The organism is Micromonospora sp. WMMD1120 (genome assembly GCF_029626235.1).
Classification (GTDB): Bacteria; Actinomycetota; Actinomycetes; order Mycobacteriales; family Micromonosporaceae; genus Micromonospora.
Window position 1 is genome coordinate 2,368,224 of record NZ_JARUBO010000005.1, and the last position, 114,858, is coordinate 2,483,081.

General features: G+C 71.6%; 103 protein-coding genes, 1 tRNA gene and 1 pseudogene (1 of these 105 cut by a window edge). 64 read left to right on the forward strand and 41 right to left on the reverse strand.

Annotation, left to right across the window (positions count from 1 at the left end):
* The 12 genes from O7634_RS11230 to O7634_RS11285 all read left to right on the forward strand — a co-directional run.
* Positions 1-419, forward strand: partial view of an NADH-quinone oxidoreductase subunit D gene (locus O7634_RS11230; protein WP_278150073.1) — the end only. It extends 907 nt beyond the left edge of the window; 419 of the gene's 1,326 nt are visible here — the last part of the coding sequence; the start codon falls outside the window, past its left edge; it ends in the stop codon at positions 417-419.
* A gap of 106 nt (positions 420-525) precedes the next feature.
* Entirely contained in the window at positions 526-1,701 is a 1,176-nt protein-coding gene (gene nuoE, locus O7634_RS11235) for an NADH-quinone oxidoreductase subunit NuoE (RefSeq protein WP_278153938.1), read from the forward strand.
* Positions 1,698-3,014: an NADH-quinone oxidoreductase subunit NuoF gene (gene nuoF, locus O7634_RS11240; RefSeq protein ID WP_278150074.1), complete on the forward strand. Its 1,317-nt coding sequence runs from the start codon at positions 1,698-1,700 to the stop codon at positions 3,012-3,014. Before nuoE ends, nuoF begins: the two co-directional genes overlap by 4 nt.
* The gene (locus O7634_RS11245; protein ID WP_278150075.1) at positions 3,014-5,527 is read left to right on the forward strand and encodes an NADH-quinone oxidoreductase subunit G; all 2,514 of its coding nucleotides are present in this window, start codon (positions 3,014-3,016) and stop codon (positions 5,525-5,527) included. Before nuoF ends, O7634_RS11245 begins: the two co-directional genes overlap by 1 nt.
* Positions 5,524-6,876, forward strand: coding sequence for an NADH-quinone oxidoreductase subunit NuoH (gene nuoH, locus O7634_RS11250; RefSeq protein WP_278150076.1), 1,353 nt, complete (start codon positions 5,524-5,526; stop codon positions 6,874-6,876). Before O7634_RS11245 ends, nuoH begins: the two co-directional genes overlap by 4 nt.
* A 1-nt stretch (position 6,877) precedes the next feature.
* Positions 6,878-7,519 carry an NADH-quinone oxidoreductase subunit NuoI gene (nuoI, locus tag O7634_RS11255; RefSeq protein ID WP_278150077.1) on the forward strand — a complete coding sequence of 214 codons (642 nt, stop codon included), beginning with the start codon at positions 6,878-6,880 and terminating at the stop codon, positions 7,517-7,519.
* Positions 7,516-8,286: an NADH-quinone oxidoreductase subunit J gene (locus tag O7634_RS11260; protein WP_278150078.1), complete on the forward strand. Its 771-nt coding sequence runs from the start codon at positions 7,516-7,518 to the stop codon at positions 8,284-8,286. The genes nuoI and O7634_RS11260 overlap by 4 nt, the downstream gene beginning before the upstream one ends.
* A gap of 118 nt (positions 8,287-8,404) precedes the next feature.
* Positions 8,405-8,704, forward strand: a complete 300-nt coding sequence (gene nuoK, locus O7634_RS11265; protein WP_030486270.1) for an NADH-quinone oxidoreductase subunit NuoK — start codon at positions 8,405-8,407, stop codon at positions 8,702-8,704.
* An 11-nt stretch (positions 8,705-8,715) separates the two neighbouring features.
* Complete coding sequence (gene nuoL / locus O7634_RS11270) at positions 8,716-10,641, forward strand: NADH-quinone oxidoreductase subunit L (protein WP_278150079.1); 1,926 nt, start codon at positions 8,716-8,718, stop codon at positions 10,639-10,641.
* Positions 10,642-10,705: 64 nt separating this feature from the next.
* Entirely contained in the window at positions 10,706-12,241 is a 1,536-nt protein-coding gene (locus tag O7634_RS11275; RefSeq protein ID WP_278150080.1) for an NADH-quinone oxidoreductase subunit M, read from the forward strand.
* Positions 12,238-13,791 carry an NADH-quinone oxidoreductase subunit NuoN gene (nuoN, locus tag O7634_RS11280; RefSeq protein ID WP_278150081.1) on the forward strand — a complete coding sequence of 518 codons (1,554 nt, stop codon included), beginning with the start codon at positions 12,238-12,240 and terminating at the stop codon, positions 13,789-13,791. Before O7634_RS11275 ends, nuoN begins: the two co-directional genes overlap by 4 nt.
* A 90-nt stretch (positions 13,792-13,881) precedes the next feature.
* Positions 13,882-14,967: a polyprenyl synthetase family protein gene (locus O7634_RS11285; RefSeq protein WP_278150082.1), complete on the forward strand. Its 1,086-nt coding sequence runs from the start codon at positions 13,882-13,884 to the stop codon at positions 14,965-14,967.
* Here the strand turns inward: O7634_RS11285 and O7634_RS11290 are convergent.
* Positions 14,943-16,169 carry an MFS transporter gene (locus O7634_RS11290; RefSeq protein ID WP_278150083.1) on the reverse strand — a complete coding sequence of 409 codons (1,227 nt, stop codon included), beginning with the start codon at positions 16,167-16,169 and terminating at the stop codon, positions 14,943-14,945. The two genes, O7634_RS11285 and O7634_RS11290, sit on opposite strands and share 25 nt — an antisense overlap.
* A 154-nt stretch (positions 16,170-16,323) precedes the next feature.
* Here O7634_RS11290 and O7634_RS11295 point away from each other — a divergent pair, with 154 nt between their 5' ends.
* Positions 16,324-17,106 carry an IclR family transcriptional regulator C-terminal domain-containing protein gene (locus O7634_RS11295; protein WP_278150084.1) on the forward strand — a complete coding sequence of 261 codons (783 nt, stop codon included), beginning with the start codon at positions 16,324-16,326 and terminating at the stop codon, positions 17,104-17,106.
* 81 nt (positions 17,107-17,187) lie between these two features.
* Here the strand turns inward: O7634_RS11295 and O7634_RS11300 are convergent, their stop codons facing one another.
* A complete protein-coding gene (locus O7634_RS11300) occupies positions 17,188-19,314 on the reverse strand; it encodes a PhoX family phosphatase (RefSeq protein ID WP_278150085.1) in 2,127 nt (708 codons plus the stop codon).
* Between the two features lie 227 nt (positions 19,315-19,541).
* Here O7634_RS11300 and O7634_RS11305 point away from each other — a divergent pair, with 227 nt between their 5' ends.
* Together O7634_RS11305 and O7634_RS11310 are read left to right on the forward strand one after the other, a co-directional pair.
* Complete coding sequence (locus tag O7634_RS11305) at positions 19,542-20,057, forward strand: sigma-70 family RNA polymerase sigma factor (RefSeq protein ID WP_278153939.1); 516 nt, start codon at positions 19,542-19,544, stop codon at positions 20,055-20,057.
* The gene (locus O7634_RS11310; protein WP_278150086.1) at positions 20,054-20,773 is read left to right on the forward strand and encodes a zf-HC2 domain-containing protein; all 720 of its coding nucleotides are present in this window, start codon (positions 20,054-20,056) and stop codon (positions 20,771-20,773) included. Before O7634_RS11305 ends, O7634_RS11310 begins: the two co-directional genes overlap by 4 nt.
* A gap of 256 nt (positions 20,774-21,029) precedes the next feature.
* On the opposite strand, the gene rarD is transcribed toward O7634_RS11310, so the two are convergent.
* The 4 genes from rarD to eccE all read right to left on the reverse strand — a co-directional run bounded on the left by rarD (position 21,030) and on the right by eccE (position 24,928).
* The gene (rarD, locus tag O7634_RS11315; RefSeq protein WP_278150087.1) at positions 21,030-21,956 is read right to left on the reverse strand and encodes an EamA family transporter RarD; all 927 of its coding nucleotides are present in this window, start codon (positions 21,954-21,956) and stop codon (positions 21,030-21,032) included.
* Positions 21,953-22,450, reverse strand: a complete 498-nt coding sequence (locus tag O7634_RS11320; protein ID WP_278150088.1) for a GNAT family N-acetyltransferase — start codon at positions 22,448-22,450, stop codon at positions 21,953-21,955. Before O7634_RS11320 ends, rarD begins: the two co-directional genes overlap by 4 nt.
* Before the next feature lie 129 nt (positions 22,451-22,579).
* Positions 22,580-22,966 carry a phage holin family protein gene (locus O7634_RS11325; RefSeq protein WP_278150089.1) on the reverse strand — a complete coding sequence of 129 codons (387 nt, stop codon included), beginning with the start codon at positions 22,964-22,966 and terminating at the stop codon, positions 22,580-22,582.
* Between the two features lie 60 nt (positions 22,967-23,026).
* On the reverse strand, positions 23,027-24,928 hold the full coding sequence (gene eccE, locus O7634_RS11330) for a type VII secretion protein EccE (protein WP_278150090.1): 1,902 nt from the start codon (positions 24,926-24,928) through the stop codon (positions 23,027-23,029).
* A gap of 297 nt (positions 24,929-25,225) precedes the next feature.
* On the opposite strand from eccE, the gene O7634_RS11335 reads away from it, so the two are divergent.
* A complete protein-coding gene (locus O7634_RS11335) occupies positions 25,226-25,546 on the forward strand; it encodes a WXG100 family type VII secretion target (protein WP_278150091.1) in 321 nt (106 codons plus the stop codon).
* Positions 25,547-25,568: 22 nt separating this feature from the next.
* Positions 25,569-25,862: a WXG100 family type VII secretion target gene (locus tag O7634_RS11340; RefSeq protein WP_278150092.1), complete on the forward strand. Its 294-nt coding sequence runs from the start codon at positions 25,569-25,571 to the stop codon at positions 25,860-25,862.
* An 85-nt stretch (positions 25,863-25,947) separates the two neighbouring features.
* Here the strand turns inward: O7634_RS11340 and mycP are convergent, their stop codons facing one another.
* Positions 25,948-27,168 carry a type VII secretion-associated serine protease mycosin gene (gene mycP / locus O7634_RS11345; protein ID WP_278150093.1) on the reverse strand — a complete coding sequence of 407 codons (1,221 nt, stop codon included), beginning with the start codon at positions 27,166-27,168 and terminating at the stop codon, positions 25,948-25,950.
* A 152-nt stretch (positions 27,169-27,320) separates the two neighbouring features.
* Here mycP and O7634_RS11350 point away from each other — a divergent pair, with 152 nt between their 5' ends.
* Positions 27,321-30,299 carry an SseB family protein gene (locus tag O7634_RS11350; protein WP_278150094.1) on the forward strand — a complete coding sequence of 993 codons (2,979 nt, stop codon included), beginning with the start codon at positions 27,321-27,323 and terminating at the stop codon, positions 30,297-30,299.
* Positions 30,296-30,661 (forward strand): hypothetical protein, encoded by a 366-nt coding sequence (locus tag O7634_RS11355; protein WP_278150095.1) that lies wholly within the window; start codon positions 30,296-30,298, stop codon positions 30,659-30,661. Before O7634_RS11350 ends, O7634_RS11355 begins: the two co-directional genes overlap by 4 nt.
* A gap of 4 nt (positions 30,662-30,665) precedes the next feature.
* Here O7634_RS11355 and O7634_RS11360 read toward each other — a convergent pair whose 3' ends face one another.
* The 4 genes from O7634_RS11360 to acs all read right to left on the reverse strand — a co-directional run bounded on the left by O7634_RS11360 (position 30,666) and on the right by acs (position 39,529).
* Entirely contained in the window at positions 30,666-31,598 is a 933-nt protein-coding gene (locus tag O7634_RS11360; protein WP_278150096.1) for an alpha/beta hydrolase, read from the reverse strand.
* Between the two features lie 156 nt (positions 31,599-31,754).
* Entirely contained in the window at positions 31,755-34,190 is a 2,436-nt protein-coding gene (locus O7634_RS11365) for an immune inhibitor A domain-containing protein (protein WP_278153940.1), read from the reverse strand.
* A gap of 344 nt (positions 34,191-34,534) precedes the next feature.
* Entirely contained in the window at positions 34,535-37,330 is a 2,796-nt protein-coding gene (locus O7634_RS11370) for an immune inhibitor A domain-containing protein (protein WP_278150097.1), read from the reverse strand.
* A 234-nt stretch (positions 37,331-37,564) separates the two neighbouring features.
* Positions 37,565-39,529: an acetate--CoA ligase gene (gene acs, locus O7634_RS11375; RefSeq protein ID WP_278150098.1), complete on the reverse strand. Its 1,965-nt coding sequence runs from the start codon at positions 39,527-39,529 to the stop codon at positions 37,565-37,567.
* 366 nt (positions 39,530-39,895) lie between these two features.
* Between acs and O7634_RS11380 the strand changes: the two genes are divergently transcribed.
* Positions 39,896-40,642 carry an oxidoreductase gene (locus tag O7634_RS11380; protein ID WP_278150099.1) on the forward strand — a complete coding sequence of 249 codons (747 nt, stop codon included), beginning with the start codon at positions 39,896-39,898 and terminating at the stop codon, positions 40,640-40,642.
* 17 nt (positions 40,643-40,659) lie between these two features.
* Here O7634_RS11380 and O7634_RS11385 read toward each other — a convergent pair whose 3' ends face one another.
* The 5 genes from O7634_RS11385 to O7634_RS11405 all read right to left on the reverse strand — a co-directional run bounded on the left by O7634_RS11385 (position 40,660) and on the right by O7634_RS11405 (position 45,072).
* Positions 40,660-41,463, reverse strand: a complete 804-nt coding sequence (locus O7634_RS11385; protein ID WP_278150100.1) for an HAD-IB family hydrolase — start codon at positions 41,461-41,463, stop codon at positions 40,660-40,662.
* Between the two features lie 351 nt (positions 41,464-41,814).
* Positions 41,815-42,315, reverse strand: a complete 501-nt coding sequence (locus O7634_RS11390) for a tyrosine-type recombinase/integrase (protein ID WP_278150101.1) — start codon at positions 42,313-42,315, stop codon at positions 41,815-41,817.
* Positions 42,316-42,778: 463 nt separating this feature from the next.
* Positions 42,779-43,435: a DUF4145 domain-containing protein gene (locus O7634_RS11395; RefSeq protein ID WP_278150102.1), complete on the reverse strand. Its 657-nt coding sequence runs from the start codon at positions 43,433-43,435 to the stop codon at positions 42,779-42,781.
* 1,153 nt (positions 43,436-44,588) lie between these two features.
* Complete coding sequence (locus tag O7634_RS11400) at positions 44,589-44,819, reverse strand: hypothetical protein (protein WP_278150103.1); 231 nt, start codon at positions 44,817-44,819, stop codon at positions 44,589-44,591.
* On the reverse strand, positions 44,812-45,072 hold the full coding sequence (locus O7634_RS11405; protein WP_347404247.1) for a hypothetical protein: 261 nt from the start codon (positions 45,070-45,072) through the stop codon (positions 44,812-44,814). The genes O7634_RS11400 and O7634_RS11405 overlap by 8 nt, the downstream gene beginning before the upstream one ends.
* 369 nt (positions 45,073-45,441) lie before the next feature.
* Between O7634_RS11405 and O7634_RS11410 the strand changes: the two genes are divergently transcribed.
* Both O7634_RS11410 and O7634_RS11415 read left to right on the forward strand, forming a co-directional pair.
* Positions 45,442-46,665 carry a helix-turn-helix domain-containing protein gene (locus tag O7634_RS11410; RefSeq protein WP_278150105.1) on the forward strand — a complete coding sequence of 408 codons (1,224 nt, stop codon included), beginning with the start codon at positions 45,442-45,444 and terminating at the stop codon, positions 46,663-46,665.
* A 24-nt stretch (positions 46,666-46,689) separates the two neighbouring features.
* Positions 46,690-47,163, forward strand: a complete 474-nt coding sequence (locus O7634_RS11415) for an NUDIX hydrolase (RefSeq protein WP_278150106.1) — start codon at positions 46,690-46,692, stop codon at positions 47,161-47,163.
* Positions 47,164-47,229: 66 nt separating this feature from the next.
* Here the strand turns inward: O7634_RS11415 and O7634_RS11420 are convergent, their stop codons facing one another.
* On the reverse strand, positions 47,230-47,763 hold the full coding sequence (locus tag O7634_RS11420; protein WP_278150107.1) for an SUKH-4 family immunity protein: 534 nt from the start codon (positions 47,761-47,763) through the stop codon (positions 47,230-47,232).
* A 129-nt stretch (positions 47,764-47,892) separates the two neighbouring features.
* On the opposite strand from O7634_RS11420, the gene O7634_RS11425 reads away from it, so the two are divergent.
* The 8 genes and pseudogenes from O7634_RS11425 to O7634_RS11460 form a co-directional block, all read left to right on the forward strand.
* Positions 47,893-48,504, forward strand: coding sequence for a hypothetical protein (locus O7634_RS11425; protein WP_278150108.1), 612 nt, complete (start codon positions 47,893-47,895; stop codon positions 48,502-48,504).
* Positions 48,505-49,101: 597 nt separating this feature from the next.
* The gene (gene ssd / locus O7634_RS11430; protein ID WP_278150109.1) at positions 49,102-50,205 is read left to right on the forward strand and encodes a septum site-determining protein Ssd; all 1,104 of its coding nucleotides are present in this window, start codon (positions 49,102-49,104) and stop codon (positions 50,203-50,205) included.
* Complete coding sequence (locus O7634_RS11435) at positions 50,202-51,413, forward strand: TadA family conjugal transfer-associated ATPase (RefSeq protein WP_278150110.1); 1,212 nt, start codon at positions 50,202-50,204, stop codon at positions 51,411-51,413. The genes ssd and O7634_RS11435 overlap by 4 nt, the downstream gene beginning before the upstream one ends.
* Complete coding sequence (locus O7634_RS11440) at positions 51,410-52,549, forward strand: hypothetical protein (RefSeq protein ID WP_278150111.1); 1,140 nt, start codon at positions 51,410-51,412, stop codon at positions 52,547-52,549. Before O7634_RS11435 ends, O7634_RS11440 begins: the two co-directional genes overlap by 4 nt.
* Positions 52,550-52,749: 200 nt before the next feature.
* Complete coding sequence (locus tag O7634_RS11445; protein ID WP_278153941.1) at positions 52,750-53,340, forward strand: type II secretion system F family protein; 591 nt, start codon at positions 52,750-52,752, stop codon at positions 53,338-53,340.
* A gap of 23 nt (positions 53,341-53,363) precedes the next feature.
* Positions 53,364-53,531 carry a DUF4244 domain-containing protein gene (locus tag O7634_RS11450; protein ID WP_278150112.1) on the forward strand — a complete coding sequence of 56 codons (168 nt, stop codon included), beginning with the start codon at positions 53,364-53,366 and terminating at the stop codon, positions 53,529-53,531.
* A gap of 101 nt (positions 53,532-53,632) precedes the next feature.
* Positions 53,633-54,007, forward strand: a complete 375-nt coding sequence (locus O7634_RS11455; RefSeq protein ID WP_278153942.1) for a TadE family type IV pilus minor pilin — start codon at positions 53,633-53,635, stop codon at positions 54,005-54,007.
* Positions 54,008-54,087: 80 nt separating this feature from the next.
* Positions 54,088-54,426 (forward strand): annotated as a pseudogene (locus tag O7634_RS11460) (Rv3654c family TadE-like protein); the annotation flags it as partial.
* A 226-nt stretch (positions 54,427-54,652) separates the two neighbouring features.
* Here O7634_RS11460 and O7634_RS11465 read toward each other — a convergent pair.
* The 3 genes from O7634_RS11465 to O7634_RS11475 all read right to left on the reverse strand — a co-directional run bounded on the left by O7634_RS11465 (position 54,653) and on the right by O7634_RS11475 (position 58,142).
* Complete coding sequence (locus O7634_RS11465; protein ID WP_278150113.1) at positions 54,653-55,231, reverse strand: hypothetical protein; 579 nt, start codon at positions 55,229-55,231, stop codon at positions 54,653-54,655.
* Between the two features lie 182 nt (positions 55,232-55,413).
* A complete protein-coding gene (locus O7634_RS11470) occupies positions 55,414-55,623 on the reverse strand; it encodes a hypothetical protein (protein ID WP_278150114.1) in 210 nt (69 codons plus the stop codon).
* A gap of 98 nt (positions 55,624-55,721) precedes the next feature.
* Positions 55,722-58,142 carry a DEAD/DEAH box helicase gene (locus tag O7634_RS11475; protein WP_278150115.1) on the reverse strand — a complete coding sequence of 807 codons (2,421 nt, stop codon included), beginning with the start codon at positions 58,140-58,142 and terminating at the stop codon, positions 55,722-55,724.
* Between the two features lie 140 nt (positions 58,143-58,282).
* Between O7634_RS11475 and O7634_RS11480 the strand changes: the two genes are divergently transcribed.
* The 9 genes from O7634_RS11480 (at position 58,283) to O7634_RS11520 (ending at position 68,577) form a co-directional block, all read left to right on the forward strand.
* Entirely contained in the window at positions 58,283-58,639 is a 357-nt protein-coding gene (locus tag O7634_RS11480) for an STAS domain-containing protein (RefSeq protein WP_278150116.1), read from the forward strand.
* Positions 58,636-59,073, forward strand: a complete 438-nt coding sequence (locus O7634_RS11485) for an ATP-binding protein (protein WP_278150117.1) — start codon at positions 58,636-58,638, stop codon at positions 59,071-59,073. The genes O7634_RS11480 and O7634_RS11485 overlap by 4 nt, the downstream gene beginning before the upstream one ends.
* A 318-nt stretch (positions 59,074-59,391) precedes the next feature.
* Positions 59,392-61,752, forward strand: coding sequence for a sodium-translocating pyrophosphatase (locus O7634_RS11490; protein ID WP_278150118.1), 2,361 nt, complete (start codon positions 59,392-59,394; stop codon positions 61,750-61,752).
* Positions 61,753-61,854: 102 nt separating this feature from the next.
* The gene (locus tag O7634_RS11495) at positions 61,855-62,394 is read left to right on the forward strand and encodes a hypothetical protein (RefSeq protein WP_278150119.1); all 540 of its coding nucleotides are present in this window, start codon (positions 61,855-61,857) and stop codon (positions 62,392-62,394) included.
* On the forward strand, positions 62,385-63,104 hold the full coding sequence (locus tag O7634_RS11500) for a hypothetical protein (RefSeq protein WP_278150120.1): 720 nt from the start codon (positions 62,385-62,387) through the stop codon (positions 63,102-63,104). Before O7634_RS11495 ends, O7634_RS11500 begins: the two co-directional genes overlap by 10 nt.
* A gap of 350 nt (positions 63,105-63,454) precedes the next feature.
* Positions 63,455-66,310, forward strand: a complete 2,856-nt coding sequence (gene topA, locus O7634_RS11505) for a type I DNA topoisomerase (protein ID WP_278150121.1) — start codon at positions 63,455-63,457, stop codon at positions 66,308-66,310.
* Positions 66,311-66,743: 433 nt separating this feature from the next.
* Positions 66,744-67,301, forward strand: coding sequence for a TetR family transcriptional regulator C-terminal domain-containing protein (locus O7634_RS11510; RefSeq protein WP_278150122.1), 558 nt, complete (start codon positions 66,744-66,746; stop codon positions 67,299-67,301).
* Complete coding sequence (locus tag O7634_RS11515) at positions 67,298-67,597, forward strand: antibiotic biosynthesis monooxygenase (protein ID WP_278150123.1); 300 nt, start codon at positions 67,298-67,300, stop codon at positions 67,595-67,597. Before O7634_RS11510 ends, O7634_RS11515 begins: the two co-directional genes overlap by 4 nt.
* Complete coding sequence (locus tag O7634_RS11520) at positions 67,597-68,577, forward strand: NADPH:quinone reductase (protein WP_278150124.1); 981 nt, start codon at positions 67,597-67,599, stop codon at positions 68,575-68,577. Before O7634_RS11515 ends, O7634_RS11520 begins: the two co-directional genes overlap by 1 nt.
* Before the next feature lie 25 nt (positions 68,578-68,602).
* On the opposite strand, the gene O7634_RS11525 is transcribed toward O7634_RS11520, so the two are convergent.
* On the reverse strand, positions 68,603-69,919 hold the full coding sequence (locus tag O7634_RS11525; RefSeq protein ID WP_278150125.1) for a D-arabinono-1,4-lactone oxidase: 1,317 nt from the start codon (positions 69,917-69,919) through the stop codon (positions 68,603-68,605).
* A gap of 226 nt (positions 69,920-70,145) precedes the next feature.
* Here O7634_RS11525 and O7634_RS11530 point away from each other — a divergent pair, with 226 nt between their 5' ends.
* Positions 70,146-70,751 (forward strand): TetR family transcriptional regulator, encoded by a 606-nt coding sequence (locus tag O7634_RS11530; RefSeq protein ID WP_278150126.1) that lies wholly within the window; start codon positions 70,146-70,148, stop codon positions 70,749-70,751.
* A gap of 19 nt (positions 70,752-70,770) precedes the next feature.
* Here the strand turns inward: O7634_RS11530 and O7634_RS11535 are convergent, their stop codons facing one another.
* A complete protein-coding gene (locus tag O7634_RS11535; protein ID WP_278150127.1) occupies positions 70,771-71,976 on the reverse strand; it encodes an amino acid deaminase/aldolase in 1,206 nt (401 codons plus the stop codon).
* A gap of 307 nt (positions 71,977-72,283) precedes the next feature.
* On the opposite strand from O7634_RS11535, the gene tmk reads away from it, so the two are divergent.
* From tmk to ricT, 6 genes are all read left to right on the forward strand, one after another.
* Entirely contained in the window at positions 72,284-74,383 is a 2,100-nt protein-coding gene (gene tmk / locus O7634_RS11540; RefSeq protein WP_278153943.1) for a dTMP kinase, read from the forward strand.
* Positions 74,383-75,642, forward strand: coding sequence for a DNA polymerase III subunit delta' (locus tag O7634_RS11545; protein ID WP_278150128.1), 1,260 nt, complete (start codon positions 74,383-74,385; stop codon positions 75,640-75,642). Before tmk ends, O7634_RS11545 begins: the two co-directional genes overlap by 1 nt.
* Positions 75,643-75,768: 126 nt before the next feature.
* Complete coding sequence (locus O7634_RS11550) at positions 75,769-76,098, forward strand: YbaB/EbfC family nucleoid-associated protein (RefSeq protein WP_007454690.1); 330 nt, start codon at positions 75,769-75,771, stop codon at positions 76,096-76,098.
* Between the two features lies 1 nt (position 76,099).
* On the forward strand, positions 76,100-76,405 hold the full coding sequence (locus O7634_RS11555; protein ID WP_278150129.1) for a hypothetical protein: 306 nt from the start codon (positions 76,100-76,102) through the stop codon (positions 76,403-76,405).
* Positions 76,405-77,085 carry a hypothetical protein gene (locus tag O7634_RS11560; RefSeq protein ID WP_278150130.1) on the forward strand — a complete coding sequence of 227 codons (681 nt, stop codon included), beginning with the start codon at positions 76,405-76,407 and terminating at the stop codon, positions 77,083-77,085. Before O7634_RS11555 ends, O7634_RS11560 begins: the two co-directional genes overlap by 1 nt.
* A 303-nt stretch (positions 77,086-77,388) precedes the next feature.
* The gene (gene ricT / locus O7634_RS11565) at positions 77,389-78,216 is read left to right on the forward strand and encodes a regulatory iron-sulfur-containing complex subunit RicT (RefSeq protein ID WP_278150131.1); all 828 of its coding nucleotides are present in this window, start codon (positions 77,389-77,391) and stop codon (positions 78,214-78,216) included.
* Between the two features lie 88 nt (positions 78,217-78,304).
* Here the strand turns inward: ricT and O7634_RS11570 are convergent, their stop codons facing one another.
* Together O7634_RS11570 and O7634_RS11575 are read right to left on the reverse strand one after the other, a co-directional pair.
* On the reverse strand, positions 78,305-79,120 hold the full coding sequence (locus tag O7634_RS11570) for a CPBP family intramembrane glutamic endopeptidase (RefSeq protein ID WP_278150132.1): 816 nt from the start codon (positions 79,118-79,120) through the stop codon (positions 78,305-78,307).
* A 170-nt stretch (positions 79,121-79,290) separates the two neighbouring features.
* Positions 79,291-81,087, reverse strand: coding sequence for a metallophosphoesterase (locus O7634_RS11575; RefSeq protein WP_278150133.1), 1,797 nt, complete (start codon positions 81,085-81,087; stop codon positions 79,291-79,293).
* Between the two features lie 139 nt (positions 81,088-81,226).
* Here O7634_RS11575 and O7634_RS11580 point away from each other — a divergent pair.
* A tRNA-Thr gene (locus tag O7634_RS11580) sits at positions 81,227-81,300 on the forward strand.
* Between the two features lie 139 nt (positions 81,301-81,439).
* Here O7634_RS11580 and O7634_RS11585 read toward each other — a convergent pair.
* Positions 81,440-82,156 (reverse strand): LPXTG cell wall anchor domain-containing protein, encoded by a 717-nt coding sequence (locus O7634_RS11585; protein ID WP_278150134.1) that lies wholly within the window; start codon positions 82,154-82,156, stop codon positions 81,440-81,442.
* A 238-nt stretch (positions 82,157-82,394) separates the two neighbouring features.
* On the opposite strand from O7634_RS11585, the gene O7634_RS11590 reads away from it, so the two are divergent.
* Positions 82,395-83,237, forward strand: coding sequence for an SGNH/GDSL hydrolase family protein (locus O7634_RS11590; RefSeq protein WP_278150135.1), 843 nt, complete (start codon positions 82,395-82,397; stop codon positions 83,235-83,237).
* Positions 83,238-83,295: 58 nt separating this feature from the next.
* On the opposite strand, the gene O7634_RS11595 is transcribed toward O7634_RS11590, so the two are convergent.
* Positions 83,296-83,913: a pyridoxamine 5'-phosphate oxidase family protein gene (locus tag O7634_RS11595; RefSeq protein WP_278150136.1), complete on the reverse strand. Its 618-nt coding sequence runs from the start codon at positions 83,911-83,913 to the stop codon at positions 83,296-83,298.
* A 165-nt stretch (positions 83,914-84,078) separates the two neighbouring features.
* On the opposite strand from O7634_RS11595, the gene O7634_RS11600 reads away from it, so the two are divergent.
* Genes O7634_RS11600 through O7634_RS11610 form a run of 3 tightly spaced genes read left to right on the forward strand, consistent with a single transcriptional unit; the run spans position 84,079 to position 86,248 of the window.
* The gene (locus O7634_RS11600) at positions 84,079-84,585 is read left to right on the forward strand and encodes a DUF2231 domain-containing protein (RefSeq protein ID WP_278150137.1); all 507 of its coding nucleotides are present in this window, start codon (positions 84,079-84,081) and stop codon (positions 84,583-84,585) included.
* Entirely contained in the window at positions 84,582-85,133 is a 552-nt protein-coding gene (locus tag O7634_RS11605; protein ID WP_278150138.1) for an Hsp20/alpha crystallin family protein, read from the forward strand. The genes O7634_RS11600 and O7634_RS11605 overlap by 4 nt, the downstream gene beginning before the upstream one ends.
* Positions 85,134-85,141: 8 nt before the next feature.
* On the forward strand, positions 85,142-86,248 hold the full coding sequence (locus O7634_RS11610; protein ID WP_278150139.1) for a glycosyltransferase family 9 protein: 1,107 nt from the start codon (positions 85,142-85,144) through the stop codon (positions 86,246-86,248).
* Between the two features lies 1 nt (position 86,249).
* On the opposite strand, the gene O7634_RS11615 is transcribed toward O7634_RS11610, so the two are convergent.
* Positions 86,250-87,128 carry a glycosyltransferase gene (locus tag O7634_RS11615; protein ID WP_278150140.1) on the reverse strand — a complete coding sequence of 293 codons (879 nt, stop codon included), beginning with the start codon at positions 87,126-87,128 and terminating at the stop codon, positions 86,250-86,252.
* Positions 87,125-88,948 carry a D-glycero-beta-D-manno-heptose 1-phosphate adenylyltransferase gene (gene rfaE2, locus O7634_RS11620; protein ID WP_278150141.1) on the reverse strand — a complete coding sequence of 608 codons (1,824 nt, stop codon included), beginning with the start codon at positions 88,946-88,948 and terminating at the stop codon, positions 87,125-87,127. Before rfaE2 ends, O7634_RS11615 begins: the two co-directional genes overlap by 4 nt.
* Positions 88,949-89,106: 158 nt before the next feature.
* Here rfaE2 and O7634_RS11625 point away from each other — a divergent pair, with 158 nt between their 5' ends.
* Complete coding sequence (locus tag O7634_RS11625) at positions 89,107-89,643, forward strand: type 1 glutamine amidotransferase domain-containing protein (protein ID WP_278150142.1); 537 nt, start codon at positions 89,107-89,109, stop codon at positions 89,641-89,643.
* A gap of 199 nt (positions 89,644-89,842) precedes the next feature.
* Positions 89,843-91,516 (forward strand): MDR family MFS transporter, encoded by a 1,674-nt coding sequence (locus O7634_RS11630; protein WP_278150144.1) that lies wholly within the window; start codon positions 89,843-89,845, stop codon positions 91,514-91,516.
* Positions 91,517-91,680: 164 nt separating this feature from the next.
* On the opposite strand, the gene O7634_RS11635 is transcribed toward O7634_RS11630, so the two are convergent.
* The gene (locus O7634_RS11635) at positions 91,681-92,172 is read right to left on the reverse strand and encodes an NUDIX domain-containing protein (RefSeq protein ID WP_278150145.1); all 492 of its coding nucleotides are present in this window, start codon (positions 92,170-92,172) and stop codon (positions 91,681-91,683) included.
* Between the two features lie 72 nt (positions 92,173-92,244).
* Here O7634_RS11635 and O7634_RS11640 point away from each other — a divergent pair, with 72 nt between their 5' ends.
* On the forward strand, positions 92,245-93,879 hold the full coding sequence (locus O7634_RS11640) for a fatty acid--CoA ligase (protein ID WP_278153944.1): 1,635 nt from the start codon (positions 92,245-92,247) through the stop codon (positions 93,877-93,879).
* Positions 93,880-94,066: 187 nt separating this feature from the next.
* On the opposite strand, the gene O7634_RS11645 is transcribed toward O7634_RS11640, so the two are convergent.
* From O7634_RS11645 to O7634_RS11670, 6 genes are all read right to left on the reverse strand, one after another.
* Positions 94,067-95,077 (reverse strand): NADPH:quinone reductase, encoded by a 1,011-nt coding sequence (locus O7634_RS11645; RefSeq protein WP_278150146.1) that lies wholly within the window; start codon positions 95,075-95,077, stop codon positions 94,067-94,069.
* Positions 95,078-95,105: 28 nt separating this feature from the next.
* Entirely contained in the window at positions 95,106-95,759 is a 654-nt protein-coding gene (locus O7634_RS11650; protein WP_278150147.1) for an HAD family phosphatase, read from the reverse strand.
* A 32-nt stretch (positions 95,760-95,791) separates the two neighbouring features.
* The gene (locus O7634_RS11655; protein ID WP_278153945.1) at positions 95,792-96,619 is read right to left on the reverse strand and encodes a hypothetical protein; all 828 of its coding nucleotides are present in this window, start codon (positions 96,617-96,619) and stop codon (positions 95,792-95,794) included.
* A 188-nt stretch (positions 96,620-96,807) separates the two neighbouring features.
* Positions 96,808-97,566, reverse strand: a complete 759-nt coding sequence (locus tag O7634_RS11660; RefSeq protein ID WP_278150148.1) for an FKBP-type peptidyl-prolyl cis-trans isomerase — start codon at positions 97,564-97,566, stop codon at positions 96,808-96,810.
* A 71-nt stretch (positions 97,567-97,637) separates the two neighbouring features.
* A complete protein-coding gene (locus O7634_RS11665; protein ID WP_278150149.1) occupies positions 97,638-98,276 on the reverse strand; it encodes a DUF4241 domain-containing protein in 639 nt (212 codons plus the stop codon).
* Positions 98,277-98,350: 74 nt separating this feature from the next.
* Positions 98,351-99,376, reverse strand: a complete 1,026-nt coding sequence (locus tag O7634_RS11670) for a Ku protein (protein WP_278150150.1) — start codon at positions 99,374-99,376, stop codon at positions 98,351-98,353.
* 85 nt (positions 99,377-99,461) lie between these two features.
* Between O7634_RS11670 and ligD (O7634_RS11675) the strand changes: the two genes are divergently transcribed.
* Both ligD (O7634_RS11675) and ligD (O7634_RS11680) read left to right on the forward strand, forming a co-directional pair.
* A complete protein-coding gene (gene ligD, locus O7634_RS11675) occupies positions 99,462-100,403 on the forward strand; it encodes a non-homologous end-joining DNA ligase (RefSeq protein WP_278150151.1) in 942 nt (313 codons plus the stop codon).
* Complete coding sequence (gene ligD, locus O7634_RS11680) at positions 100,393-101,307, forward strand: non-homologous end-joining DNA ligase (RefSeq protein WP_278150152.1); 915 nt, start codon at positions 100,393-100,395, stop codon at positions 101,305-101,307. Before ligD (O7634_RS11675) ends, ligD (O7634_RS11680) begins: the two co-directional genes overlap by 11 nt.
* 421 nt (positions 101,308-101,728) lie before the next feature.
* Here ligD (O7634_RS11680) and O7634_RS11685 read toward each other — a convergent pair whose 3' ends face one another.
* On the reverse strand, positions 101,729-102,832 hold the full coding sequence (locus O7634_RS11685; RefSeq protein ID WP_278150153.1) for a hypothetical protein: 1,104 nt from the start codon (positions 102,830-102,832) through the stop codon (positions 101,729-101,731).
* A gap of 145 nt (positions 102,833-102,977) precedes the next feature.
* Here O7634_RS11685 and O7634_RS11690 point away from each other — a divergent pair, with 145 nt between their 5' ends.
* Positions 102,978-103,730, forward strand: a complete 753-nt coding sequence (locus tag O7634_RS11690; RefSeq protein ID WP_278150154.1) for a TIGR03089 family protein — start codon at positions 102,978-102,980, stop codon at positions 103,728-103,730.
* Here the strand turns inward: O7634_RS11690 and O7634_RS11695 are convergent.
* Positions 103,714-104,394, reverse strand: a complete 681-nt coding sequence (locus O7634_RS11695) for a tetratricopeptide repeat protein (protein ID WP_278150155.1) — start codon at positions 104,392-104,394, stop codon at positions 103,714-103,716. The genes O7634_RS11690 and O7634_RS11695 overlap by 17 nt on opposite strands.
* A gap of 218 nt (positions 104,395-104,612) precedes the next feature.
* Here O7634_RS11695 and O7634_RS11700 point away from each other — a divergent pair, with 218 nt between their 5' ends.
* Both O7634_RS11700 and O7634_RS11705 read left to right on the forward strand, forming a co-directional pair.
* Positions 104,613-105,569, forward strand: a complete 957-nt coding sequence (locus O7634_RS11700) for a zinc metalloprotease (RefSeq protein WP_278150156.1) — start codon at positions 104,613-104,615, stop codon at positions 105,567-105,569.
* Between the two features lie 262 nt (positions 105,570-105,831).
* Positions 105,832-106,155 (forward strand): hypothetical protein, encoded by a 324-nt coding sequence (locus O7634_RS11705; protein WP_278150157.1) that lies wholly within the window; start codon positions 105,832-105,834, stop codon positions 106,153-106,155.
* A gap of 31 nt (positions 106,156-106,186) precedes the next feature.
* Here the strand turns inward: O7634_RS11705 and O7634_RS11710 are convergent, their stop codons facing one another.
* Positions 106,187-106,555, reverse strand: coding sequence for a DUF4267 domain-containing protein (locus tag O7634_RS11710; RefSeq protein WP_278150158.1), 369 nt, complete (start codon positions 106,553-106,555; stop codon positions 106,187-106,189).
* A gap of 88 nt (positions 106,556-106,643) precedes the next feature.
* Between O7634_RS11710 and O7634_RS11715 the strand changes: the two genes are divergently transcribed.
* Positions 106,644-107,216: a TetR/AcrR family transcriptional regulator gene (locus O7634_RS11715; protein ID WP_278150159.1), complete on the forward strand. Its 573-nt coding sequence runs from the start codon at positions 106,644-106,646 to the stop codon at positions 107,214-107,216.
* Positions 107,217-107,336: 120 nt separating this feature from the next.
* Here the strand turns inward: O7634_RS11715 and O7634_RS11720 are convergent, their stop codons facing one another.
* Positions 107,337-109,016 (reverse strand): DNA repair helicase XPB, encoded by a 1,680-nt coding sequence (locus O7634_RS11720; protein WP_278150160.1) that lies wholly within the window; start codon positions 109,014-109,016, stop codon positions 107,337-107,339.
* A 172-nt stretch (positions 109,017-109,188) separates the two neighbouring features.
* On the opposite strand from O7634_RS11720, the gene O7634_RS11725 reads away from it, so the two are divergent.
* Both O7634_RS11725 and O7634_RS11730 read left to right on the forward strand, forming a co-directional pair.
* Complete coding sequence (locus O7634_RS11725; protein WP_278150161.1) at positions 109,189-110,067, forward strand: L,D-transpeptidase family protein; 879 nt, start codon at positions 109,189-109,191, stop codon at positions 110,065-110,067.
* 96 nt (positions 110,068-110,163) lie between these two features.
* Entirely contained in the window at positions 110,164-110,400 is a 237-nt protein-coding gene (locus O7634_RS11730) for a hypothetical protein (protein ID WP_278150162.1), read from the forward strand.
* A gap of 28 nt (positions 110,401-110,428) precedes the next feature.
* Here O7634_RS11730 and O7634_RS11735 read toward each other — a convergent pair whose 3' ends face one another.
* Entirely contained in the window at positions 110,429-112,915 is a 2,487-nt protein-coding gene (locus tag O7634_RS11735; RefSeq protein WP_278150163.1) for a helicase-associated domain-containing protein, read from the reverse strand.
* 84 nt (positions 112,916-112,999) lie between these two features.
* Here O7634_RS11735 and O7634_RS11740 point away from each other — a divergent pair, with 84 nt between their 5' ends.
* Positions 113,000-113,623 carry an HAD family hydrolase gene (locus O7634_RS11740; protein ID WP_278150164.1) on the forward strand — a complete coding sequence of 208 codons (624 nt, stop codon included), beginning with the start codon at positions 113,000-113,002 and terminating at the stop codon, positions 113,621-113,623.
* A gap of 28 nt (positions 113,624-113,651) precedes the next feature.
* The gene (locus tag O7634_RS11745; RefSeq protein WP_088986676.1) at positions 113,652-114,038 is read left to right on the forward strand and encodes a cold shock domain-containing protein; all 387 of its coding nucleotides are present in this window, start codon (positions 113,652-113,654) and stop codon (positions 114,036-114,038) included.
* On the opposite strand, the gene O7634_RS11750 is transcribed toward O7634_RS11745, so the two are convergent.
* Positions 113,999-114,847, reverse strand: a complete 849-nt coding sequence (locus O7634_RS11750) for a 1,4-dihydroxy-6-naphthoate synthase (RefSeq protein ID WP_278150165.1) — start codon at positions 114,845-114,847, stop codon at positions 113,999-114,001. The two genes, O7634_RS11745 and O7634_RS11750, sit on opposite strands and share 40 nt — an antisense overlap.
* Positions 114,848-114,858: the final 11 nt, after the last annotated feature.

Genomic DNA, 114,858 nt, shown 5'->3' on the forward strand with positions numbered 1-114,858 from the left:
TGAAGCTCGTCGAGCAGGCGGTGGACCGGCTCAAGCCGGGCCCGGTCATGGTCGCCGACCGCAAGATCGCCTGGCCGGCCCAGCTCGCCATCGGTGTCGACGGCATGGGCAACTCGCTGGAGCACGTCGCGAAGATCATGGGTCAGTCGATGGAGTCGCTGATCCACCACTTCAAGCTGGTGACCGAGGGTTTCCGGGTTCCGCCCGGCCAGGTGTACGTCGCCATCGAGGCGCCCCGCGGCGAGTTGGGCGTCCACGCGGTCTCCGACGGCGGCACCCGCCCGTACCGGGTGCACTACCGGGAGCCGAGCTTCGTCAACCTCCAGGCCCTCCCGGCGATGGCCGAGGGCGGCCTGATCGCCGACGTGATTGCCGGCGGCGCCTCGTTGGACCCGGTCATGGGGGGTTGTGACAGGTGAGTGCGAGGAGTGAGCTTGCGAGCCCCAGCCGCGTGCGCGAGGAGAGAGCGGAGCGAGCCCCGCAGTCGCGCGCAGACGCCGGCCCAGTCGCGAACGGAAGGCGGCTCTGATGACGACGATTTTCACTGACACGACTCGCGAGCGGGCGCGCGAGATCATCGCCCGCTACCCGGCGGACCGGTCCCGCTCGGCGCTGCTGCCGCTGCTGCACCTCGTGCAGGCCGAGGAGGGGTACGTGTCCCCGGCCGGTGTGGCGTTCTGCGCCGAGGTGCTGGGGCTGAACAAGGCCCAGGTCGGGGCGGTCGCCACCTTCTACACGATGTACAAGCGCAAGCCGACCGGCGACTTCCTGGTCAGCGTCTGCACCAACACCATGTGCAACGTGCTCGGTGGGCAGGAGGTGTACGACACCCTCTCCGAGCACCTGGGCGTCGGGCACGACGAGACGACCGCCGACGGCACGATCACCCTGGAGCACGCCGAGTGCCTGGCGGCGTGCGACTACGGCCCGGTGATGACCGTCAACTACGACTTCTTCGACGGGGTGGACCCCACCACCGCGGTCGGGGTGGTGGACGAGCTGCGGGCGGGCGGTCGGCCGATGCCGACCCGGGGCGCCCGACTCTGCACCCTCAAGGAGATGGCGGTGCAGCTCGCCGGCTTCGCCGACGAACGCGACGGCGCTGTCGCCGACGGCGGGCCGGGCGAGCCCACCCTGCGCGGGCTGCGGCTGGCCCAGCAGCACGGCGTCTCGGTGCCGGGCTTCGACCCGAACACCCCGATCCGCAGCAAGGCCGAGGCCGACAAGGCCGCCGCCGAGGCCAAGGCGAAGGCGGAGGCCGCCAAGCCGGCGCCCGTCGAGGCCAGCACCGCGCCGGTCAAGGGTGGCGACGGCGCGTCCGTCCCGACCGGAGCGGTCACCGAGCCGGCGACGCCGGCCGGGACCACCGAGCCGGCGACGCCGGCCGAGGCCAGTGGCAGCACCACGCGGGACGTGAAGGCTCCGGACGACAAGTCGCCGCAGGTGCGTACCGCCGAGACCCGGCAGCCGGACGCGAGCACCGCCGTCCCGGACGCCCCCGGCACCAAGACCCCGACGGAGCCGGCAGCCGGCGACGCGCGGGCGGCGGAGGCCGCCGGCGTGGCGGACAACGCGCCGGCCGGCGACGGCAAGCCCGCCGGCGACTCCACCGGTGCGCAGGAGCGCAACCTCAACGAAGCGTCGGCGAACGCCGGTGGCGCGAACTCCGCCGACGCGAGTGAAACGGGGGCCCAGAAGTGACCACTCCCCGCCCGGAGACGCTGGCCAAGCTGACGCCGGTGCTGACCAAGCGCTGGTTGTCGCCGGACGCCTGGCGCATCGGCACCTACGAGCAGCTGGACGGCTACGCCGCCCTGCGCAAGGCGCTCAAGGCCCACCCGGACGACCTGATCCAGCTGATCAAGGACTCCGGGCTGCGGGGCCGTGGCGGCGCCGGCTTCCCCACCGGCCTGAAGTGGGGCTTCATTCCGCAGGGCGACGGCAAGCCGCACTACCTGGTGGTCAACGCCGACGAGGGCGAGCCGGGCACCTGCAAGGACCTGCCGCTGATGACCCACGACCCGCACGCGCTGGTCGAGGGCGTGATCATCGCGTCGTACGCGATCCGGGCCAGCCGTGCCTACATCTACATCCGGGGCGAGGCGGTGCACGCCGCGCGCCGGCTGCGCAACGCCGTCCAGGAGGCGTACGACAAGGGCTACCTCGGCCGGAACATCCTGCGCAGCGGCTTCGACCTGGAGCTTGTGGTGCACTCCGGCGCCGGGGCGTACATCTGCGGCGAGGAGACGGCGCTGCTGGACTCGCTGGAGGGGTTCCGGGGCCAGCCCCGGCTGCGCCCGCCGTTCCCGGCGACCCACGGCCTGTACGCGAGCCCGACGGTGGTCAACAACGTCGGCACCATCGCCAGCGTGCCGCCGATCGTGCTCGGTGGGGCCGACTGGTGGAAGACGATGGGCACCGAGAAGTCCTCCGGGCCGATGATCTACTCATTGTCCGGTCGGATCGTCAACCCGGGCCAGTACGAGTGCACGATGGGTGTCACGCTGCGCGAGCTGCTGGAGCTGGCCGGCGGCATGCAGCCCGGGCACAACCTGCGCTTCTGGACCCCGGGCGGCTCGTCCACCCCGCTGCTCGCCGCCGAGCACATGGACGTGCCACTGGACTTCGAGGGGGTGGCGGCGGCCGGCTCGATCCTGGGCACCACCGCCATGCAGATCTTCTCCGACCAGGACTGCCCGGTCTACGCGACGTACCGGTGGCTGGAGTTCTACCACCACGAGTCGTGTGGCAAGTGCACCCCGTGCCGGGAGGGCAACTACTGGATGGTTCGTGTCTACCGGCGGATTCTCTCCGGTCAGGGCACCCACGAGGACCTGGACACCCTGCTGGACACCTGCGACAACATCCTCGGCCGTTCGTTCTGCGGCCTGGGTGACGGCGCGACCAGCTCGGTGACCTCGTCGTTGCAGTACTTCAAGCAGGACTACCTCGACTACATCGAGGGACGGACCGCACCGAAGCTGTCAGAGAAGACCCTGGTAGGGGCACACTGATGACTGATGTAGCCAAGCAGACCGAGACCGTCACCCTCACCATCGACGGCGTCGAGGTCACCGCCCCAAAGGGGACGTTGCTGATCCGGGTCGCCGAGCAGATGGGCACCGAGATCCCCCGGTTCTGCGACCACCCGCTGCTGGCCCCGGCCGGCGCGTGCCGGCAGTGCCTGGTCGAGGTGGAGGGGCAGCGCAAGCCGGTCGCCTCCTGCACCCAGACCGTCGCCGACGGCATGGTCGTCCGTACCCAGCTCACCTCTCCGGTGGCCAAGAAGGCGCAGGAGGGGGTGATGGAGCTGCTGCTGCTCAACCACCCGCTGGACTGCCCGATGTGTGACAAGGGCGGTGAGTGCCCGCTCCAGAACCAGGCGATGTCCACCGGCCGCACCGACTCGCGCTTCCACGAGCACAAGCGGGAGTACGAGAAGCCGATGGCGATCAGCAGCCAGGTGCTGCTGGACCGCGAGCGCTGCGTGCTCTGCCAGCGGTGCACCCGCTTCTCCGAGGAGATCGCCGGCGACAAGTTCATCGACCTGATGGGCCGGTCGTCCGCCGAGGAGATCAACATCTACCGGGACGACGCGTACGGCGCGGAGTCCGGGGAGGACGGCGGGGACGTCCCGTTCAACTCCTACTTCTCCGGCAACACCGTGCAGATCTGCCCGGTGGGCGCGCTGACCGGCGCGCAGTACCGCTTCCGGGCCCGCCCGTTCGACCTGGTCTCCAGCCCGAGCGTCTGCGAGCACTGCTCGGCCGGCTGCGGGCAGCGCACCGACTGGCGGCGCGGCAAGGTGCTGCGCCGGCTGGCCGGTGACGAGCCGGCGGTGAACGAGGAGTGGAACTGCGACAAGGGCCGGTGGGGCTTCCAGTACACCCGCGCCACTGATCGGCTGACCACTCCGCTGGTGCGTGACGAGCGCACCGGTGAGCTGCGCGAGGCGTCCTGGAGCGAGGCGCTCACGGTGGCCGCCGAAGGGCTGCACGCCGCCCGGGAGAGCGGTCGGGGCACGGCGGTGCTCACCGGCGGACGGCTGACCGTCGAGGACGCCTACGCGTACGCGAAGTTCGCCCGGGTCGCGTTGAACACCAACGACATCGACTTCCGGGCCCGGCCGGTCTCCCGCGAGGAGGCCGACTTCCTGGCCAGTTCGGTCGCCGGGGTCACCGACGTCACCTACACCGACGTGGAAAATGCGCCGGCCGTGGTGCTGGTGGGCCTGGAGCCGGAGGAGGAGTGCCCGATCCTCTTCCTGCGGCTGCGCAAGGCGTACCTGAAGAAGACCCTGACGGTGTACGCGCTGGCGCCGTTCGCCACCCGCGGCCTGGAGAAGCTCGGCGCCAAGCTGGCCCGGGTCGTGCCGGGCGAGGAGGCCAGCGTGCTCGCCGAGCACGCCACGGTCAGCGAGGCGCTGAGCGCTCCGGGGGCGATCCTGATCGTCGGCGAGCGGTTGGCCACCGTGCCGGGTGGGCTCTCCGCCGCGGCGGACGTGGCCCGGCGTACCGGCGCGAAGCTGGCCTGGGTGCCGCGGCGCGCGGGGGACCGAGGCGCCGTCGACGCGGGTTGTCTGCCCAACCTGCTCCCCGGTGGCCGGCTGGTCACCGAGCCGGCCGCGCGGGCCGAGCTGGGTGAGGCGTGGGACATCCCGGCCGGGGTGATTCCGAGTCAGGCCGGTCGGGACACCGACGGCATCCTGGCCGCCGCCGCCAACGGGCAGCTCGGCGCGCTCGTCGTCGGCGGTGTCGACCCGGCCGACCTGGCCGACCCGCGCCTGGCCGAGTCCGCCCTGGACGCGGTGCCGTTCCTGGTCAGCCTGGAGTTGCGGGCCAGCGCGGTGACCCGGCGGGCGAACGTCGTGCTGCCGGTCGCCCCGGTGGTCGAGAAGGCCGGCAGCTTCCTGGACTGGGAGGGCCGGCTGCGCCCGTTCGAGGCGGTGTTGAACTCCGCCGCGATGACCGACGGCCGGGTGCTCGACGCGTTGGCCGCGCTGCTCGACGTGCAGCTCGGCACCGCCGACGTGCCGAGCGTGCGCCGGGAGCTGGGCTCGTTGCCGGCCACCCGTACCACCCGGCCGGCGGCGCCCTCGGTGGCGCCGGGCCGGGTGCCGCACCCGGGCGCCGGCGAGGCCGTGCTGGCCACCTGGCACCAACTCGTCGCCCTCGGCACCCTGACCGAGGGCGACGAGAACCTCGCCGGGACGGCCCGCCCGCCGGTGGTCCGGCTGGGCAAGGGCACCGCCGAGGCGCTCGGTGTCGCCGACGGCGACGCGGTCACGGTCGGCACCGACCGGGGAGCGCTGACCCTGCCGGCCGAGCTGACCGAGATGCCGGACGGCGTGGTCTGGCTGCCGACCAACTCACCCGGTTCGACGGTGCGACGCAGCCTCGGTGTTGCGTCCGGCGCGGTCGTCCGGATCTCCGTTCCCGCGACGGGCACGGCCATCCCGGCCGGACGCGTGGCGGCCGACGAGACCGGTCTCCCGGGTCCGCTCCTCAACTCCGGGGGTAACCAGTGAGTCCGTCAGTCCTCGCCCAGGATCCGACGCTTGCCGACTTCGGCCAGGACCCGTGGTGGCTGGTCCTCATCAAGGTCGTCTTCGCGTTCGTGTTCGCCGTGCTGGCCACCCTGCTGGGTGTCTGGTTCGAACGACGCGTTGTCGGTTTCATGCAGGTGCGGCCCGGCCCCAACCAGGTCGGTCCGCTCGGCCTGCTGCAGACCCTCGCCGACGGCCTGAAGATGGCCTTCAAGGAGGACATCCTGCCGAAGGCGGCCGACAAGGTCGTCTACTTCTTCGCGCCGACCATCTCGGTGATCTGCGCGGTCACCGCCCTGTCGGTGGTGCCGTTCGGCCCGATGGTGAGCATCTTCGGCCACCAGACGCCGTTGCAGGTCACCGACGTGCCGGTGGCGGTGCTGCTGCTGCTCGCCTGCTCCTCGCTGGGCGTCTACGGCAGCGTGCTGGGCGGTTGGGCCTCCGGCTCGACGTACCCCCTGCTGGGTGGTCTGCGGTCGAGCGCCCAGATGATCTCCTACGAGGTCACCATGGGGCTGAGCATCGTGACGGTGTTCATGACCGCCGGCACGATGAGCACCAGCGGCATCGTCGCCGCGCAGGGCGACGCCACCCGGCTGACCGTGTTCGGCACCGAGATCCCCGCGCCGGGCTGGTACGCGATCCTGCTGCTGCCGAGCTTCATCATCTTCTTCATCGCCACCGTTGGTGAGACCAACCGGGCGCCGTTCGACCTGCCCGAGGCCGAGTCCGAGCTGGTCGCGGGCTTCATGACTGAATACAGCTCGCTCAAGTTCGCGCTCTTCATGCTCAGCGAGTACGTCGCCATGGTGACCATGTCCGCGGTCACCACCACGCTGTTCCTCGGCGGTTGGCGGGCGCCCTGGCCGATCACCCTGTGGGAGGGCGCCAACTCCGGTTGGTGGCCGATGCTCTGGTTCTTCGGCAAGGTCATCACGCTGGTCTTCGTCTTCGTGTGGTTGCGCGGCACGCTGCCCCGGCTGCGTTACGACCAGTTCATGCGCCTCGGTTGGAAGGTGCTGCTGCCGATCAACCTGGTCTGGATCCTGGTCCTGTCGGGTCTGCGTTCCATCGAGGACTGGGACACCAGGGGCAAGGTGATCGCGGTCGGCGTTCCGGCCGGCATCCTGCTGCTCGCCACGCTGTTCTGGCCGAGCCGCCGCCCGCAGCCGAAGCCGACGCCGCAGGAGCAGGTCGACAACCGGCCGCACGGGAGCTTCCCGCTGCCACCGATGGATCTTCAGGTACCACCGAGCCCGCGCATCACGCGCGTGGTCGCCGAGCGGGAGCCGGCCAACATCGTCGCCGGCTCGGACTCCAGGGAGGTGTGACGTGGGCGCGATCACCGGAACGTTCAAGGGATTCGGTGTCACCTTCTCGCACATGTTCAGGAAGGTCGTCACGACCGACTACCCGTTCAAGCCGCCGGTGTCGGCGCCGCGCTACCACGGGCGGCACATCCTCAACCGGCACCCGGACGGCCTGGAGAAGTGCATCGGCTGTGAGCTGTGCGCCTGGGCCTGCCCGGCGGACGCGATCTACGTCGAGGGTGGCGACAACACCGACGAGCAGCGCTTCTCGCCGGGCGAGCGGTACGCCAGCATCTACCAGATCAACTACGCCCGGTGCATCTTCTGCGGGCTGTGCATCGAGGCCTGCCCGACCCGTTCGCTCACCATGAGCAACGAGTACGAGCTGGCCCGGGACAACCGGCAGGACCTGATCTTCACCAAGGAGCAGTTGCTCGCGCCGCTGCTCGAGGGCATGGATCAGCCGCCGCACCCGATGCTGCTGGGCAACAGCGAGAAGGACTACTACGTCGGCGCGCTGGACAACCCGGGCACCTCCGCCGGTGCGGAGAAGTCCCCGATGGGCCCCGGCCGCTACCAGGTCGAGGAGCACCCCGGCGTGACGTTCCCGGGCGCCGAGCAGGCCGCCCAGCGCGTCGCGGCCGGCAAGGGAGAGGAAGCATGACCACGTCTACGGTGCTGGCCGCGGCGGGTGAGGTGTCCAGCGGCGAGCAGGTCACCTTCTGGATTCTCGGGCCGCTCGCGCTCATCGGCGCCATTGGCATGATCGCCGCCCGCAACGCGGTGCACTCCGCGCTCTGGCTGGTGCTCACCATGCTCTGCCTGGGCGTCTTCTACGTGCTCCAGGCCGGGCCGTTCATCGGCATGGTGCAGATCATCGTCTACACCGGCGCGATCATGATGCTCTTCCTGTTCGTCCTGATGCTCGTCGGGAAGGACTCCACCGACTCGCTGATCGAGACCCTGCGCGGTCAGCGGGTCGCCGCGATCGTGCTGGGTCTGGGCTTCGCCGGCCTGGTCGGCGGGGCTCTCTACCGGGCCGTCGAGGGGACCACGGCGGTCGGCCTGGAGCAGGCCAACGCGGAGGGCAACGTCCAGGGCATCGCCCGACTGCTCTTCACCAAGTACGTCTTCGCGTTCGAGCTGACCTCCGCCCTGCTGATCACCGCGGCGGTCGGCGCCATGGTGCTCGCGCACATCGAGCGGCGTAAGCGCGACAAGGTCGACCAGCCGTCGACCATGCGGGCGCGCTTCGCGCCGGGCAACTACCCCGGCCCCAAGCCGGGTCCCGGTGTCTGGGCGACCTCGTCCTCGGTGGCCACCCCGGCGCGACTGCCGGACGGTCGGCTCACCGACCAGAGCACGCCGGCCATCCTGCCGGTGCGGGAGTTGACCGCGCAGGAGACCACCCTGAAGGGGACGGACCGGTGAGCGCGAGGAGTGCAGCGAAGCGGAGCCCCGCAGTCGCGAACGAAAGGACAGCTTCGGTGAGCGCGAGGAGTGCAGCGAAGCGGAGCCCCGCAGTCGCGAACGAAAGGCTGGCCCAGCGATGACACCCGACTACTACCTTGTGCTCGCCGCGGTGCTGTTCACCATCGGCGCCGCCGGGGTCCTCGTCCGGCGCAACGCGATCGTGCTGTTCATGTGCGTGGAGCTGATGCTCAACGCGGCCAACCTGACGCTCGTCACCTTCAGCCGGATCAACGGTGACCTGAACGGTCAGATCATGGCGTTCTTCGTGATGGTGGTGGCGGCGGCCGAGGTCGTGGTCGGGCTCGCGATCATCATGTCCATCTTCCGGACGCGGCGCTCGGCGAGCGTCGACGACGCCAACCTGCTCAAGTACTAAGGGGCACGCAAGTGGAAGAGACTGTGCAGTACGCCGGTGCCACGGGCTTGCTCGGCAGCGTCTGGCTGCTCGTGGCGATCCCGTTGGTCAGCGCGGCCATCCTGCTGCTGCTCGGCCGGCGGGCCGACCGCTGGGGGCACTGGTTGGGCGTCGCCGCCATCGGCGCCGCGTTCGTGCTCGGCCTGGCCTTCTTCTTCCAGCTGCGTGGCCTGGAGAACAAGTCGGTCGAGCTGAGCCTCTGGGACTTCATCGCGGTCGGCGACCTGCGCGTCGACTTCGGCCTGCTGTTCGACCCGCTGGCCGCGGTCTTCGTGCTGCTGATCACCGGGGTGGGCTTCCTGATCCACCTGTACGCGGTGGAGTACATGGCGCACGACGCCGGCCGCCGACGCTTCTTCGCGTACTTCAACCTGTTCGTCGCGGCGATGCTGCTGCTGGTGCTCGGCAACAACTACGTGATGCTCTACTTCGGCTGGGAGGGCGTCGGTCTGGCGTCGTACCTGCTGATCTCCTTCTGGTACGGCCGGCCGAGCGCGGCCACCGCCGGGAAGAAGGCGTTCCTGATGAACCGGGTCGGTGACGCCGGCCTGGCCATCGGCATCTTCATCATGTTCGCCACCCTGGGCACCACCCAGTACGACGAGGTGTTCAACGGCGTCGGCTCGCTGACCGGCGCGACGGTGCTGGTCCTCGGTCTGTTGCTGCTGCTCGGCGCGGCCGGCAAGTCCGGTCAGTTCCCGTTGCAGGCGTGGCTGCCGGACGCGATGGAGGGCCCGACCCCGGTGTCCGCGCTCATCCACGCGGCCACCATGGTCACCGCCGGCGTGTACCTGATCGCCCGGTCCAACCCGGTCTTCTCGGCGAACCACACGCTCCAGCTCGTGGTGGTCAGCGTCGGCGCGCTCACGCTGCTGATGGGCTGCGTCATCGGCGCGGCCAAGGACGACATCAAGCGGGTGCTCGCCTGGTCGACGGTCAGCCAGATCGGCTACATGTTCCTCGGCGTCGGTCTCGGCGGCGGGGCGTACGCGCTGGCCATCGTGCACCTGCTGGCCCACGGCTTCTTCAAGGCCAACATGTTCCTCGGGGCCGGCTCGGTCATGCACGGGATGAAGGACCAGGTCGACATCCGCCGGTTCGGCGGGCTGTCGAAGCACATGAAGATCACCTGGTTGACCTTCATGATGGGCTGGCTGGCCATCATCGGCATGTTCCCGTTCTCCGGCTTCTTCTCCAAGGAGCCGATCATCGTGGCGGCGTTCGAGCGGGAGGACTGGACCGCCTGGCTCTTCGGCGGGGCGGCGCTGCTCGGCGCCGGGCTGACCGCGTTCTACATGACGCGGCTGTTCGTGCTCACCTTCCACGGCCCGCAGCGGTGGACCGAGGACATCGAGCACCCGCACGAGTCGCCGAAGCTGATGACCATCCCGCTGATCCTCCTGGCGCTCGGCTCGATCGGTGCCGGTTTCCTGCTCTCCACGTCCGTCCCGGACTGGCTGACCGCCACCGCCGGGTTGGGCGGCGAGGCCGCCGAGCACGAGGCGGTCCTCTCGCACGCCGTGATCACCACGCTGTCGCTGCTGGTCACCGTGCTCGGCGCCGGGCTCGCCTGGTTCCTCTTCCGGGCCGGCACGGCGACCGTGGAGCAGCCGGCCGGGGTGCTGGTCACCGCCGCCCGGCGCAACCTCTACGCCGACGCGGTGAACGAGGCGGTCTTCGAGAAGCCCGGCATCTTCCTCACCCGGGCGCTGGTCTACCTCGACAACCGGGGCGTCGACGGGCTGGTGAACGGGCTCGCCGCCGGTGTCGGCGGTGGCTCCGGTCGCCTCCGGCGGATGCAGACCGGCTTCGTCCGCTCGTACGCCACCTCGATCCTGGCCGGTGCGCTGCTGGTGATGGCGGCTTTCCTGGCGGTGCAGGCGGGGTGGTTGGCGTGATCGACCTCAACACGCCCGCCCCCGCCGGCGGACCACGCAGTGACGACGGAGGTAAGGCCGCATAATGTCCAACTTCCCGTTCCTCTCGGTGCTCACCGTGGCGCCGCTGGTGGGCGCCCTGGTGGTGGCCCTCCTGCCGCGCCGCCGGCCGGAGCTGGCGAAGCAGGTGGCGTTCGCCTGGTCGCTGCTCGTGCTGGTGCTCTCGGTGGTGATGTGGGTCAGCTTCAAGACCGGCGGTGACCGGTTCCAGTTCCGCGAGTCGTACTCGTGGATCCCGAACTGGGGTGTCAACTTCACCTTCGCCGCGGACGGCATCGCGCTGGTGATGCTGATGCTGATCGCGGTGCTGGTCCCGCTGGTGATCCTGGCGTCCTGGCACGACGCGGAGTCGTCGAAGCGCTCGGTGCCCGTCTACTTCGCGCTGCTGCTGGTCCTCGAGTGCACGATGATCGGCGTCTTCGCCGCCGCCGACGTCTTCCTGTTCTACGTGTTCTTCGAGGTCATGCTGGTGCCGATGTACTTCCTCATCGGCAGCTACGGTGGCCACCAGCGGCAGTACGCGGCGGTGAAGTTCTTCCTCTACTCGCTCGTCGGCGGTCTGTTCATGCTGGCCGCGGTGATCGGCCTCTGGGTGGTCGGTGGCAAGACCTTCGACTGGCAGGCGCTGTCGCAGGTCGACATCAGCACCGGAACCGAGCGGTGGCTGTTCCTCGGCTTCTTCCTCGCGTTCGCCATCAAGGCGCCGTTCTTCCCGTTCCACACCTGGCTGCCCGACGCCGGTGGCGCGGCGCCGGCGGGCGCCGCGGCGCTGCTCGTCGGTGTGCTGGACAAGGTCGGCACCTTCGGCATCCTGCGCTACTGCCTGCCGCTCTTCCCGGAGGCGTCGAAGTGGTTCGCGCCGTGGGCGCTGGCGCTGGGCGTGATCGGCATCATCTACGCCGCGCTGCTGGCGGTCGGCCAGAACGACCTCAAGCGGCTGGTGTCGTACACCTCGATCGCGCACTTCGGCTTCATCGGGGTGGGCATCTTCGCGTTCACCACCCAGGCCGGCACCGGCGCGGTGCTCTACATGCTCAACCACGGGCTGGCCACCGGTCTGCTCTTCCTGGTGGTGGGCATGCTGATCGCCCGGCGCGGCTCGGCACTGATCAGCGACTTCGGTGGTGCCGGCAAGCTGGTCCCGGTGCTCGCCGGGGTGCTGTTCTTCGCCGGTCTCGCCTCGCTCGCGCTACCCGGCACGGCGCCGTTCATCTCCGAGTTCCTGGTCCTGATCGGCACCTTCACAGTGAACAAGCCGGTCGCGGTCATCGCGACGCTCGGCATCATCCTGGCCGCCGCGTACGTGCTCTGGATGGTGCAGCGCACCACCCAGGGCACGCTCAACCCGGCGTTGACCGAGGTCGAGGGCATGCGTCGGGACCTCAACCTGCGCGAGAAGGTGGTGGTCGCCCCGCTGATCGCGCTGATCGTGCTGCTCGGGTTCTACCCCAAGCCGGTCACTGACGTGATCAACCCGGCCGTCCAGGCGACCATGGAGGACATCGGCAAGACCGACCCGGCCCCGTCCGTGGGGGGCACCGTCCAGGAGGCGGCAAAGTGATGGAGTTCAAACTGCCGTCGATCGACTACGCGGCGATCGCTCCGATCCTGATCATGCTGGGCGCCGCGTTGCTCGGCGTGCTGGTCGAGGCCCTGGTGCCCCGACGCGCACGGCACCTGGTCCAGTTGACCCTGGCGCTGCTCGCCGTGCTCGCGGCGCTGACCATGGTGGTCCTCAGCGCCGACGAGCGGATCATCACCGCTGGTCAGGCCCTCGCCGTGGACGGGCCGACGCTCTTCCTCCAGGGCGCGATCCTGGTGCTGGCCGCGATGGCGCTGCTGCTGATCGGTGACCGTACCGTCGAGCGGGGCGGGGCATTCGTCGCGCAGGCCGCGGTGACGGCCGAGTCGTCCGACGACCGGCGGCAGGCCGAGGGACGCAACGGGCTCACCGAGGTCTACCCGCTCACCACGTTCGCGATCGGCGGCATGCTGATCTTCGTGGCGGCGAACGACCTGCTGACCATGTTCATCGCGCTGGAGGTGTTCTCCCTCCCGCTCTACCTGCTCTGCGCGCTGGCGCGTCGCCGCCGGCTGCTCAGCCAGGAGGCGGCGATGAAGTACTTCCTGCTCGGCGCGTACGCCTCGGCGTTCTTCCTGTTCGGCGTGGCCCTGATCTACGGCTTCACCGCCGGTGTCCCGGGTCGCTCGGCGGGCGTCGACTTCGCCACCATCCACGCCGCGGTGAGCGAGTCTCCGGCCAGCCCGGTGCTGCTCTTCGCGGGCATGGCGCTGCTCGCCATCGGCCTGCTCTTCAAGGCCGCGGCGGCGCCGTTCCACGTCTGGACGCCGGACGTCTACCAGGGCGCTCCGACGCCGGTCACCGGCTTCATGGCAGCCTGCACCAAGGTCGCCGCGTTCGGTGCCCTGCTGCGGGTCTTCCACGTCGCGTTCGCCGACGCCAACTGGGACTTCACCCCGGTCCTCGGCGCGGTGGCGGTGCTGACCATGCTGGTCGGCGCGGTCCTCGCGGTCACCCAGACGGACATCAAGCGGCTGCTCGCGTACTCCTCGATCGCCAACGCCGGTTACCTGCTGGTCGGTGTGTTGGCGCCGAGCCGGGACGGCCTCTCCGGCACGATGTTCTACCTGGTCGCGTACGGCTTCTCGGTGCTGGCCGCGTTCGCCGTGGTGACCCTGGTGCGCGACGCCGACGGGGAGGCCACCCACCTGTCCCGCTGGGCCGGGCTGGGCCGGCGCTCGCCGTTCTTCGCCGGGCTCTTCACGTTCATCCTGCTCGCCTTCGCCGGTATCCCGCTGACCAGCGGTTTCACCAGCAAGTTCGCCATCTTCGGGCCGGCCCTGGAGGGCGGCCAGGCGTGGCTGGTGATCGCCGGCGTGCTGACCAGCATGGTGCTCGCGTTCCCGTACCTGCGGGTCGTGGTGATGATGTGGCTCTCCGAGCCGGGTGAGTCCACCCCGACGGTCACCGTGCCCGGCGGGCTCACCTCCGCCGCGCTGATGATCGGCGTGCTGGCGACCCTGGTGCTCGGTGTGGCCCCGGACCCGCTGCTCGACCTCGCTACCGGAGCCGCCGAATTCGTTCGATGAACGAGGATTCGATCACCGGGGGTCGGCGTGTGTTCACGCGCCGGCCCCCGGTGTGTATCCCCGCCCCGGAGCAGGTCGAACGGGTGTGGCATGGTTGATAGCGTGGTGAATCCGGCAGGCGAGCGTTCAGGTGTCGCCGGCTCCGGCGGTCAGCGGGGTCGGGCGAGCACGAGTCAGTTCGGCGCGCTCGGCCTCAACTTCGACGAACCCCGGGTCGAGGCGTCCGTCCTGGGCCTGCTGGACGCTGTCGAGGTCGAGTTGCGGGCCAGCGTCTCCAGTGCCGACCCGTTCGTCAACGAGGCGGCCCGGCATCTCGTCGAGGCCGGTGGGAAGCGTCTGCGTCCGCTGCTGGTGGCGCTCGGCGCCCAGTTCGGCGACCCGACCGCCCCGAAGGTCGTCCCGGCCGCCGTGGTGATGGAACTCACCCACCTGGCCACCCTCTACCACGACGACGTGATGGACGAGGCCGCTGTCCGCCGGGGCGCGCAGAGCGCGAACTCGCGCTGGACCAACTCGGTAGCCATCCTGGTGGGCGACTACCTCTTCGCCCGTGCCGCGGACATCGCCGCCGACCTGGGCCCGGAGGCGGTCCGGCTGCAGGCGCGCACCTTCGCCCGGCTGGTGCACGGCCAGATCGCCGAGACGGTCGGACCGCGTGCCGAGGACGACCCGGTCGCTCACTACCTGCACGTGATCGGCGAGAAGACCGGCTCGCTGATCGCCACGTCGGTCCGGTTCGGCGGCCTGTTCGCCGGCGCCGCCCCGGAGCACGTGGAGGCCCTCGCCGGGTACGGCGAGACGATCGGCGTCGCGTTCCAGCTCTCCGACGACCTGCTGGACATCGCCTCCGAGTCGGTGCAGTCGGGCAAGACCCCCGGCACCGACCTGCGTGAGGGCGTCCCGACGCTGCCGGTGCTCTACGCCCTCGAGGCGGACGACTCCGACGCGTCCTCGGTGCGGCTGCGGGAGATCCTGGCGACCGGTCCGCTGACCGACGACGCGCTGCACAGCGAGGCGCTGGGGCTGCTCCGGGAGAGCCCGGCGCTCAAGCGGGCCCGGGAGACGGTGCGCGGTTACGCCGAGGAGGCCCGCGCGCAGCTCGCGCCGCTGCCGGTCGGGCCGGAGCGCAGCGCGCTCGAGTCGCTCTGCGACTACATGGCCGACCGCAACGGCTGATCCAGAGGCCGGGTCGCCGTCGAGGCCCGGGCGAGCAGTCCGCTGCCGACGAGCATGAGGGCGGCGGCGAGCAGCATCGCACCGGCGGCGACGCCCCACATGGTCGGGTAACCGAGGTGCGCGGCGAGCGGGCCGAGGCTCAGCGGGCCGAGGCCGCCGCCCGCGTACACCCCGGTCTGGGTGATCGAGGTGGCGGCGGCCGGCGACTGCGGGTGCAGCCGGACCACCGCGAAGGTCATCAGGCCGGGCCACGCCCAGCCCAGGCCGAAGCCGAGCAGCACGCCGACCACCAGCGGCACCGGGCCGGTCAGCGCGAGCAGACCCAGCCCGGCCGCCCCGACGGCGAGCATCGCCGCGATGAGGGCGACGTGACCGCTGTCGCGGTGGTCGGCCAGCCAGCCGGCGCCGACCCGACCCGCCACGCAGGTCGCGCTGCCCAGGGTGAGGGTGAGGCCGGCGAGACCGGGGGACAGGCCCCGGACCGCCGCGGAGTCGACCAGGAAGGTGCCCAGGGCGTTGGCCGCGGCCGCGGCGAACATCGCCGCCGCGCCGATCGCCACGAGCGCCGCGGTCGCCCGCCCGGCGCGGCTGACGCCGGCTCGCCGGGCGGGGCCCGGCAACGGCCGGGGTACGGCGGGCAGCGTGGTCACCGCGACCACGGCGGCGGCCACGAACGCCCAGCGCCAGCCGAGGGTGAGCGCGATGGTGGGCACCGCCGCCCCGGCGAAGAGCGTGGAGACCGGGATGGCGGCCTGCTTGACGCCGAACGAGAGCCCCTGCCGTCGGAGTGGCACGTGCTGGGCCAGCGCCGTGTTGCTGGCCAGTTGGCCGAGCGCGTTGGCCGCGGCGCTGAGCGCCAGCAGGCCGACCAGCACCGGGTACGACCGGGCGACAGCGGCGATGGCGAGCATCGACCCGGCGGCCAGCAGGATGCCGCAGCGCGCCACCACCGCCGGCCCGTACCGCTCGACCAGCCGGCCGGAGGGCACCGAGGCCAGCGCGCTGACCCCGAAGTAGACGGACACGGCCAGACCCAGACCGGCCGGCGAGAAGTCGAGGTCCCGGCCCATCTGCACGGCGAGGCCGCCGAGCAGGAAGACGGGGAGCACGCAGGCGACGGTGGTGGCGACGGCGCCGGCGCTGGCCCGGATCGGGCGGGTTTCGGCGGCGGTCGGAGCGGGGGCGGTGGAGGAGTTGGTCATCGTCCGGCAAACCTACGCGAGCCTCGTTCACCGCACGCCTGGTGACCGTCGGGCAACATGCTGTGGATGGTGATCTGGCATCCTCGACCCGAACAGGCATTTCGCACCGAGCCTGTTTTTCATATGGTGTAAGTCCACGGCGGCGGAGGTGGTTGTGCGCGACCCCTTGGCAGAACCTTCGGACCTGATTCGCAGCGTGTCCCGAGCGCTGCGGGTGCTGGAGTCGGTCGGTCGCGCCCCGAAGGGGCTGACCGTCAAGCAGATCGCCCGGCGGTGCGAGCTGACCGTGGCCACCACCTACCACCTGGTTCGCACCCTCGCCTACGAGGGCTACGTGATCCGGCGGGAGGACGGCACGTACATCGTGGGGTTGGAGGTGGCCGACCGGTACCGGGAGCTGGTGACCGCGTTCCGCGGCCCTCCCGCTGTCGGTGAGACGCTACGGCGGGCCGCTCTGGACACCGGCTACAGCCACTACCTGGGCCGCTTCGTCGGCGGTCAGGTGGCCCTCACGGCGGTCGCCGAGGGGCACCGCTCGCCGTACCTGGAGGACCTGGTCCCCGGCTTCGACGAGGGGGCGCACGCGACGGCCCTCGGCAAGTCGCTGCTCGCCACCCTCACCACCGACCAGCGCTACCGCTACCTGCGGGAGTACGGCATGCGCCCGTTCACCACCGCCACGTTGACCACCGCCGAGGCGTTCGAGGCCGACCTGGCGGCCGGTGACCGGCGGGGCATGCAACTGGAGCTGGGGCAGTTCCGTCAGGGCGTCGCCTGCGCGGCGGTGCTCGTCGCCCCGGACAAGGACATGGAGCGCCGGGTGGTGTTGGCCTGCGCGTTGCCGGCCAGCGAGATGATGACGTCCGCCCGGGTGGTGCGCGCGAAACTGCTCACTGTGGCCCGTAGCGTCGCCGACAGCCTCGCCGCGGAGAGCTGACCGCCGGGAACGCCGAAGGGCCCTCTCCCGGGCTGGGAGAGGGCCCCTCGCGGGCGGCGGCGAACCGCCCGGGGTGGAACGTCAGCTGCCCACCGGGCCACCGTCGAGACGCCAGGTGACGACCACGCCCGGCTTGGCGTAGTCACCGTCCGGCCAGTTCGAGGCCGGGTTCTCCACCGACGCCCCGGTGATCTCGCCCGGGTGCTGCACGGCGACGAAGACCGAACGGTTGTCGCCGGTGATGAAGGGGCCGCAGGTCTCCGCGCCGAGCGGCACCGTCAGGAACTGCTTGAGGTGACCCCGCTCCGGGCCCTCCACGGCGGTGGCGAAGAGACCGTCGTTGCTGCCCAGCGCGTTGCCGTCGGTGGAGATCCACAGGTTGCCGGTGGCGTCGAAGGCGACGTTGTCCGGGCAGGAGATCGGGGAGACCTTTGCCTTGTCGTACCCGGCGAAGAAGGTCGACGGGTCGGTCGGGTCGCCGCAGACGATCGGCAGCGACCAGGCGAAGGTCTCCGAGGTGTTGTCGTTGCGGTCCTCGACCAGCTCCAGGATCTGCCCGTGCTTGTTGGCGGTGCGCGGGTTGGCCTCGTCCGCCTTCGGGTTGCTGCCGACGCCCCGGTTGGTGTTGTTCGTCAGCGCCACGTACACCTTGCCGGTGAGCTGGCTCGGCTCGACGTCCTCCGGGCGGTCCATCTTGGTCGCGCCGACCTTGTCACCGGCGAGCCGGGTAAAGGTGAGCACGTCCGCGGCGGTCATCCCGTCGACGAACGACCTGTTGCCGCTGACCAGCTTGATCCAGCGACCCCGACCGTTGAACGCGCCGTCGGTGGGCAGCTTGCCCGAGCCGTCGATCTCGGCGGCGCTGGTCTGGTCGAGCTTCGCCACGTAGAGCGTGCCGGACTCCAGCAGCGTCAGGTTGTGCTTGCGGGCGGCCCAGGAGTTGCCCTTCATGAACTTCTGGTCCGAGACGAACTTGTACAGGTAGTCGAAGCGCTCGTCGTCGCCCATGTACGCGACCACGTGACCGTCCCTGGCCACGATCACGTTGGCGCCCTCGTGCTTGAACCGGCCCAGCGCGGTGTGCTTGCGCGGGCGGCTCTCCGGGTCGAACGGGTCGATCTCGACGACCCAGCCGAACCGGTGCGCCTCGTTGGGGTGCTTGGCCAGGTCGAAGCGCTCGTCGGCGCGGTCCCACTTACGGCTGCCGCTGGGGTAGCGGCTGGCGGTGCCGATCCCGTACCGGTCCAGCTTCGGCTTCAGCTCGGCCGGTGCGCTGTCGGCGCCGACGAAGTACTGGTTGAAGTTCTCCTCGCCGGAGAGCACGGTGCCCCACGGGGTCACGCCGCCGGCACAGTTGTTGAGCGTGCCGACGACGGTACGACCCTTCGGGTCGGCGGCGGTCCTCAGCCAGGCCGAGCCGGCGGCCGGGCCGGTCAGGTCGAACTTGGTGCCGAGGGCGGTGACCCGCCGGTTGTAGGGCCGGGGTCCCTTGTCGACGGGCTTCCACTGCCCGGTGCCGCCGACCCGCTCCAGCTCCACCACCGACATGCCGTGCGCGGCCATAGCGGTGCGCAGCTGCTCGACGGAGAGCCCGTCCAGGCCGGGGAAGCCCGGGAACATCAGGTCCTCGTTGGTGTACTCGTGGTTGACCACGAGCAGCGCCCGCCGGCCCTGCTTGTCCAGCGGCAGCACACCGACGAAGTCGTTGTTGTAGCCGAACTGCCTGGACTGCGCGGCGGCGGTCTGGTGGTGCAGGTTGAACGCCGGCGCGCCGGGCAGCACCGGGTCACCCCACTTGATCACCACGGCGTGGTCGTAGCCGTTCGGCACGACCAGCGCGTCCAGCTTGTTCGGTGGGATCGGCTTGAAGGTGAGCGCGCCGGTGCCGACGCCGGTGCCGGGCCGGCCGAACCCGAAGGTCTCCGGAACGTCCGGGGTGGTGGGGGCGGCCACGGCCGGCGCCGCGCCGGCGAGCGCGCCGGCCGCCGCGCCGCCGAAGCCGAGAACGAGCGCGCCGACCGCGCCCGCCCGGACCACGCCACGCCGCGAGACCTCGGCGTTCACGACATCACCGAAGTACGCGTTGTCGGACGTGTTCGGTACCGGGTGGTCACAGGCGTTGCCGCAGCGGTACAGGCAGGTCATGGCGTCACGGGTGCCGTGGCGAATGCCGTTCAACAGGGGGAGCAGCCGGGGACGGTCGCTCATGGGAGAAGCCTCCAGGGAAGTCGGTGTCACGACTGGCCGCGTACCAGCGGGACGCTAGGAGGACGCGGTGAGCGCTCGTCAGCCGTCGTGTGAACCGGGCATGAACAACCTTCCGGGTCGGCGACCGCACGCAACCGGTCTGACCTCGGGCTGAACCGTTCGGCGTCACCGCACGTATTCCCGATCGAACGCACCGCCGGACGCGCGCCGGAAGCGAGGAGACCGCCATCAGCGACCACGATGCCCAACTGCTGCGCGCGCTGCACGACGAGCACGCGGAGGCGCTGTACGCCCACGCCCTGCGGCTGGTGAACGGGGACCGGCAGCGCGCCGAGGACCTGGTGCAGGAGACGCTGCTGCGGGCCTGGCGACACCCCGAGTCGCTCGACCCGACGCGCGGCTCGGTGCGCTCCTGGCTGTTCACCACCGCCCGCAACCTGGCCATCGACGCCTGGCGGCGACGGTCCACCCGGGTCGGCGAGGTGTTCACCGACGAGTTTCCCGAACCGCCGGAGGTGATCGACGAGGCCGAGCGCGCGGTGGAGGCGTGGACCGTCGCCGAGGCGCTGAACCGGCTCAGCCCGACCCACCGCGAGGTGCTGGTGGAGTGCTTCTACCAGGGGCGCTCGGTGGCCGAGGCGGCGTCCCGCCTGGGCGTGCCGCCAGGGACCGTGAAGTCCCGCACCCACTACGCGTTGCGGTCTCTACGGTTGGTCCTGGCCGAGATGGGGGTGACGGGATGACCCGGTGCGAGTTCGCGTACGACGACGGCGCGTACGTGCTGGGCGCCCTGGCCCCTGCCGAGCGGGCGGCCTACGAGCGGCATCTCGGCACCTGCGCCTCGTGTCGGGAGGCGGTCGCCGAGATCGCCGTGCTGCCCGGGTTGCTCGGGCGCCTCGACCCGACGGGGTTGGAGCAGATCCTGCCGCCGCCGGCGCCACCCCGGGTGCCCGTGCTGCTCGACGAGGCGCGGCGTCGCCGCCGTCGGCAACGCGGCATGGACCGGCGTCGCTACGCCCTCATCACCCTGGCCGCCGCCGGGTTGGCCCTGGTCGTTGGCGTCGGCACCGCCGCGGTGCTGCCCCGACAGGTGGCGCCGCCCCCGTCGCCGGGAGCGCAGAGCGCCCGCCCCGGCCCGCAGGTCTCGATGGTCGCCATGCGGCCGGTGGCCCTCGCCGGGCCGGTGCACGCCGAGATCGGGCTGACCGGCAGCAAGTGGGGCACCCAGGTGACCATGCACTGCGGGTACGACGCCCGCACCAGCTACGGCAAGGCGTACCCGTTCCGGCTGGTGGCGAAGGGACCGAACGGCAGCAGCGAGCAGATCGGCTCCTGGCTCGCCGCGCCGGGCGACGACCTCCGGTTCACCGGTGTCACCCGCTTCACCGACGCCGAACTGGTCGGTGTCGAACTCCAACGAGCCGACGGCACCCCCCTCCTCACCTACGCCGTCCCGTAACCCCCGCCCGCCCCACCCCGCTGCACCCGCCCCGCCCCCGCCCCCGCGCCCCCGTTCTCGGCGATCTTGCAGTTCCTGTCGGTGCGAAAGGGGCGTAGGGGGTGATTTCGACAGCCGAAACTGCAAGATCGTCGCAGCTTTTGGGGTTCGGGCCTTGGGGTTTGGGGTTCGGGCCTTGGGGTTCGGGGTTCGGGCTTGCGGGGTTGGGCCTTGGGGCTCGGGGGTTCCAGGTCCGGGCTTCCCGGGGGAGCGGGGTTCAGGGTGTGGGAGCGGGGACGGCCAGCTCGCGGGCGCGCGACTCGGCGCGGGTGTGGCGCGAGGTGCGGACGGCGTCGAACGTGAAGACCACCAGAGCCAGCCAGACCAGCGCGAAGCCGGCGAGGCGGGCCGGTGGCATCGGCTCGTGAAAGATCAGCACGCCGCAGGCGAGCTGGAGGATCGGCGCCAGGTACTGGATCATGCCGAGGCCGCTCAGCGGCAGCCGGTTGGCCGCGCCGGCGAACATGAGCAGCGGGATCGCCGTTGCCACGCCGGCCAGCACCAGCAGCGCGGTGTGCGCGGCCGAGACGTGTCCGAAGGTCAGGTCGCCCAGGGCGGTCAGCCAGCCGAGGTAACCGAGCGCCGGCAGCGCCAGCACCGCCGACTCGACGAAGAGTCCCTCCGCGGCGGGTAGGCCGAGCCGCTTCTTGACCAGCCCGTAGCCGGCGAAGCTGAACGCCAGGGTCAACGCCAGCCAGGGTGGCCGGCCGTAGTCGACGGCGAGCACCGCCACCGCTGCCGCGCCGATCCCCAGCGCCACCCACTGGGCGGGGCGCAACCGTTCCCGGAGCACCGTCACCCCGAGCAGCACCACGACCAGCGGATTGATGAAGTAGCCGAGCGCTGTCTCCACCACCCGCTCAGAGCTGACGCCGTAGATGTAGGTGCCCCAGTTGACAGCGATCAGCGCGGCGGCGGTGACGATCCCGGCGAGCGCCCAGGGTCGGCGCAGCAGCGCCCGCAGGAAGCCGACGTTACGCAGCGCGCCCAACAGCAGTGCCACGAACACCACCGACCAGACGACCCGGTGAGCCAGGATCTCCAGCGGCCCGGACGGCCGCAGCAGCTTGAAGTAGAGCGGAAAGAAACCCCAGAGCAGGTACGCGCCGAGGCCGTAGAGATATCCCAGGCGGAGTGGTGTCACGCCTCCACCGTAAGGGGCATTTCGTTATCTTGTTCCTTTCCGGTGATCGGGGTCACCGGAGGCCGCTTGTCGAACTGCATCCACTTCTGCGGCGCGTCCAGCGGCGTGAAGCCGACCCGCTCGTACACCTGGTGCGCGTCGTTGGTGATCAGCAGGATCCGGCGTACGCCCAGCTCGGCCAGGTGGTCGCGGGCCGCCGCGGCCAACCAGCCACCCAGGCCGTTGCCGCGGGCGGGGCGGTCGACGTACACGTCGCAGAGCCAGGCGAAGGTGGCGCCGTCGGTGACCACCCGGGCCACCGCGACCTGGCGGCCGTCCTCCGGCCGGTAGACGCCGAACGGCAGCGAGCCCGCGAATGCCCGGGCGGTGGTCTCCCGGGCCCGACCGAGCGCCCAGTAGGCGTCGGTGGACAGCCACCGGTGGACCAGGTCGAGGTCGATCCGCTCCGGGTCGGTGCTCAGCAGGTGCCCGTCAGCGCGGGTGAGGGAGAACATACGGCGACGCTAACCGCCGGGGTGGTCACAGCGGGCAGCCAATTCCCGAACTCTGGTCCCCGGCCGGCCCGGGCCCGCCCGTCGTCGTGACGGCCTGGGCGGCCCGGGGCGGCACCGGCCGGCGGTCGGTCAGTCCCGGTCGAGGATGGCGCCGAGGAGCCAGGTCACGATGCTCACGAAGAGGGCGCCGAGCACCGCGGCGGGCCAGAATCCGTCCACCGAGAACGGCAGGCCGGCCTGATCCGCGATCCAACTGGTGAGCAGGAACAGCAACCCGTTCACCACCAGCGCGATGAGGCCGAGGGTCAGCAGGTAGAAGCCGCAGCCGACGGTCTTGATGACCGGCTGCAGCACCGCGTTGACCACACCGAAGATGACCGCCACCAGGAGCAGCGTGGTCACCGTCTCGGTGGCCGAGTTCGAATCCAGCGAGATGCCCGGGATGAGGAGCGTGGCCAGCCAGAACGCCAGAGCTGTGCTGGCCAGCCTGATCAGCAGACCCTTCAGAAAACCCATGGCGGGGATCGTGCCACGCGGCGGCCACCGGCGTAACCCGCGGCCGCCCGCCAGTGTGGATCAGCCGCGCGCCGGGCGTCCGACCAGTTGCGACTCGATCGGCGTGGGAGAGAGCAGGACCCACCGGAGCGCACGCCGGTTGACCACTGCCACCATGTCGTCCCGGATCCGGGTCAACCACTCGGCCGAGCCGCCCAACCCCAGGGCCGTACCGGCCAGGCTGGCCTCGGCGGCGGTCAGCGGCTGGAGCACCGCCAGATCGGCGCGGCTCAACGCGTCCACGTCCGCCGAGGTCAGCTCGTCACGGAGCACCATCGTGGCCCGCCACGGCGGTCCCGGCTCGGCGTCGGCCGGCACCGGCCCGGCGTCGACGACGAGCAGCAGCGGCCGAAGGGCGGTGCCCACACTCTCGGCGACGGACCGGCCGGGTGGGAGCAACGGGATCGTCAGACCCGGCGCGCCGACCCCGCGTACGAAGGGCTCCCAGACCCGCGGCCGCGCTGTCTGCACCACCACCAGCGCGCCGACAGCCAGGGCGCGCAGGGCGACCAGCTGCGCCGCGCGTACGCCACCGACGAGCAGCACCCGGGTGCTCTCCGGTCGGAACAGGCGTACGGTGACGGCCGCGCCGTGCCGGTTGGTGCCGACCATCAGCCCCGCCGTGCCCAGCGACAGCTCCCAGTCGTCCATCGGGTGGGGCTGCGCCCCGGGCGTGATCGACGCCAGCGGCAGCGTGCCAGCCAACCCACCCAGGTGTGCGCCGTCGAGCCGACGCAGCCGGCCGCCGAGGTCGGTCACCAGGCGGAGCAGCGCCTCGGTGGCAGTGGCCAGCTCGGTCGTCGTCCCGGCGGCCAGGCGTACGGTCATCTCGGTCGGCGCGGCCGACGCGCCGGTGGCCGACGACGGGCCCGCTGTGATCGACACGGTGGTCGCGGTGGCCGGCAGCACCAGGAGCCGGGCCGCCAGTCGGTGACCGGCGGTGGCGCCCGCGTCCGGCCACTGGACCAGCCGGAAGGTGGCCTGGAGCAGCTCGCCGGATCGCAGCGTCGACCAAAACTCCCGGATCGGCTCGCCCTCGTGGTGGGCCAGCTCGGCCAGGACCCGTAGCGCCGCTGGCTCGCCGAGCGGTCGCGCGGCCAGCGAGCTGAGCCGGCGGACGATCCGGCGTACCGTGCCGGCGAGCACGCGGCGCAGGTCCTCCTCGGACCAGCCGTCCACCCGCAGCACCCGGACCGCGACCACCGCCCGTTCCCGCCCGGCGAGCCGGCCGTCGGCCAGTTGGCGGTACGACGTGCCGACCGTCCCGGCCGCCCCGGGCACCGGGGCAGGTCCCCCGGCGAGTAGCAGTTGGACGAGCAGTGGCGGCTGGTCCGGCCCGGCCGCCGGCAGCAGGGCGGTCGGGGCGGGTATCGCCCGGGCCGCGTCGCCGAGCAGGTCGCCGGGATCGCCCACCTCGAGCAGCGCCACCAGGCCGGCGGTGTCCTCCAGCACGGCCGCCGGCCCGCCCGGCAACTCCGTCGAGCGGACGACGGTGCCCGGGGCGACCAGGTCGAGCAACTCGGCCGCTCCGGCTGGCCCGGTCAGCGCCCGCCGGCGGGTGAGGTGCCCGATGGCGGTGCCGGTCCATTCGTAGAGCCATCGACCCCGGACCGGTACCCAGCAGACCGCCAGCAGCAGCGCACCCACCAGCGCGGCCGCCGTGACGACCGGCGCGGGCCGGCCGAGGGTGGCCAGGACGAGCGCCGCCGCGACCTGCGTGGTGACAAGTTGGCCGGCGCGGACCCGGACGCCAGCTTCGCGGCCCAGCCAGGCGCGGAGGTCGGTGAGCGACCGGCGCCGGGCGGGACGTGGGCCGGCGGAGCCGAGGCCGTGGCCGGCCGGCCGGGCCGGCCCGGTCACCGGTGCGGTTGCGTCCACCCGGGGCCCGAGCGCGGTCGCCGGAGGTGGCTCTCCGGTGGTCATCGCCGGCACCGCGCCTCCTCGACCGGTGGGGACGTGCCGGGCGTGCCGCCGTGTTCGTCGGCGGCCCGTCACGCGTCGCGACATGGCTGCGGCACATCGTAAGCGACCGATGGCTGCCCCGTTGTCCACAGGGGAGCCGGTTGGGGTAGCAGAAACGCAATGAGGTAGCTACCGTCAGCCACGAAGTCCTTCGCTGACCCGCGTCTCAGTGCTCGTCGACCGGGCCAAGCGACGACGCGGCCCCAGAGCGGCCGCGTTGACGGCCAGGTGCGATCAGAGAGACGGGGTGACGTCCGGGTGTCCCAAACCAAGGCAGAAGCCGCGGTGATGCAGCAGACTGCCGCGAAGTTCGAGCAGGTGGACCAGTCGTTGCAGTCCATGCTGACCGGCCTGCTGGCCGAGCTGGAGGTGTTGCAGCAGGCGTGGCGTGGTGCCGGTGGCCGATCGTTCGAGCAGGTCAAGCAGCAGTGGTCACAGGACCAGGCGGCGCTGCACCGGGCGCTGCGGGAGACCGCCGGCGCGATCCGCACGGCCGGTCGGCAGTACGACGTGTCCGACGACGAGGCGGCCAGCCGGGTGGCCGGCGCCAACCGTGGCGGCATCCAACTGCCGCTCTGATCCCACCGGGGAGGGGAATCCGATGGACAATGGTGTGCTGGTTGTCAACTTCGCCGCGTTGCAGCAGGCGGGCGCGGACATCAACAAGGCGCTCAACACCCTCGACTCGCAGCTCGGCCAGCTCGAACGCGACGCGGCCCCGCTCGTCGCGAGTTGGACCGGCGAGGCGCAGCAGGCCTACGAGCAGCGGCAGGCACGGTGGCGCGCCGCCGCCCAGGACCTCCAGGCGATGCTGCGCGACATCAGGCTGGCGGTGAACGACTCCGCCAGCGACTATCTCGACACCGAGAAGAAGAACACCGGGCTGTTCCAGTGACCGTCGTGGGTCGGGAGCGCTGACCGTGTCCGGCCCAGCGCCCCGACCGCGACCGCCGCATGCTCGCGGTGGTGGGCGGTCGGGGTCAGACCTGGCCGGCGGGGCGCCAGCGGCGGCGGGTGCCACGGGGCACCACCAGGGCGAGCAGCGCCACGGCCAGCACCGCCGTGCCGATCACCGTGGCGACCAGCAGAGCCCGGTCCCGCGCGGCGGCTCGGCGGGCCTGACGAGCCAGCAGCACCGGGTCGGCGCGGTCGTCGGCGAGCGCGGCGACCGGTCGCCGGCCGACCACCTGGCCGCCTGTGGTCTCGGTGACCGCCCGGTACGGATTCAGCACTCCCGCGCCGTAGCCGCCGCCGCGACCCGCTCCCGGGGCCGGATCGGCGGTGGTGATGATCCGCTGCGCCACCTCGGTGGCGGTCAACTCCGGTCGATACTCGCGCAGCAGCGCGGCGGTGGCGGCCACGAACGGCGCCGCATAACTGGTGCCCTCGACCCGGAGGTGACCCGCGCCGGGCGCGGCGGTCAACACCTCGCTGCCCGGCGCGACCAGGTCGACGTAGGGGCCGGTCTGGGAGAAGGCGGCCCGGTCACCGCCCGCGGCGATGGCTCCCACACCGAGCACCCCGTCGTAGCTGGCGGGGAACGGCCGGGGGTTGCCGCTGTCGTTCAGATTGCCGGCGGCGGCCACCAGCACCACGTTCCGGTCGACGGCGTACCGCACCGCCGAACGGACGTCGGCGTCGTCGGCGTACAGCACCACGGACAGGTTCACCACGTCGGCGCCGTGGTCGACCGCCCACCGGATGGCCCTGGCGAACTCGGCGGCGCTGACCGTACGCCCCGACTCGCGCCCCTGCACCACCTGCTGCTCGCTGACCCGCACCGGCAGGATCCGGGCACCGGGCGCCAGACCGCGGAAGGCGACGTCGGGGCGTGGTGCCGCCGCGATGATGCTCGCCACACCGGTGCCGTGACCGGCGCAGTCCCAACCGCCGTCCCCGCCCGCGTCGAGCAGGTCAGCGCCGGGGAGCACCCGGCCGGCCAGTTGCGGGTGTCTCCGGTCCACCCCGGAGTCGACCACCGCGACGGTCACCCCGGCGCCGGTGGCCAGTGGCGCGAGCCGCGCGGGGTCGTACCGTCGCTGTGGCCACGGGGTGGCCGCGACCGGCCGGCTCGGGGCGAGCGGCGTGGCGCAGGTCGGTGCCGCCCGGAGCCCGGCGGCGGCGACGGTCGGCAGGGCCGGCACGGTCAGCAGGCTGGCAGCCAGACCTGCGAGAACCGGTCGCGTGATCGATCGAGACATCGACGGCCTCCGTATCGTGTCGGCTCCGGAACGGGATGTTATCGCCTCCCCCGCGCCTCGGCGGGCCACCGACGGCCAGCCATTGTGATCTTGGTACCACCTTGTAGGTTGTACGCGATACCTGTGGCCTGTTCTCGGAAGGGGAGGTGGCCGTGACCGCATGGGAGCCGGCCACGGAGGCCGAGGTGGCGATGCGCGACGCGTTGCGCGCCAACGACCAGGAGCTCTACTTCCGGCTCCTGTCCCGCACCGACGTGTTGTTGCCGGTCTCCGCCCCGGCGCAGCCCGGCCAGCCACCCACTGGTTGGGGCACCTGGACGACCGCCGGTCGCACCCATGTCCTGGCCTTCACCTCCACCTCCGCGCTGCGGGCCTGCCTCGGCGACAACGCCGGCAGCACCCGGCGCGTGCCCTTCACCGACCTCGCCTCCGGTTGGCCGAACCAGGAGTGGTGGCTCGCCGTCAACCCGGGTCTCCCGGTCGAGGGCTACCTGCCGGCCTGGTTCGTGTCCCAGCTCTCCCGGGGCGACGTGCGACTGCCCGGCCGCGCCATGGGCGCTCGCGCCCGGCTGGAACGTGCCGAGACGCTGGCCCGCAGCCGGCCCGGCGCGGCACACCGGGAGACCACGGTCGCCGCCGGATCGCCCCCGCCGACGGCCCCGGCGTCGTTCGCGCCCGACCCGGTGGGCCCGCCGGCTGCGGTGCCGCCGGCTGCGGTGCCGCCGGCTGCGGTGCCGCCGGCTGCGGTGCCGCCGGCTGCGGTGCCGCCCCGAGGACCGGCGCCAGGCCCGGTGTCCCGGGCGGGCACGCCCTCGACGCCGTGGACGCCGAGCGCCGCCGAGCCGTCACGGCGATCCGGCGTGGAGGACCAGCCCGGCGCCGCCCAGCGGCATCCGACCGGCCCGACCCGGCCCGGCAGCGGAGCTGTGCCGCGCACCGGCCGACCGTCACGGTTCACCCCCCTGGCATCCAACGGTCCCGCTGCCGACCAGCCGGGGGCGGGGTGGCCGGCGGCGCAGCGGCCGGGCGAGGGCGACGCCACCGCCAACGGCGGTCCGCAACAGACCGGCCGGCGCTCCTTCTTCGAGCCCAACCCGGTCCGCGACCGGGTCGCCGAGCCGGCCCCGGGCGGTCGCTTGGCCGACCGCGCGACACCACCGAGCCGGTTCGCTCGCGGCAGCCAGCCCTTCCCACGGCGCCGTCCGGCCGACGCGCCCGCCGACGACTCCGCGACACGGGCCTTCCCGATGACGGACCCGGACGCGACCCGGCCGATCCGGCCGCCAGCCGGCGACCTCGGCGCGTCCCACGGGCTGCGCGCCCCGGCCGCCGAGGACGAGGTCACCCAGCCGCTGCCGCCGCGTCGGCACAACCCGCTGGCGGAGGAGGCCACCCGCGCGTTCCGGGTGCCCGGTGAGCCCGCACCGGTCCAGCCCTCCGGCCAACCCACTTCGCCGGCGGAGGAGACCCAGGCGACTCCCCAGGACCGGTCGCGCCGGTTCGAGCCGGTGGACGACCTGCCCGCCTCTGTCGCGGAACCGGTCTCCGGGCCGCCCGCGCCGCGCCGGGGCTTCACGCCCATCGTCATCGAGGGCACCATCATCGAGTCCCGCGACCTCGCCGACCTGACCGGGAGCAACGGGTCGGCCGCCACGCCCCGGGAGCCCAGCCCCGCCGACGCCGCCCCGCCCCCGTTCGGCGCGACGACGTCCGCGCCGCCGCCCTTCGGTGCTGCGCCTTCCGCTCCGCCGTCGTTGGATGCGACGTCGACCGCGCCGCCGTCGTTCGGTGCTGCGCCTTCCGCGCCGCCGTCCTTCGGCGAAGCACCTTCCGCCCCGCCGTCGTTCGGTGAGGTGTCCGCCGCGCCGCCGTCGTTCGGCGCGGGCTCGACCCCGCCGCCGTCGTTCGGTGAGGTGTCCGCCGCCCCGCCGTCGTTCGGCACGTCGCCCTCCGGTCCGGACCTGTTCACGCCCTCGTCGGACGTCCCGGGTCGGCCCGCGCCGAGCCCGTACGTTCCGTACACTCCGCCGCACGCCGGTCGCTCCGATGGCGTACGCCCTGACGATCCCCTCGACACGCTGGTCGGTGCGGCTGGCGCGGACAGCGTGACCGACACGGGGAAGCCCGCCGAGCCGCCGCCCGCCGAGCCGGCGCCCGCCGAGTTCGAGCCGGCCAACACGGTCGAGGAGGACCTGCTCGCCGCCGCTGGCTCCGGCAGCACCGACACGTTCCTGTCCACCCTGCTCCTGGCCCGGGTGCTGCTGCCGGCGGCACCGGACTCGGCGCGGGGGAGCCGCCCCGGCGACTCCGGCTTCGTCTGGCAGACGGCGCAACTCGACGGCGAGACGTACGTGGTGGTCTACACGTCGCCGGAGCGCCTGGCCGACCACATCGACGGTGACGTCGACACGGTACGGGTCAAGTTCGCCCAACTGATCCGGCGCTGGCCCGACGAGGACTGGTCGTTCGCCGTCAACCCGGGCACACCTGTCGGCGCCAAGCTGCCCGGCGAACAGATCGTCGCCCTGGCCAACTGGGCCGCCGAGGTGGGGCTCGGAGACGACCTGGAGGTGGACCAGGAGGCCCCGCCGCCCGCCGCGGAACCCGCGGTCCGCCCCCGGTACGCGCCAGCGGCGGTCGACCCGACCCGACCGACGGTCATGCAGAAGGCGATCGCGCCGAGTCAGCTCGCGTACTACCTGGACCGGGGTTACGACAGGGTCTCCGGCTTCGTGCACCGGGCCGGCGAGCTGGCCCATCTGACCACGCCGGCCCAGCTGCACGACGCGCTCGGGCTCAACTACCCCGGCTCCCCGTTCGCCCCGGACGCCGAGGAGATCTACGTCCTGCGCTGGCCCGCGCACCGGCCGAGCCTCTACCGGATCCCCTACGGCGGTCAGAACGAGCCGGCGATGCGGGCCATGGAGGGCTGGGTCATCGAGCGCCCGCCCTTCCGGGGCAACGGCTTCGCCCCGGGCGAGAGCAGCGACGTGGTGGCCGAGTTCAAGGTGGACAGCGCGCGGCTGCCGCACGGGGCACGGCTCTGGCGCATCGGTGCGGACGGCACCGAACGGGTGGTCGCGGAACTGGACACCGACACGGTGGTCTGGCGACGGGTCGGTGAGGCGTGATGCGCGACGGTTACGTGGCTCGCTGGCAGGGCCGGGAATACCAGGCCAGCCCGGACGGTGACGACATCCGGCTCTACCAGCCCGAACCGGGCGAGGGCTTCGAGCAGGTCCGCCCGGGTCGCTACGTCCGGGTGCTGCCCGCGACCGAGATCGAGGATCTCGCGTACGTGCGGACGACCTGCACCTGGAAGGGGCAACCGTTCATCGTGCTCGGCGAGCACGACGCCTGGCTGCGGGTGGAGTACACGGGTGGCCGTTGGCCGGTCGCCGAGGCGATGCGGCTGGAGGTCTTCGACTTCGGTGTCTACCAGGGCTGGGCACCGGCCACCGAGGTCACCGACCTGCGGGAGCAGCGGGTCTGACCGGTCACGACTTCGTCCACCGCAGCACCTCGCCGAGCACCAACTCCGGTGCCTCCAGGTGCGGGAAGTGCCCGACCCCGTCGAGCAGTCGCCACTCGTACGGGGCGACGACGTACCGGCCGGAACCCAGTGCGGTCCGGGGCAGGGAGGCCGAGTCCTGCGCGCCGTGCAGTTGCAGGGTCGGGGTGGCCAGCGGTTTCTGCATCAGGCGGACGAACCGGTAACCGTGCAGCCGCAGCACCGAGCGGAACGCCCAGCGGTATCCCTCGAGCGCGCAGAAGGCGGCCTGCGGGATGCGCATCGCCTCCCGGCACCGCTCGGCGTACGCCGCGAAGTCCGGCCGCGTCACCCAGCGTGGGCCGCTCCAGCGGCGCATGATGTCCTCGACGGCCGCCGCCCCGTCCCGGGTCAGCACGTGCTCGTACCTTGGTAGCTGGAACTTCAGCGCCGGGGTGGAGGCGGCGAACTGCCCGCGGGGGTCGGCGAAGATGGCGGCCCGCAGGCGCAGCGGGTGCGGTGCGCCCAGCACCACCAGTCGCCGCACCAGGGACGGGTGGAACGAGGCCACCGTCCAGGCCACCATCCCGCCGAGGCCGGTGCCGACGACTGTGGCGGACCGCTCACCGAGCGCGCGGATCAGGCCGGCGATGTCGGCGGCGAGGGTGTAGCCGTCGTACCCCCGGGGTGGTTTGTCGCTGGCCCCGTAGCCGCGCAGATCGACGGCGACCGCCCGGAACCCGGCGTCGGCGACCGCCGGCAGCATCTGGTGCCAGGCCCACCAGTGCTCGGGGAAACCGTGCAGGAAGAGCACCATCGGCCCGGTGCCGGCCTCGACGACGTGGAACCGGCTGCCGTTCGCGCCGACGAAGCGGTGCGTCCACGGCCCCTCCGTGAGGACACAGGACTCGTCGACGGCTCCGTCGCGCTGGTCGGTCATGCTGACAGCCTAGGACCCGATCGCCGGCCCACCGCATCGCCTTCGTCGCAGTCGGCGCGGGGGCGGGACGTGGCCGGTTCCCGATACGGGCGATGCCCGGGCAGGTGACCTGCCCGGGCATCGCCGTGTGGTGCGGGTGTTGCTCCGACCGAAGGATCAGTTGAAGCGGACGTTGGTGTAGATGCCGTCCTGCGACACGACCTTGATCTTTCGGCCGGTGGCGGGGAGCTTGACGCCGTGGTTCGGCAGCTCCTCGTACCAGTACTTCTGGGTGTCGTCGAACAGCGGCTGCGCGGCCTGGCCACGAACGTAGTTGGCCTGGCCGTTGATGTGCAGCGTGAACGAGTCGGCCTTCTTGAGGCTGAACGGCGCGTCGTAGACCTGGACGCGGGCCCGCCAGGGGGCGCCGGTCAGGTTGTAGAGCGGCCGCGGGTGCGCGTCGATGATCAGGTTCCGACCCTCACCCGGGTGCTCGAACGTGTCGTTGTCGTCCCACCGCAGGTTCCAGTAGGAGATGAGCAGACCCTCCTGGTAGGAGTAGTGGTCGACCCAGTCCGGGCGGGTGTTCTGGTAGCCGAAGAAGTACGGGCCGGTCTTGAGGTACTTGTCGTACGAGGTGTACGAACGGGTGCCGGCGATGTAGTAGTTGGCGAACGGCTTGGTGTAGGTCTCCGCGACGATCTCGAACTTGTCCGTGAAGGTCCAGCCGTTGGCACCCGCCTCGGCGCCGTCGGTGAACACGGTCTGACCGTCGGCGGTCACGGTGATCGCGTCACCGTAGAAGCCGCCCCGGGACAGGCCGCCGTCGGTCTGGTAGCGCAGCCGGAACTGCACGACCTTGCCCGCCACGGAGTTCATCGGGATGTTGATGTCGACCCACTTGCCGCCGCTGGAGCCGTCCAGGGCGAAGCGCCCGGGGGAGATCTCCTTCAGCGGGTTTCCGTTGGCGGTGCCGGGCAGGGTCGCCCAGGTCTTGCCGCCGTCGGCCGAGGCCTCGAAGAACAGGTAGTCGAAGTTGGCCTCGATGCTGTAGCGGCCCTTCATGGTCAGGGCGGCCGACGACTTCCCGGTCAGGTCGAGCGTCCGGGTCATCGTGCTGTTCAGGTCGTCCTCGTTACCGCTGAAGAACTGCTTGGTGCCCGCGAACGGCGCGCCGTTGGAGAAGGTGTAGTCCCGGGGCGGGAGCACGACGACGGCGGCCTGCGCCTCCGGCGAGTTGTACTCCTGCGGGCCGAGCTTCACGGTGCGCTTCTCGTCCAGCCCGATGGTGTCGTAGTCGAGCCAGCCGAGCTGGAGCTTGTTCCACGCGCCGAGGTCACCGCCGCGCTCACCGATGCCACCGTCGTTCTTGGCACCGAGCCGGCTCTGGGCCATCAGGGTCCAGTGCTCGTTGTTGTTGTCGCCACCGTTGAGCACGTTGTAGTCGTCCGGCAGACCGAGATCGTGACCGTACTCGTGGTAGAAGACGCTCCGGCCGCCGTTCTCCGGCTGGATGGTGTAGTCGCCGATCCACACGCCGGTGTCGCCGATCTGGGTGCCGCCGGCCGGGAAGTTCTCCGGGCCGGTGTTGCCCTGGTCCGAGGCGAACGCGTACCAGCGGTGGCTCCAGATGGCGTCCTCACCCTGGATCGGGTCACCGTCGGCCTGGTCACCGCCGGAGTGGACGATCTGGAAGTGGTCGATGTAGCCGTCCGACTCGTTGAAGTCGCCGTCACCGTCGAAGTCGTACCGGTCGTACTGGTCCATCGACCGGACGTCGGCGGCGATCTCCTCGTCGGTGCGGCCGGCGGCCTTCTGGTCGGCGACCCACTGGTTGGCCGCGTCGCGGACCAGGTCCCAGGTGTTGTCGCAGACGTTGCTGTCGCAGACCGCCAGGTCGTTGGCCGGGTTCTTCGGCTCGTCGTCCGGGATCGGGTCGTCGGACCGGCCGTAGCGGGCCTCGTTGTACCTGACCTTGACCCAGTCGGTGACCTCGCCCTCGACGCTGTAGCGACCCGAGGACTGGGCCTCGTAGTACTGCTTCAGCGACTCGTCACCCGGGTTGGTGCCGAAGTAGAGCTGCCGGTAGTGGTCGGCGTTGTAGTCCGGCTGCCAGACGGTGGAGTTGTCCACCGCCCGGTTGGGCGCCGGGATCTCGTTGTGCAGCGGGCCGTCAAACTTGGTCGGCCCGGCCGTGTCGGGGTCGATGTTCTTGTCCGGGAAGTCCGGGTGCCGCTCGTTACCGAACTCGGCGAGGATCACGAAGATCTTGTCCGTGCGCTCGCGGGAGAGTTCGACGTACTGGTCCTCGGTCTGGACCACGCCCGTTCCGGTGGTGCGGGCGGCGGCTCCGTCGGCCTGGGTCCGGCCGACCTTGGCGACGGTGCTGCCGTTGATCCGTTCTGCCTTGACCTTGCCAGAGAGGACCTCGCTCAGGCCCTGCTGGCGCAGCGCGCGCCGCTTCTCTTCCAGCGGGTTCGGCAGGTCGTGGTCCGCATGAGCGGGCTCGGCGACCGACGGAGCGGCCGTCGGCAGTTTGGGCTGCGGGGCCGCCGAGGCGGACGGGCCGAAAGCCAGGCCTGTCGCCGTCAGTGAGAGCCCGAGCAGACCCACTGCGACTTTGCGCACGTGGTACCTCCGGTGTGAGGGAACCGGCCCAACGGGGGTACGGGCCGGTGAAGATCGATCCCACTAGTGGGACCAATGGTGAACTTAGACACTGGCGGGACGGGTGGGAAGACGCCCGCGTCGATTTGTTGCAAGATTTTGTTGGGAATGCTTTTCACCGTCACACCCCGCCGGTTCATCAGCCATGCTGACCAGCAGCGACCTGGACGGCAACGTATACAACGACATTTTTCGATCAATGTGATCGTACATACGACAGTGGGGCCGGCGGCGTCTCCGCCGTCGGCCCCACCGGTACCGCTGTTGTCAGTTGTCGCTACGTGAAACCGTTACTTCGTCGCCGGGGTGACGAAGATCGTGGCCGACGAGTTGTCCTTCGCCGCCTTCTTGATGGTGAGCGAGACGCCGTAGTTCACGTCCTGGTCGCCGGGGTTGCCGGTGCCCAGCACGATCGCGCCGCCGCCCAGGGTCAGGCCGTAGAACTCCGGCGCGGGGCTGCCGTCCGGGTGGGTGACCCGGGTGGTGTACGGCACGTTGTTCCGCGACGGCACCACCACCGACGCGTCGTTGTCGCGGGCGTAGGCGGCGCCGTCGCGCATCTCGATACCCGGGTACCAGCCCTTGGCGTCGGTGAACGACTTCACCGGCGCCTGCGCCTTGAACTTCGTGCAGTACTCGCTGTACGGCTCGTCGGCCGCCTCGAGGCACTCGGTGAAGGGGTACGTCCGCTGCAGCGAGAACGCCGCGTTCGACGACTGCGGACGGCTGGGCAGGTTGTCGGTCACCGACGGGTCCTTGACGGCCGCCTCGCCGGTCCGGCGGTACGGGTCGAAGTGCGAGTCGACGATGAGCAGCCCGCCCTTCGCTCCGTAGCTGGGCAGCGCGGTCATCTGACCGGTGACGTGGTTGACGTCGCCGAGCGCGGTGTCCCGGTACCACACCAGCATGCCCGGGGCGTTGTAGGAGATCCGGTCGACCTTCCACGCCTCGTGCGAGTAGATGGTGTCGTAGGCGTACTTCAGGCCCTTGTCGAAGCCGTCGAAGTTGCGCCACTCCGCCAGGTAGTACTGGGCGTGCACCTCGGTGCCGCCGGAGACCTTCCAGCCCTCGCCGGTGCTGTCGACGAAGGTGCCGCCGGTGGCCGTCCAGCCGTTGGCGCCGCCCTCCACGTCGTCACTCCACGTGGTGGCGCCGCCGCCGGTGACCGAGAAGTCGTCGACGAACCAGTTGCGCTCCTCGAACGCCTCGTCGGTGGCCAGGCGCAGCCGCAGCTGGACCGTCGTGCCCGCGTACGCCGACAGGTCGACGTAGTCGTGCCGCCAACCGTCGGTGCTGCCGGTCAGGCCGTACTTCTTGCCGCCGAAGTCGGCCATCCGGCCGTTCGGGTCACCGTAGTTGTCCGGCGTGGTGACGACAGCGCCGGCCTCGTCGTACACCTTCTGCTCGGTCCAGGTCGTACCGCCGTCCGTCGACAGCTCGACGAAGCCGTAGTCCCAGTCCTCCTCGATGATGTAGTTGTTCCACATCCAGAACTTGGCGTCCGCCGCCGCCGGCACGTCGACAGAGCGGCTCAGCTTGACGTCGGCCCACTCCTGGTCGTTGTTGCTGTGCCACATCTTCGTGCCGCTGTGCGGCGTGGCGAGCGTCGTGACCTTGTCCGGCAGGTCGACCTTGATGCCGTCCTCGGAGTCGATCGGCGTACGCGAGGTCTGGCCCAGCTTCACCTCACGCGGGTTCGACCCGGGGCGGATGGTCAGCGGGTCGGCCCAGCCGAGGACCCACTTGTCCCAGATGCCCATGTGCGTGGGCAGCGCCTGGAAGATCTCGCCCGAGTGCGAGCCCGAGGCCATCAGGTCCCAGAAGTCCACGTCGGAGTCGGCGTTGCCGGACGTGTCGTAGAGGTCCGGGAGCCCGAGGTCGTGGCCGAACTCGTGGGCGAACACGCCGACACCGGCGTCCTCCGGCTGCACGATGTAGTTCGACACCTTCAGCTCGGTGCCGGGGATGGTGTAGCCGCCCGGAACCGAGGAGGAGTGCGCCCAGACGGCGTACACGCCCTGGTCGCCGCCACCACGGGACTTGCCCTGGCCGGCGTGCACCAGCACCAGGTGGTCGATCACGCCGTCCGGCTCGAAGACGTTGCCGTCACCGTCGCGGTCGGCCTGGTCCTCGATGTCGTAGTCGGCCCACGGGAAGTCCGGGTCCTTCGCCGCCAGCGCGTCGATCGCGTCGGTCGCCAGGCGACCCGCGCCGGCCGGGTTGTCGGGGTGGCCGTTCATCGACTGCTCCCGGCCCGGCACCCAGTTGCCGTTCTCGTCCTGGGTGCAGCGGTTGGCCGCGTACCAGCCCTCCGAGTGCGGCACGGTGATCCACGGGCTGGCCTGCCCGTCCACCGTGTACGCGTTCTTCGACATCTCCAGGTACATGTTGTGCATGGTGCGCCCGGAGATGTCGATGCCCTTCTTGCCGTCCGGGCCGCGCAGGTCGGTGCGGATCCGCTCGGTGATGCCCCTCTTGCTGTACAGCATCTTGTTGTAGTGCGACGGCGAGAAGTCCGGCACCCACATCGAGTTGTTGTCCTCGTGCGGCAGGCGCGACGGGTCCGGGATCTTGTTGTGCTTCGGGCCGTTCTGCACCGTGCCGGGCACGCAGGTGCGGTCCTCGAACACCGTCTTGGGGACCATGACGTTGGTGAAGTCGTCGTTGGCCTTGTCGTTGAACTCCACCAGCAGCGTGAGCAGCTTCGCCGTCTGGGTGGTGGGCGCCTTCTTGAACTGGCGCGGGTTCTTGCCGGTCTTCAGTGACTGGGCCTCGGCCTTGGCCAGCTGTCGCGCGGTGACCGGGTTGCCCCGGGCGTGCTTCTGGTCGAACTGACGTGCGGACTCCATGGCAGGGGTGTAGACGCCGCCCTTGCCCTTGACCTCACGGCCGGTGGTGTCCGGCTGCACCTCGGGCTCGGCGTAGTTGATGTAGTACTCGTCCGCCCCGATCACCGCCCGGGGGGTGCCGGACGCCGACTGAGCAGCCGCGCTGCCACTCACGGTCAGTGACGTGGCCGCGAGGGCGATGACGGGCAGCGCGACGAGTAGTCGTCGGCGCGACCCCGGATGGGAGTTTCTGTTCATGCCGCTCCGTTTCTCGGGCAGAGAGGACGTCGGCCGGACCCGGTGGCATGGCGCCCATCGGCCGCCCGACGAGCGTGAAACTAGATGACGAACAACCCCGATTGGTCGGATCGTGATCGATGCGTTATCTGTTTACGGACGTGTCTCATCGATGTTTCGGGCGTACCTCCATAAAAGACAACGGTGGGTGACGGCCCGTCCGGACCGTCACCCACCGATGGGGTACGCCTACCGTCAGTCCTCGTCGGACTTGGCCCCACTCATCCCCGAGGAGATCAGCTCCATCACCGAGGAGTCCTGCAACGTGGTCACGTCGCCGAGCGACCGGTTCTCCGCGACGTCCCGCAGCAACCGCCGCATGATCTTGCCGGAGCGGGTCTTCGGCAGCTCCGGCACCAGCATGATCTGCCGCGGCTTCGCGATCGGCCCCAGCGTCTTCGCCACGTGGTTGCGCAGGTCGGCGATCAGTTGCTCGCCCGCCTCGCCGCCGGTGTCCGCGCTGCCGCGCGGGATGGCGAACGCGACGATCGCCTGACCGGTGGTCGGGTCGGTGGCGCCGACCACCGCCGCCTCGGCCACCGAGGGGTGCGACACCAACGCGGACTCCACCTCGGTCGTGGAGATGTTGTGCCCGGACACCAGCATCACGTCGTCGACCCGGCCGAGCAGCCAGATGTGCCCGTCGTCGTCCTTCTTGGCGCCGTCACCGGCGAAGTACATGCCCTGGAAACGGGACCAGTACGTCTCGATGAACCGGTCGTCGTCGCCCCAGATCGTGCGCAGCATCGACGGCCAGGGCTCGCGCAGCACCAGGTAGCCGCCGCCACCGTTGGGCACGGACTGACCCTGGTCGTCCACGACGTCGGCCACGATGCCCGGCAGCGGGGTCATCGCCGACCCCGGCTTGGCAGCGGTCACGCCCGGCAGCGGCGAGATCATGATCGACCCGGTCTCGGTCTGCCACCAGGTGTCCACCACCGGCAGCTCGCCCCGGCCGATGTGCTGCCGGTACCAGATCCACGCCTCCGGATTGATCGGCTCACCCACGCTGCCGAGCAGGCGCAGCGACGACAGGTCGAAGCCGGCCGGAATGTCCTCGCCCCACTTCATCATCGTGCGGATCAGGGTGGGGGCGGTGTAGAGGATGCTGACCTTGTACCTGTCGACGATCTCCCAGAACCGGCCCTTGTGCGGGGTGTCCGGGGTGCCCTCGTACATCACCTGGGTGGCGCCGTTGGAGAGCGGGCCGTACACGATGTAGGAGTGCCCGGTGACCCAGCCGATGTCGGCGGTGCACCAGTAGACGTCCGTCTCCGGCTTCAGGTCGAACACCGCGTGCGTCGTGTACGACGCCTGGGTCAGGTAGCCGCCGGTGGTGTGCAGGATGCCCTTCGGCCGGGCCGTGGTGCCGCTCGTGTAGAGGATGAACAGCGGGTGCTCCGCGTCGAACGGCTGCGCGGTGTGCTCGGCCGACGCGGTCTCCACCGTCTCGTGCCACCAGTGGTCCTTCTCCGACCAGGCCACGTCCTCGCCGGTGCGGCGGACCACCAGCACGTGCTCCACCGACGGGCAGCTCGCCACCGCCTCGTCCACTGTGGGCTTCAACGCCGACGGCTTGCCCCGCCGGTAACCCCCGTCCGCGGTGATCACCACCTTGGCGCTGGCGTCCTGGATCCGGTTGCTCAGCGAGTCGGCGGAGAAGCCACCGAACACGACGCTGTGCGCCGCGCCGATCCGGGCGCAGGCCAGCATCGCCACCGCCGCCTCGGGGATCATCGGCAGGTAGATGGCCACCCGGTCACCGGCGGTCACCCCCAGGTCGGTGAGCGCGTTCGCCGCCCGGCAGGTCAGCTCGTGCAGGTCGGCGTACGTGATGGTGCGGGTGTCGCCCGGCTCGCCCTCCCAGTGGATCGCCACCTTGTCGCCCCGGCCCGCCTCGACGTGCCGGTCCAGGCAGTTGTAGGCGACGTTGAGCTGCCCACCGACGAACCACTTCGCGAACGGCGGGTTCGACCAGTCCAGCACCTCGTCCCACGTCTTCGACCAGGCCAGCCGCTCGGCCTGCTTCGCCCAGAAGGCGAGCCGGTCGGCCTCGGCCTCGGCGTACGCGTCGATGGTGACGTTGGCGTGCGCGGCGAGTTCGGCCGGCGGCGGGAACTGGCGCGTCTCGTTCAGCAGATTGGCCAATGCCTCGCTCATGCCGTGACTCCTCGTCCTCGGGGTGACCTGCGTCTCGATGGCACGAGGGTAGTCGCGAGGCCCCCGACCGGCCATGGCTGCCCACCGCGTCGCGCCGAGTGGCCTCCGCCGCGCGCCCGACGGCCCGCCGGCCTCTCGGCGCGGCTCTGGCCGGACGTCGACCCCGACGCTTGATCAACACGGGTTCCCTGAAGTCGCGGCTTCGAACCGGCCTGGATGCCCCGACTTCCAAGAACGCGTGTTGACCATGCCGATCCGAGGGAGTGCGCGCGTCGGGCGGGGACGGGCGGGCCGGGGCGGGTGGTGCCGGTCGCGTTGCGGGCGGGTGCGACCCGCCGCTCCCGGTGGGGTCGCTAGCGTGAACTGGTGACCACCGACCCGCTCGCGCCCCTGCTCGCGCTCGCCGACATCGCCGCCGCCGTCGAGCAGGCGCGCCAGCGGTTCGACCAGGCGCTCGGTCACCGGGCCCTGCGCCGCAACGGCGGCCAGGTCGCGGCCGAGGTCAGCCTCCGCTCGGCGGTCGCCAGCGCCGCGCTGGAGGGGGCCGCGCACGACCGCGAGGCGGTTCGCGCCGGCACCGTCACCGACCCGGTTCTCCAGGGCGCGCTGCGGGTCGCCGGGGCCCTTCCCGGCCTGAGCGAGCTGTGGCCGAAGGCGCCCCGCCAGGCCCTCGCGAAGCTGCACGTCCTCGCCGCCCGCGACATCGTGCCGGAAGCCGAGCTGGGCCGCCCGGTCACCGACCCGGTGGTCGCCACCCGACTCGACGGGCTCGCCGGGCTGGTGGTCGGCGGCACGAAGGTGTCCCCGCTGGTGCTGGCCGCCGTCGTCCACGGGGAGCTGCTGAACCTGCGCCCGTTCGCCGGTCCGTCCGGGCTGGTGGCCCGGGGCGCCGCCCGCCTGGTGCTGCTCGCCAGCGGCCTCGACCCGCGCGGCCTGCTCGCCGTCGACGTGGGTCACCGCGAGCGCGAGCCCGAGTACGTCGGCGCGGCGGGCGCGTTCGCCACCGGCACCCCGGACGGGCTGCGCTCCTGGCTGCGCCACTACATGTCAGCGGTCGAGGTCGGAGCCGACCAGCTCACCACCATCGGTGACGAGATCATCGCCGCCGCCTGAGCCTGGCGTGCCCGCGGTCAGGCGGTGCTGGCGGCGCGGGTGCGGCGGTGCCGCCCGTACCAGGCGATGCCGATCGCCACACCCACCCCGACCCCGAGTGCCGCTGCGGCCACCGGAACCGCCGGCCGCTCCCGCAGGCGTCGACCCAGCGGGATCGGGTGCCGGAACTCCAGCACCGGCCAGGCGTTCTCCGAGGCCAACTTGCGCAGCTGGCGATCCGGGTTGACCACGCTCGGGTGGCCGACGCACTCCAGCAGCGGGCGGTCGCTGTACGAGTCGGAGTAGGCGTACGAATCGGCGAGGTCGTAGTCGCGGACGGCGGCCAGCTCGGTGACCGCCTCGACCTTGCTCGGCCCGGCCGCGTAGAACTCGACCTCGCCGCTGTACCGGCCGTCGGTCACCGTCATCCGGGTGGCGATCACGTCGGTCACCCCGAGCAGCTCACCGATCGGCCGGACCATCTCCTCGCCGGACGCCGAGACCAGCACCACGTCCCGCCCGGCCGCCTGGTGCTCCTCGATCAGCGCGGCGGCCTCGGCGTACACATAGGGGTTGATCAGCTCGTGCAGCGTCTCCGCGACGATCTGGCGGACCTGCTCCACCTGCCAACCCTTGCAGAGTGCGGCCAGGTAGTCCCGTGTTCGGGCCATGGTCTGCTCGTCGGTGCCGCCCAGCCGGAACATCAGCTGCGCGTACGCCGACTTGACCACGTCACGCCGAGTGATCAACCCGTCCCGGTAGAACGGCCGACCAAACGCCAGAGCGCTCGACTTGGCGATGACGGTCTTGTCCAGATCGAAGAAAGCGGCACTTCGGCCCACGGCGCGAAAGTCTAGCCGGATGGTCTATCGTCGGCGGGTGCCCGGGGTCGAGCAACCCCTCAGACCTGCGGGCTGGCACCACCACCTCCTCTCCGCGTGATCGTGCTCACACTCCGCGAGGAGATTTTCGCAGTGAGTGGAGGCGGCACCACTCGACGTGACGGGCGCGCTCAGGCAGACTTGTCCGTACGACGAGATTTCACAACCTCGACAAAGACCAGACCCTCGGCGGTTGCACCCCCCGTGGCCGCTGAGTGGTTCGGCTCGACCCCCCCGGAGCCGAACCTTCGACGACCCCCGTCTCCCCCCGACGGGGGTCGTCCCTTTGCGCCGTGAGCACTCCGCCGCAGATCACAGGTCATCTGCGTCGCCGTCGAGCAGGCTCCCCGAGGGCGTTTCTCTGGTCGGAGGCAGCAGAGAGGCAGCAGAGCCGTTGAACGTCTCCAGGACGCGGGCGGCGTAGTCGTCCGGGGTGTGGGTGTAGCGGTTGAGAGTCCTCGACGCCTGTTCGTGGCCCATCACCCGCTGCACCAGGTTAACCGGAACGCCGTCGGTGACCAGCCAGGTGGCGTAGGCGTGCCGCAGATCGTGGAAGCGCATCCCGCCGGAAGCCTTGGCCGCCAGGCAGGCGACGGCCTCCCGTTCGGTGGTGAACTCAGCCGACCACTCGATGCCCTCTCGATCGGGCCACGTGGCGCGGTACCGATGCGGACCGGTGTTGGCGACCTGGCCGAGCAGACCAGCGCGGACGAGCGATGGCAACCAGACCGGACGGCGGAAGTTCGACCGGCGCAGTAGGCGGCCTACCTTGTCGCGAAAGACCAGATCACCTGGCGGACGCGTGTCGCACATCAGCCGACGGAGGACAGCCGGCCGCCGGCCGGCGTGGGAGGACTTTCTGTACGTCTATCAAGGCGGCCCGCAACGGGCCGCACGCGCCGCCGCCTGGGCGCGCGTCCGTCGCTCCGCTGGCGCTCCGACTCCGGCCACGCAACACGGCCCGCCGGCTGGCGCGGAGAGCGGAAAGCCCAGGGGCCGCCGCCATAGCGCGAGTCCCTGCCGGCCGTGGTGGGGATGCGGCGCGGAGGATGCGGGGCCGCCCCTCCGACCTCAAGGGCGCTTCGCGTCGCTGCGCGACGGCCCTGCGGGCCGCCCTTGACCCCGGAGCCTCTGCGACCCCTCGGGCCGGCGTTGCCGGCAGGCGGGGGCCTGCCCGTGATGCTCGCGCCGCATTCCCACCACGGCCTCATCGCGCGGCCCGGTCGACTCAAGCAGCGTTCGTCGTCAAGGATTGCTTGACGTGGGTGCCGCGCCTTCAGCCCGGGTTGCTGTCGTCGGAAGGCTCGTTCTCCGCGCTTGACCTGGGCGGAACGTCGAACACACTGCTACCTCTAGTGTCGATCTTCTCAGCCTGGTTGAGGACTTCAAGCAGTGACTCGACGACCTCGATGAAGTCCAGGGCTTGAGCCTCCGTGAGATTGTCTGATGGGCGGTGCACGGCAAGGTTCCGGAGACGACGAACAGCGTCGAACGCTCTGAAGGTTCTTTGGCTGATGACGCCATTTACCAACAGCGTCTGAACCTGCGCATAAAGCCCTGGCCGGTATGTCTCGATATCCAGTGCCTGGCAGACCTCATTGACCCTGACCTCTAACAGCTTGGCAGCTTTGAAGATCGCGGCAGTTGGATCTATAGAGGCTGTAAGACGAAGAGTTTCAGCCTGAGAGCGAACCTCCTCATCCGGCTGCTCCACGCCCAGACCAGGATCCGGGTCAATCTCCTCATCTACAGCAATCTGGGCCTCTAGGGTAGTCCTGTTCCATTCCGCCTCGAAGGGTCCCGCTTTGATCCGGCTAAGACTCGTGCCGATGAGGTCAGACACATGCTTCCGTAGCACCACGACTAAAATCAGGACCGTCAGTGGCCAGATGGCGGCGGGTATGACCTTCGCGAGGAACTCAAGCCAGCTCACGGTTTCGCACCGTATCGCGGTCATGCAAGCAACCCAGAGCAGGACGCGCGGAGAGCGTGCTGCTGTCCACGGTCCACACGTTGAGTCTGTCGCACATCGCTGGGTGACCAATTGGGTGACGACGGGCGCGAGCGGCTCCGGACGTCCGTGGAACCCGGTGGACTGTTGGACGGCCCGGCTGTGCCGCCAGCGAAGCTCACCGACGTTCGGTAGTTCCTTTGGGACGAAGGGGTCAAGCTCCGCCAGGAGCCGGTCGACGGAGCTTCGCATCCGTAGGGGCATCGGGATGGGCGCAGCCTTTCGGTCGTTGAACCTCCGTGCGATATCAACGCATTTGAGAGGGTAGCCCAACGTGATTTGCGTCACTCTGACTTGTTGTCTTGGCCCGGCTTCCTACACGCGCGCCCGCGCGCGCACCCGCGCGCGCGTCGGGGCGCGCGCCCGCTATTAGATTGTGCAAGGTGCCGCTCCCGGCGCTTCGGTTGCTAAGCAACAAGGCTTCGGGGGCATTCGTCGGCCTGTTTTCGAGGCTTCCGATTGGAATTCGGGTGACGCGCCGGACACGCCGGCCAACTTGACCCTTGCTCACGTGTCGGCTGAGACTGATGTCGACCTCGGCGAGTTACAAGGGTGAAGTTCACTCAAAAGCAAGCGACGCCCGGGGCCTAGACCGGGCGTCGCTGGTGACTCTCCACTCAAGTGCGGCTACACAAGGGGGTGTCGTCAATTGGCGACGGTATCAGGGGCGCAAGCAGGGGACAACGGTGGTAGGGACCGACACGCGGTGATCCTGGCCTACCTGAAGACAGCGCCCGGGGTGTTGGGCGGGGTCGCGGCGACGCTTGCCGCCCTGACGGGATTGTTGACCATGGTTCTGAAATAGGTCGTTAGGAGGGGCGGTGATGGCCGCCCCTCCTATGCCCCTTGCGGCGAGGCAGCGAGAAGGCAGCGCGAGCTTTGATACGGGCCGAGCCCGGACGTCAGGCGACGACGACCGCGACCCGCTCGTCGACGCGATGCGCCACCGCCTGGCACTGACCGACAGCTTGCGTCCGCATCCCCCCGACGGAGGTCGTCCCTTTGTCGGCGTGTGCGCTACCGGGCAGGTGGCGGCGTGTCCGACTGATCAACTGGTCGGGGCGGCGGCGATTAGTCAGCGGATCGCCAGCTTGCTCGCTCGAATCAGGAATCGTGCCTGGGAGCCGCGACGGCCCGACGGGGAGAGCCTGACGCCCTCGATCCAGATCCACTCATCCTCGGGAGCGCGGTTGGCCACCAGTCGTACCCCGGTCACCCACAACCGCACCGGCCCGTCCGACGGCAGGAGGCGATCCGCCGCGTCTATGTCCAGCACTGCTCCCAGTCGTACCCGAACGTCAAACACCGCGCCCCCTTGTGCGTGGCGCCGCATTGGCGGGAGACGGCGCGTTCTTGGTCGTGTGCCGTTGAATCTGGAGGCCGGCGGTCTGCGCGAAGACCTCCCGCCGCGTCAGAGCCTTGCCGGTAATCGGTTCGATGGAATAGCCCGTCAACCACACCCAGCCGTCGTACGTCGGCTTGTCGCAGACCGAGGTCACCCGCAGCCACAGCGTTCGGTCGCCGCCGAACTGCACTGACGCCCGGCCGTCGATCAGCACCAGGTCGCCTGGAGCGGGCACACCTGGCCGACGGGGCCTGGCTGAGCAAGTCGGGCTATTAACGGGTGGTCGTTCAGGTCGCGTTCCCGTGCGGATAGCCATCGAGTCAGCCTCAGCAGGTCGCCGCGCGCCTAGAGCCCGCGCAGTTTAGGCGCAACCGGCACGCGATGGTGTGGACCCGCACTACGCCAGGTGTGATCGCTCCGACGGCTGTGCGGGTGAGGGCGTACCTCCAGCCCACGTCCAAGCAGGATGGGCAGTTGGTCATAGCGTTTAGCCCCGTCATGCACACAGGTTGTGGCACTCACCGGCCAGCTCCCCGGAAAATTTTTCCGGGGTCGGAACTGACCAAAGGGAGACGGTGTGCCGGTGCGCGGAAGAACCAACCACCTGACCATCGGCGAACGCGTCGCCTGGTACCGCTACCGACGCGGCCTATCCCAGGAGGTGCTGGCCGGACTCATCGGTCGGACCGCCGACTGGTTGGGTAAGGTCGAGAACAACCGGATCGAGCTGGACCGGCTCTCCGTCATCAAGTCCCTCGCCGAAGTCCTGGACGTCTCCCTCGGCGAACTGCTCGGCGAACCCTCGTTGCTCGACTGGAACGGCGACAGTGGCACCGCGACAGTCCCCGCCGTCCGTGCCGCCCTGATGGACTACCACGGCCTCGGCCCCTTCGGAAGCGGCACGGACGCGGAGCCAACGAGCGTCGCTGTGCTCAGGAAGGATGTGTGCGCCCTCTGGGATGCCTACCAGGACTCCCGCTTCGGGTACGTGACAGGCCGTCTGCCTGGGCTGCTACACCGCGCCCAGGCCGCCGCCGACCACCATGACGGCGACGACCAGGACCAGGCTCGTCGGCTTCTCGGCTTGGTGTATCAACTCGCCGCTACCCAGCTCACCAAACTTGGAGAGAGCGACCTGGCATGGATCGCCGCCGACCGCGGCTTAGCCGCGGTCCGACCCACGGGTGATCCTCTCGTCACCGGTTCCCTGTTCCGGTCCGTCGGACATGCCCTGCATGCCAACGGCCGCTACAGCGAAGCTGTACGCCTCACCGTGGATGCCGCCAGGTACCTTGAACCCCACCTCACGCACGCCACACCAGCGCTGCTCTCCGTCTACGGGACGCTGTTCCTGTCCGGTTCGATGGCCGCAGCCCGCTCCAACGACGCCCCCACCACCCGTACCCTCCTCGCCGCCGCCGACCAGGCCGCCAGCCGACTCGGGGCCGACGCCAACCACCTCTGGACCGCGTTCGGCCCGACCAACGTCGCCATCCACCGCGTCGCCACGGCCGCCGAGCTGGGCGATCTACAGGTCGCCATCGACCTCGGCCCGCGCGTCGATACCTCCGGACTACCGATGGAGCGCCGGGCACGGCACGCCCTCGAAGTCGCCCGCGTCTACAGCGCGTGGAACCGTGTTGACGACGCCCAGGCCGTCATCCTTGACGCCGAACAGATGGCACCCGAGCAGGTCCGCCACCACTTCCTCAGCCGCCAACTCGCCCTGACCTGGCTACGCCGCCAGCGCGGCAAGCCCTCGGCCGAACTGGTCGGCCTGGCCCAGCGACTCAAGGTGCTCGACTGAACCTAGTCCATCTAGGCTGCCCTGGTGACGGCCAACGAGATGCCACCTGTGGCAACCCCACGGGTTGCCGCCGGTGCCCTCTTCTTCGACGACGAAGGCCGCGTGCTCCTCGTACGCCCGAGCTACAAGAAGCACTGGGACATCCCCGGCGGCTACGTCGAACCAGGCGAGTCGCCCCGAGCCGCCTGCATACGCGAAATCCAAGAGGAACTGGGCCTTACCCCGGCAGTTGGACCGATGTTGGTCGTGGACTGGGCACCCGCCGAACACGAAGGCGACAAGCTCCTCTTCATCTTCGACGGCGGATCACTCGATACCGAGCAGGAGCGCAACATCCACTTCACGGACGGCGAACTCACTGAGTGGCGCTACGTAAGCGCAGAGTCCTTGGACCAGCACGGCCCACCCCGACTCGCCCGTAGGATCCGCACCGCTATCGCAGCGCGCAATAAAGGCCTGTCCGTCTATGCCGAACACGGCAGAGGGTTGGCTCGCTAACGGCACCTCTCTTGTCAACCCGCCGGCAGCAGAGGTTTCCGTTAGATCCACACTCCCCAGCGTCGATCAGTAGAGCCACCGGTCGAGCACCCCGGGCCAGAAGTGGGTCGTGTGGTCGCCGTGTCCGAACGCGGGTGGGTCAAGGTCCCTGATGCGCTCCAGCAGGTCGGCGAGTTCCGCGAGCGCCTGCTCCTCGGCCTGGCAGTCCTCGTCCCAGCGGTCGATGACTGTCGAGCTGGTCAGCCAGGCGCCGACCAGGTGCAACGAAGACAGCCAGTGGACGATCGTGGAGTTGACGAACCCGACGCTGCCGTCCGGCGACCAGATCCGCACCGCACCGGTCCCCGGCTCGGCGCCGTACACCCAGCTCGGGTCCTCGGAGTGCGCCAACCGGTACATCGTCGGCTCCGCGCCGAATGACACCGCGCCGACGAGATCATCGATCAGGGGTACGCCAGCGGAGACCAGCACGGCCTTCTGCGATTCGGGAAGTCGCCACGCCGCCACCTCCAGCTCGGTCGCGCGCACCACCCGCTCGCTGCCGGCCCAGGCCGTGAGCGCCTCGAACGTTGGCGGCAGCGAAAGATCATCGACCGGCACCCGGATGAGGGTAGTCCGGGCAGGGCCCTTTCGTCGGCGGTAACCTGCCGCCAGGCAGACCAAGGACATCGCCGGCCGACGACTGTCCGCGGGCAGCGGCCGGGCTGACCGGCGACGGATACTGCCCGGATGCGCGAAGACGACGTGTTCCGGGGCATCGCCGCCCGCGTGGCGGCCCGCGAGTACAGCGACGACCTCTACATCCACCCTGGCTCCCTCGACGCGGACGGCACGTGGGTGGTGGCTCCCTCGCCCGGGACGACCCGCTGGCTGGTGGAACGCGGGTCGCCGGAACACCTCGCCGCGCTGGCGGCCGGCGCCGTCGACCCGCTGCCACCGCTCGAACCCGCCACTCCGGAAGCCGTGAACGAGGCTGAGCGGGTGCTCGGGTATCCGCTACCGCCGCTGCTGCGACGCCTCTACCTGGAGGTCGCCAACGGCGGCTTCGGCCCGGTGCTGGGCGTCGCGGGCGGGTGCACCGACGATCTCGGGCGTACCGCTGTCGATCGGCTCAACTCCCGCGATCCCGCCGGCCTGCTGCCGCTCGCCTACTGGGGATGCGCGATCTACTCGTACGTCGACTGTGCGGGGCGGGGAGCGATGACGTGGGGCTTCGACCCCAACTCGGGCCTGGGCGAAGACTCGTTCTACGCGGAAGGGATCTCTCTCGTGGACTGGCTCGCCGGGTGGCTCGACGGCTCGCTCGAGCAACCGCGCCTCTATCCCGACGAGCGCCGGTAGAGCGCGAACGGCCCCAGTACCCCTCTGTCGCTGCCCAGGCTGCTGCAAAAGCCGAGCGCGCCGGCGGACAGGCGCAGGTCGGTGAGCGCGTTGACGACGAGGGTTTCCCGAACTGCACGATCAGGTTGAAGGTGAAGGCTTCCCGGCAGATCACCCCAGGGTGGCGTTCGGTCGCCACGAGGCGTCCACCTTCCTTGGTGCACCTGGTCGCGGCCGCGCGGCCGTCGGTGGTGGTCCGACGTCCGGCCTCGCCTCGCGCTTTGTCGCGGTGCCGGAGCCGGCGCAGGGTGATCGCGGCCACCGTGTAACCGAGCCCGGTGACCAGAGGGTGACCCGCCACAAGGAGCGCCGCGGTCAGGTTCCGGGTGACGAGCGGTAGGCGAAGTTCGAAGGTCGCCTGCTTCGGTGGTGGCCTCGTCCTTCCTGCGACAACCGGTTGACCTGCGGAATCGCTCGCGCCCGTAGCAGATCAACTGCCTGCGGGGGCGTTGTCCACAGGCGACCGGGTTGTCCACAGGCGAGGCGATCGGGGAGGCCCTCGGTGCGGATTCCGAGCACTGTCGGCGGCATACCAGAGCCCGACCGCTGGAGGCCGCGATGCCACCCCGTACCTCGGTTCCGCCGATCCGCCGGCTCCCGCTGGTCGTCACCGGCGACGACGACCTGCTCGACGACGTGCTCCGACTCGCGGCCGCCGGCGGGGTCGAGGTGGAGCTCGCCCGCGATGCGGCGGCCGCCCGCACCCGCTGGCTACCCGCCCCGTTCGTGGTGCTCGGCGCCGACCAGGCGCAGGCGTGCCTCCGTGCCCGCCTGGCCAAGCGGCCCAGGCTGGTGCTTGTCGGCCGAGCGGGTCAGCTCGACCCCGGGTGGCAGATCGCCGACCTGATCGGGGCCGAGCACGTCGCCGTGCTGCCCGCCGCCGAGTCGTGGCTCGTCGATCGGTTCGCCGAGCACGACCCGGACCGCCCGGACGGCGTCGGCGCCCGAATAGTCGCCGTCTTCGGCGGTCGCGGCGGCGCGGGTGCGAGTGTGTTCGCCGGTGGTCTCGCCGTCACCGCCGCCCGGACCCGGCTGCGGACACTGCTCGTCGACGCCGACCCGCTCGGCGGGGGCCTCGACCTCGTGCTCGGTTGGGAGCAGTTGGAGGGTCTGCGTTGGCCGTCGCTCACCGCTGCGGACGGTCGGGTGGACGCCCCGGCGCTGGTGCGGGCGCTGCCCAGTCGGGGTGACCTGGTGGTGCTGTCCTGGGATCGGGGCGAGATGCTCGCCCTGCCGGCGGCGGCGATGGCGGCGACCGTCGACGCCGCCCGTCGTGGGCGGGACTTCGTGGTCATCGACCTGCCCCGACAACTGGACGACGCGGCGGTGGTGGCGTTGCAGGCGACCGACCACGCGTTCGTCGTCGTGCCGGCGGAGCTGCGTGCCACAGCGGCGGCCGCCCGGGTGGTGGCCGCCGCCGCCCCGCACTGTGCCGCGCTCTCGGTGGTGGTCCGTGGGCCGGCCCCGGGTCGGCTACGCGCTACCGAGGTGGCCCGCGCCCTCGGCCTACCCCTGGCCGGCACGTTGCGCCCCGAGCCGGGGCTCTGCCGTGGGCTGGAGCGGGGCGAAGCCCCGGCCGCCGCCGGCAAGGGCCCGCTCGCCGCGCTGTGCCAACGGATCGTCGCCGACCTCACCGGCGCGCCGGCGACGGGCGCGGCATGAGCGCCCGGCCGGAGGACGGCACTCTCGCCGCTCGGGTACGGCAGCGGATCGCCGCCTCGGCTGACCCGGTGACGTCCGCGGCGATCGTCTCCGCGGTACGGGCCGAATCCACCGCCGCGGTTCTCGGGGACACCACTGTGCTACGGATCGCCGACCGGGTGCGTGACGACCTCGTTGGCGCCGGTCCGCTGGCGCCGCTGCTCGCCGACCCGGAGGTGACCGACGTCCTCGTCAACGGCGTCCGGGTCTGGGTCGACCGGGGGTCGGGGCTGCACCAGGTCGCCGTTCCGGTGGGCACCGTGGAGGACGTCCGCCGGTTGGCGCAGCGCCTGATCGCCGGTGCCGGGCGGCGGCTCGACGACGGCTCGCCGTACGCGGACGCGCGGCTGCCCGACGGCACCCGACTGCACGCCGTGTTGCCTCCGGTGGCGACCGACGGGCCGTACCTGTCCCTGCGGACGTTCCGGCACCGGCCCTACACCCTCGACGAGCTGGTACGTCAGGGGACCGTGCCGCGACCGGTGGCGCCACTGCTGTCCGCCGTCGTCGCGGCACGGTTGGCGTACCTGGTCACCGGGGGCACCGGCTCGGGCAAGACCACCCTGCTCAACACACTGCTGGGAATGGTGCCGGCCACTGAACGGATCGTGGTGGTGGAGGACGCCGCCGAGCTGCGCCCGGGGCATCCACACGTGCTGGGGCTTCAGGCGCGTACCGCCAATGTGGAGGGCAGCGGCGTGGTCAGCCTCGCCGACCTGGTCCGCCAGGCGCTGCGGATGCGCCCGGACCGCCTGGTGATCGGGGAGTGCCGGGGCGGTGAGGTGGTCGACCTGCTGGCCGCGCTGAACACCGGTCACGACGGGGGCGCTGGCACGCTGCACGCCAACACACCGTCCGACGTGCCGGCCCGGTTGGAGGCGCTGGGGATGTTGGGCGGGCTGCCGCGCGCCGCGCTGCACGCCCAGGTGGCCGCCGCGCTACAGGTGCTCTTCCAGGTACGACGTGGCGACCGGGGTCGTGTCCTGGAGTCGGTCTGTCTGCTGCTGCCCGAGGGGCCGGAACGGCTGGTGACAGTGGTGCCCGCCTGGGTGCGTGGCAAGGGGCTCGGGTTGGCCGCGCGGGCACTCGGAGCGTTGCTGCGCGAGCGCGGGGTGGCGGTGCCGCCGATCCTCAGCGCCCCGTGGCCGGGATCGGCGGGACCGGCATGACCGGCGCGACGATGCTCGTGGCAGCGCTGCTCCTGGCGGCCGCCGCCCTGGTGGCGTGGCCCGTGCGGAGTGTCCGGCTCCGTCGACGCCGCGTCCTGGGGAGCTGCCGGACGAGCGGGGTCGACCCGGATGACGCCCTCGTCGAGTGGATCAGAGAGCTGGGCCGCACGCCGGACGCTCCGGCTGACGGCCCGACCGCCGCCTCGACCCCGGGTCACCCGGTCGGCGGCGCCCCAGCCGTGCGGACCACCGCGCAGGCCGATCGGAGCAGGACGGTGCTCGGGTGGCCCAGCCGGAACGTCACCGGCAGCCCGAGCTGGCCGGCGGCGGCGGTCCGGCTCACCCGTCCGGAAGGCCCGATCCGCCCACCGACCCGCCGCGATCCGCGACGACCCGCCGGTGCGGCTCGCGGGGACGTGCTCGCCGTGGCGGTGGCCGAGGATCGCGGTGGTTCCGAGCACCGGGAGGCCGTCGACGCGGCAGACCGAGCGCCCGACGAGGTGGGGTCGCCGGCGCGGGTTCGTACGCCGCGCATGTCGTCCCGGCTGCTGCTGCCGCTTGTCGGCCTGGTCGGCGGCGGTGTCGGCGCCGTGCTCGGTGGTCCGGTGGCGGCGGTCGCGATGTCCGGGTACGGCACGTTGATGGTGCGGGCGGTGCGGCGCTGGCGGGTGAACCGGCAGGTGGAGCGGGTCCGACGGGGTGAGCTCGACCGCCTGTGTGGCCTCGCGGCGGACCTCCGGGCGGGTCTGCCTGCTCCGCACCTCATCGAGGTCACCACCGAGAGCCGGGACGGGTCGGACCGGCTGCGCCACCTCACCGCTGCGGCGGTGCGGCTGGCCGACCGGACCGGCGCGCCCCTGGCTGAGCTCGTCGAGCGGATCGAGGCGGACGCTCGGGCGACCGACCGGGGTATGGCCGCCGCGGCGGCGCAGGCCGCCGGTGCGCGGGCCACGGCGTGGCTGCTGGCGGCGCTCCCGGTCGGCGGTATCGGGCTCGGCTACGGGATCGGCGTCGACCCGATGGCGGTGCTGTTGCACAGCGCGGTCGGTGGCGCGTGCGCCGTTGCCGCCGTCGCCCTCCAGGTCGTGGGCCTTCTCTGGGCGGAGCGACTCGGCGCGACACCGGGGCGGGCCTGATGACGGCCGCCCGGAGCCCGGCGGGCCGGAACCCGATGAGCGACAGCGGCTCGACGCGTGGCCGCGGCCCGGTCGCCGAAGGCGGTGCGGGACACGGAGGCCGGCCGGGAGGCACGTATTCACAAGCTGACCAGCGCGGTTCGCGGAGCGCGCCCGACCCGACGCGCCACGACGGGCGAACCCGGGCCGTAAGGCGGCGGCTGGACACGATCCGGCTCGCGGCGGCCTTCGGTGGTCTCGCCGTAACCGTCGTGGTCGGGGGTTGGTTCGGGCTGCTCGCCGCGCTCCCGACCGCGTTCCTGCTGGACGTCATGCTGCGGCGGATCGAGGCACCCGGTGCGCGGAGGCGACGGTACCGGGAGGCCGCTGACCTGCCCCTCGCCGCCGACCTCCTGGCCGCCGCGATGCGGGCGGGCGCGCCGGTGGACCGTTCGGTGCTGGCCGTCGCCGAGGCGCTGGACGGGCCGCTCGCGGATCGGTTGGCCCGGGTCGGCCGCACGCTGCTGCTCGGCGGTGGACCGGCGGAGGCGTGGTCCGCGCTGGACGGGGTGTCCGGCGCGGAGCGCCTGACAGCCGCGGCGTTGCGCTCGGCAAACAGCGGTGCCGCACTGACCGGCGCGCTCACCCGGCTCGCCGACGACCTTCGCTCCGACCGGGCCACCGCTGCCGAGGCGTCAGCCCGACGGGCCGGCGTGCTCATCGTCCTGCCGTTGGGGCTCTGCTTCCTGCCGGCGTTCATTCTCGCCGGTCTGGTGCCGGTGATCGTCGCCGTCCTGGGCGACGTGCTCTGACCCATCGAGAAGGGGAAACAACAGTGCGTAAACTCCTCGGTCGCCTGCGTGGCGACGCCGGAATGAACACCGCCGAGTACGCCGTCGGCACACTGGCCGCCGTCGCCTTCGCCGGGATCCTGTTGAAGGTGCTGACGTCCGGCAACGTCCAGTCGGCGTTGACCGCCGTCATCGACAGGGCACTGAAGTGATCGAGCGCCGGTGGGCCGGCCGCGAGCCGACGTCGACCACACCGTCCAGTCGCCCGGCGCGGCCCGGTTCGGGCCTCGAACGGGGAGACACCGTCGGGCGGATCTGGCGGCCCGCCCGGTGGGCCGGTGGGGGCGATCGTGGGTCGTTCACCGCCGAACTGGCGGCCGGCCTGCCGGCGCTACTCCTGCTCCTGCTGGCCGGTCTGACCGCTGTCAACGCCGTCAGCGCGCAGGCGGGTTGCCTGCACGCGGCCCGGGAGGCGGCGCTGGCCGCCGCGCGGGGCGGGGACGGCAGCGCGGGAGGCGGGCGGGCGTCGCCACCGGGGGCAGCTGTCTCGGTGGCCGTCGACGGCGACCGGGTGCGGGCGACGGTACGCGCGCCCGTCCGGACGTTGGGCAGTCGACTCCCCAGGATCACAGTGGTCGCCACCGCCGTCGCCGCCGTCGAACCGGGCGTTGGAGAAGGTGGTTGGTAGTGCGCCGAACTGTCGGTACGTCAGCTCGCACCTGCCACGGACCCGCCGCCGATCGACCCGATCGGGGCCGCCCCGACGCGGAGCGAGGCGGTGCGACTCTGCTGTTGCTGGCGCTCGGGCTCGGCTTCGTCCTGTTCGGTACGTTCGGGGCCGCCATCGCCGCCGCCGGGCTGGCCGGCCAGCGGGCGGCGGTAGCGGCCGATCTCGGGGCGTTGGCCGGGGCCGCCCGGGCGCTCGGCGGCGACGCGTCCGCGTGCGCGTCCGCGTCCGACATCGCCGCGAGCAACGATGGTCGCTTGATCGGCTGTCGCCTCGACGGGTTGGACGTGCTGGTGACCGTCGAGGTGGCGTTCACGCCACTTCCCGGTCTGCACCGTGTGGCGACCTCGACCGCCCGCGCCGGCCGGGTACGCGGTTGAGGGGGTGCGTTTGATGCCCCGACGGTGGGTGCTGTGGAGCTGAGCCGGTTGCGACATCGGCGCGATGCGGTGACGACATCAGCTCCACAGGGCACGCGAACCCCCACCTCGACGGGCCCGCCGAGCCACCGTCGGCGGGCGATACCGACGGCCTCCGGCCGGGACCGGGCTCAGGGCCTGTCCCGGCCGGAGGCCGAGGAGCGGACAACCAGTGGGGCCGGGTGGGTCAGCGAGCCTGGAGCGCGTCGAGGGCGACGGCCATCGCGATGACCAGGCGGCGGTCGATCTGCGGGTGCCGCACCTCGACCACGTACCTGTCGCGCAGGCCCCACTTCTTCACCACGGAGAAGACGGTCTGACCGTCGGCGGTGAAATCGAAGTGGTACGGCAGCCAGGACAGCGAGTCGACGAACCGGCGCAGCAGCGCCACCGGCAGGCTGCGCTCCTGGCCCGTCACCTGCGGCAGGCCGGCCTGCTCGACGTGCCAGGTGGACCGCAGCAGCGACTGGGCGAAGTCCTTGCGGAACAAGCCGATCGGGTTGCCGGTGGCGTCCGTGACGTCGTACGTGGCGCCGAGGTCGATGCGCTGGCGGGCCTTGAAGCCGAGCAGGGGCTGCTGCTTGGAGTCGTCGGTGTAGATGGTCACCTGCTCCTTGAAGGCGAGCCGCTTCTGCTGCGCGAACGCCAGCAGCTCACCTTCGGTGCCGTCCGGGGCGACCGCCCGGACCTCGTACTGGTTGACCATCATGCGCAGGCGCTGACGGACGTAGAACTGGTGCTGACCCTGCACGTTGTCGAGCTGCATCAGAACTCCTCCGGGATTGGTGCGCCGGAGTCTCGCACAGCCCGCCGACCGTCGCGCTCCCGCTGCCCGGAACCGAGCCCCGCTGGTCATGATCAGTTGATGGTGGGTAGTCGTCGGGGCGGTCGGACGACTACCCGGCATCACGTGCTCGCGGTGCCCGTGTCGGATCGGAGGGTGCGGTGTCAGCGTCCGTCGACCGTGGTCGCCGCCCGTAGCGCCCACGTGTTCAGGACCTGGTGGATGCCGCGAAGCCGCTCGTTGATCTGCTCCAGCCGTTCCGCCTGAGCCAGGGCGGCGAGCGCTGACCCGAGCGCGATCTGCTGGTCGAGAGTGAGGTTGTCCTGGTCAATGGTGTAGAGCAGGTCGACGGTCTCGGCGATGGTGTCGGCCACGATTTCTCCTCGGGAACGGAAACGATCAGCAGCATGGGCATCGATGGAAGCGCTCCCACATCATTGTGCCCCGTGCCGTGCCGGTTCATGCAAGCCGCTCATCCGGGCAGGTTCGCCAGCACCACGTCGAGCACCCGGATCGCGTCCGGCTTGGAGAGCGGGTTGTTGCCGTTACCGCACTTCGGTGACTGCACGCACGACGGGCAGCCGGTCTCGCAGCCGCACTCGGCGATCGCGTCGCGGGTGGCCCGCAGCCACGCCGACGCCGTGCCGTACGCCCGCTCGGCGAACCCGGCGCCACCCGGGTGCCCGTCGTAGACGAACACCGTCGGCGCCTCGGTGTCCGGGTGTACGGCGGTGGAGAGCCCGCCGATGTCCCAGCGGTCGCAGGTGGCCATCAGCGGCAGCAGACCGATCGCCGCGTGCTCGGCGGCGTGCAGCGCACCCGGCACGTCGGCCGTCTGCACGCCGGCCTGCGCCAACGACTGCGGCGACAGGGTGAACCAGACCGCCACCGTACGCAGCTCCCGGGTGGGCAGGTCGAGCGGCCGCGTGTCGATCACCTCGCCGGTGGCGATGCGTCGCCGCTGGTACGACACCACCTGACTGGTCACGTCCACCTCGCCGAGGAACATGCCGACCGGCCCGGCGTCCACGTACGAGCGCACCGACACCACCGACAGGTCGGTGACGTCACGGGCGTGGGTGGACCAGTCGGGCTCCTCGGCGTGCACCAGCGCGCACCCGTCGGCGAGGTCGAGGTCGTCGACCACGTACGAGACGCCCTGGTGCAGGTAGACCGCGCCGGGGTGGAGCAGGAAGTGCGCCGAGCCGCCGTCGACGGTGCCGAGCAGCCGGCCGGTCGACGCCTCCACCACGCAGACCGGGGCGCCGCCCTCGCCGCGCAGGTCCACCTCCGGCCGCTCCCGGTGCCGCCAGTACCAACCGGTGGGCCGCTGCCGCAGCGCCCCGGCCGCCACCAGCTCGTCGACCGCCTCCTTCGCGCCGTCGCCGAAGAGCGCCAGGTCGGCAGGGGTGAGCGGGGCCTCCACCGCCGCGCAGGCGAGCTGCGGCGCCAGCACGTACGGGTTGGCCGGGTCGAGCACCGTCGCCTCCACCGGCGCGCCGAAGATCGCCTCGGGGTGGTGCACCAGGTAGGTGTCCAGCGGATCGTCCCGGGCCACCAGCACCGCCAGGGCCTCCTGCCCGGAGCGCCCGGCCCGGCCCGCCTGCTGCCACAGCGACGCGCGGGTGCCCGGGTATCCGCAGATCAGCACCGCGTCCAGCCCGACCAGGTCCACGCCCAGCTCCAGCGCGTTGGTGGAGGCCAGGCCGAGCAGGTCTCCGTGCAGCAGGGCGCGTTCCAGCTCCCGGCGCTCCTCGCGCAGGTAGCCGCCCCGGTAGGCGGCCACCCGGCTGCCGAGCCCCGGCACCGCGTCGTCGAGTGCCCGGCGGGCGTTGGCGGCCACCACCTCGGCGCCCTTGCGGGAGCGGACGAACGCGAGGGTGCGTACCCCCTCGGCGACAGTGTCGGCGAGCAGGTCGGCGGTCTCCCGCAGCGCCGACCGGCGGACCTGCCGCAGGTCGTCGTGGTCGCCCGTCGCCTGCGGTGGCACCAGGGAGGCGGGGCCCGCGTCCGGCGGCAGCAGCGGCGGCTCCCAGAGCGCGAAGGTCACCCCGCCCCGGGGGGAGGCGTCCTCGGTGACCGCCGTCACCGGCAGGCCGGTCAGCCGCCCGGCGGCGGTCGCCGGGTCACCGGAGGTGGCCGAGGCGAGCACGAACACCGGGGTGGCCCCGAAGCGGGCACACTGCCGGCGAAGCCGGCGCAGCACGTGCGCCACGTGCGAGCCGAACACCCCCCGGTACGTGTGGCACTCGTCGATCACCACGTACGCGAGTCGGCGCAGGAAGCCGGACCACTGGGCGTGCCCGGGCAGGATGCCGTGGTGCAGCATGTCCGGGTTGGTCAGCACGAACCGGGAGTGCCGGCGGATCCACTCCCGCTCGGCGCGCGGAGTGTCCCCGTCGTAGCAGGCCGGGCGTACCCCCTCCAGGTCCAACGCGGCGACGGCGCGCAACTGGTCCGCGGCGAGCGCCTTGGTCGGCGCCAGGTAGAGCACCGTGGCCCGGGGGTCGGCGAGCACTGTCGCCAGGGCCGGAAGCTGGTACGCCAGGGACTTGCCGGATGCGGTGCCGGTAGCGACCACCACGTGCGTCCCCTCGTACGCCAGGGTGGCCGCCTCGGCCTGGTGCTGCCAGGGCGCGACCACGCCGCGTCGGGTGAACGCCGCGCGCAGCTCCGGCGGCGCCCACTGCGGCCAGGGCGCGGGCACCCCGGCGCGGGCCGGGACCCGTTCGACGTGGGTGACCGGGTCGGCGGCGGCCCGGGCGCGCAGCCGGCGCAACAGGTCGGTCGGCGTTGACCGGGGGCCGGAGTCAGCGGATACGGTGGCCGCGGACGTCGACTCCAGGTCGGGGCGCGGCACGGGCCGCGCTGCGCCGAAGTCGTTGGAGGTCACGCCCTGCACTCTCGCACTGGTGTTCGGAGATGAAAAGTCGGACCTGCGGGTAAGGGGAAGCCTCCGCTGGCGTCCGCAGGCCGCACCGGCGGTAGTGGTTAGATGCCCACGAGAGTTTACGGCTCTGGCGAGGAGGACCGATGGAGCTGTTGCTGGCGACGCGCACCGAGGGCGAGCACACGGTGCTCGAGGTCGGTGGTGAGGTGGACGTCTACACCGCGCCCCGGCTTCGTGAACGGCTCCTCGAGTTGATCGACGGTGGCGCCCGTCACGTCGTGGTCGACCTCGGTCGCGTCGACTTCCTCGACTCCACCGGGTTGGGTGTGCTGGTCGGCGCGCTCAAGCGGCTCCGCTCGGCCGGCGGTTCGTTCGCGCTGGTCTGTGACAAGGAGCCGTTGCTCAAGATCTTCCGGATCACCGCCCTGGACCAGGTGTTCCCGTTGCACCCGACGGTCGACGCGGCGATCAGCGCCGACTCGGCGGGCGCCGGCGCGTGATGGCGACGGTCAAGCTCTCGTTCTCGCCCGCCCCGGTGCACGTGCGCACCGCCCGCCTGGTCGGCGTCGCCGTCGCCCGGCGGGCCGGGGTCCGCGAGGACCTGCTGGACGAGGTACGCCTGGCCATCGGTGAGGCGTGCACCCGCGCGGTGGCCCTGCACCGGCAGTACGGTCTGCCCGACCCGGTGCTGGTGGAGATGTCCGACGGCGGTTCGTACGCGGTGCGGGTGGTGGACCGCGCGCCGATCGAGGCGGGCATCGGTCTGGCCGCGCTGCCGCCGGACGAACTGGCGAACGAGTCGCTCACCGACGAGGCGTTGACCACCGGTGTCGGTTTCGCGCTGCTCGCCGGCTTCGTGGAGGACCTGCAGGTGCGCCCGGTCGACGAGGGCATCGGCACCGAGGTGCGGATGGTGTGGCCGGTCGGCCGCTGACCCGTCCGCCCGTCGTAGGCCGCGTCCCACTGGGGATGCGGCCTTTTCCTCATGGACCGGTCCCTATATCAGATTTGGTTTCATAACACAGCGACGAAGATCATCACGACACGGTGGCACCTGGGTGTGACCTCCAACACTGCGGAGGGCTACAGTACCCGGGTTGTCAGCAAGTGATCCATCCCGCAGCCAGCGGGTATGGGTGGTCATCGCTGGTCCGCTGGGGTGGGTTGGCGCGGCGCTTGCGAGTCCGCATCCAGGCGCCGGTCGGTGCGTCTCCACTCACCGGCGCGAGTGTTCGGTAACAGGAGGACACAGATGTCCGAGACCTTGGCCGCCGACGGCGGCGGGCTTTCCCTTACCGGAAGCAATGTCACCTACGTCGTCATAGCCGCGGTGATCGCGCTGGTGGCGCTCGCCTTCGCCGCCGCGCTCACCAAGGCGGTGTTGGCTGCCGGTAAGGGCACCACCAACATGCAGGAGATTTCGGGGGCGGTCCAGGAGGGCGCCTCCGCCTACCTGCTCCGTCAGTTCCGTACCCTCGCGATCTTCGTCGTCATCGCCGTGGTGCTGCTCTTCCTGCTGCCGGTGCACGACACCGACGGCAGCGAGATCGCGGTGAAAATCGGCCGTTCGCTCTTCTTCGTGGTGGGCGCGCTGTTCAGCGCGTTCATCGGCGGCGCCGGCATGTGGCTGGCCACCCGTGCCAACCTGCGGGTGGCCGCCGCCGCCCGGGAGCGCGAAGGTGGCCGCGAGGGCGCCATGAAGATCGCCTTCCGCACCGGTGGCGTGGTCGGCTTCCTCACCGTGGGCCTCGGCCTCTTCGGCGCCGCGCTCGTCGTCCTGGTCTACCGGGGTGACGCGCCCACGGTGCTGGAGGGCTTCGGCTTCGGCGCCGCGCTGCTCGCCATGTTCATGCGGGTCGGCGGTGGCATCTTCACCAAGGCCGCCGACGTCGGCGCCGACCTCGTCGGCAAGGTCGAGCAGGGCATCCCCGAGGACGACCCGCGCAACGCCGCCACCATCGCCGACAACGTGGGCGACAACGTCGGTGACTGCGCCGGCATGGCCGCCGACCTGTTCGAGTCCTACGCGGTGACGCTGGTCGCCGCGCTGATCCTCGGCCGGGCCGCGTTCGGCGAGGAGGGCCTGGTCTTCCCGCTGATCATCTCCACCATCGGGGTGCTGATCGCGATCGTCGGCGTCTTCATCACCCGGCTGCGCACCTCCGACCGCAACGGTCTGACCGCGATCAACAGGGCCTTCTACATCTCGGCGGTGCTCTCCGCGGTGCTGGTGGCGGTCGCCGCCTACGCGTACCTGCCGGCGACCTTCGGCGAGTTCGACAGCGGCCTGACCGACGCGCCCGGCAACCCGCGGGTGATGGCGATCGGCGCGGTCGTGATCGGTATCGTGCTGGCCGCCGCGATCCAGGCGCTGACCGGCTACTTCACCGAGACCAACCGGCGTCCGGTGCAGGACATCGGCAAGAGCTCGCAGACCGGCCCGGCCACCGTCATCCTGGCCGGCATCAGCATCGGTCTGGAGTCGGCCGTCTACTCGGCGCTGCTCATCGGCGCCGGCGTCTTCGGCGCGTTCCTGCTCGGCGGCAGCTCCATCACGTTGTCGCTGTTCGCCGTGGCGCTGGCCGGCACCGGCCTGCTCACCACCGTCGGCGTGATCGTCGCGATGGACACCTTCGGGCCGATCTCCGACAACGCGCAGGGCGTCGCGGAGATGTCCGGCGACATCGACGAGCACGGCGCGCGTACGCTCACCGAGCTGGACGCGGTCGGCAACACCACCAAGGCGATCACCAAGGGCATCGCGATCGCCACCGCGGTCCTCGCCGCCACCGCGCTGTTCGGCTCGTACACCGACACCCTGAGCAGCGCGTACGCCAGCGCGGGCGTGCAGGACGTCGGCTCGGAGATCCTCAACTCGCTGAACGTGGCGAACCCGCGCAACCTGGTCGGCCTGATCATCGGCGCGGCGGTGGTCTTCCTCTTCTCCGGCCTGGCCATCAACGCGGTGTCCCGCTCGGCCGGGGCCGTGGTGATGGAGGTCCGCCGGCAGTTCCGGGAACTGCCCGGCATCATGGACCGCACCCAGCGCCCGGAGTACGGCAAGGTCGTCGACATCTGCACCCGGGACGCGCAGCGCGAGCTGATGACCCCCGGCCTGCTCGCCATCATGGCGCCGATCGCCGTCGGCTTCGGCCTCGGCCCGGGTGCGCTCGCCGCGTACCTGGCCGGTGCGATCGGTGCCGGCACCCTGATGGCGGTCTTCCTGTCCAACTCCGGTGGGGCCTGGGACAACGCCAAGAAGCTGGTCGAGGACGGCGCGTACGGCGGCAAGGGCTCCGAGTCGCACTCCGCCACCGTCATCGGTGACACCGTCGGTGACCCGTTCAAGGACACCGCCGGCCCGGCGATCAACCCGCTGATCAAGGTGATGAACCTGGTCTCGCTGCTGATCGCGCCGGCAGTGGTGGCCTGGAGCGTCGGCGACGACCGCAACGTGGGCCTGCGAATCGGCATCGCGCTCGTCGCGACGCTGGTCATCGCGGCGTCCATCGTGTTCAGCAAGCGCAAGGGCATCGCGATGTCCGACTCCGACGCCGGTGGCAGCACCGGCGCGGGTAGCGCCGACCACCGGCCGGAGACGGTCAACGCCTGATCCACCGACGGCACCGGGTCCCCGGTCGACGTACCGCGTCGGCCGGGGACCCGGCCGTCCGGCCCGGTGCCACACCTGGCCGAAGGCCGTACGCTGCAACGCATGCGTACGTGCCGGGCGTCTGCCGCCGGAAAGCTCACGGTGGTCCTGGCCACGCTCGTCGTCCTCGCCGGCTGCGGCGGGGGTCCCAGCCCACGGGCCTGGGCGGCGTCGGTCTGCGGCGCGCTGACCCCGTGGCGTTCCGAGATCAGCAAATTGACCAGCAGCACCGACGAGCAGATGACCGCGCAGACCACACCGGCGCAGGCCAAGGAGAACCTGGTGCGGCTCTTCGGTGGGGCGGAGCAGGCCAGCGAGACCGCGCGCCGCAAGGTCGAGCAGGCGGGCGTGCCGGAAACCGACAACGGGGCCGCCATCTCCGACGGTTTCCGCAGCTCGCTGGGGAAGATGCGGGACGCCTACGGCCGCGCCCGGGACACCATCGACGGGTTGGACACCGGCGAGCCGACAGTGTTCTACGACGGCGTCCGGGCCGCCGTGGAGACCCTGAACAAGGAGTACGACGCCAGCGCGCTGGACACCAGCAAGCTCAACTCCGAGGAGTTGAAACAGGCATTCGACGAGGTGCCGGAGTGTCGCTGAGCGGGCTCGGTGACACCGGGGAGGCGCAGCCCACCCCGGCGCTGTTCCCCGCGCCCGAACCCGAGGCGCCCGCACCCACCCGCCGCCGCGGCGGCGCGACAGCCAACGCCCCCGTCCGGGACGCGCAGACGGATCGGCAACTGGTCTTCTTCGGCGCGGATGCCGCCGAACCGGCGGTCGCCGACCTGGCCGGGCTGCTCGCCGGCCCGGGTGAGGTGGTCCGGATGGGCGGCACCGCCCGCCTCTCCATCCAGGTGGACGCCGCCTGGCGGGTGCACGTGCTGGTAGCCGAGCTGGCGTCCCGCGGGCTGGCCGCGAGCTGGGAGCCGACGGAGGGTGAGCGGCACACCGTGCGGACGTCGTACACCAGAATCTTGAAACCGCTCGCCGTGGCGTGGCTGGACGGTCCGGTGAAACGCCCGCCGGCCACCTTCCACCTGACCGGCCGCCGGTTGCGGTTGTGGCTCGCCGCCGCCGGGACACCGGAGCCCGGCGGCTTCCTGCTCGGGCTCGGCGTCGACGACCGGGAGCACTGGGAGTCGATCGCCGTCGCGCTCGCCGCGGCCGGGCTCGCCGGGGCGCTGGTCAGCCCGGACGAGGGCGGGCCGGCGTACCGGATCACCGGCCGGCGCCGGCTGGCCCGGCTCGCCGAACTGGTCGGTGGACCGCCGCCCGCGGCACCGGCCGACGCCTGGCCGACGCATCACTGAACCGGGCATTCCGCCCACCTCCGCACGGACCTTCGGGTGTCCGGTGCCGGACACCCGGCCGGCCCATCCAGGTGAAAAACGGGCGGGTCCAACCTCGCCCGTAGGCCCACCATCGTCACAGTGACCCGCTTCAAGCCCTACCCACGGTGTACGGTGACGCCGTCCGGCAGTGCCGAGCGCGGCGGGGCGGTGTCCGTCGCCGTGTCGAAGCGGTTTGCCGCCCGCGAAACCCGAAACGCGGACGGCGCGTTACGTTGGACATCCGGACCGCCGGTGCGACGGCGGGTTCGAAAGCGGTCACTGTCGCAGGCGCCGGCAGGCCACGAGCAGGAGTGAGGTCGGGGAGAGACGTGCCGAGCAACGCCGCAACCACCCGTCTGGTCATCGTCGAGTCACCGGCGAAGGCCAAGACGATCTCGGGCTACCTCGGCCCGGGGTACGTCGTGGAGGCCAGCTTCGGTCACGTCCGCGACCTGCCCCGCAACGCCGCCGACGTGCCGGCCAAGTACAAGGGCGAGTCCTGGGCCCGGCTCGGGGTGGATGTCGACAACGGCTTCCACGCGCTCTACGTCGTCTCCGCCGACCGGAAGCAGCAGATCAGCAAGCTGGTGAAGCTGGCCAAGGAGGTCGACGAGATCTTCCTGGCGACGGATGAGGACCGCGAGGGCGAGGCGATCGCCTGGCACCTGGTCGAGACGCTCAAGCCCAAGGTCCCGGTCAAGCGGATGGTCTTCCACGAGATCACCAAGCCGGCGATCCAGGCGGCGGTGGCCAACCCCCGGGAGATCGACCGCGACCTCGTCGACGCCCAGGAGGCCCGGCGCATCCTCGACCGGCTCTACGGCTACGAGGTCTCCCCGGTGCTGTGGAAGAAGGTCATGCCCCGGCTGTCGGCCGGCCGGGTGCAGTCCGTGGCGACCCGCATCGTGGTCGAGCGGGAACGGCAGCGGATGGCCTTCCGCACCGCCGAATACTGGGACATCCTGGCCACTCTCGCCGTCGCCGAGGCCGGCGAGGGTCCGCGCGCGTTCAACGCCACGCTCATCGCGTTGAACGGCGACCGGATCGCCACCGGCAAGGACTTCGAGCCCACGACGGGTCGGGTCCGGGCCGGCGCCGGTGTCGTCCACCTCGACGAGGGCGGTGCCCGGGGTCTCGCGGCCCGGCTGGAGGGGCGGCCGTTCACCGTCACCCGGGTCGAGGAGAAGCCCTACCGCCGCCGCCCGTACGCGCCGTTCATCACCTCGACCCTCCAGCAGGAGGCAGCCCGCAAGCTACGCCTGTCCTCGCAGCAGACGATGCGCACCGCGCAGCGCCTCTACGAGAACGGCTACATCACCTATATGCGTACCGACTCGGTCAACCTGTCGGAGACCGCCATCTCCGCGGCCCGCCGGCAGATCGTCGAACTGTACGGCGAGCGCAGCGTGCCACCGGAGCCGCGCCGCTACACCGGCAAGGTGAAGAACGCGCAGGAGGCGCACGAGGCGATCCGCCCGGCGGGGGACAACTTCCGCACCCCGGGCGAGGTCGCCAAGGAGTTGTCCGCCGAGGAGTTCAAGCTCTACGAGCTGATCTGGCGGCGCACCATCGCCTCGCAGATGACCGACGCGGTCGGTTCCAGCGTGTCGGTGCGCATCCGGGCGGTCTCCACCTCGCAGGAGGAGGCCGACTTCGGCGCGACCGGCAAGACCATCACCGACCCGGGCTTCTTGCGCGCGTACGTCGAGTCCAGCGACGACGAGAACGCCGAGGCCGAGGACGCCGAGCGCCGCCTGCCCACCCTGGTCAAGGACCAGCCGCTGACCGCCGACGAGCTGGCCGCGCAGGGCCACCACACCCAGCCGCCGTCGCGCTACACCGAGGCGTCGCTGGTCAAGGCCCTGGAGGAGCTGGGCATCGGCCGGCCGTCCACCTACGCGTCGATCATGCAGACGATCCAGGACCGGGGGTACGTCACCAAGCGCGGCCAGGCGATGATCCCGACCTTCCTCGCGTTCGCGGTGATCGGGCTGATGGAGCGGCACTATCCCCGCCTGATCGACTACGACTTCACCGCCAGCATGGAGAACGAGCTGGACGAGATCGCCGGCGGGGACCACGCCGCCGTCGACTTCCTCACCGCGTTCTACTTCGGCAGCACCAACGGGGCCGGCGACCAGGACATCGCCCGCTCCGGTGGGCTCAAGAAGCTGGTCACCGAGAACCTGAGCGACATCGACGCCCGCAGCGTCAACTCGATCCCGCTCTTCACCGACGACGAGGGCCGCGAGGTCGTCGTACGCGTCGGCCGGTACGGGCCGTACCTGCAGCGCGCGGTGCCCGGCGAGACTCCGGCGACGCCGGCCGAGGGCGAGGAGGGGAGCGCCCAGGGCGACCGCGCGCCGATCCCCGAGGGGCTGGCCCCGGACGAGCTGACCCCGGAGAAGGTGCACGAGCTGTTCCTCGGCGGCGGCGGGGAGCGCAAGCTCGGCGACGACCCCGCGACCGGCGAGCCGATCGTGCTCAAGTCCGGCCGGTTCGGCCCGTACGTGTCCAGCGGCGAGCGCAAGTCGTCGCTGCTGCGGACGCAGACGCCGGACACGCTGACCCTCCAGGAGGCGCTGAAACTGCTCAGCCTGCCCCGGCTGGTCGGTGTCGCGCCGGACGGCGTGGAGGTCTTCGCCAACAACGGTCGCTACGGCCCCTACGTCAAGCGGGGCGAGGAGTTCCGGTCGCTGGAGTCCGAAGAGCAGATGTTCACCGTCGGCCTGGACGAGGCGTTGGCTCTGCTCGCCGCCCCGAAGACCCGGGGGCGGCGGGTCGCCGCTCCGCCGCTGCGCGAGATGGGCGTCGACCCGTTGACCGAGAAGCCGCTGGTGATCAAGGACGGCCGGTTCGGGCCGTACGTCACCGACGGTGAGGTCAACGCGTCGCTGCGGCGCGGCCAGACGCCGGAGGCGCTGAGCATCGAGGAAGCCTCGGAGATGCTCGCCGAGAAGCGGGCCAAGGGCCCGGCGCCCCGGAAGAAGGCGGCGAAGAAGGCTCCCGCGAAGAAGGCCGCGACCAAGGCCACAGCGAAGAAGGCTTCGACCACGGCGAAGAAGACGGCCGCCGCCAGCAAGTCCACCGCCGCGAAGAAGACCACCACCGCGAAGGCGACGACGGCGAAGAAGGCCCCGGCCAAGAAGGCCGCCCCGCGCAAGGCCGCGACCAGCACCGAGTAGCCCCACGCGGCGCAGCCCCGCCTCGATGCTCCGGGCCGGTGGGTCGGTTAAGACCTTTGGGTTGGTCCGGGCCTGCGGGTCGGTTCGGGCGTTTGGGTTGTCCGGGCCGGTTGGTTCGGGCCTGCGGGTCGGTTCAAGCTTCCGGACTATGTCCGACCTTTTCCGGATTGATCGGCCCTCTAAGCCGTGCGATCCTAGGGATCTTGGACACTTTCCGTTCCGTGAGGACGGAAACTGTCCAAGATCTCCATCCGGCGGCTGTCTGCGCGGCTTCGCCGCTCGCGTCATCGATCCGGCCTGGATCCAGGTGTTCCCTGTCACGCTCGCCGTGTCGGCGTTCGTCGCTTCATCGGTATGGCCGTACCGTATGTGCATGCCAGTCAGCCGGAAGAGGCGCGCGGGCGGGGAGAGGCGGATGGCCGTGCTCGAGGCCGTGGCCGACGTGCTCGCCACGCGTGGTTACGAGAACACCCGCTTCGCGGACGTCGCGGCTGCCGGAGGCGTCGCGATCAGCACCCTGCAGACCTACTTCGGCTCGCGCGAAGACATGATCATCGAGGCGATGCGGCTCTCCACCGACCGGGAGGTAGCCGCGCTGCAGTCGGCGTCCGCCGCCGAGGCCGACCCGTGGCGACGGCTTGTCACTCTCGTCGACCGCAGCCTGCACAACTCGGAGAGCACCCGGCAGGTTCTCGTCGAGTTCTGGCGGTCGGCGATGCGCGACGACGAACTCCGCGAACACAGCGCCGAGGTGTGGACGCGGTACCGGGCACCCTTCCTGTCCGCCGTGCGCGAAGGCGTGGCGCGCGGTGTGTTCACGCCGACGCACGACGCGGATGCGGTGACGGACTTCCTGCTGACGGCCCTGGCCGGTCTGATCATCTCCCGCGTCCAGCACCATCCCACGCCAACCCCCACGGATTTTCGGGTAGTCCTGCTGGCCCAGCTCAGGCTGATGCTGGGCGTCACGTCGAAAGTCGAGGAACGATGACCACAGTCGAGATGACCCGTTTCCGGGTGCCAGCGGAGCGCGCCGACGCGCTGCTCGCCGCCCGGCCGGCGATGGTGCGGGACTTCCGGGCCGACCGTGCTGGCTTCCTCGAAGCCCGACTGATCAGGGTGTCAGCCGACGAGTGGCTGGACATCGTCTTCTGGGCCTCGTCCGAGGACTTCGCCGAGTCCCGGCGCCGGGGCGCGAACCGACCCGGCATCCAGACCTTCTTCTCCCTGATCGACGAGGTGGTCAGCGTCGAGGAGGGCACCACCACCGAGTTGGCGGGCGTCTGATGCGCGCGGCGTGGTACGACAGGCAGGGCCCGGCACGCGAGGTGCTTCAGGTCGGTGAGCTGCCCGATCCGCAGCCGGGTACGGGCGAGGTGCGGGTTCGCGTCTCAGTCTCCGGCATCCACGTGGGTGACCTGGGTAAACGGCAGGGCTGGTGGGGGTCGACGATGTCGTTCCCGCGGGTCGTCCCGCACGGTGACGGCGCCGGAAAGATCGACGCCGTCGGCCCGGGTGTGGACAAATCCCGGGTCGGCGAACGGGTGTGGGTCTACCTCGCCCAGTCGTACCGCCCGTTCGGCACCGCCGCCGAGTACACGGTGGTGCCGGCCCGGCACGCCGTGCCGCTGCCCGCCGGGGTGCCGGAGGAGCAGGCGGCCGGCCTCGGCATCCCGGGCATCACCGCCCATCGGGCGATCTTCGCCGACGGTCCCGTGGGCGGGCAGCGGATCGTCGTCACCGGCGCGCTCGGCGCGGTCGGACGGGCCGCGTTGGCGGTGGCCCGGCGCGGCGGCGCCACAGTGATCGCGACGGTCCGTACGCCGGAGCAGATCGACGAGGCGCTGGCGGCGGGCGCGCACCACGCTGTCGACACCACCGGCGGCGACGTCGGGACTCGGATCCTCGACCACACCGGCGGGGAGCCTGTCGACCGGGTCGCCGAACTCGCCTTCGACACGAACCTGGCGACCAACCTGGAGATCCTCCGGATCGGTGGCGTGATCGCCACCTATGCGACCGGGGCGGCCGAGCCCACCATCCCCTACTGGCCGCTCGGCTTCCAGAACATCACGGTCCGGTTCCTCAGCAACGACGACTTCCCCGAGTCGGCGAACGAGGCCGCCGCCACCGAACTGACCGCCGCGCTGGTCGCCGGTGACCTGCGCTACCCGATCGCCGCACGGATGCCGCTGACGGAGATCGCCGAGGCGCACGAGTTGGTCGAGCGCGGGTCGTCCCGGGGCCGGGTCGTCCTGGACATCTGAGGAGTGGCGACCGAGCACCTGGCCGTCAGGCCCCGAGCACGTGGGTGAGGTGCGGGTTGGTGAAGACCCGGTGCGGGTCGAGCCGGTCGCGGACGGCCTGGAAGTCGGCGAAGCGGGGGTACGCGTCGGCCAGCGAGGCCGCGTCGCGGTAGTGCAGCTTGCCCCAGTGCGGTCGGCCTCCCAAGCTGGCCGTCACCTGCTCGAACGCCCGGAAGTACGGCTCGTACGGCATGCCGACGTACTGGTGTACGGCGATGTACGCGTTGTCCCGGCCGTAGCCGTGCGACAGCCAGATGTCGTCGGCGGCGGTGAACCGCACCTCCACCGGGAACAGCACCTTGAACGGCAGCCCGGTCACGATGCGCTGCAACGCGGCGAGCGCCTCGGGTAGCGCCTCGCGCGGTATGCCGTACTCCATCTCCACGAAGCGGACCCGGCGCGGCGTGCAGAAGACCCGGTCGGAGCGGCCGGTGTAGTGGCGTTCGGTGAGCGCGCGGGCGGACACGGCGCTGATCGTCGGCGCCAGCGCGGGCACGGTCCGGCCGAGGCGGCACGCGCCGGCGAAGACGGTGTTGGACAGGAAGTCGTCGTCCAGCCAGCCGCGCCAGCGGGGCAGCGGCCGGTCGTCGGCGGGTACCCGGTCGTTGGTCTTGACCTGGACCCTTTCGGTGTACGGGAACCAGTAGAACTCGACGTGGTCGTGGCCGCCAATCAGCGCGGGCAGGTCGCCGAGCACGTCGGCCAGGGGGGCGGGGCGTTCGTGGGCGTGCAGCACGAACGCGTCAACGCAACGCAGTGTCACCTCGACCAGGACGCCGAGCGCGCCGAGCGACACCCGGGCGGCGGCGAGGACGTCGGGGTGCTCGTCGGCGGAGCAGCGCAGCACCTCGCCGGTGCCGGTGACGACGGTGACCGCCTCGACGAAGGTGGACAGACAGCCGTACCCTGCCCCGGTGCCGTGGGTGCCGGTGGAGATCGCCCCAGCGACCGTCTGCGCGTCGATGTCGCCGAGGTTGGGCAGGGCGAGCCCGTGTCGGGCGAGCAGGCCGTTGAGGGTGTGCAGGGTCATCCCCGCCGGCACGGTGACCAGTCGGTTCGCGACGTCCACGCGGGCGGGGGTGTCCAGCCCGGACAGGTCCATCCGGCGGTCGTCGGCGACCGCGACGGCGGTGAACGAGTGTCCGCTGCCCGTCACGCGGATCCGACCGCCCGCCGACACGGCGGCGCGGACGGCTTCCGCGACGTCGGCCGGCGAGCCGGGGCGCAGGACTGTGCTGGCGCTGCCACGCTGGTTGCCGGCCCAGTTGGACCAGTGAGCGGTGAGCGGTGCGGTGCCGACCATGCGCGCTCCTCATTCATGAATATGAACTGACTTCATATCAGGAACGTTCTAGCTGGTAAATACCGCAATTGCGATCCGCTCGTTGTACCGGTAGTCACGGAGTCGTGACGTGGAGATATGTTCATCCGTCGAAGGGGGGTGGCGCAGAGTGTCCACACCAGCCGCCACGACCGGGCCGCTGCGCCGCGTACCGGTGCAAGGTCGAAGTGTCGCGCGGGTACAGCGCATGTTGGATGCCTGCGCCGAGCTCGTCGACGAGGTGGGGTACGAGGGCCTGACCACTACCCTGCTCGCCGAGCGTGCCGAAGTGGCGATCGGGTCCGTATACCAGTTCTTCCCGGACAAGCGGGCCATCGTGCAGGCGTTGACCCTGCGCACGATGGAGTCCTACCTGCAACGCCTCGACGAGCGGTTCGCCTCCGACGAGATGACCCACTGGTGGGACGGCGTCGACGCGGGGATCGACGAGTACATCACGATGCACCGCACCGTCCCCGGCTTCCGTACGCTGCACTTCGGCGACGTGGTCGACCTGCACCTGCTCGACGAGCAGCGGGACAACAACGGGGTGATCGCCGACCAGTTGGCCCGGGTGCTCACCGAACGTTTCGGGCTCACCGACGTGCCTCAGCTCCGCTTCGTGCTGGAGATCGCGGTCGAGGCGGCGGACGCGCTGATCAAGCTCGCGTTCCGGCGCAAGTCCGACGGCGACGAGCGGGTGCTCCAGGAGGCCAAGGCGCTGATCCGGGAGTACCTGCACCGCCAGGTCGACGGTTCGGACGCCGACCGGTCCGCCACCGCGACGCCGGCCGAGGTGACACAGCCCGCCTGAGCTGTCGGGGTGCGGGGTCTCAGAGGAAGGCCTGCCCCTCGCCGCGGTAGGTGGGCACCGTCGCCACCACCACGTCCCCCTCGACCAGGTGCAACTCGTTGACCCGCTCGCACAGCTCACCAGCCTTCGCGTGGCGGAACCACACCCGGTCGCCGACGCGCAGGGTGGTCGCCGCCGCACCGGACAGCGGGGTCTGCACCTCGCCGGCCCCCTCGGTGCCGACCAGCTTCAGCCCGGCCGGTAGCCACGGTCGGGGCAGCCGGCTGTCGGCAGCCGGGCCGGAGGCGATCCAGCCGCCGCCGAGCACCGTGACCAGGTCCGGCGTCGGCCGGCGGACCACCGCGCAGGCGAAGAACGCCGCCGGGGTGGGCCGCCAGGCGCGGTACGCGTCGAACAGCGTCGGCCCGTACAGGCCCGATCCCGCGGTGACCTCGGTGACCGCGGGATCGGCGCTGGTCGCGGCCACGCTGCCGGTGCCGCCGCCGTTGACGAACTCCAGGTCGGCGTGCTCGCGTACCGCGGCGACCGCCGCACCACGGCGGGCCAGCAACTCGCGGTACGACCCGCGCTGGGCCAACCTGATCGCGCCGGCCAGCAGCGTCCGCCCCGGCGGCGCGTCGCCCAGGCCGGCGATCTGCGCCTCGTACGACATCAGGCCGACCAGCCGGAAGCCCGGCCGGCCGGCGATGGCGGCGGCGAGCGCGCCGGCGGCCCGCGCGCTGTGCACCGGCGAGCGGCGGACGCCGACGTGCACCCCGCGTACCGGCCGCCAGGACGCGTCCAGGTCCAGGCAGAGTCGCAGCTCACAGCGCTGACCGGGAGCGCGCACGGAGTCCACGAGATCGAGTTGGCCGGTGCCGTCGATCATCAGGGTGATCGCGGCGGCGAGCGCGGGGTCGGCGCCGAGTTCGGCGATGGCGGCCCGGTCCGCGCTCGGGTACGCGACCAGCACGTCGTCGCTCACGCCGGAGCGGACCAGCCAGATCGCCTCGGGAACTGTGAACGCCATCACGCCCCGCCAGCCGGGCCGGGCGAGCGCCCGGTTGATCAGATCCCGGCTGCGCACCGACTTGCTGGCCAGGCGGATCGGCTTCCCGGCGGACCGCTCGGCCAGGGCGGCCGCGTTGGTGTCGAAGGCGGTGAGGTCGACCACGGCGTACGGCGGGTCGAGGTGCGCTGTCGCCCGGTCGAGCCGGTCGCGAAGTTTGTCGCTTTCGATGGCCACGTGTGCACGCTAACTGTCCGAGGAAGAATGCGAAACACCCTCGCGTACGTCCGGGCTGCGGCCGGTGGCTCCGGCGGCCTAGGCTCAGCGAGCAGGCGAATGTCGCCGGTGGGACGGTCCCCACCGGGTCTAGAGTGTTGCACCGGGGGTGCCCAGCGATGGGCCGGCACGTGGAGGTACGGCCATCGAAAGCCAGAACAGCGGCGAGTCGCCCGGCGTGTCGCACTCCGGCAACCAATCAGACAACGCCGCGACCCAGTCCGGCGGCGGTCAGGTGGACCCGTCCGGTTACGCCGCCATCAGGTCCGTGCTGCGCATCCAGCCGTTCCGCCGGCTCTGGATCGTGCTCGCCGCGGCCTCCTTCGGCGACTGGTTCGGCCTGCTGGCCACCTCGGTCTTCGCCGCCTCGCAGGTCCAGGGCAGCACCGCCCAGGGCGCGGCCTTCGGCGGCGTGATCGCGATCCGCCTGCTCCCCGCGCTGGTGCTCGGGCCGGTCGCCGGCGTGCTCGCCGACCGGTTCGACCGGCGCTGGACGATGGTCATCTGCGACCTGCTCCGGTTCGTGCTCTTCGCCTCCATCCCGATGGTGGCGTTGGCCGGCGCGAGCGGCGCGATGGTGGTGCTCTGGGCGACGGTCGCCACCTTCCTGATCGAGTCGATCACGCTGATCTGGATCCCGGCCAAGGAGGCCGCGGTTCCCAACCTGATCCCGCGCGCCCGGCTGGAGGCGGCCAACCAGCTCACGCTGATCACCACGTACGGGCTGACCCCGGTGCTCGCCGCGGCCGTCAGCGCCGGCCTGGACCGCAGCGTCCGGGGCATCACCGGCGGCGACTTCCCGAACTGGGCCGAGCCGGCCCAGTTGGCCCTCTGGTTCAACGCCCTGTCCCGGCTGGCCACCGCGCTCGTCGTCGCGTTCGGCATCAAGGAGATCAGCCAGGGGCAGACCGCCGAGGCTGGCCGGCACGAGCAGAGCATGCTGCGCCAGTTCAAGGAGGGCTGGCAGTTCATCGGGCAGACGCCGCTGGTGCGCGGCCTGGTGCTCGGCATCCTCGGCGCGTTCGCCGGGGGCGGCATCGTCATCGGCACCGCGAAGTTCTTCGCCAGCTCGCTGGGCGCCGGTGACGCCGCGTTCTCACTGCTCTTCGGCGCCATCTTCGTCGGCCTGGCGCTCGGCATCGGGCTCGGCCCGATGATCGTGAAGGAGATGTCCCGACGCCGCTGGTTCGGCATGAGCATCGTGCTGGCCAGCGCCGCCGTGATGACCCTCGCCTTCGCCATCCACCTCTCCATGGCGATCGTCGGCGCGGTGCTGGTCGGTGCCGGCGCCGGCATGGCCTTCCTGGCCGGCACCACACTGCTCGGCGGCGAGATCAGGGACGAGGTCCGCGGCCGGGTCTTCGCCGTCGTGCAGATCGGCACCCGGCTGGTGCTGATCCTGGCCATCGCGCTGAGCAGCCTGCTCGCCGGTGTCGGCGGCTCCCGCAAGCTGGTGATCGCCGACCTGGGCGTGTCCATCTCCTCGACCCGGTTGCTGCTGCTCGCCGCCGGCGCCGCCGGCATCTTCGCCGGGATCAGCGCGTTCGGCCAGATGGACGACAAGAAGGGCGTCCCCGTCCTCGCCGACCTCTGGGGTTCGATCCGGGGTCGTCCGCTGATGCCCTCCGAGCCGTTCGTCTCCGCCGGGTTGTTCGTGGTCTTCGAGGGTGGCGAGGGCGCCGGCAAGTCCACCCAGTTGGCCGCGCTCGCCGAGCGGCTGCGCGGGCACGGGCGTGACGTGGTGGTCACCCGCGAGCCGGGCGCCACCGGGGTCGGCCGGCGCATCCGGTCGCTGGTGCTGGACACCTCCGGTGACGAGGCTCCGTCTCCCCGGGCCGAGGCGCTGCTCTACGCCGCCGACCGGGCGCACCACGTGGCCACCGTGGTCCGGCCCGCGCTGGCCCGGGGCGGTGTGGTGATCAGCGACCGGTACGTCGACTCGTCGCTCGCCTACCAGGGCGCGGGCCGGACACTGCCGGTGGACGAGGTCTCCTGGCTCTCGTCCTGGGCCACCGGTGGGCTCAAGCCCGACCTGGTGGTGCTGCTGGACGTCGAGCCGCGTACCGGCCTGTCCCGGGTGGCCTCGCGCAACGCCGGCACCGACCGGCTGGAGGCCGAGTCGGTCACCTTCCACGAGCGCGTCCGGTACGCCTTCCTCGACCTCGCCGCCGCCGACCCGAAGCGCTACCTCGTGCTGGACGCCTCCCGGCCGGCCGACGAGATCACCGGGCAGGTGGTCCGGCGGGTCGAGGAGCTGCTGGGCAGCCCGGGTGGCATCGTGCACCCCCGGCCGGCGCAGGGCCCGGACACCTCGGTACAGCCCGAGTTATCCGACGCGGAGCTGGTGACGATGGAGCACAAGACCTGATGCCCGACGTCTTCGCCGACCTGGTCGGCCAGGACGAGGCGGTGGCAGAGCTGCGTCGGGCGGCCGCCGCGGCGGCGGCCGTGCTGCGCGCGAGCGACCGGGCGTCCGCGCTGGTCGCCGCCGGTGCGACCGACGCCGCGTCCGCCGACGCCGCGCCCGGCGGGGTGGACCCGGCCGCCGGGATGACGCACGCGTGGATCTTCACCGGGCCGCCCGGCTCCGGTCGTTCGGTCGCCGCCCGCGCGTTCGCCGCCGCCCTCCAGTGCGTGCACGGCACCGGCTGCGGCGAGTGCCAGGGCTGCCGCACCACGATGGGTGGCACCCACGCCGACGTCCGGCTGGTGGTGCCGGAAGGGCTCTCCATCGGCGTCAACGAGATGCGCGCCCTGGTGCTCCGCGCGGCCAGCACCCCGTCCGGCGGGCGCTGGCAGGTGGTGGTCATCGAGGACGCCGACCGGCTCACCGAGGCCGCCGGCAACGCGCTGCTCAAGGCCATCGAGGAGCCTCCGCCGCGTACTGTCTTCCTGCTCTGCGCCCCGTCCACCCACCCGGACGACATCTCGGTGACCATCCGGTCGCGCTGTCGGGTCGTACCCCTGCGGCAGCCACCGGCCGGGGCGGTGGCCGAGGTGCTGGTCCGCCGGGACGGCATCGCGCCCGACGTGGCGCAGTGGGCGGCGGCGGCCGCGCAGGGTCACGTGGGCCGGGCCCGGCGGCTGGCGCGCGACCCGGAGGCCCGGAAGCGGCGTGAGGCGGTGCTGGCGGTGCCGCGTCGGTTGACCGGGGTGGGGGCGGCGTTCGACGCGGCGTCCGCGTTGATCGAGGCGGCCGAGGCGGAGGCCGAGGCGTCGGTCGTCGAGGCCGACGCGGCCGAGCGGGCGGCGCTGGAGACCGCGCTGGGCGCGGGCGGCACCGGCCGGGGTGCCGCCGGCGCGTTCCGGGGTGCCGCCGGTCAGCTCAAGGAGCTGGAAAAGCGGCAGAAATCCCGGGCCACCCGGGCCCAGCGGGACGCGCTGGACCGCGCGCTCGTCGACCTGGCCGGCTTCTACCGGGACGCGCTGACGATGGCGCTGCGCGCGCCGGTCGCCCCGGTGCACACCGACACCGCCGCCCTGGCCGGCGCCGGCGCGCAGAAGTGGGACGCCGAGGGGGCGCTGCGCCGGTTGGAGGCCGTGCTCGCCTGCCGCGCGGCGATCGAGGCGAACGTCAAGCCGCGGATCGCCGTCGAGGCGATGATGCTCGCCCTCTGGAAGGGCTGACCCGGACCCTTCGGCCGCCGTTGTCCACAGGCATCGACACGCCCGATTGTGGTGCGGTACGGTCCGGTGTGCCGTGGTGACGGTGACAGCACACTGAGTGAGGGCTCACCCGGGAGGAGTCGGCCGATGCCGCGGGGGGAGATCGACGAAGCCTGGATCGAGGAGGCGGTGCGGCGCTACCGCCGGATCGAGTCGCTCCAGGCCGAGTTCGACCAGGCGGTGTCGACCGTCGAGGTGACCGTCCGGTCACCGGACGGCCTGGTCGAGGTCGTGGTCACCGCCGGTGGGCGGATCACCGACGTCCGGTTCCTCGGGCCGCTGCACACCCGCAGCCCGCGCGACGTGGCCGGGTCCGTGCAGGCGGCGGTCACCGCCGCGGCCGACGCCGCGGAGTGGGCGCGGGAGAAGCTGCACAACGAGACGTTCGCCGCCTACCGACCGCTCGCGGGAGCCTGAGATGGACACACTGCGCGCGCTCTCCGCCCGGCTCGACGAGGCGGGCGCCACGCTCACCGTCGTCTCCCACACCGTCACCGCCGGCGACCCGCCCCAGGCCGCCTTCGGCGCCGACGCGCCGGGCCGACCCGGCGAGATCGGTCGGGCGCTGCACCGGCAGTGGACGACAGCGACCGACGACCGGGCCCGGGAGGCGCGTGCCGCCGCCGGTCGGCTGGCCGCCGCCGCGGCGGCCGTGCGGGAGGCCGCCGACCGCTACGCCGAGGTCGACAGGGCGGCCCGACGCCGGCTGGCCGGGGAGCCGTGATGGACGCCCTGGACCGGCTCGCCGAGCCCGGCCTCGACCTGCTCCGCCGGGTGGACACGCTGATCGCCGCCGGGGTCCCCGAGGGGCACCGGGTCTGGCCGCTGCTGCGTCGGATGCAGGTGCTGCCGGGCGACGCCGTCCGGAGCTTCCTCGACCTGCACCCGGCGCCGCTCGCCGGCGCCGGGCACGCGGTGCGCCGGCTGGTCCGGGGGTACGACGATGTCTCCGCCGCGCTCACCGACACGGTGCTCTGGTCCGGTCCGGCCGCCACGGCGTACGGGCACCAGCGTGCCGCGCTGCTGCGTCACCTCGACGAGGGCCCGGACAGTCTGGTCGGCCGACTCGAGTCGACGGCCGGCTACGCCGACGCGCTCGCCGACTGGGTGGAGGGCAGCCGTCTCGCAGTGGCTCGGACGATCGCCGACGTGCTCCGCTCGGCCGAGGCGGTCGCCGTGGTCGCCGCCACCGGCGCCGGCGCGTCGACCCGTCCGGGACCGGTCGGGCCCGGTGTGGCCGACGCCGCCGAGATCGCCGCGCGGGTGCTGGCGGTGCTCTGCGTCGCGTACGACGGCGCGGAGACCCTGCTGCGGCAGTGGGCGCCGAGCCTGGCCGAGGTGCCGTGGCGTCCGCCGGTGGAGGGGCGACCCCACTACGACCAGCCCACCCGGGTCGGCTGGTGACCTGTGACCCGCCCGGCGTCGGCGGTCCGAGCCCCGGAACAGCCCACGGCGTCGCGCACGGGCACCTGACCTGAGCCGGTGCCCACGGCGACGCCGTGGTCTTCCCCCTGCACCCCCCGCAGGTCTGCCTCCACTCAACGCCGCCGGGGCACGTCTTGTCTCCTACCCGACCCGGGATTCAACCGTCCGGGCGAGGGGCAACGGCACGACGGGCCGCCCGGCGATGGTCAAGTCGACGGCCGTGGATGCCATCGGGTGCGGCCGACATGCTCCTTCGGCGGCGGACCGTCGTAGGGTGGGGGGATGGGCATGCTCTGCGCGGTCAGCTTCAACCGGTACGGGCGCCTCTACTACTTCGACCCGGGCGAGTTGCGCCCGCAGGTGGGCGACCGGGTGCTGGTGCCCACCGACGACGGACCCGAGGTGGCGGAGTGTGTCTGGGCCGCCCAGTGGGTGACCGAGGAGACTGACGGTTTTCCCCGGCTGCTGGGGTTGGCCGGCGACGACGACCTGCGCCGGGACGAGGCGCTGCGGCGGCGCAAGGCGGAGGCGAAGGTGGCCGCGAAGCGGCTGATCCGCTCGCACGGCCTGCCGATGAAGGTGGTTGCCGTCGATCATGTGCTGGGCTCCGCCGAGAGCGGTGGCGAGCGCAGCACCGTGTACTTCACCGCCCCGCACCGGGTGGACTTCCGTTCGCTGGTCCGCGACCTGGGTGCGACCCTGCACTGTCGGGTCGAGCTGCGGCAACTGTCCGCCCGGGACTCGGCCCGGGTGCAGGGCGGCATCGGCTCCTGTGGTCGCGACCTGTGCTGCGCCACGTTCCTCACCGACTTCGAGCCGGTGACCATCCGGATGGCGAAGGACCAGGACCTGCCGCTGAACCCGCTGCGCATCTCGGGCGCGTGCGGCAGGTTGATGTGTTGCCTGAAGTACGAGCATCCGCTCTATTCGGGAAGCAGCGACTACCCGGTGTCCGGCCAGCGGGTGGAGACGCCGGAGGGGACAGCCAAGGTGGTGTCCCGTCATCCCCCGAGCGAGACGGTCACGGTCCGGCAGATCGCCGACGGTTCCACGAAGCGCTGTGCGCTCTCCGATGTCTGCGGGTCGCGCCAGGCGTACGAGAGCCGTTAACGCCGGCTGTGTGCCGAATACCACCGACGGCTCCCGTACCGTCCGCCCGGAGGCGTCGGTGTGCGGGAGCCGCACGGCGTAACTCACCCTACGGCGTGACGCCGAGGATGATGGCGATGGTGCCGACGGTGGCCATGAGCAGGCAGGTGCCGGGATGCATGCCGATCGAGATCCGGAGGTCGTGCTTGCGCCAGACGAGCCAGACCGCCGGGAACAGGAAGACGATCTTCGACAGCGCCGTCCAGGGCGCCCAGAAGTGGTACACCGAGAACAGGACCGTGTTGAGCACCGGTGCTCCCCACCGCAGGTGGGAGATGCGGGGCAGCAGGAACCCCCGGAAGTAGTACTCCTCGATGAGGGGGAGGGTGAAGCCGGTCAGCGGCAGGCAGATCAGCATCGTGACGACCAACTGCGCGTGGGAGTACCCGTCGATGTAGGTGGTGGCGCTGCCGCCCGCGCCCTCGAAGGGGACCCAGGTGAAGAAGGTGTCGAAGACGAGATTGTCCAGCGGGACGAGCGCGAGTGAGACAACCGTCATCCACGCGATGAGGCCAGCGACGATGGCGATTATCTTTCCGCGTCCGATGGGCCTGTCCCGGTAGGCCGTCACCCCACGCAACGTGTAGCGACCGGTGCGTTCGCGGCCCAACCACAACAGGCCGAAAAGGAGCGGGGTCAGCACGATGACCAGGGCGATCGCCCAGGCGAGGAAGACCGGATAGTTGATCGTGCTGACGAACGGCTCGGCGAGGAGCAGGTAGGCGGCGACGATCAGGACGCCGGGCACGAGGTGCAGTGCGATCGACAGCGGCAGTGAGTGCCGCTCGGCGAGCAGTAGTTCGACAAGGCGGTTCGGTCGGGTGGTGGGCTTCGTGGCGACTGTGCGGGTCAGGGTGTTCTCCATGCCGCAAAGACTCAACCCACCCCCTGTCACCACCCTGTCAAGCCCCTGACACGCCCCCCACACCCCCCACACTCCCTCTACCCCACACCCCCTCCCCTCTCCCCCTGACGCCCCGTTGATCATGAAGTTATTGCCATCTGGATCGGCGTGTCCGGGTCATAACTTCATGATCAACTCAGAGGGGCGGGGGGTGGGGGGTGGGGTGGGGGGGTGGGTGGGAGGGTTACTGGGGGTTCGGAGAGGCGGGGGATTAGGCGGTCCTCGGGGGTCAACCAGCTTGCGGTGGGGGACTGGTCCGGGTTCACCTGCCAGTCGCGCGAGACGCGATCCACCGCCACCGGATAGATGGTCAGCGTCCCGTCCGGGTCGATGCGCAGCCGGAGGAACGACTTGGAGTCCTCGATGCCCTGGCCGGCGAAGAGTTCGTTGACGTTCACCCCGAACCAGCCGGCCACCAGCAGGTACGCCGCCACCAGTTGGCTGGCGACCAGGCCGATCACCGGGCCGTAGAGCACCACGGCGGCGGCCGCCGGCAGCGGCCACGGCCAGTAGTAGAAGGGCAGCGCCAACCACACCCAGGTGCCGGCAGCCGCCAGCGCCACGTGCGCCACGCCGTGGCCGACGCCGAGGAGCCAGTGCCGTACGTGCCGCTTGCCGCTCGCGCTGGGCGGCCGGGCGAAGAGGACCGCCGCCAGTACCGTCACGAGCACCATCAACACCAGCGGGACGGTGAACAGGCGCTGGTTGGTGCTGTCCGCCCAGTTCGCCGTAGCCCCGGCCATGGCCAGCATCAGCAGGGTGTGCAGGAGCCCGAGCAGCGAGGTGAAACCGGGGTTGCGGAACGGCAGCCGGGTGAAGATCCCCCAGCCGTAGCGGCGGGACCGGGCCACGTCCGGGTAGCGGGCCACCAGGTCGTACGGCTGGGTGGTGCTGGCCCGCCGGGCGAACGTGTCCCGTGGTGGCACCTCGAGCCGTTCCGGCAGCTTGTGCGTGGGGTAGAGGTACGCCCCGCCGCCGCCGCAGGTGATCAACTGGCGGTTCGGCCCGGAGTAGCGGGCGTAGTGGTGCAGGTCGCCGGAGAGCAGCAGGCGTACCTGGGCGCCGGTCGGGTCGATGATCGTCCGGATGAAGTAGTCGATCGAGTCGTACGCCGTGGGGTCGTCGGCAGCCTTGACCCAGGTCGGCGCCGGCGCCGCGATGATCACCTTGGCGTCCGGTCCGAGCCGTCGGGCCACCTCGTCGAAGTAGGCCAGCTGCGGGTCGTCAAGGTACGAGCCGGACTGGTCGTCGACGCCCAGGAACCACCAGCCCGCCGGCAGCTCCACGGCGAAGTACGACCGGGACTGCCCGGTGCCCCAGCCGGCGAAGTTCCGGTCCCGGGACCGCACGAACAGCCGCAGGAACGCGGTGAGTCCGTCGTACCAGTCGTGGTTGCCCGGCACCGCGAAGAGCGTCGGCTTCTCGGGCGGCGTCACCGGTAGCGCAGCCTGGTAGGGGCCCTTGCACCGGTCCTCGTACGACGCGTAGGCCGCCGACGGATACACCTGGTCGCCGCCCATCACCAGGGTCTGCGCCCGGGGCAACCGGTGCCCGTCCACTGTCAGTTCCGGCTGCGCCAGCAGGTACGCGACCGAGTACGTGGCGTTGAAGCCGTCACCGAGGTCGGCCACGTAGTCGAGCCACAACCCGCCGTCCGGCCCGACCTGGCGGAAGACGCCGTCGCCGAACGCGTTCTGCAGCTCCCGTTTGTCGAGGTACGCCCCGAAGAGCGCCGCCAGCAGCGTCCGGATGCCGGTGCTGATCAGCAGGAACGGCGCCAGCCACGGCACCGGCTTGCGTGGCGTGAAGCCCAACTCCAGCGGGTCGGTGCTACGCGGCCGGCGGGCGGCCCGTGCACCGACGGGCCCAGGGTCAGGGCGTTCGTCGGCCTCGTCCGGGCGGTCGGGATGGTCCGGTTCGTCGCTCACCCGCCGCAGCCTAATCACGCGCCGGATGATCCGCTGTCCGGTAATCGGCTAGATGGCAGACGATGTCCGGTTAGCGGGAGGTGCTGGGGGTATCCCGTGCGATCGAGGGCGCCGGGGTGCCGTACACTTGCTGATCGTTGCCGCCTTAGCTCAGTCGGCTAGAGCGACGCACTCGTAATGCGTAGGTCGACGGTTCGATTCCGTCAGGCGGCTCGGTGTCGAAGCCCAGGTCACATGACCTGGGCTTCGCTGTTTCCAGGGCCGGCGGCGGTGCCGCTGGTTCGGCCGGGCGGACATCTCCGCCTGATCGCGCCCGGCCCGACGACGTGCCGGGCCGGGCGCGACGGGCGGGCTATGCCACGAAGCGGGACCGGCGTCGGCGTCCGATCACGTAACCCACCCCGCCGAGGAGCAGAAGGGCGGCACCGATGCCGGCCACTGTCAGGGTGTTGGCACCGGTCACCGGCAGTCCGCCGCCGTTGCCGCCGGCAGCGCCCAAGCTGGCGGAGGGCGTGGCGGTCGGAGCGACCGTCGGCGTGGCGCTCGGCGTCGCGGTGGCCGTCGCGCTCGGCGTCGGCGTCGGCTGGGACTTGCAGTCGAGCGCACGTGCCTCGTACAGGCCGTTGTTCAGGTAGGCCAGGTAGGTGTCGACGGACGAGGTGCCGAGCACCTTCTGTGCGGCTTCCTCGACGTGCGGCCCGGCGTCGGTCAACGTGCGGACCACCGAGACCCGCAGCGCCACCGCCCAGGCTTTCTCCATGTCCGACTTGAGGAATTCACGCAGTTCCTCGGGGGTGCCGTCCAGCTCTTTCTGGATCACGTCAGGCAACACGGGCAACGATTCCACGTTCGCCCTGTGCAGGATCTGCGAGGTCAGCACCCGCAGCTCGGTGGTGCTGGCGGTGTCCAGGTCAATGGTGACGAGTTCGCGGATATCCGTATAGACCTTGCGCTCGACGGTCTGGCAGGCCGCGTCCAGGCCGGGCGCCGCGGCTTGCGCCGCCGCTGGTGCCGCCGGAATGAAGAGCGCCAACGCTATGAGGGCGCCGGCCGGAAACTTCCATCGCATGTGGATCTTCCTCCCCGTTCTAGATCAGAGCGTGGAGATCTTACCGATGGTAATGAAGCAGCGATGTCCCCCAGCGGGTGCGATTCGTGGATCCGCGAGCGCCGCGTAGTGCGCCGATGGCCGCGAGCGGGGGCCCGGCGCGGAACCGGAGGCGATAGCGTCACTCCATGATCGAGCTAGCAGTGCCGAACCTGGTCCGTGGCGAACAGGTCGCCGTGCTGGTGACGGGGGAGGCGCGATGAAACCCGGTTCCGGGCTGGTGGGTGTCGTCGCGGTCGTCCTCGTGGCAGTCGGCCTGTCCGTCCCTTCGGACACACCGGTCGCCGCCCAGACCACGGCGGTCGCCTGTCCCACGCCCGGTCGGCCGAAGACGAAGATTCTGACCGTCGGCGATTCGATCACCAGCGGCGCGACGATGACCGAGTCGGTGACCGCCGGATACCGCAAGGAGTTGGGGTGGCTGCTCGACCAATCCTGCGTACCGCACGAGTTCGTCGTCGCGGCGGTCGGAGGGGTGACCTGCAACTACTGGTCGTCGCGGATGGCCGACCTGGTCACCACGCACCGGCCCGACCTGATCCTGATCAACTGTGGGACCAACAACAACCTGTCGAACGCCACCTCGGCGCAGATCACCGCCTTCGAGCGCACCTACCGCGCGCTCTTCGACACGGCGCTGGACCTGGACCCGGACGTCGTGATGTATCCGTCCTGGGTGCAGTACAGCTCCGGGCACGGCACCTACGGCTGCACGACCCCACCGGGACCGAGCCCGGCTTGGCTCCCGGCCAGCGAAGCCGTGGTCAATGACGCGATCTATCGCAGCATGTCGGTGATCGACGAGTACGGCGACCGGGTGCCGACCTGGATCGACTACCAGTCCATTCCGGAGAGCTATCTGGACCAGTGCGGCGTGCACCCCACGCCCGGTGGTTACGACGTGATGGGTCGGCTGGCCTACAACACCATCGCCCCCCGGCTGGGTGTGCCGCAGGTCGAGCTGCCGTGCGGGCTGGTGGGTCGTCGACCGGGCAAGGCGGTCGGTGAGTGGACCCCCTGCGACCGGATGAATCTCAACTGATGAGCCGGGTCGGGTCAGCACGCTGACCCGACCCGCGCCCCACCGGGATCGGCGACGATCAGGAATAGATCGTCTTCACGTAGTCCGGCCCGTAGTACCGTTCCAGGTCCTCGAGGCTCTCCACCGGCGCCTCGACCTCCTTGATCAGGCGTGCGCGGGACGGCAGCGCCTCGGGCTGCCAGGTCTCCGGCCGCCACAGCGCGGAGCGCAGGAACGCCTTCGCGCAGTGGTAGAAGATCTGCTCGATCTCCACCACCACGGCGAGCACCGGCCGGTGGCCCTTGACCACCATGTCGTCGAACCACTGCGCGTCGCGGACCAGGCGCGCCCGCCCGTTGATCCGTAGCGTGTCGGTGCGCCCCGGGATCAGGAAGAGCAACCCGACGTGCGGATTGTCGAGGATGTTGCGATAGCCGTCCGCCCGCCGGTTGCCCGGCCGCTCGGGCAGCGCGATGGTCCTGTCGTCCAGCACCATCGCGAATCCGGCCGGGTCGCCCTTGGGTGAGACGTCGCAACTGCCGTCCGCCCCGGCCGTGGCCATCAGGCAGAACGGCGACGCGCCGAGCCAGTCACGGTCGCGCTGGTGCAGGCGGGCGCGGTCCTTGTTGGCGGCCCGCGCGTTCGGTACGCCCAGCAGCTCGCGCAGTTCCTCGTGGGAAGTGATCTCCACCGTCACGTTGGTCCTCCCTCAGCCGTTGACCCGATGGCGGGGCCCACCGGTCGTCAGCCTAGGCCCCGGTGACCAGCGCGAGGTTTGCGACCGGTCGGCGGGGGTACGGCCTGACCCGACGCGCCCGCAACGACACCGTTCCGCAGGACGCCGACCAGTGGAGGCCGCGCGATGGAGAGCCGACTCAAGGTGCTGGGCCACCCGGTCCATCCGATGCTGGTGATGTTCCCGGTCGCCCTGCTGGTCACCGCGGTGCTGTTCGACGTGGTGGACACCGTGGGCGGTCCCGACTTCCTCGGCGAGGTCGCGTACTGGAACATCACCGTCGGCCTGATCGGCGGTCTGCTGGCCGCGGCGGCCGGCTCGTTCGACCTGCTGGCGATCCCGACCGGCACCCGCGCCAAGCGGGTGGGTCTGTTGCACGCGGCCGCCAACGTCGCGGTGATCCTGCTCTTCGCCGCGGTGTGGGCGGTCCGGCTCAACGCGGAATCCCGGGCCGCCGGTGGCGCGCTGATCGCCATCGAGGTGGTGGCGGTGGCCATCCTCGGCATCAGCGCCTGGCTCGGTGGCGAGCTGGTCGATCGGCTCGGTGTCGGCGTGGACCCGGACGCCGGCCTGGACGCGCCCAGCTCACTGCGGCCGCCCGCGGCCGCCCAGCGGATCGGAGAGGTGCGATGAGCGAGCAGCAGACCGGCGGTTTCGGTCGCGGTTGGCGGGGTGGCCGGCAGCAGGGCTGGGACCCGATGGGCGAGTTGCAGTCGCTGCGCGCCGAGCTGAGTCGCCTGGTCGGCGGCCGGTCCGGCACGTCCGACGTCGACCTGACCGAGACCTCGGACGGCTGGGAGGTCGTCGTCCGGCTGCCGGGAGTGGCGCCGGAGGAGGTGGCTGTCGAGCTGGACGACCGCGAGTTGTGCGTGCGCGCCCGTTCGGAGGCGGAGGTCAACGCCGACCACGGCATCCCGGGCGGCTTCGAGACCCGTGGTTTCGAGTACCGCGTCGACCTGCCGTCCCGAGTCGACCCGGACACCATCGACGCGGTCATGGATCACGGCCTGCTCCGGGTCCGCCTGCCGCGGGCGAAGCGGCCCGCGCCGCGCACCATCACCGTGGGCCGCACCGGGCCGCGCTCCGGCGACCTCTCCACGGGTACGCCGATGCCGGCCGATCCCGCCGCGGACCGGGAGATGCACCGCCCGGACACCGCTGGCGAGATCGACCGCCCGTAGCGGGCTGCGTGGTCACCCCGACCCTGCTCGGCCCGACCGCCGAGCGCCTTCCCGACGTGCGGCGGATCGCCGTGCTGCGCGCCAACGCGCTCGGCGACTTCATCTTCGTGCTACCGGCGCTCGACGCGTTGCGCAACGCGTACCCCTCGGCGGAGATCGTGTTGCTCGGGGCGCCGTGGCACGCGAAGCTCTGGCGCGACCGGCCCGGCCCGGTGGACCGGGTGCTCGTGGTGCCGCCGGCGCCGGGCATCCGTACGCCCGATCCGGGCGAGCCGGAGTCGTCAATGGACGAGTTCGTGGCCGCCGCCACCGAGGCGGCCTTCGACGTGGCGGTGCAGGCCCACGGCGGCGGGGCCAACTCGAACCCGCTGATCAGTCGTCTCGGCGCCCGGCTCACCATCGGGCTGCGAGCCGACGACGCCCCGCCGCTGGACCGGTGGCTCCGCTACGTCTACTACCAGCACGAGGTGATCCGTTATCTGGAGCTGGTGGCGCTGGCCGGAGCGCCGGCCACCACCATCGTGCCGACGCTGGCGGTGACCGACGCCGACCGGGCCGAGGCGGCCCGGGTGCTCGGGCCGGCGGTCCGACCCCGGGTGGCGTTACATCCGGGCGCCAGCGACACCCGCCGTCGTTGGCCCGCGGAACGGTTCGCCGAGGTGGCCCGCGCCCTGCACGAGGACGGTTACGAGGTGCTGGTCACCGGCACGCCCGCCGAGCAGGAGGTGGTGGACCGGGTCGTCGCCGCGGCCCAGGCGCCGGTACGACCACAGGTGGGCACGCTCAGCCTCGGCGGGCTGGTCGGTTGCTACGCCGACTGCGCGCTCGTCGTCTCGAACGACACCGGCCCCCTGCACCTGGCCGCCGCCGTCGACACGCCCACGGTGGGGATCTTCTGGGTCGGCAACCTGATCAACACGGCGAACCCGCTGCGGGGACGGCACCGGCCGATCTGCTCCTGGACGGTGCACTGCCCGGTCTGCGGTGTGGACTGCACGCCCGGCATCTATCCCGACCGGCCCGGCGACGGGGAGTGCCCGCACCGGGACTCGTTCGTCACCGACGTCCCGGTGGCCGAGGTGCGGGCAGCCGCCCGCGAGCTGCTCAGCGCCTAGGTCAGGCCGGCTGTGCGGCGTCCTCGTCGGCGAGGACGACCTCCCATGCCTCCACGTCCCGCTCGGTGACAGTGGTGGGCGACTCCAGGTGGTACGCGCCGCTGGGCAGGATGCCCGCCCCGCCGTGCCGGGACAGCACCGCGAGCTGCGCCGCCACGTCCTCACCCTGGTGTTTCGCCTGCACCCGACGCCAGAACTCGAAACCACCGGACGCGACGAGTTTGGCCCTGTCGTAGAGCACGCACCCGCCGATCCAGGAGACCTTGTACGCCCGCCACGACCCCGCCGGCAACGCCAGCCGCTCGGTGATGTGCAGCAGGTTGGCCGCCGAGTGGACCCGGGCGCGGCTCCACTCCGGCGTGTCGGGCCGGATCCGCTCCGGAGTCGGCGGGCCGGCCCACTCCTCGTAGTGCCCGTGCGTCTCCGGCCGCAGGTCGTCGAGGTAGGACAGCCCGTGCACCCCGTTTCCGACAAAGCCGCAGCCCAGCTCACCGATGGCGGTGACCAGGCGACGCAGCGTCCCCGGTTCCAACCAGACGTCGTCGTCGAGGGTCAACACGTACCGGGCGGCCGAGGCGGCGAGCAGGTACGCCCGGTGTTCGGCCAACCCGCGCCGGGGCAGTCGCCGGGTCAGCAGCACCGGATGACCACGGTGGCGCAGTGCCCGGACCATCGTGGCGGCGGCCGGGTGCGCGTACGCCGGCTCCCCGTCGGACTGGTCGCTGACCACCACCCCGAAACCGGGCAGCCCCTCCTGGGCGGCGAGCCCGCTCAGGGTGACCGCCAGCTCGGCGGGCCGGTTCCGGGTGGGGATCAGCACGTCGACGAGCCGGTCGGCGCGGAACTTGTCGGCATCGCCCAGGGCGAGAGGGCGGTTCACGACGCCTGGGTACGGGCGCGCAGCGGCTCGTCGGGCGCTACCTGCGCGGACGCGTCCCGGCTGTGCGACCGGATCCGCTCGATGATCGCCGAGGTGGACCGGTCCGGCACGTAGCCCAGGGTGCGTACCTGGCCGCCCAGCCGGCGTACCAGCGGCGCCTCCGGCACCAGCTCCGGCGGATAGTCGCCGCCCTTGACGTACACGTCCGGTCGGACCGCCTCGATCAGCGCGGCGGGCGAGTCCTCCTCGAAGACCACCACGTGGTCCACGCAGGAGAGCGCGGCGAGCAGCGCCCCACGGTCCTCGACCGGGTTGACCGGCCGGTCCGGGCCCTTCAGCCGTCGTACGCTGCCGTCCGAGTTGACCGCCACGATCAGCAGGTCGCCCAGGGCGCGGGCCTGCTCCAGGTAGCGCACGTGCCCACGGTGCAGCACGTCGAAGCAGCCGTTGGTGAAGACCACCGACCGTCCCGCCTCGCGGTGCTCGGCGACTATCGCGTCCAACTCGTCGCCGCCGACCAGCCCGGGATGACTCGTTGTTCCGGTCGGTTGGTCGAGGGCGGCGAGCAGGTCGTCCCGCCGGCACACGCAGGTGCCGGTGTCCGAGACGGTGATGGTGGCCGCCAACTGGGCGAGCTGGGCGGCGGTGGGCAGCGGGGCGTCGGCGGCCAGGGCCAACGTCATCGCCGCCAGATACGCGTCACCGGCGCCCACGGCGTGACTCGCCGGGACCGGGGTGCTGTGACTACGCCGCGGCTCCCCGTCGACGCCGCCGACCACCGCACCCTCGGTGTCCAGGGTCACCGCGACCACGTCGGCGCCGGTGTGCGCGCGCAGCTCGGCCAGGCGCGACTCGGCCAGGACCGCCCGGTCGACCCCCTCGCCGGCCTGCGTGTTCACCGTGACTCCGGTGCCGGTGACGCTGAGCCCGTCGCCGGTCAGGGCCACCCGGCTCTCACCCGGCGTGGGTTCGCCGACCGGTCCCTGACGGTCGTCGAGCGCCGGCGCTGTCGCGTCGTCGGCGCGTACGCCACCCGGGGCCACCCCCGCCGTCATCTCGGACGGCCCGTCGACCCGGTCGCCGTCGGGGTGTTCCAGGTGCAGGTCGGGTCCACCCGTCGGTCGGGCCCGTCCACCGGCGCGGGCGAGCAGCCGGGTCGCCTCGGCGAAGCTGGGAGTGACGACAGTCGGCGCGAGCCCTCGCCAGTCGGCCAGGTCGTGGGCGTCCAGCGCGACAGTGGCGTACCGCTCGCGGTTCTCGACGAGCCACGCGCGGACCGGCGCGGGCAGCGCGCCCAGGCCGTAGTCGCAGACCACCAGCGTCGGGGCCTCCCCACCGGCGGCGGCGCGTAGCTCCTCGGTGGCGCAGCTCAGGGCGGTGAGCAGCCGATCCACGCCCTCGGGGTCGAGGGCGTCGTCCGGGTCGCCGGAGTCCTCGCGCAGCAGGATCTGGTTACCGGCCAGCATCCGCCGCTTCACCGGGGTCGGCCGTCCGGGCTGGTTGACGGTTCGGTCCCAGACGCCGGCCCGGTCCAGGCAGTCGTGCAGTTCGTCGCCGGCGACGTCGGCGCCGACCGGTGCCACCAGCACCGCACGGCCACCGAGGGCGGCGACGTTGACGGCGGTGTTCGCGGCCCCGCCAGCGGCGGAGATTCGTCGACGCAGGGTGAGGACCGGGGCGGGCGCCTCCCGGCAGAGCCGGTCGGACTCGGCGAACCGCCACTCGTCCAACATGGCGTCACCGACGATCAGGACTGGGCGTCCGAGCCAGCTCTCCACGACGGTGGCGAGCCGGCGCTGTTCCGCTGCTGCTCCTGCCATGCCTCCCCGGGTCCCCACCGCCCTCCCGACCAAACCTGGGCACGGACCGGTGCCGCCGCAGGTCGGACCGCCTCCGGCGGTTCCGCACCGGTCGGTCTGTTTCGGGCGTTCGGGGGCGGGAAGGAGGTTGAGGTACCCCGGAAAGGAGATGTACCGAGATGGCAGCGACACTCCAGGGCAAGCGGATCGCCTTCCTGGCCGCCGACGGCGTCGAGGAGGTCGAGTACGTCCAGCCGCGCGAGGCGGTCGAGAACGCCGGCGCGACCGTCGAGCTGGTCTCACTCAAGCCCGGTTCCATCCAGTCCTTCAACCACCTGGACCACTCCAAGACGTACGACGTGGACGTGACCGCCGACCAGGCGGACGCCGCCGGTTACGACGCGTTGGTGCTGCCCGGCGGGGTGGCGAATCCCGACTTCCTGCGCGGCGACCCGGACGCGGTGCGGTTCGTGAAGGCGTTCTTCGACGCGGGCAAGCCGGTGGCGGTGATCTGCCACGGCCCGTGGACGCTGATCGAGGCGGACGTCGTACGGGGGCGGCGCATCACCTCCTGGCCCACCCTGCGTACCGACCTGACGAACGCCGGCGCCACCTGGGTGGACGAGGAGTGCGTGACGGACGGCAACCTCACCAGCAGCCGCAAACCAGACGACCTCCCGGCCTTCTGCCAAGAAATCACAAAAACCTTCGCGTAGGCCTGATGCCGCACCCCGCCCCGCCCCCGCACCCCGCCCCCGCCCCGCCCCGCCCTGTTGATCATGAAGTTATGGCCAACCAGCTCGGCGTGTCTTGGTCATAACTTCATGATCAACGGGGTGGGGGTGGGGCGGGGCGGGGGCGGGGTGGGGTGGACGGGGTGGCGCATGTTTTGCCGGTGGCGGGATAGAAGGACACATGACCGAAGCCTCCGCCGCGCCGGTGCTGAACCGTCAGCAGATCCGGCTGCTCATGGTCGGCCTGATGACCGGCATGTTGTTGGCCGCGCTCGACCAGACGATCGTCGGTACGGCACTGCCGACGATCGTCGGCGAGCTGGGCGGAATCAACCACTACTCGTGGGTGGTCACCGCGTACCTGCTCGCCTCCACCGCGTCGACGCCGCTCTACGGCAAGATGGCCGACCTGTACGGGCGCCGCCCGGTCTTCCTCTTCTCGATCGGCACGTTCCTGGTCGGGTCGTTGCTGGCCGGGCTGTCGCAGAACATGACCCAGTTGATCGCCACCCGGGGCATCCAGGGTCTCGGCGCCGGTGGTCTGCTGACGCTCGCGTTCACCATCATCTCGGACGTGGTGTCGCCCCGTGAGCGTGGCCGCTACCAGGGACTGTTCGGCGCGGTCTTCGGCATCTCCTCGGTCGCCGGGCCGCTGGTCGGTGGTTACTTCGCGGAGACCGACTGGCGGTGGATCTTCTATATCAACGTGCCGCTGGCGATCCTGGCCATCGTGGTGTGTTACCACGTGATGCGGCTGATCCCGTTCGAACGACGGGACCACTCGATCGACTGGCTCGGCGCCGGCCTGCTGGTCGCCGGGGTGAGCAGTCTGCTGCTGGCGCTGAGCTGGGGTGGCAACGAGTACCCGTGGGGCTCCGGGGTGATCATCGGCCTCATCGTCGCGGGCGCGGTGCTCGGCGTGCTCTTCGTGGTGCAGGAGGCCCGGGTCGCCGAGCCGATCCTGCCGCTGCGGCTGTTCCGCAGCGCCACGTTCGCGCTGGCCAACGGGGCCGGCTTCGTGCTCGGTCTGGTGATGTTCGGGTCGATCATCTTCATCCCGCTGTATCTGCAGATCGTCAAGGGGGCCTCACCGACCCGGAGCGGTCTGCTGATGCTGCCGATGATGGCGGGCATCATCGTCACCTCGATCATCACCGGCCGGGCGATGAGCCGGATCGGCCGGTACAAGTGGTTCCCGGTGGCCGGGTCGGCGACCCTGGTGGTGGGCATGTTGCTCTTCACCCAGCTGCACGTCGGCACGTCGCTCTGGCTGGCGTTCGGGTTCATGGTGGTGATCGGCGTCGGCCTGGGTCTCTGCATGCAGTCGCTGGTCCTCGCGGTGCAGAACGCGGTCTCCGTCCGGGACCTCGGCGCCGGTACGTCCTCGGCGACGTTCTTCCGGTCGCTGGGTGGCTCGTTCGGGGTGGCGATCCTCGGCACGCTGCTGTCGTCCCGGCTGAGTTCGCAGTTGGCCGACCGGTTGCCCGGCGCGATCGCTCAGCTTCCGCCGGAGCAGCGGGCCGCTGTCGCGGCCAGCGGCGGCACGAACATCTCGATCAACGACCCGGCGAGCATCATGGCGCTGCCCGATGCGGTCCGGGCCGCCATCCAGGAGTCGTTCGTCGGGTCGCTGCACCTGGTCTTCCTGACCGCCGGGCTGATCGCGATCCTGGCCGTGCTGGTCACCCTGGCGATGCCGAACAGCGTGCTGCGCGGGGCGGGTCCGCAGGGTGCCACCGGTGGCGCCGACCCGCTGGGCGGGAAAGCCCCGTCCCCCGGCGGCAAGCCGCTGACCCGCGAGTCCAAGGACGAGGCCGCCGCCGACATGGAGGCCAAGTCGCAGACGATGATCTGAGTGCGTCGACTTGATCGACACGAGGTCACTGAAGTCGGGGTATCCCGAAGAGAACACCCCGACTTTCAGAAACCCGAGTCGATCAAGCCAGGCTGAGCCGATCAAGCCAGGCTGAGCCGGTTCGGACTCCCTCCTTGAGCAGGCGCTCGGTGGCAAGGGCCGGCCTACTTGAGGATGAGCCGGTTGGTCTTCTCGAAGACGTCCAGATCGGCGAGCGTCTCGATGACCGAGGGGGAGAGCGGGGCGGGGAACCGGTCGCGGGGGAAGAAACCAGCGTCGGTGGTCTCGTCGGTGACCCGGGTCAGTTGCCCGTCCCACTCCTCCACCTTGAACGCCGTGGTGAAGATCTGGTACGTGTGCCCGTACATGTTGGTGCTGGTCCGGTCCGGGCTGGTGTAGAGGGCGAACGCGCAGACCCGGAGCGCGCGCAGGCCGGTCTCCTCACGGACCTCGCGGACCGCGCAGTCGGCGATCGACTCGCCCAGCTCCATCGCCCCGGCCGGCATGGCCCACTGGCCGTTGTCCGAGCGTTTGATCAGCAGGATTCGTCCGGCGTCGTCGTTGACCACGGCCCGGGCGCCGACGAACATCAGCGTCCGGTCCCCGGCCAGCGCGCGTAGCTGCCCCACGTACGAGTCGGCCCAGGAGATGCTCACCCGCGCCAATTTACCGGGGGTTCCCAACGTGTGACCGCCGACACTAACTTGTCACCCATGCGTAGCACGATGATGGATGCCCCTCTGCAGATCTCCCGGATCCTCGACCACGGGGCAGGGGTGCACGGCACGGCCGAGGTGGTCACCTGGACGGGCGCCGAGCCCCGCCGGATGACGTACGCCGAGGTGGGCCGGGCCGCCGCCCGGCTGGCACACGGGCTGCGCGACGCGTGCGGAGTGACCGGCGACGAGCGGGTCGCCACCTTCATGTGGAACAACAACGAGCACCTGGTGGCCTACTTCGCGGTGCCGAGCATGGGCGCGGTGCTGCACACGCTCAACATCCGACTCTTCCCCGACCAGGTCGCCTACATCGCCAACCACGCCGAGGACCGGGTGGTGCTCGTCGACACCACGCTCATCCCGCTGCTGGCCCGGGTGCTCGGCGAGCTGACCACGGTGCGGCACGTGGTGGTGGTCGGCGGTGGCGACCCGGCCCTGCTGGTCGCGGCGGCGGGTGACCGGATCACCGTGCACCACTGGGACGACCTGCTCGCCGACCGGCCCGACACGTACGACTGGCCGGAGGTGGACGAGCACGACGCGGCAGCGCTCTGCTACACGTCCGGCACCACCGGCAACCCGAAGGGCGTGGCCTACTCGCACCGGTCGATCTACCTGCACTCGTTGCAGGTCTGCATGCCGGAGGGCTTCGGGCTCGGGCCGACCGACCGGGAGCTGGCCATCGTGCCGATGTTCCACGCCATGTCCTGGGGCCTTCCGTACGCGGCCTTCCTGTCCGGCGCGTCGCTAATCATGCCGGACCGCTTCCTCCAGGCCGCCCCGATCGCGGAGATGATCGCCGCGGAGCGGCCCACCCTGGCCGGGGCGGTGCCGACCATCTGGACCGACCTGCTCGCCTACCTGGACAGCCACGACGTGGACACGTCCTCGCTCGGCGAGGTGATCGTCGGTGGGTCGGCCTGCCCGCCGGCGTTGATGCACGCGTTCGACGAGCGGCACGGGATCGACGTCATCCACGCCTGGGGGATGACCGAGATGTCCCCGCTCGGGTCGGTGTCGCGCCCGCCCGCGGGAGTGACGGGCGACGAGGCGTGGCGCTACCGCTACACCCAGGGGCGGGTGCCGGCGGGCGTGCGCGCGCGGATCGTCGGCCCGGCCGGTGAGCCACTGCCCGCCGACGGCCAGGCCGTGGGCGAGCTGGAGGTCCGTGGGCCGTGGGTGACCGCCCGGTACGTCGGCGACGACGAGCCGGACGCCGAGAAGTTCCGCGACGGCTGGCTACGCACCGGTGACGTCGGCACGCTCTCGCCGGACGGGTACATCACGCTCACCGACCGCGCCAAGGACGTGATCAAGTCCGGGGGCGAGTGGATCTCCTCGGTCGAGCTGGAGAACGCGCTGATGGCCCACCCGGCGGTGCTGGAGGCGTGCGTGGTGGGCGTTCCGGACGAGCGGTGGGACGAGCGACCGCTGGCCACCGTCGTGGTCCGGGAGGGCGCGTCGACGACAGCCGAGGAGCTGCGGGACTTCCTGGCCGGGTCGGTGGCGCGCTGGCAGTTGCCCGAGCGCTGGGCCTTCATCGACGAGGTGCCGAAGACCAGCGTGGGCAAGTTCGACAAGAAGGTCGTCCGTTCGCGGTACGCGGGAGGCGAGCTTACTGTCCGGGAGCTGACAGCCCCGTAACGTTTTCCCCGGCACTGTCGCCTGTTGGGGCGGGAGTACTCCTGAACATCCCTCCCCAGGGGCGGCCCCGGCGTTCGCACCGCGCCGGGGCCGCCCGCTCCACGCGGGGTCAACCCGCACCGTCATTGTTGCGAAAATTATTCGGTTCTGTCCGGGTGACGGAGAAATCGGACGCCCGGCGACCCGATCAGGCGTCGCTGGTGGTGATGAGCACCTTGCCCACCGTCGCGTCCTCCACCGCCTGGTGCGCGGTGGCCGTGTCAGCCAGCGGGTAGTAGTGCAGCGGCAAACCGGCATCCGCCCCGACCCGGATCGCGCCCTGGCTGGCCGCCGCCGCCACGTCCTTCACGCCCTGCGCCTTGGCCGCCTTCGGCTCGGTGTAGACGAGCACGAACTGCCAGCGCGCGTTCGGCACCATCTGCGGGCGGATCGGAATGGTCACCTCCGCGCCGCCGCCGTCGGCGTACACGCAGACCGCCCCGCCGTGCCTGAGCACCTGCACGTCCGTCGCCGCGTTCTGCGCCGGGGCGACCTCGACGATGGTGTGCACGCCGTCGGGAGCGACCTTGCGGACCTCCTCGACCACGTCCTGCTCCCGATAGTCGATCACGTAGGAGGCGCCGGCCGCCGCCGCGAGCTGCGCCTTCTCCGCGCTGCTCACCGTGGCGACGACGGTGGCGTCGGCCCACCGGGCGAGCTGGATCGCGGCGTTGCCGACCGCGCCCGCGCCCCCCTGCACCAGCACCGTGTGGTCCGCCAGCGCGCCGGGACGCAGCGTGTCCGGCATGAACTCGCCGGCCGTCAGGCAGCGGTGCGCGGTCAGGAACGGGATGCCCAGGGCGGCGCCCAACTCGAACGCGGCGTCGCCCAGGCGTACCGCCTGCCGGACCGGCACCAGCGTGTACTCCGCCGACGTGCCCCACTGCCGCTGCCAGGCGGCCTCCCAGAGCCACACCCGCTCACCGATCAGGTCGGGGTCGACCCCCTCGCCGACGGCCTCCACCACGCCCGCGCCGTCCTGCCCGGGAATCTGCCACCCGTCCGGGGTCGAGGTGCGGCGGGACTTCCAGTCGGTGGGGTTGACCCCGGAGACCGCCATCCGGACCAGGACCTCGCCCGCGCCCGGCTCCGGCACCGGCCGGTCCACCAGCCTCAGCACCGAGGGATCGCCGCTGCGTTCGTACACGATGGCTTTCATCGGTGGTCTCTACCCCGCTCGGCCCGGGTCAACCCAGCCCGGCGACCAGCTCCGGGGTCAGCTCGCCGATCGCGCCCAGCGTCACCGCGGCCAGCGCCGCCGCGTCCGGGTCGAGGGGGTACGAGCCGTGCGGCACCGCGATCACCCGCATGCCCGCCGCGGCGGCCGAGCGCACCCCGTTCGACGAGTCCTCCACCGCCACGCAGCTCGCCGGGTCGATGCCGAGGCGTCGCGCGACGGTCAGGTAGACGTCCGGCGCGGGCTTGCCCCGCTCGGTCTGCTCGGTGCTGAGGGTCGCGCCGAACGCGTCGGTCAGACCGGTGGCGGCCAGCGCCGCCTCGATCAGCCGGGTCGGCGAGGAGCTGGCCAACCCGAGCGGCCACCGCCCGGCCAGCCGGCGGACGACCTGGTCGGCGCCGGCGATCAGCGGCACGTGGGCCCGGTAGCGGTCGGTCATCTCCTCGACGACCTCGGTGGCGACCTGCTCGGCGGTACGGTTCACGCCCAGCTCGCCGCTGAGGTAGCGGGCCCACTCGCCGGTGCTCATCCCCATCAGCCGACGCTGGGTGTCCGGTTGCCACGTCCCGCCGTGCGCCGCCACGTACGCCCGGCGGACCTCCTCCCACACCGGCTCGGAATCCACGATCACGCCGTCCAGGTCGAACACCACCGCATCCGTCACGGGCCCATCCTGCCCGACCGACGGGCGTCCGGTCAGCCGGGCAGCGCGGGCAGGCCGACCACACTGCCCTCCGGCACCAACGCGTGACCGGACCGGACGATCGGCTCCAACAGCTCCCGGAGGCGGTCGCTGTGCTCGGGGCCGAGCGTCCGCCACGGGTGCGCGGCCGCCCGGTCGGTGTTGTCCTCGACGGACTGGAACTCGGCCCGGCCGTGCTCGGTGGGCGCGCCGTCAGCGGTCAGCCAGCCCCGCCGGACCAGCCGCTCCCGGGCGGCCTGCCACTGCTCCTCGGTCCAGCCCCGACCCAGCAGATACTGTGCCGGCAGACCGTCGAGCGCGACCCGCCAGGCCAGCGTCTCCACCGGGTCCAGCCCGGCGGCCACCAGAGCGGCCACGTGCCCGTCGCCCCGGTGCTCGCGCAAGGTGGTGGCGGCCTGCCAGAGCCGAGCCAGCGGATATTCCCCGAGCGGCAACGCCGCGTTGGCCGCGCCGAGCACCCGGCCGGCGGTCTGTGCCGCCGAAGCGGCGCGTTCCAGCAGGTCGGCGGCCTCGGCCAGGTGCGACTCCGGCAGCTCGTAGGTCAGCTCCGCAAGCGCCTGCACGGCACCGGTGAGGCGGGCGCGGAGCGTCTCCTGCGGGGTGGCCAGGCGCCACACCGCAGGCAGCGCGCGAGTCACCATCGGCGGCGCGAAGTTGAAGAAGGCGGCGATCACCGGGGCCGCCTCGGTGGCGCCCAGCGGCGCGGAACGACCGGCGAAGTAGCCGCGCCAGTAGCCGCGCAACCCGACCGCCTCGTACGCGGCGCGGGCCCGGGGGTGCAGATAGGTGACCGCGTGCACGGGCTCGACGTACGCCCACATCAACCGGGCGGTCCGCCCCGACTCGTCCAGCGCCGTCATCTGCCCTCCGCGTCCCGGTCCCGGATGCTCACCCCGGGCGGCGAACCGCCCGGGGTGACGCCGAACCTACTGCCGGTGGGTGACGGGCCGGAAGCCCCATGTGAACAACCCCATCGCGCCCCGGCGACAACCGGGACGACCCGGACAGGTCACTGGGCGGCGAGCACGTCCACGACGAAGCGCAGCGGACCGGTCGGGCGTCCACCGGCGGCCGCGGCGTCGTTGCCGTACGCCAGCTCGCCCGGAATGTCGAGCTGCACCCGGCTGCCCACCGTCACACCGACCAGGCCCTGGTCCCAGCCGGGGATGACCTGACCCACGCCGATCGGGAAGGTGGCCGGCTGCCCGCTCGACCAGGAGGAGTCGAACTCCTTGCCGTCCTTGAAGAACACCCCCACGTAGTTGGTGGTGATGTTCTGGCCCTTCTTCACCTCCGGACCCTTGCCCTTGATCAGCGGGGTGACGGTGAGCTTCTTGAGCTCACCCGTGCCCGGCGTCACCGTCGGCTTGCTGCCCAGCGCCGGGTCGGCGCCCTCGGGCAGCTGCGGGGCGGGCGGCGCGCCGGCGGCGTCGGGGGTCGGGGCGGTGGCGGACGGGGTCGCGTCGGCCTGGTTCGTGGGCTTGTCGTCGTCACCCCCGCCGATCGTCACGAAGACGGCGATCAGCACCCCGACCACGGCGACCGCGGCGAGGCCGCTGGCCCACGCGTTGCGCTTGCGCCTCGCGTCGGCCGCCTTCTTCGCCGCCAACTGGGCGGCCAACCGGCGTCCCGACTTGGTCGCCGGGCTCTGCTCCTGGCCCGCCGACCGGTTCTCCTGCGTCCGCTCGCTCACGTCGTCGACTCCCTGCTGCGAAGTGTGGCCGGCACCCGGTGCCGGGGGGAAAGCCGACGCACACGGTACCCGCATGACGGCCCACCGTGCCCGCCGCGCACCGCTCGGATCGCCCAGCGCGGCAGTTCCGGGGCGTTCCGGGGCGGTCAGTCCGGGACGACCATGAAGTCGGTCACGAACGAGGTGATCCGGCCGTCGGCGGTCCGGCCGATCCAGGTGCCGTAGCAGCCGTCCCCCCAACCGGTGCACACAGTGACCAGGTTGGCCCCGGTGGCCTCGTCCAGGACGGCCGTGATCAGCCCCGGAACCGGGGAGGCGGGCAGCTTGGCCGGGATGAAGACATCGTCGACGCGCTCCTCGTCCCAGCCTTCCAACGCTGCGAGCGCGGTCGGGTCGGCGAGCGTGCCGATGCCGGCGTCCACCCCGTACCCGAAGTAGTCGTCGGCGCCGAGGGTGGCGACGTCCTGGTCGCCCGCCACGGCCGGCTCCCAGCGGGTGGGCGCCTCGTCGGCGACCACCAGCTCCAGCGCCGCGACCCGCCTGTCCACCTCGGCGTCCTCGCGGAGCACCACCGCCACCCAGGCGCGGGCGGGATAGCGCCCCGGCGGTACCGCGACGGTGAACGGCTCGGCATCCGGGCAGACCAGCGGGTCACAGCCGACCACCTGACCGGTCGGCAGCACGATGTCGTCCACCGGGTGGACCTCGATCAGGTAACCGCCGTGCTCGTCGGTGAAGCGGGCGCCGGGCGTCAGCAACCGGTCCAGGTCAGGGGTGTACGGCATGAGGGCTCCTCCGGTCGCCAGCGGCGGGCGGAGCGTACCCGGCCGGGCGGACACGACGCCGCCTGCCGGCGGCGTCAGGCGCTCTTGCGTGGGGCGGTCTTGCGCGTGGCGGTCTTCTTCGCCGGCTCCGCCTTCTTCGCCGAGGTCTTCTTGGCGGTGGTCTTCTTCGCCGGTTCGGCGGCCGTCTTCTCGGCCGTCTTCTTCGCCGCCGTCTTCTTCGCCGGCGCCTTGGCCGCCTTCTTCTCGGCCGCCTTCTGCGCCGAGCGGGCCGACGAGATGGGGGTCGGCGCACCGCCACCACCGCCTCCGGCGGGCTGCTCGCCGCGCGCTGCCTTGGCGCGCTCCACCGAGGCCTTCAGCGCCGCCATCAGGTCCACGGCCGCGGCCGGCGCCTCCTCGACCTCCTCCGGCTGGACGACCTCGCGACCCTCCACCTTGGCGTCGATGACCTCCTGCAAGGCGGCCCGGTAGTCGTCGGTGAACACGTCCGGCTCGAACTCGCCGGTCATCGAGTCGATCAGCGAGCTGGCCATCGCCAGCTCCGGCGGACGCACCTTGAGGTCCTCGTCGAGAAAGCCGAAGTCCGGGGTACGGATCTCGTCCGGCCAGAGCATCGTGTTGAGCAGCAGCACGCCCTCACGGACCCGCAGTGTGGCGAGCTGCTCGCGCTGGCGCAGCGCCACCTTGACGATGGCCACCCGCTCCGAGTCGATGAGCGCGTCGCGAAGCAGCACGTACGGTTTGGTCGCCGCGCCCTCCGGCTCCAGGAAGTAGGCCTTGTTGTAGAGGATCGGGTCGACCTGCTCGGCCGGCACGAACTCCAGCACGTCGATGGCCCGCGAGCTGGTCAGCGGCAGATCGGCGAAGTCCTCGTCGGTGAGGATCACCATCTCGCCGCCGCCGATGTCGTAGCCCTTGGCGATGTCGTCGTAGGTGACCTCCTCGCCGCAGACCGAGCAGGTGCGCTTGTAGCGGATCCGACCGCCGTCCTCGCGGTGCACCTGGTGGAACCGGATGTCCTTCTCCTCGGTCGCGGAGTAGAGCTTCACCCCGATCGAGACGAGCCCGAACGACACGGCTCCCTTCCAGATGGCACGCATCCTGCGCTCCCTTCCCCGATATCGACCATGCTCGCATCCGAAGGAACCGGACGCGAGGTGTTCGGCCTGCTACTACAGTCGGGTCGTGCCCGGCGCGCCGCTCAAGCCGATGCTCGCGATGACCGGGCCGCTCCCGGCGGGTGACGGCTGGGCGTACGAGTTCAAGTGGGACGGGGTCCGCGCGCTCGCCGACATCTCCGGTGGTGGTCAGCACCTCTATGCCCGCTCCGGCGTGCAGATCACCGCCGCGTACCCGGAACTGGCCACGCTGCCCGAGCAGGTCGGTGACGCGCTGCTCGACGGCGAGGTGGTGCTGCTCGGCGAGAGCGGACAGCCGTCGTTCACCGCGCTGGCCGAGCGGATGCACGTACGGGACCGGAACAAGGCGGCCCGCCTGGCCGCGGTGATGCCGGTGACGTACATGATCTTCGACCTGCTCCGCCTGGACGGCGACGACCTGACCGGCTGGCCGTACCAGCGTCGCCGAGAGGCGCTGGACGGGCTGGGCCTCGGCGGCCCCCGGTGGGCGGTGCCCCCGATGTTCGCCGACGGGCCGGCCACCTACGAGGCGGCCGGTGAGCACGGCCTGGAGGGGGTGATGGCCAAGCGGGTCGCCTCGGTCTACCGCCCCGGAGTGCGGTCACCCGACTGGGTGAAGGTCAAGTTGGAGGTGACCGGCGACTTCGTGATCGGCGGCTGGCGGCCGGGCGCGCGCCGGATCGGCGGGCTGCTGGTAGGGGTGCCCGGCCCGGACGGCCTGTTGATCTACCGGGGGCGGGTCGGCGGCGGGATCGGCGCGGCCATCGAGCGGCAACTCCTGGCCGAGTTGGAGCCGCTGCGCTCCGGCGTGTCACCGTTCGCGCCCGGTGTGCCCCGCGAGGATGCCCGGGGCGCCATCTGGGTAACACCCCAGGTGGTGGTGGAGGTGAAGTACGGCCAGCGCACCCCCGACGGCCGGCTGCGCTTCCCCCGGGTGCTGCGGTTGCGTCCGGACAAACCCCCCGAGGAGGTCGACGATGCCGGCTGAACGGCTGCGGGTGGACGTCGAGGGCCGTTCGCTGGAGCTGTCCAACCTGGACAAGGTGCTCTACCCGGCGGCCGGGTTCACCAAGGGCGAGGTGATCGACTACTACACCCGGATCTCCCCGGTTCTGCTGCCGCACCTGCGGGACCGCCCGGTCACCCGGATCCGCTTCCCCAACGGGGTGGACGACAAGTCGTTCTTCGAGAAGAACACGCCAGCCGCGACCCCGGACTGGGTGCGGGTGGAGAACCTGCCCGCGCCCGGGTCGACGAAGGGCCGGGAGACCATCGACTACGTGATCGCCGACGACCTGCCCACCCTGGTCTGGCTGGCGAACCTGGCCGCGTTGGAGCTGCACACGCCGCAGTGGAAGGTCGGCCAGCACCCGGACATGATGGTCGTCGACCTGGACCCGGGGCCGCCGGCCGGGCTGGCCGAGTGCTGCCCGGTGGCGGTGCTGATGCGCGACCGCCTGGCCGACGACGGCATCGAGTCGTACCCGAAGACGTCCGGCAAGAAGGGCATGCAGCTCTGCTGCCCGATCGCCGGCACCCAGTCGTCCGACCTGGTCTCCGACTACGCGCGCCGGATCGCCCAGGAATTGGAGAAGGCCCACCCGAAGCTGGTCGTGTCGAAGATGGCGAAGAACCTGCGCCCCGGCAAGGTCTTCATCGACTGGAGCCAGAACAACGCGGCGAAGACCACCGTCGCCCCGTACTCGCTGCGGGCCCAGTCAGCGCCGTCGGTCTCGACGCCGCTGACCTGGGACGAGGTGGAGGCCGGCGCCCGCGGGCGGAGACCGGCCGTGCGCCAGTTCACCGCCGCCGAGGTCCTGGCCCGGATCGAGGAGTACGACGACCTGCTCGCCCCGCTGCTCGACGGCGGGCCGGAACTGCCGGCGCGCTGACAACCTTCGGCCCGCTCGCGGCGTGTAAGGCGCGTGATCGACCAACAGAAACCACCGCCCGCGGCGGACCGGTCCTACGCCGCGTTCGTCGAGGTGGCCGCGCAGCGACATATCCGGCTGGCCATGCTGCTCAGCGGCAAGATCAAGAGGTGGAACGGGGAGGTCCGGCGTCCACTCCTGTGGACGCCGGGCCAGGTAACCGCCTGTCGCCGCCGGTGGCTCAACGTGACGCCCTCACCGGTCCCAACCCCACCGCTCACCCCCTTTGCTTTGCTTATGCATATGCACCACGGGCTTCACCTGCCGGTTCGTCTGGTTTCCGGATCCTGGGGAGCCAGAGCCGCGTTGACGGAGCGTGTCTGGTGCGTCCGCGGCGGCAGAGCAAAGGGGGGCGGGAGGGGGGTGGTGGTCTGGCGGGTGGTCACGGAGTGTGATCGGCCCGGAGCCCGCCTCCAGCGGGTGCGGCGCGTAGCCGCCACCAGGCGCACACGACCAGGCTGGCCGTGATGACGGTGACCGCGATGTCGCCGGCCAGCGCCGCGGCCGGGCTCCCCGGGGAGTACGGCGGCACCAGGTACGCGAACGCCGCCGCCATCACCAGGCTCGCAGAGCCGGCCGCGAGCACGTGGCGCTGCGTCCAACCGGCGCGCGACGCCCAGTAGGCGACCAGGCTCCCGAGGCCGGCGGCGAGCGTCACCGCGAGGGCCACTCCCGCCCAGCCGGACGCCAGCTCGCGGCCGAGCGGGACGACGGCGACCGCCAGGCCCACCCAGAGCGGATGCGGTGCCCGGCTGCCGCGTCGCTCGGCGCCGGTGAGCGAGGGTCGTGGGCGAGGGTGCCGCCAGCGGGGCAGCAGGGCGGCCGTGGCGAGGGCGAGGACCATCGCGGCGGCGACGGCGAGCTGGAGCGGGCTGGCCAGGAAGTCCTTCCGGCCGCTGCTGTCCGAGAAGATCAGCAGGCTACCGAGCAGATAGAGCACGCCGACCACCACGAGTCCGGGCCGGCGCAGCCACGGGCGGAGCCGGCGGTCCGCACCGAGGAACGACTCGACCAGCACGATCGGCGCACAGATGGTCAACACGACGTGGTTGCCCACGAAGTCGATCGCCTGCCCGGCGCTGAACCCGAGCCCTGGCACGACTGTCGCCTCGTCGGCGGCGGCCGCGTCCGCGTACTGCGTGTCGTCCAGGTGGTCGAGGTTGAACAGCGACTGGTCGACCAGACAGGCCTGGAGCACACCGTACGCGGCGGCGAGCAGCACGATCGTCGGCCAGCCAGCGCCGAGACGCCGGGCGGTCTCCCGGATCAGGATCGCCGCCCCGCCGTACATCGGGCCGAGGAAGACGAGCACCGGCAGGAAGTCGTCGATGGCGAAGCCACCCCACGAGCACTCGGCCACCCACGGCGCGAGCAACAGCAACGCCATCACCGGCACGAGCCGGTGGCGCAACGAGAGCCGGTCGGCGGGGCCCGATGCGGCGTGCGGCGCGGCGGGACGGTCGGCGGGGTCGGGTTCGGGCGGCACGGGTGCTCCTCGGCGGCTCGGCGGTCGTCGTCGGTCACGGTGCGCGAGCCATCCGGCCAGCCGCTACGGCCATCGGCCGACGGGGACGGCGACCAAGGTCGTTGCGTAGGGTGGTGCCGACGTCGTCACCACCGGGAGCACGCGGATGCAGACACACGCCACGACCGACCTGTCGGTCCCGTCCACCGCCGCCGAGAGCCCGCTGCTCAGCTACCGCGACGAGGCGACCGGTGAGCGCGTCGACCTCACCGCCCAGCAGGTCGGCGCGTGGTCCGCGCGCAGCGCGAGCCTGCTGCGGGACGGCTGTGGGCTCGGCCCCGGCAGCCGCGTAGCGGTGCTGCTGCCGCCGCACTGGCGTACCGCAGCGGTGTTGTTGGGCGCCTGGGCGTGCGGCCTGGCGGTGTCGTTCCGGCCGCGCGCCACGGCGGGCCTGCCGGTGTTGGAGCCCGACGGCGACCGGCCGTTCGACGCGGTCCTCGTGACGCCCGAGCGGCAGGACGACTGGCTGGAGGACGTGCCGGACGCGCCGCACCGCTACCTCGTCGGCACCGGGCCGGGGCGGTTGACCGACGTGCCGTTGGGCTGGTTGGACTGGTCCGCCGAAGTGCTCCGCCACCCCGACGTCACGCCCGACCACACCGCCATCCACCCGTCGGACCCGGCGAGCGCGGATGGCACCACCTACGGTCAGTGGGGCGCGCTCGCCCGGGAGGTCGCCGGAATGCTCGATCTGCGCGCCGGTGACCGACTGCTGGTCGACGCGGCCGAGCACGAGCAGCCGCTGAAGTGGTTGCTGGCACCGCTGTCGGCCGGCGCGTCGGTGGTCATCAGCGCCAACCTCGACCCGGCCCGGCGGGACGCGATCGTCGCCGCCGAGCAGGTCACCCGGATTCTCTGACCTGGATCTGCGTTCTCGCCTGTTCGACCTGCCGCACGATGGCATGGGCGTCGTGCGCCTGTGCGATGGTGTCCGCCTCGTCGAGGGTCGCGAGCGCGTCCGCGTGGCGGTCCTGGGCGGCGGCGACGTAGGCCAGCCCGACCATGTTGGCGGCCACGCCCGGCAACGCTCCGATCTCTCGGCGCAGCCGTGTCGACTCCTCCAGCCGTTCGCGCGCCTCATCCAGCCGACCGGCCATGTGCGCCGCGATGCCGAGGTGACGCAGCGCCTCGGCCTCGGTCGACCGGTCGCCGACCTGCGCCGCCAGGTGGCGGGACCTCTCGAAGTGCGGAACCGCGGTCTCGTTGTCGCGCCGGATGATCTGGTGCAGGCAGCCGATCCAGAACAGCGCCTCGGCCTGGCCGCGGGTGTCGGCGAGGGCCTGGTACAGCTCGCTCGCGCGCTCGAACAGCGGCAGCTCCGCCGGGTCCTCGACGGGCGAGGTGCCGCCCCGGGCGCGTTCGTCGAGGTACCGCGCGTGCAGCACCCGCCCACGAGCCAGCGCGGCGTCGGCCTCCACCGCGTCCAGGTCCCGTTCGGCGTCGGCCAGTACGCGGACCTCGCCGCCGTACACGGCCTGTTCGTAGAGTTTCCGGGCCCGTTCGATGCGATCTTCGGCGTTCATTCGCCGCCCCCGTCCTGGCATCGCCACTGCGTACCGGATCAGCAGCCTAGTGGTCCACAACCGCGCGGAGCGACCCCAATCAGCGCCGCCTGATCCGGTTCCGTTACATCGCCATCTGCCCTGCTCAGAGGGTCTTTTGCCGATGTCGTCGACGTGTTCTCATACCGGAGCGACGGCATCGTCGACATCGCACCGCTCCCTCATCGAAAGGTGCACCGATGCAGAGCAGATCCCCCTTTCGGCTGGCGGTCCTCACCGCCACCGCCGCCACGTTCCTGGCGTCCGGCGGCGCGTCCGGGGGGCTGGCCACCGCCGCTCCCGTGACCGCCTCGCCGGGCGTCACGGCCTGCGCCGGTGAGCAGAGCGCCGCCCGGGTCGCTGAGGGCGCCACGGCCCAGGAGCCGGAGCTGTACTCGAAGAACGAGGCCAACGCCTACGGCGTGATCAAGGATGCGCCGCGCCTGCCCAACGGCAGCGTCACCATCCCGACGGTCTTCCACATGGTCTCCGACCACCCCCTCAGCGCCGCCGAGACGACCAGGTGGAACACCCTGATCGCCGCGCAGATGACGGTGCTCAACGACTCGTTCGCCGGCCGCACGGCAACGGACGCCTCCGACACGCCGTTCCGATTCGACCTCGTCGACACCACGTGGACGGTGAACAGCGCCTGGTACACGGTCGAGCCGGGCAAGAACGAGCGGGACATGAAGAAGGCCCTCTACACCGGCGACTCCCGCACCCTGAACGTGTACGCGGCAAACATCGGCGGCGGCCTGCTCGGCTGGGCGTACTTCCCGAAGGGTTACAACAACGGCCGCGACTACATCGACGGCGTGGTGATGCTCGACGAGTCGATGCCGGGCGGCACGGCCGGCAAGTACGCCCTCGGTGACACGCTGACCCACGAGGTCGGGCACTGGCTGATGCTGGAGCACACCTTCGCGCACGGCTGCTCGGCGTCCGGCGACTTCGTCGCGGACACCCCGCGCGAGGCGGCCCCGCAGTTCGACTGTCCGGTGGGCGCGGACTCCTGCACCGCACCCGGGTTGGACCCGATCCACAACTTCATGGACTACACGCAGGACTCCTGCATGAACATGTTCACCGCCGGCCAGGCGGACCGGATGAGCGACGCCTGGGTGGCGTTTCGTTCTGGTGGCACCAAGAGCTGAACGCACCCGACGGGCACCTGAAAGGGGTTGGCGAGCCAACGGTTCGTCAACCCCTTTCGCGTACGCAGACCGAAGCGCCACCGGGAGCGCCGTTCAGCCAACCACCATCGCTGGATCTCCATCCGATCCGCTACCCCACGTAACGCTGTGGACGGTGCCGTCGCCGTCTACAACGGAGCGACGATCTTGTCGCCGACCCGGCGCCGGCCTCCGAGCACACACCGCCGCCGGGCACGGGGTATCAACCGAAGGGAGACCGCGTATGCGGTTCCGCACTCTGGCCCGCTCGGCCCTGGCAGCGACGGTGATCGCGGCGACCGGACTCGTCGCCGCCGTCGCACCCGCCCAGGCCGCGGACACCAGCACCGTTCTGCAGGGGGTGGGCACCTCGCTGACGGTGACCCGCATCCCCAACGGCGACGAGACCACCATGGTCATTCTGCCTGCGGTGTTCCCTGCCTCGGACGGAACCTTCCGCTTCACCGACGCGCCGGGTGTGCCGGGCAGCTACACGTACACCGCGCGCTGGGACGGGGATGCCACCTTCCTGCCGGCGCGGGCCGACCACCTCGTCGTGGTCAAGTAACCACTGCGTCACCGCTGATGGCCGGTCGGGGTCACAGGGCGAAGAGGAGGGCGGCGTTGAGGAGGACGACCACGGCGGTGGCGAAGTGGATGCCGAACGCTACGGCCTTCGTTCCGCCGTTGCGGAGCACGATGAACGTGTCGCCCAGCGGGACGAGCGCGACGACCAGCATGAACCACGCGACCGCGTCGGCCGTCGTGAAGGCGATCAGGGCGAGGCCGATCAGCCCGAAGGTGAGGTCCTTCAGCCCTTTGACGGTCAAATAGGCGGAGTCGCCCGGCCGCGCCGGCACGCCGTACCCGGCGGCTGCGGCCTGCGGTACCAGCAGGAACCGCGCGCCGATGAAGACGATGAACAGGCTGAGGACGACGGCGAGCCCGTAGGCCAGGGGTGACAACATGGTCCGCTCCAATTGCTAGCGCTGCTAGATGTAGGAGCGACGCTAGCAGAGCGCCGGCAGGAACGCTAGCGGTGCTAGCATCACTGGCATGTCGACTCAGACGCGCCGGGAGCGCGAGCGGGCGGAACGGGAACGCGCCATCGTCGCCGCCGCCCGGGAGTTGGCCCTGGCGGAAGGCTGGGACGCGGTGACCACCCGGCGGCTCGCCGCCGAGATCGAGTACAGCCAGCCCGTCCTCTACAGCCACTTCAAGGGCAAGGACGCCATCATGGCGGCGGTCGCCGTCGAGGGCTTCGCCGAGCTGGCCACCGCGCTGGCCTCGGCCCGCACCTCGGCGGCCGACCCCCGGCAGGCCGTCGCCGACGTCGCGGCGGCGTACACCACCTTCGCCGAGCGGCGACCCGCGCTCTACGACGCGATGTTCACCCTCGCCGTGGACCTGCCGTTCGCCAGCTCGGACGTCCCAACCGACCTCGCTCGCGGCTTCGCCGAGCTGGCCGAGACGGTCCGCCCGTTCGCCGGAAACGGCGACCTGGAGGTCCTCACCGAGACGTTCTGGAGCGGCCTGCACGGTCTGGTCACGCTGATGCGCAGCGGCAGGCTCCGCCGGGAGGGCCACGACCGACGGCTCGCGATGCTGGTCGACCGCTTCTCGCGCTGACGCGAGGCCGGCTCAGGCCTTGGTCAACTCGGGTTGCAGGAAGGCGGGGTGTCGGGGTGCTCGGGACACCCCGGTTTCCAGGAACTCGAGTCGATCAAGGCCTGAGCGCCGAGCGGGCGGTCAGTCGAAGGAAGGCAGGGACGGGCCGAGGACGTCGTCGGCGTCGACGATGGTGTACGCGTACCCCTGCTCGGCGAGGAAGCGCTGCCGGTGCGCCGCGTACTCGGTGTCGATGGTGTCCCGGGACACCACAGTGTAGAAGTGCGCCTGCCGGCCGTCGGCCTTCGGCCGGAGCACCCGACCGAGCCGCTGCGCCTCCTCCTGGCGGGACCCGAACGTCCCGGACACCTGGATCGCCACCGCCGCCTCGGGCAGGTCGATGGAGAAGTTGCCGACCTTCGAGATGACCAACGTGCGCAGCTCGCCAGAGCGGAACGCGTCGAACAGCCGTTCCCGCTCCTTGTTCGTGGTCGAACCCTGGATGATCGGCGCGTCCAGGTACTCCCCGAGCTGGTGCAGCTGGTCGATGTACGCGCCGATCACCAGCACCTGGTCCTCCGGGTGCCGCTCGACGAGCGCCTTGACCACCGGCAGCTTCGTGCGCGCGGTCGCCGCCATCCGGTACCGCTCCTCGGCCTCCGCCGTCGCGTACGCCATCCGCTCCGCGTCGGTGAGGGTCACCCGGACCTCGGTGCACTCGGCCGGGGCGATCCAGCCCTGTGACTCGATGTCCTTCCACGGCGCGTCGTACCGCTTGGGCCCGATCAGGCTGAACACGTCACCCTCGCGGCCGTCCTCGCGTACCAGAGTGGCGGTCAGGCCCAGCCGGCGGCGGGCCTGGAGGTCCGCCGTGAAGCGGAAGATCGGCGCGGGCAGCAGGTGCACCTCGTCGTAGACGACCAGGCCCCAGTCGCGGGCCCCGAACAGGTCCAGGTGGGTGAACGCGCCGCCGCGCCGCGAGGTGAGCACCTGGTACGTCGCGATGGTGACCGGGCGGATCTCCTTGCGCTCGCCCGAGTATTCGCCGATCTCCTCCTCGGTCAGCGAGGTGCGGGCGATCAGCTCCCGCTTCCACTGCCGCCCGGCGACCGTGTTGGTGACCAGGATCAGCGTGGTCGCCTTCGCCTCGGCCATCGCCGCCGCGCCGACCAGGGTCTTGCCGGCGCCGCAGGGCAGCACCACCACGCCCGACCCGCCGGCCCAGAACGCCTCGACGGCCTCCCGCTGGTACGACCGCAGGGTCCACGGCTTGCGGCCGTCCTTGCCCGCCTCGGCCAGCTCGATCGGGTGCGCCTCACCGTCGACGTAGCCGGCCAGGTCCTCCGCCGGCCAACCCAGCTTGAGCAGCGCCTGCTTGAGCCGGCCGCGCTCGGACGGGTGCACCCGGATGGTGTCGTCGTCGATCTTCTCGCCGAGCATGCCGGCGAGCTTCTTGCTCTTGGCGACCTCGATCAGCACCAGCCGGTCCAGGGCCCGCAGCACCAGCCCGTGCGCCGGGTCGTTGGCGAGCTGGAGCCGACCGTACCGGTCCATCGTCTCGGCCACGTCCACCAGCAGCGCGTGCGGCACCGGGTAGCGGGAGTACGTGATCAGGGAGTCGACGACGCCCTCGGCGTCGTGCCCCGCCGCGCGGGCGTTCCACAGCCCCAGCGGGGTCAGCCGGTAGGTGTGCACGTGCTCCGGCGAGCGCTCCAGCTCGGCGAACGGCGCGATGGCCATCCGGCAGGCCTGCGCGTCGGGGTGGTCGATCTCCAGCAGCAGGGTCTTGTCCGACTGCACGATCAGTGGTCCACCGCTCACGCCAGCGTCCTCTCCTCGGTGGGTCGTCCGGCCGGAACGGGTCGTACACCCGCCGCTGGCCGACCATCCAGTGTTGCACGATGCGGGACGGTCGAAGAAAGATGCGCACCGAGCGCAACCGTGACGGCACTCCCGAACGTCTAAGAAGGGGACGACTGTCAGGGAGGCCCCCATGAGGTGCGTTCGGATCACTTCCCGACTGGTCGCCATGGTGGTGGTCGTGCTGGTCGGGGCGGGTGGGTGCACGTTCGATCCGCAGTCCGGCGGGAGTGGTGGCGGGGGAGCCGCCCCAGCCGGTGCGGCGGAGCAGGCAACGGGGGCGAGCGGCACCTCCGTGCCCGACCAGCGCGACCGTCCCACACCGCCCACGCCCACCGGGAAACCCTCCCGCAAGCCCACGCCCAAGCCGACCCGCACGGCGCCCACGCCGCCCCCGGTCGCCGCCAGGCCGACCGTCGCCGGCTGCCCGCAGGGTCCGCACCAGCGCCAGGTCGAGACGTACCTGGCCCGGTTGGGCGGGTTCGGGGCGGTGACCGTCGACGGCCGGCAGTCCGCCGCCGACTGCGCCGCGATCAAGAAGTTCCAGAAGAGGTACGGCATTCGCCCCGTCGAGGGTCGTGCCGGGCCGACCACAGTGGACGTGGCCCAGCGCCTCGCCACCACCGACCCGGCGCGCTGCGAGGGCGGCTCCGGCACCACTTTCTGTGTGGACCTGACCCGGCAGACCGTCTGGGCGGTCCGTGCCGGCAAGGTGATCATGGCGCCCACCGTGACCCGCACCGGCATGTCCGGCTACCGCACCCCCGCCGGCACCTACACGGTCAACTTCCGCAACCCGAAGGAGTGGTCCGACCCGTACGAGGTGTGGCTGCCGTACTGGCAGCACTTCACCCAGGGGATGGGCTTCCACGAGACCACCACCTACCTGCACGACAAGGGGATCGGCTCGCACGGCTGCGTCAACCTGCTGCACGCCGACGCGGTCCGGATGTGGGAGTTGGGCAAGGTCGGTACCCGGGTGGTGCTGATGGGTCGCCGCCCCGGCACCTGAGCGACACGTTCCGGATCGGGGGGATAACCCCCTGTCCGACCGGTCCGACGAGTGTCACCCTGGAAGCCACTGCCAAACCGGGCGGGGAGGCTGGGCATGACGGTCGACCGTGACGTGATCGCGGAGCACGAGCAAGCACCACCGGACGAGGTGTCCCGGGCGACAGTGATCGCGTACGTCGTCGCCGCGACGCTCCTCCTCGGGTGGTTCCTCTTCGGTTGGCTGGTGCTCCAGCAGGGCTTCGTCGACTCGGTCGGTGAGGCCGCCGGCGCCGGCTTCGCCCTACTGCTGATCATCTCGGTGGTCGGCACCGTACGCCGCAGCCGCCGCTGACGGTCACCCCGGCCGGTCGGGCCGGCGGTTAATCCGCCACGACCGCCGCGGTGATCCGGTGCAGGGCGAAGGTGTGCAACATCTCGGTGCGCTCGTCCTCGGCCCGCAGGTAACCGGCGCCGATGGACACCGGCTTGAGCAGGCGCGACGCGGTCGCCCCGTGCGCGTCGACGTAACCGACCCAGACCAACGCCCGGTCCCGGACCGCCTGCTGGAGCACCGCCAACGCCTCGCTGTGCGTGTGCGCCGGCACCGGACCGCCGGCCAGCCCCGCCGCACCGCCACGGACCACCGCCGGTGCCCGCCGGGCCGCCCGCGCCGCCGCGTCACCCCGCCGGATGTGCTCCACCACCCCGAGCAACCGGGGCATGGGCACCTTCGGGGCGGCCAGTGGATCGACCGTCCGTGTCGTCACCGACACCCGGGCCGGTGCCCGCCGGACCCGTGGCCGGGCCAGCACCGTACCCCCGGAGCCGTCCTCCTGCACCGGGGCGTACCCCGCGTCGCGCAGCGCGCCCAGCAGTCGACCGACCTGGTACTGGGTGCACAACACCGTCGGGGCGAGCCGGCGCAGCGCCAACGGCTCCAGCCGCCGGTCGGCCAGCACCTCGCTGATCAACGCCTCGTCGTCACTGCGCAGGTACGCCCCGGCCAGCCCGACCCGCAGACCACCGTGCTTACGGGCCACGTCGTCCACCAGGTAGGTGAGCCCCTGCGGCACCGGCGTACGCGACCGACGGCGGAACACGTCGTGCAGGTCGTCGGCCGTGTAACCGGAGTCGAGGGCCCGCCGCACGCTCGCCGTGGTGACCCGGTGCACGCTGGCCCCACCGGCCGACTCCAGCTCGGTCATCGCCTCCAACTCGGCGGCGAGCGCCGGCTCGGGCGGACCGGGCACCACCACCGTCAGGTCGGCCTGCACCAGGAAGTGGTCGACCGGGGCGGGCAGCAACGCGTCCAACGCCCGCGCGGCACCGGACGGGTCGCCGCTCTCGACGTCCGCGTGCACGCCCAGCGGGTCGTCGCCGCCCCGCTCGTCGGTCGACGTCAGGTCCCCGAGCAGCAGCCGCCCGTACGAGGTGAGCGCGCCCAGCCCGGTGACGCCGAGCTGGGCGGCCTCGGCCAGCACCTCCCGGTGCGCGGCGTCGCGACCCCGGCTGCGCCGGGGGGCCCGCCAGTCCAGCAGATCCTGCACCTCCTCGGGGGTGGGTGCGCTCGCCGGCTCCAGGTCGGCGAGCACGCCGAGCACCGCGCGCCTGGTGGTCGGCGCGCCGGCCCGCTCGACCTCGGCGGAGAGCGCGGTGATCGGCCGGTCCCGGTCATCCCGCCGGCCGACCAGCCCCACCTGTCGGGTCATCGTCAGCCACGCCCGCGCCAACTGCTCCCAGCGCTGGGCCAGCGAGGCGGCCCGCCACACCTCGTACCCGCCGGTCGGGAGCACCTGCTGATCCGCCCCGTACCGGCCGGTGGCGGCGCCGGGGGTCTCCAGCTCACCGGCGAGCCCGGCGGCGTACGCGACCTCCAGCAGCAGCGCGGTGTTCGACTCGTCCAGCCCGGCCGTACGTGCCAACCGCCGCAGATCCCGTACCCCGATGCCACCCGACCGCAGCACCGGCGCCGGCTCGTCCGCCAACTGCTCCAGCAACCCCTCGGTCTGCCGTACCACCTCCATGGTCTGGCCCGCGCCGGCGGAGTCGACAGCCTTCGGCTCGCGCGGCGCGGCGGCCACCGGCGGTGGGCTGGTGCGCAGCGGCCCGAGCGGGCCACTGTCGCGGCGCAGCAGCAGGCCGACCTCGCGGGGCAGCTCGACAGTGCCGCCGGCCGTCGCGGACCCGGTCGTCACCGGGACGAGCAGCCGGTTGTCGACGAGCCAGCGCACCGGGGAGCCGGTCGGGGCGCCACCGTTCGTCGGGTCCGTGAGCAGCGGGTCCTCCGCGCCCACCGGAGGGGCCTGCAACGCCCCCGGCGGCACGCTTCCCACCGGAGGGCCGGCCGCCAGCCGGTCCAGGATCGCCCGGGCCGAGGGCGGAGCGGCCAGCAGCGTCCGTCGTAGCTTCGCCGGGTCCGCGCAGAGCGCGGCCGTGCGCGGGTCCAGCTCCGCGGCCGGCCGACCGAGACCCGCGGGGTACGGGGCGACCTCGTCGACGGCCGGCACCACCTGGAGGGCGTGCTCCGGGCCGTACAGGAGGAAGAGCGCGCGCAGCCGGCCCACGGCGGCCCGGACAGCGGTCGGGGCCGGCGGGTTGGGCCCGGCGGTCGCCATCGCGAGCACCGCGTCGGTGGCGGTGGTGGCGTCCTCCGGACTCCGGGTGAGGCGGGCCGCGTCGAGGATCTGAAGGGTGAACTGGTCCAACCCGTCCAGCGCCCGGGCCACCGAGACCCGTGACTGGGCCCGGATCGCCAGCGCCGAGACGTCGGCGGGCACGGGTACGACAAGATCGGGCCGCAGTTGCAGGAGCGCGGCCAGGGACTCGTCGGGCAGCGACCGGAGGTGGTCGGCGAGTGAGGTGGTCATCGTCCTCCCACGCTAGCCCGGCTGCGGGCTGTCGCGCCCCTCGGACGTCCGGCCGACCGGGGGTCGCCGGGTACGTTTCTGGACATGCCCGCACTGACCGTCGGATTCGATCTCGACATGACCCTGGTGGACTCCCGCCCCGGCATCGCCGCGGCCTACCGGGCGCTGACCGCGCGGACCGGCGTGCCGGTCGACGCCGAGCTGGCGGTGTCCCGGCTCGGTCCACCGCTGCGGACGGAGATCGCCCACTGGTTCCCACCGGAGCAGGTCGAGTCGGCCGTGCGCGTGTACCGCGAGCTGTATCCGGCGTACGCGATCACCCCGACGCTCCCGCTGCCCGGCGCCCGGGAGGCCGTCGACGCGATCCGTGAGCGGGGCGGCCGGGTGCTCGTCGTCACGTCGAAGGTCGGCCGGTTGGCCCGGTTGCACCTGGATCATCTCGGCTTCGTGGTCGACGAGTTGGCCGGTGATCTGTTCGCCGAGCAGAAGGCGACCGCCCTGCGGGAGTACGGCGCGACCCACTACGTCGGTGACCATGTCGCCGACATGGTGGCGGCGGCAGCGGCCGGGGTGCCGGGGATCGGGGTCGCCACCGGCCCGTGTTCGCGCGATGAGCTGCGCTCGGCCGGGGCGGCGGTGGTGCTGGATCAGCTCACTGAATTCCCAGCGGCACTCGACGGCATGATCCAGCTAGCCTTGGAGCAGTAGCGGCTCAAGTGAAGCAGGGGTTTTTCAGGTGCCTACGGGTCGAGTGAAGTGGTACGACACGGCCAAGGGATACGGCTTCGTCACGAGTGACGAGGGCGGCGATGTGTTCCTGCCCAAGGGGGCGTTGCCGGCGGGTGTCACCGACCTCAAGGGCGGCCAGCGGGTCGACTTCAGCGTGGTGGACAGCCGCCGGGGCGCACAGGCGATGGGAGTCAAGCTGCTCGACGCGCCACCGTCGATGGCCGAGCTGCGGCGTCGCCCGGCCGAGGAGCTGCACGGCCTGGTCGAAGACATGATCAAGGTGCTGGAGGCGAAGGTCCAGCCGGACCTGCGCCGGGGCCGGTACCCGGACAAGAAGACCGCGCAGAAGATCGCTCAGCTGGTCCACGCTGTCGCGCGCGAGTTGGAGGTCTGAGGCACCAGGCCGGCGGTGGCGGCCCGGTCGAGCAGTGCCGCCACCGCTGCGTGACCGGCCTCGCCCAGGTCGGCGGTGAACTCGTTGACGTAGAGACCGATGTGCCGGTCCACCACGTCCAACTCCATCTCCTGGGCGTGCGCGAGCACGTACTCCCGGCTGGCCGCCGGGTCCGCCCAGGCCTGCCGGACCGACTCGCGGACCCACCCGGCCGCGGCCTCCGGGTCCACCGCGCCCCGCCGGGCCAGGATGGCGCCGAGAGGGATCGGGAGGCCGGTGTCGGTCTCCCACCACTCGCCCAGGTCGACAAGGGCGCTCAGGCCGTGTCGGTGGTAGGTGAACCGGGCCTCGTGGATGACCAGCCCGGCGTCGTAGCGCCCGGCCGCCACCCCCGGCATGATCTCGTGGAACGGGACGATCTCGATCCGGGCTGGCGGTCGGCCGGCCGACCAGAGCCGGAACAGCAGGTACGCGGTGGTCCGGTCGCCCGGCACCGCCACCGTGGCGCCGGTCAGGTCGGTGCGGTCCGGGCCGCCGTCGCGGTCGCCCCGGGTCAGCACCAGCGGACCGCAGCCGCGGCCGAGCGCGCCACCGCAGGGCAGCAGGTGGTAGTCGTCGAGCAGCCAGGGCAGCGCCGCGAAGCTCACCTTCACCAGGTCGAAAGCGCCCCGCTCGGCCGCCGTGTTGGTGACGTCCACGTCGGCGTAGGTCACCTCGACCGGCGGCGCGTCGGGCACCCGCCCGTGCACCAGGGCGTGGAAGACGAACGTGTCGTTGGGGCAGGGCGAGATCGCCAGGGAGAGCGCCACGCTTCTCACCG

Excerpts from the sequence above, each read along its gene's own strand:
- O7634_RS11665 (WP_278150149.1), bottom strand. The coding sequence starts at position 98,276 with ATGCCGTACACCCCTGACCTGGACCGGTTGCTGACGCCCGGCGCCCGC.
- O7634_RS11695 (WP_278150155.1), bottom strand. The coding sequence starts at position 104,394 with ATGAACGCCGAAGATCGCATCGAACGGGCCCGGAAACTCTACGAACAG.
- O7634_RS11545 (WP_278150128.1), top strand. The coding sequence starts at position 74,383 with ATGCCCGACGTCTTCGCCGACCTGGTCGGCCAGGACGAGGCGGTGGCA.
- nuoK (WP_030486270.1), top strand. The coding sequence starts at position 8,405 with ATGACACCCGACTACTACCTTGTGCTCGCCGCGGTGCTGTTCACCATC.
- rfaE2 (WP_278150141.1), bottom strand. The coding sequence starts at position 88,948 with ATGGCAGGAGCAGCAGCGGAACAGCGCCGGCTCGCCACCGTCGTGGAG.
- eccE (WP_278150090.1), bottom strand. The coding sequence starts at position 24,928 with ATGACCACCGGAGAGCCACCTCCGGCGACCGCGCTCGGGCCCCGGGTG.
- O7634_RS11290 (WP_278150083.1), bottom strand. The coding sequence starts at position 16,169 with ATGACCAACTCCTCCACCGCCCCCGCTCCGACCGCCGCCGAAACCCGC.
- O7634_RS11700 (WP_278150156.1), top strand. The coding sequence starts at position 104,613 with ATGCAGAGCAGATCCCCCTTTCGGCTGGCGGTCCTCACCGCCACCGCC.
- O7634_RS11660 (WP_278150148.1), bottom strand. The coding sequence starts at position 97,566 with ATGCGGGTACCGTGTGCGTCGGCTTTCCCCCCGGCACCGGGTGCCGGC.
- O7634_RS11625 (WP_278150142.1), top strand. The coding sequence starts at position 89,107 with ATGGCAGCGACACTCCAGGGCAAGCGGATCGCCTTCCTGGCCGCCGAC.
- O7634_RS11730 (WP_278150162.1), top strand. The coding sequence starts at position 110,164 with ATGACGGTCGACCGTGACGTGATCGCGGAGCACGAGCAAGCACCACCG.
- O7634_RS11390 (WP_278150101.1), bottom strand. The coding sequence starts at position 42,315 with ATGTGCGACACGCGTCCGCCAGGTGATCTGGTCTTTCGCGACAAGGTA.
- O7634_RS11515 (WP_278150123.1), top strand. The coding sequence starts at position 67,298 with ATGACCACAGTCGAGATGACCCGTTTCCGGGTGCCAGCGGAGCGCGCC.
- O7634_RS11585 (WP_278150134.1), bottom strand. The coding sequence starts at position 82,156 with ATGCGATGGAAGTTTCCGGCCGGCGCCCTCATAGCGTTGGCGCTCTTC.
- O7634_RS11495 (WP_278150119.1), top strand. The coding sequence starts at position 61,855 with ATGCGTACGTGCCGGGCGTCTGCCGCCGGAAAGCTCACGGTGGTCCTG.
- O7634_RS11735 (WP_278150163.1), bottom strand. The coding sequence starts at position 112,915 with ATGACCACCTCACTCGCCGACCACCTCCGGTCGCTGCCCGACGAGTCC.
- O7634_RS11560 (WP_278150130.1), top strand. The coding sequence starts at position 76,405 with ATGGACGCCCTGGACCGGCTCGCCGAGCCCGGCCTCGACCTGCTCCGC.
- O7634_RS11715 (WP_278150159.1), top strand. The coding sequence starts at position 106,644 with ATGTCGACTCAGACGCGCCGGGAGCGCGAGCGGGCGGAACGGGAACGC.
- O7634_RS11340 (WP_278150092.1), top strand. The coding sequence starts at position 25,569 with ATGGACAATGGTGTGCTGGTTGTCAACTTCGCCGCGTTGCAGCAGGCG.
- O7634_RS11275 (WP_278150080.1), top strand. The coding sequence starts at position 10,706 with ATGTCCAACTTCCCGTTCCTCTCGGTGCTCACCGTGGCGCCGCTGGTG.
- O7634_RS11245 (WP_278150075.1), top strand. The coding sequence starts at position 3,014 with ATGACTGATGTAGCCAAGCAGACCGAGACCGTCACCCTCACCATCGAC.
- ligD (WP_278150152.1), top strand. The coding sequence starts at position 100,393 with ATGCCGGCTGAACGGCTGCGGGTGGACGTCGAGGGCCGTTCGCTGGAG.
- O7634_RS11690 (WP_278150154.1), top strand. The coding sequence starts at position 102,978 with ATGCAGACACACGCCACGACCGACCTGTCGGTCCCGTCCACCGCCGCC.
- O7634_RS11440 (WP_278150111.1), top strand. The coding sequence starts at position 51,410 with ATGACCGGCGCGACGATGCTCGTGGCAGCGCTGCTCCTGGCGGCCGCC.
- O7634_RS11645 (WP_278150146.1), bottom strand. The coding sequence starts at position 95,077 with ATGAAAGCCATCGTGTACGAACGCAGCGGCGATCCCTCGGTGCTGAGG.
- O7634_RS11285 (WP_278150082.1), top strand. The coding sequence starts at position 13,882 with ATGGTTGATAGCGTGGTGAATCCGGCAGGCGAGCGTTCAGGTGTCGCC.
- O7634_RS11710 (WP_278150158.1), bottom strand. The coding sequence starts at position 106,555 with ATGTTGTCACCCCTGGCCTACGGGCTCGCCGTCGTCCTCAGCCTGTTC.
- O7634_RS11425 (WP_278150108.1), top strand. The coding sequence starts at position 47,893 with ATGCGCGAAGACGACGTGTTCCGGGGCATCGCCGCCCGCGTGGCGGCC.
- O7634_RS11300 (WP_278150085.1), bottom strand. The coding sequence starts at position 19,314 with ATGAGCGACCGTCCCCGGCTGCTCCCCCTGTTGAACGGCATTCGCCAC.
- O7634_RS11555 (WP_278150129.1), top strand. The coding sequence starts at position 76,100 with ATGGACACACTGCGCGCGCTCTCCGCCCGGCTCGACGAGGCGGGCGCC.
- O7634_RS11590 (WP_278150135.1), top strand. The coding sequence starts at position 82,395 with ATGAAACCCGGTTCCGGGCTGGTGGGTGTCGTCGCGGTCGTCCTCGTG.
- O7634_RS11740 (WP_278150164.1), top strand. The coding sequence starts at position 113,000 with ATGCCCGCACTGACCGTCGGATTCGATCTCGACATGACCCTGGTGGAC.
- O7634_RS11640 (WP_278153944.1), top strand. The coding sequence starts at position 92,245 with ATGGATGCCCCTCTGCAGATCTCCCGGATCCTCGACCACGGGGCAGGG.
- O7634_RS11320 (WP_278150088.1), bottom strand. The coding sequence starts at position 22,450 with ATGTTCTCCCTCACCCGCGCTGACGGGCACCTGCTGAGCACCGACCCG.
- O7634_RS11600 (WP_278150137.1), top strand. The coding sequence starts at position 84,079 with ATGGAGAGCCGACTCAAGGTGCTGGGCCACCCGGTCCATCCGATGCTG.
- O7634_RS11360 (WP_278150096.1), bottom strand. The coding sequence starts at position 31,598 with ATGACCGACCAGCGCGACGGAGCCGTCGACGAGTCCTGTGTCCTCACG.
- O7634_RS11630 (WP_278150144.1), top strand. The coding sequence starts at position 89,843 with ATGACCGAAGCCTCCGCCGCGCCGGTGCTGAACCGTCAGCAGATCCGG.
- mycP (WP_278150093.1), bottom strand. The coding sequence starts at position 27,168 with ATGTCTCGATCGATCACGCGACCGGTTCTCGCAGGTCTGGCTGCCAGC.
- ssd (WP_278150109.1), top strand. The coding sequence starts at position 49,102 with ATGCCACCCCGTACCTCGGTTCCGCCGATCCGCCGGCTCCCGCTGGTC.
- O7634_RS11570 (WP_278150132.1), bottom strand. The coding sequence starts at position 79,120 with ATGGAGAACACCCTGACCCGCACAGTCGCCACGAAGCCCACCACCCGA.
- O7634_RS11325 (WP_278150089.1), bottom strand. The coding sequence starts at position 22,966 with ATGGGTTTTCTGAAGGGTCTGCTGATCAGGCTGGCCAGCACAGCTCTG.
- O7634_RS11605 (WP_278150138.1), top strand. The coding sequence starts at position 84,582 with ATGAGCGAGCAGCAGACCGGCGGTTTCGGTCGCGGTTGGCGGGGTGGC.
- ricT (WP_278150131.1), top strand. The coding sequence starts at position 77,389 with ATGGGCATGCTCTGCGCGGTCAGCTTCAACCGGTACGGGCGCCTCTAC.
- O7634_RS11530 (WP_278150126.1), top strand. The coding sequence starts at position 70,146 with ATGTTGGATGCCTGCGCCGAGCTCGTCGACGAGGTGGGGTACGAGGGC.
- O7634_RS11465 (WP_278150113.1), bottom strand. The coding sequence starts at position 55,231 with ATGCAGCTCGACAACGTGCAGGGTCAGCACCAGTTCTACGTCCGTCAG.
- O7634_RS11490 (WP_278150118.1), top strand. The coding sequence starts at position 59,392 with ATGTCCGAGACCTTGGCCGCCGACGGCGGCGGGCTTTCCCTTACCGGA.
- O7634_RS11310 (WP_278150086.1), top strand. The coding sequence starts at position 20,054 with ATGACCCGGTGCGAGTTCGCGTACGACGACGGCGCGTACGTGCTGGGC.
- O7634_RS11705 (WP_278150157.1), top strand. The coding sequence starts at position 105,832 with ATGCGGTTCCGCACTCTGGCCCGCTCGGCCCTGGCAGCGACGGTGATC.
- acs (WP_278150098.1), bottom strand. The coding sequence starts at position 39,529 with ATGAGCGAGGCATTGGCCAATCTGCTGAACGAGACGCGCCAGTTCCCG.
- O7634_RS11520 (WP_278150124.1), top strand. The coding sequence starts at position 67,597 with ATGCGCGCGGCGTGGTACGACAGGCAGGGCCCGGCACGCGAGGTGCTT.
- O7634_RS11370 (WP_278150097.1), bottom strand. The coding sequence starts at position 37,330 with ATGAACAGAAACTCCCATCCGGGGTCGCGCCGACGACTACTCGTCGCG.
- O7634_RS11480 (WP_278150116.1), top strand. The coding sequence starts at position 58,283 with ATGGAGCTGTTGCTGGCGACGCGCACCGAGGGCGAGCACACGGTGCTC.
- O7634_RS11655 (WP_278153945.1), bottom strand. The coding sequence starts at position 96,619 with ATGTGGGCGTACGTCGAGCCCGTGCACGCGGTCACCTATCTGCACCCC.
- O7634_RS11260 (WP_278150078.1), top strand. The coding sequence starts at position 7,516 with ATGACCACGTCTACGGTGCTGGCCGCGGCGGGTGAGGTGTCCAGCGGC.
- O7634_RS11435 (WP_278150110.1), top strand. The coding sequence starts at position 50,202 with ATGAGCGCCCGGCCGGAGGACGGCACTCTCGCCGCTCGGGTACGGCAG.
- O7634_RS11725 (WP_278150161.1), top strand. The coding sequence starts at position 109,189 with ATGAGGTGCGTTCGGATCACTTCCCGACTGGTCGCCATGGTGGTGGTC.
- O7634_RS11670 (WP_278150150.1), bottom strand. The coding sequence starts at position 99,376 with ATGCGTGCCATCTGGAAGGGAGCCGTGTCGTTCGGGCTCGTCTCGATC.
- O7634_RS11550 (WP_007454690.1), top strand. The coding sequence starts at position 75,769 with ATGCCGCGGGGGGAGATCGACGAAGCCTGGATCGAGGAGGCGGTGCGG.
- O7634_RS11525 (WP_278150125.1), bottom strand. The coding sequence starts at position 69,919 with ATGGTCGGCACCGCACCGCTCACCGCTCACTGGTCCAACTGGGCCGGC.